The sequence below is a fragment of the Xanthomonas sp. 3075 genome, from assembly GCF_014197275.1.
Lineage (GTDB): Bacteria > Pseudomonadota > Gammaproteobacteria > Xanthomonadales > Xanthomonadaceae > Xanthomonas > Xanthomonas campestris_B.
In genome coordinates, this window is the sequence record NZ_JACIFI010000009.1 from 1 (window position 1) to 115,343 (window position 115,343).

At 65.4% G+C, this 115,343-nt stretch carries 95 protein-coding genes, 2 tRNA genes and 4 pseudogenes (1 of these 101 running past the window's edge); 42 read left to right on the top strand and 59 right to left on the bottom strand.

Annotated elements, in window-relative coordinates; all coding sequences use genetic code 11:
* Positions 1-22 precede the first annotated feature (22 nt).
* The 6 genes from GGR62_RS10045 to GGR62_RS10070 all read right to left on the bottom strand — a co-directional run bounded on the left by GGR62_RS10045 (position 23) and on the right by GGR62_RS10070 (position 10,164).
* The gene (locus tag GGR62_RS10045) at positions 23-2,179 is read right to left on the bottom strand and encodes a S8 family peptidase (RefSeq protein ID WP_184407768.1); all 2,157 of its coding nucleotides are present in this window, start codon (positions 2,177-2,179) and stop codon (positions 23-25) included.
* 53 nt (positions 2,180-2,232) lie between these two features.
* Positions 2,233-3,213, bottom strand: coding sequence for an ATP-binding protein (locus GGR62_RS10050; RefSeq protein ID WP_184407769.1), 981 nt, complete (start codon positions 3,211-3,213; stop codon positions 2,233-2,235).
* Between the two features lie 130 nt (positions 3,214-3,343).
* The gene (aceE, locus tag GGR62_RS10055) at positions 3,344-6,031 is read right to left on the bottom strand and encodes a pyruvate dehydrogenase (acetyl-transferring), homodimeric type (protein ID WP_184407770.1); all 2,688 of its coding nucleotides are present in this window, start codon (positions 6,029-6,031) and stop codon (positions 3,344-3,346) included.
* A 799-nt stretch (positions 6,032-6,830) separates the two neighbouring features.
* Positions 6,831-7,832, bottom strand: coding sequence for an arabinogalactan endo-1,4-beta-galactosidase (locus GGR62_RS10060; RefSeq protein ID WP_184407771.1), 1,002 nt, complete (start codon positions 7,830-7,832; stop codon positions 6,831-6,833).
* Between the two features lie 413 nt (positions 7,833-8,245).
* Entirely contained in the window at positions 8,246-9,568 is a 1,323-nt protein-coding gene (locus GGR62_RS10065; protein ID WP_184407772.1) for an XVIPCD domain-containing protein, read from the bottom strand.
* Positions 9,565-10,164, bottom strand: coding sequence for a hypothetical protein (locus GGR62_RS10070; RefSeq protein ID WP_184407773.1), 600 nt, complete (start codon positions 10,162-10,164; stop codon positions 9,565-9,567). The genes GGR62_RS10065 and GGR62_RS10070 overlap by 4 nt, the downstream gene beginning before the upstream one ends.
* Before the next feature lie 298 nt (positions 10,165-10,462).
* On the opposite strand from GGR62_RS10070, the gene GGR62_RS10075 reads away from it, so the two are divergent.
* The 4 genes from GGR62_RS10075 to GGR62_RS10090 all read left to right on the top strand — a co-directional run bounded on the left by GGR62_RS10075 (position 10,463) and on the right by GGR62_RS10090 (position 13,964).
* Positions 10,463-12,412: a SpoIIE family protein phosphatase gene (locus GGR62_RS10075; RefSeq protein WP_221229129.1), complete on the top strand. Its 1,950-nt coding sequence runs from the start codon at positions 10,463-10,465 to the stop codon at positions 12,410-12,412.
* Positions 12,409-12,840 carry an ATP-binding protein gene (locus GGR62_RS10080; RefSeq protein WP_184407775.1) on the top strand — a complete coding sequence of 144 codons (432 nt, stop codon included), beginning with the start codon at positions 12,409-12,411 and terminating at the stop codon, positions 12,838-12,840. The genes GGR62_RS10075 and GGR62_RS10080 overlap by 4 nt, the downstream gene beginning before the upstream one ends.
* A complete protein-coding gene (locus tag GGR62_RS10085) occupies positions 12,837-13,256 on the top strand; it encodes an STAS domain-containing protein (RefSeq protein ID WP_184407776.1) in 420 nt (139 codons plus the stop codon). The genes GGR62_RS10080 and GGR62_RS10085 overlap by 4 nt, the downstream gene beginning before the upstream one ends.
* A gap of 84 nt (positions 13,257-13,340) precedes the next feature.
* On the top strand, positions 13,341-13,964 hold the full coding sequence (locus GGR62_RS10090; protein ID WP_184407910.1) for an HAD hydrolase-like protein: 624 nt from the start codon (positions 13,341-13,343) through the stop codon (positions 13,962-13,964).
* Positions 13,965-14,078: 114 nt separating this feature from the next.
* On the opposite strand, the gene GGR62_RS10095 is transcribed toward GGR62_RS10090, so the two are convergent.
* The 9 genes from GGR62_RS10095 to mdcA all read right to left on the bottom strand — a co-directional run bounded on the left by GGR62_RS10095 (position 14,079) and on the right by mdcA (position 22,931).
* Positions 14,079-14,798, bottom strand: coding sequence for a GntR family transcriptional regulator (locus tag GGR62_RS10095; RefSeq protein WP_184407777.1), 720 nt, complete (start codon positions 14,796-14,798; stop codon positions 14,079-14,081).
* 79 nt (positions 14,799-14,877) lie between these two features.
* On the bottom strand, positions 14,878-16,233 hold the full coding sequence (locus tag GGR62_RS10100) for an SLC13 family permease (protein ID WP_184407778.1): 1,356 nt from the start codon (positions 16,231-16,233) through the stop codon (positions 14,878-14,880).
* 87 nt (positions 16,234-16,320) lie between these two features.
* Complete coding sequence (gene mdcH / locus GGR62_RS10105; RefSeq protein WP_184407779.1) at positions 16,321-17,241, bottom strand: malonate decarboxylase subunit epsilon; 921 nt, start codon at positions 17,239-17,241, stop codon at positions 16,321-16,323.
* Positions 17,242-17,458: 217 nt separating this feature from the next.
* Complete coding sequence (gene mdcB, locus GGR62_RS10110) at positions 17,459-18,421, bottom strand: triphosphoribosyl-dephospho-CoA synthase MdcB (RefSeq protein ID WP_184407911.1); 963 nt, start codon at positions 18,419-18,421, stop codon at positions 17,459-17,461.
* 155 nt (positions 18,422-18,576) lie between these two features.
* A complete protein-coding gene (mdcG, locus tag GGR62_RS10115) occupies positions 18,577-19,218 on the bottom strand; it encodes a malonate decarboxylase holo-[acyl-carrier-protein] synthase (RefSeq protein WP_184407780.1) in 642 nt (213 codons plus the stop codon).
* 1 nt (position 19,219) lies between these two features.
* Entirely contained in the window at positions 19,220-19,924 is a 705-nt protein-coding gene (mdcE, locus tag GGR62_RS10120) for a biotin-independent malonate decarboxylase subunit gamma (protein ID WP_184407781.1), read from the bottom strand.
* On the bottom strand, positions 19,915-20,835 hold the full coding sequence (locus GGR62_RS10125) for a biotin-independent malonate decarboxylase subunit beta (protein ID WP_184407782.1): 921 nt from the start codon (positions 20,833-20,835) through the stop codon (positions 19,915-19,917). The genes mdcE and GGR62_RS10125 overlap by 10 nt, the downstream gene beginning before the upstream one ends.
* A 121-nt stretch (positions 20,836-20,956) precedes the next feature.
* Positions 20,957-21,274, bottom strand: coding sequence for a malonate decarboxylase acyl carrier protein (gene mdcC, locus GGR62_RS10130; protein WP_184407783.1), 318 nt, complete (start codon positions 21,272-21,274; stop codon positions 20,957-20,959).
* 10 nt (positions 21,275-21,284) lie between these two features.
* Entirely contained in the window at positions 21,285-22,931 is a 1,647-nt protein-coding gene (gene mdcA / locus GGR62_RS10135; protein WP_184407784.1) for a malonate decarboxylase subunit alpha, read from the bottom strand.
* Between the two features lie 187 nt (positions 22,932-23,118).
* On the opposite strand from mdcA, the gene GGR62_RS10140 reads away from it, so the two are divergent.
* The 3 genes and pseudogenes from GGR62_RS10140 (at position 23,119) to GGR62_RS10150 (ending at position 25,954) form a co-directional block, all read left to right on the top strand.
* On the top strand, positions 23,119-23,661 hold the full coding sequence (locus tag GGR62_RS10140) for a PadR family transcriptional regulator (protein ID WP_184407785.1): 543 nt from the start codon (positions 23,119-23,121) through the stop codon (positions 23,659-23,661).
* A gap of 121 nt (positions 23,662-23,782) precedes the next feature.
* Complete coding sequence (locus GGR62_RS10145) at positions 23,783-24,571, top strand: siderophore-interacting protein (protein ID WP_184407786.1); 789 nt, start codon at positions 23,783-23,785, stop codon at positions 24,569-24,571.
* Between the two features lie 1,082 nt (positions 24,572-25,653).
* Positions 25,654-25,954, top strand: a pseudogene (locus GGR62_RS10150) (hypothetical protein).
* A gap of 94 nt (positions 25,955-26,048) precedes the next feature.
* On the opposite strand, the gene GGR62_RS10155 reads toward GGR62_RS10150, so the two are convergent.
* Together GGR62_RS10155 and GGR62_RS10160 are read right to left on the bottom strand one after the other, a co-directional pair.
* Positions 26,049-26,768: a YceI family protein gene (locus GGR62_RS10155; protein WP_184407787.1), complete on the bottom strand. Its 720-nt coding sequence runs from the start codon at positions 26,766-26,768 to the stop codon at positions 26,049-26,051.
* A gap of 92 nt (positions 26,769-26,860) precedes the next feature.
* On the bottom strand, positions 26,861-27,451 hold the full coding sequence (locus GGR62_RS10160; RefSeq protein ID WP_184407788.1) for a malonic semialdehyde reductase: 591 nt from the start codon (positions 27,449-27,451) through the stop codon (positions 26,861-26,863).
* Between the two features lie 134 nt (positions 27,452-27,585).
* On the opposite strand from GGR62_RS10160, the gene GGR62_RS10165 reads away from it, so the two are divergent.
* From GGR62_RS10165 to GGR62_RS10185, 5 genes are all read left to right on the top strand, one after another.
* Positions 27,586-28,533 carry an ELM1/GtrOC1 family putative glycosyltransferase gene (locus tag GGR62_RS10165; RefSeq protein WP_184407789.1) on the top strand — a complete coding sequence of 316 codons (948 nt, stop codon included), beginning with the start codon at positions 27,586-27,588 and terminating at the stop codon, positions 28,531-28,533.
* Between the two features lie 45 nt (positions 28,534-28,578).
* Positions 28,579-29,442 carry a DUF2145 domain-containing protein gene (locus tag GGR62_RS10170; protein ID WP_184407790.1) on the top strand — a complete coding sequence of 288 codons (864 nt, stop codon included), beginning with the start codon at positions 28,579-28,581 and terminating at the stop codon, positions 29,440-29,442.
* Positions 29,439-29,942, top strand: coding sequence for a hypothetical protein (locus tag GGR62_RS10175; RefSeq protein ID WP_184407791.1), 504 nt, complete (start codon positions 29,439-29,441; stop codon positions 29,940-29,942). The genes GGR62_RS10170 and GGR62_RS10175 overlap by 4 nt, the downstream gene beginning before the upstream one ends.
* A gap of 210 nt (positions 29,943-30,152) precedes the next feature.
* Positions 30,153-31,616: a nitrilase-related carbon-nitrogen hydrolase gene (locus GGR62_RS10180; RefSeq protein WP_184407792.1), complete on the top strand. Its 1,464-nt coding sequence runs from the start codon at positions 30,153-30,155 to the stop codon at positions 31,614-31,616.
* 169 nt (positions 31,617-31,785) lie between these two features.
* Positions 31,786-32,343 (top strand): queuosine precursor transporter, encoded by a 558-nt coding sequence (locus GGR62_RS10185; protein ID WP_184407793.1) that lies wholly within the window; start codon positions 31,786-31,788, stop codon positions 32,341-32,343.
* A gap of 127 nt (positions 32,344-32,470) precedes the next feature.
* On the opposite strand, the gene glnE is transcribed toward GGR62_RS10185, so the two are convergent.
* From glnE to GGR62_RS10220, 7 genes are all read right to left on the bottom strand, one after another.
* The gene (gene glnE / locus GGR62_RS10190; protein ID WP_184407794.1) at positions 32,471-35,296 is read right to left on the bottom strand and encodes a bifunctional [glutamate--ammonia ligase]-adenylyl-L-tyrosine phosphorylase/[glutamate--ammonia-ligase] adenylyltransferase; all 2,826 of its coding nucleotides are present in this window, start codon (positions 35,294-35,296) and stop codon (positions 32,471-32,473) included.
* Positions 35,297-35,876: 580 nt separating this feature from the next.
* Positions 35,877-38,285, bottom strand: coding sequence for a hypothetical protein (locus tag GGR62_RS10195; protein ID WP_184407795.1), 2,409 nt, complete (start codon positions 38,283-38,285; stop codon positions 35,877-35,879).
* Positions 38,286-38,576: 291 nt separating this feature from the next.
* A complete protein-coding gene (locus GGR62_RS10200) occupies positions 38,577-40,754 on the bottom strand; it encodes a hypothetical protein (protein ID WP_184407796.1) in 2,178 nt (725 codons plus the stop codon).
* A 336-nt stretch (positions 40,755-41,090) separates the two neighbouring features.
* Positions 41,091-42,164 (bottom strand): 3-deoxy-7-phosphoheptulonate synthase, encoded by a 1,074-nt coding sequence (locus GGR62_RS10205; RefSeq protein WP_184407797.1) that lies wholly within the window; start codon positions 42,162-42,164, stop codon positions 41,091-41,093.
* Between the two features lie 797 nt (positions 42,165-42,961).
* Positions 42,962-45,859, bottom strand: a complete 2,898-nt coding sequence (locus GGR62_RS10210) for a TonB-dependent receptor (RefSeq protein WP_260305793.1) — start codon at positions 45,857-45,859, stop codon at positions 42,962-42,964.
* 358 nt (positions 45,860-46,217) lie between these two features.
* The gene (gene groL / locus GGR62_RS10215; RefSeq protein WP_184407798.1) at positions 46,218-47,861 is read right to left on the bottom strand and encodes a chaperonin GroEL; all 1,644 of its coding nucleotides are present in this window, start codon (positions 47,859-47,861) and stop codon (positions 46,218-46,220) included.
* Between the two features lie 147 nt (positions 47,862-48,008).
* Positions 48,009-48,296 (bottom strand): co-chaperone GroES, encoded by a 288-nt coding sequence (locus GGR62_RS10220; protein ID WP_003483210.1) that lies wholly within the window; start codon positions 48,294-48,296, stop codon positions 48,009-48,011.
* Between the two features lie 423 nt (positions 48,297-48,719).
* Here GGR62_RS10220 and GGR62_RS10225 point away from each other — a divergent pair, with 423 nt between their 5' ends.
* From GGR62_RS10225 to prmA, 8 genes are all read left to right on the top strand, one after another.
* Positions 48,720-50,495 (top strand): endonuclease, encoded by a 1,776-nt coding sequence (locus tag GGR62_RS10225; RefSeq protein WP_184407799.1) that lies wholly within the window; start codon positions 48,720-48,722, stop codon positions 50,493-50,495.
* A 343-nt stretch (positions 50,496-50,838) separates the two neighbouring features.
* Complete coding sequence (gene cutA / locus GGR62_RS10230; protein ID WP_184407800.1) at positions 50,839-51,171, top strand: divalent-cation tolerance protein CutA; 333 nt, start codon at positions 50,839-50,841, stop codon at positions 51,169-51,171.
* Between the two features lie 5 nt (positions 51,172-51,176).
* Positions 51,177-53,489, top strand: coding sequence for a protein-disulfide reductase DsbD (locus GGR62_RS10235; RefSeq protein WP_184407801.1), 2,313 nt, complete (start codon positions 51,177-51,179; stop codon positions 53,487-53,489).
* A gap of 658 nt (positions 53,490-54,147) precedes the next feature.
* Entirely contained in the window at positions 54,148-54,594 is a 447-nt protein-coding gene (aroQ, locus tag GGR62_RS10240; protein WP_184407802.1) for a type II 3-dehydroquinate dehydratase, read from the top strand.
* A 97-nt stretch (positions 54,595-54,691) separates the two neighbouring features.
* Entirely contained in the window at positions 54,692-55,177 is a 486-nt protein-coding gene (gene accB, locus GGR62_RS10245; protein ID WP_184407803.1) for an acetyl-CoA carboxylase biotin carboxyl carrier protein, read from the top strand.
* 77 nt (positions 55,178-55,254) lie between these two features.
* On the top strand, positions 55,255-55,581 hold the full coding sequence (locus tag GGR62_RS10250; protein ID WP_221229130.1) for a four helix bundle protein: 327 nt from the start codon (positions 55,255-55,257) through the stop codon (positions 55,579-55,581).
* 42 nt (positions 55,582-55,623) lie between these two features.
* Positions 55,624-56,991 carry an acetyl-CoA carboxylase biotin carboxylase subunit gene (gene accC / locus GGR62_RS10255; protein WP_184407805.1) on the top strand — a complete coding sequence of 456 codons (1,368 nt, stop codon included), beginning with the start codon at positions 55,624-55,626 and terminating at the stop codon, positions 56,989-56,991.
* Between the two features lie 620 nt (positions 56,992-57,611).
* Positions 57,612-58,532, top strand: a complete 921-nt coding sequence (prmA, locus tag GGR62_RS10260; protein ID WP_184407806.1) for a 50S ribosomal protein L11 methyltransferase — start codon at positions 57,612-57,614, stop codon at positions 58,530-58,532.
* Between the two features lie 12 nt (positions 58,533-58,544).
* On the opposite strand, the gene GGR62_RS10265 is transcribed toward prmA, so the two are convergent.
* Entirely contained in the window at positions 58,545-59,048 is a 504-nt protein-coding gene (locus GGR62_RS10265) for a hypothetical protein (RefSeq protein WP_184407807.1), read from the bottom strand.
* 148 nt (positions 59,049-59,196) lie between these two features.
* On the opposite strand from GGR62_RS10265, the gene GGR62_RS10270 reads away from it, so the two are divergent.
* The 3 genes from GGR62_RS10270 (at position 59,197) to fis (ending at position 61,395) form a co-directional block, all read left to right on the top strand.
* The gene (locus GGR62_RS10270; protein ID WP_184407808.1) at positions 59,197-59,574 is read left to right on the top strand and encodes a helix-turn-helix domain-containing protein; all 378 of its coding nucleotides are present in this window, start codon (positions 59,197-59,199) and stop codon (positions 59,572-59,574) included.
* A gap of 244 nt (positions 59,575-59,818) precedes the next feature.
* On the top strand, positions 59,819-61,006 hold the full coding sequence (locus tag GGR62_RS10275; RefSeq protein ID WP_184407809.1) for a DUF3426 domain-containing protein: 1,188 nt from the start codon (positions 59,819-59,821) through the stop codon (positions 61,004-61,006).
* A 116-nt stretch (positions 61,007-61,122) separates the two neighbouring features.
* Entirely contained in the window at positions 61,123-61,395 is a 273-nt protein-coding gene (gene fis / locus GGR62_RS10280; protein ID WP_002804983.1) for a DNA-binding transcriptional regulator Fis, read from the top strand.
* Between the two features lie 343 nt (positions 61,396-61,738).
* Here fis and GGR62_RS21175 read toward each other — a convergent pair whose 3' ends face one another.
* The 6 genes and pseudogenes from GGR62_RS21175 to GGR62_RS10295 form a co-directional block, all read right to left on the bottom strand.
* Complete coding sequence (locus GGR62_RS21175) at positions 61,739-64,063, bottom strand: hypothetical protein (protein WP_260305827.1); 2,325 nt, start codon at positions 64,061-64,063, stop codon at positions 61,739-61,741.
* A pseudogene (locus tag GGR62_RS21180) lies at positions 64,023-64,418 on the bottom strand (hypothetical protein); the annotation flags it as partial. The pseudogene GGR62_RS21180 and the gene GGR62_RS21175, both read right to left, overlap by 41 nt.
* Before the next feature lie 273 nt (positions 64,419-64,691).
* Positions 64,692-64,754, bottom strand: a complete 63-nt coding sequence (locus GGR62_RS21430) for a hypothetical protein (protein WP_326520252.1) — start codon at positions 64,752-64,754, stop codon at positions 64,692-64,694.
* A 311-nt stretch (positions 64,755-65,065) separates the two neighbouring features.
* Positions 65,066-65,917 (bottom strand): annotated as a pseudogene (locus tag GGR62_RS21435) (Ice nucleation protein); the annotation flags it as partial.
* Between the two features lie 941 nt (positions 65,918-66,858).
* Positions 66,859-67,503, bottom strand: a complete 645-nt coding sequence (locus tag GGR62_RS10290; protein WP_184407811.1) for a CDP-alcohol phosphatidyltransferase family protein — start codon at positions 67,501-67,503, stop codon at positions 66,859-66,861.
* Positions 67,503-69,002: a TIGR04222 domain-containing membrane protein gene (locus tag GGR62_RS10295; RefSeq protein WP_326520250.1), complete on the bottom strand. Its 1,500-nt coding sequence runs from the start codon at positions 69,000-69,002 to the stop codon at positions 67,503-67,505. The genes GGR62_RS10290 and GGR62_RS10295 overlap by 1 nt, the downstream gene beginning before the upstream one ends.
* Positions 69,003-69,540: 538 nt before the next feature.
* Between GGR62_RS10295 and purH the strand changes: the two genes are divergently transcribed.
* The 4 genes and pseudogenes from purH (at position 69,541) to yccS (ending at position 75,121) form a co-directional block, all read left to right on the top strand.
* Positions 69,541-71,124, top strand: coding sequence for a bifunctional phosphoribosylaminoimidazolecarboxamide formyltransferase/IMP cyclohydrolase (gene purH, locus GGR62_RS10300; RefSeq protein ID WP_184407813.1), 1,584 nt, complete (start codon positions 69,541-69,543; stop codon positions 71,122-71,124).
* A 120-nt stretch (positions 71,125-71,244) separates the two neighbouring features.
* Positions 71,245-72,540 (top strand): phosphoribosylamine--glycine ligase, encoded by a 1,296-nt coding sequence (gene purD, locus GGR62_RS10305; protein ID WP_184407814.1) that lies wholly within the window; start codon positions 71,245-71,247, stop codon positions 72,538-72,540.
* 99 nt (positions 72,541-72,639) lie between these two features.
* Positions 72,640-72,841: pseudogene (locus GGR62_RS21190) on the top strand (hypothetical protein).
* A 66-nt stretch (positions 72,842-72,907) separates the two neighbouring features.
* A complete protein-coding gene (gene yccS / locus GGR62_RS10310) occupies positions 72,908-75,121 on the top strand; it encodes a YccS family putative transporter (protein WP_184407815.1) in 2,214 nt (737 codons plus the stop codon).
* Positions 75,122-75,252: 131 nt separating this feature from the next.
* Here yccS and GGR62_RS10315 read toward each other — a convergent pair whose 3' ends face one another.
* Positions 75,253-76,443: an MFS transporter gene (locus GGR62_RS10315; protein WP_184407816.1), complete on the bottom strand. Its 1,191-nt coding sequence runs from the start codon at positions 76,441-76,443 to the stop codon at positions 75,253-75,255.
* A gap of 97 nt (positions 76,444-76,540) precedes the next feature.
* Between GGR62_RS10315 and GGR62_RS10320 the strand changes: the two genes are divergently transcribed.
* The 4 genes from GGR62_RS10320 to GGR62_RS10335 all read left to right on the top strand — a co-directional run bounded on the left by GGR62_RS10320 (position 76,541) and on the right by GGR62_RS10335 (position 80,543).
* Positions 76,541-77,443, top strand: a complete 903-nt coding sequence (locus GGR62_RS10320) for a LysR family transcriptional regulator (RefSeq protein ID WP_184407817.1) — start codon at positions 76,541-76,543, stop codon at positions 77,441-77,443.
* A 68-nt stretch (positions 77,444-77,511) separates the two neighbouring features.
* The gene (locus GGR62_RS10325; RefSeq protein ID WP_184407818.1) at positions 77,512-79,434 is read left to right on the top strand and encodes an MFS transporter; all 1,923 of its coding nucleotides are present in this window, start codon (positions 77,512-77,514) and stop codon (positions 79,432-79,434) included.
* A gap of 318 nt (positions 79,435-79,752) precedes the next feature.
* A complete protein-coding gene (locus GGR62_RS10330) occupies positions 79,753-80,133 on the top strand; it encodes a CD225/dispanin family protein (protein ID WP_070689523.1) in 381 nt (126 codons plus the stop codon).
* A 44-nt stretch (positions 80,134-80,177) separates the two neighbouring features.
* On the top strand, positions 80,178-80,543 hold the full coding sequence (locus GGR62_RS10335) for a DUF2752 domain-containing protein (protein ID WP_326520253.1): 366 nt from the start codon (positions 80,178-80,180) through the stop codon (positions 80,541-80,543).
* Between the two features lie 88 nt (positions 80,544-80,631).
* On the opposite strand, the gene GGR62_RS10340 is transcribed toward GGR62_RS10335, so the two are convergent.
* The 5 genes from GGR62_RS10340 to GGR62_RS10360 all read right to left on the bottom strand — a co-directional run bounded on the left by GGR62_RS10340 (position 80,632) and on the right by GGR62_RS10360 (position 84,260).
* On the bottom strand, positions 80,632-81,525 hold the full coding sequence (locus GGR62_RS10340; protein ID WP_184407820.1) for a cobalamin biosynthesis protein: 894 nt from the start codon (positions 81,523-81,525) through the stop codon (positions 80,632-80,634).
* Between the two features lie 77 nt (positions 81,526-81,602).
* Positions 81,603-82,493, bottom strand: a complete 891-nt coding sequence (gene nudC, locus GGR62_RS10345; RefSeq protein ID WP_184407821.1) for an NAD(+) diphosphatase — start codon at positions 82,491-82,493, stop codon at positions 81,603-81,605.
* A 103-nt stretch (positions 82,494-82,596) separates the two neighbouring features.
* The gene (gene erpA / locus GGR62_RS10350; protein WP_184407822.1) at positions 82,597-82,983 is read right to left on the bottom strand and encodes an iron-sulfur cluster insertion protein ErpA; all 387 of its coding nucleotides are present in this window, start codon (positions 82,981-82,983) and stop codon (positions 82,597-82,599) included.
* Positions 82,984-83,066: 83 nt separating this feature from the next.
* Positions 83,067-83,516 (bottom strand): polymer-forming cytoskeletal protein, encoded by a 450-nt coding sequence (locus GGR62_RS10355; RefSeq protein WP_184407823.1) that lies wholly within the window; start codon positions 83,514-83,516, stop codon positions 83,067-83,069.
* Positions 83,517-83,519: 3 nt separating this feature from the next.
* Entirely contained in the window at positions 83,520-84,260 is a 741-nt protein-coding gene (locus tag GGR62_RS10360) for a DUF6776 family protein (RefSeq protein WP_326520251.1), read from the bottom strand.
* A gap of 130 nt (positions 84,261-84,390) precedes the next feature.
* Here GGR62_RS10360 and GGR62_RS10365 point away from each other — a divergent pair, with 130 nt between their 5' ends.
* The 3 genes from GGR62_RS10365 to GGR62_RS10375 are packed head-to-tail and all read left to right on the top strand — an operon-like array spanning position 84,391 to position 89,307.
* Positions 84,391-85,017: a DUF4126 domain-containing protein gene (locus tag GGR62_RS10365; RefSeq protein WP_184407825.1), complete on the top strand. Its 627-nt coding sequence runs from the start codon at positions 84,391-84,393 to the stop codon at positions 85,015-85,017.
* 39 nt (positions 85,018-85,056) lie between these two features.
* Complete coding sequence (locus tag GGR62_RS10370) at positions 85,057-87,000, top strand: EAL domain-containing response regulator (protein WP_184407826.1); 1,944 nt, start codon at positions 85,057-85,059, stop codon at positions 86,998-87,000.
* A 39-nt stretch (positions 87,001-87,039) separates the two neighbouring features.
* Positions 87,040-89,307 carry an ATP-binding protein gene (locus tag GGR62_RS10375; protein ID WP_184407913.1) on the top strand — a complete coding sequence of 756 codons (2,268 nt, stop codon included), beginning with the start codon at positions 87,040-87,042 and terminating at the stop codon, positions 89,305-89,307.
* A 331-nt stretch (positions 89,308-89,638) separates the two neighbouring features.
* Here the strand turns inward: GGR62_RS10375 and bfr are convergent, their stop codons facing one another.
* The 3 genes from bfr to GGR62_RS10390 form a co-directional block, all read right to left on the bottom strand.
* Positions 89,639-90,109, bottom strand: a complete 471-nt coding sequence (bfr, locus tag GGR62_RS10380) for a bacterioferritin (RefSeq protein ID WP_005990707.1) — start codon at positions 90,107-90,109, stop codon at positions 89,639-89,641.
* A gap of 152 nt (positions 90,110-90,261) precedes the next feature.
* Positions 90,262-90,471, bottom strand: a complete 210-nt coding sequence (locus tag GGR62_RS10385) for a bacterioferritin-associated ferredoxin (protein WP_184407827.1) — start codon at positions 90,469-90,471, stop codon at positions 90,262-90,264.
* Between the two features lie 80 nt (positions 90,472-90,551).
* On the bottom strand, positions 90,552-91,169 hold the full coding sequence (locus GGR62_RS10390) for an RNA pyrophosphohydrolase (RefSeq protein WP_184407828.1): 618 nt from the start codon (positions 91,167-91,169) through the stop codon (positions 90,552-90,554).
* 118 nt (positions 91,170-91,287) lie between these two features.
* On the opposite strand from GGR62_RS10390, the gene GGR62_RS10395 reads away from it, so the two are divergent.
* Positions 91,288-91,364 (top strand) — tRNA-Met (locus tag GGR62_RS10395).
* Between the two features lie 52 nt (positions 91,365-91,416).
* Positions 91,417-91,490 (top strand) — tRNA-Gln (locus GGR62_RS10400).
* A gap of 441 nt (positions 91,491-91,931) precedes the next feature.
* Here GGR62_RS10400 and rpsI read toward each other — a convergent pair.
* Both rpsI and rplM read right to left on the bottom strand, forming a co-directional pair.
* Positions 91,932-92,324 carry a 30S ribosomal protein S9 gene (gene rpsI, locus GGR62_RS10405; RefSeq protein ID WP_005990700.1) on the bottom strand — a complete coding sequence of 131 codons (393 nt, stop codon included), beginning with the start codon at positions 92,322-92,324 and terminating at the stop codon, positions 91,932-91,934.
* Between the two features lie 2 nt (positions 92,325-92,326).
* Complete coding sequence (gene rplM / locus GGR62_RS10410) at positions 92,327-92,755, bottom strand: 50S ribosomal protein L13 (protein WP_003483082.1); 429 nt, start codon at positions 92,753-92,755, stop codon at positions 92,327-92,329.
* 181 nt (positions 92,756-92,936) lie between these two features.
* Between rplM and coq7 the strand changes: the two genes are divergently transcribed.
* Positions 92,937-93,590 (top strand): 2-polyprenyl-3-methyl-6-methoxy-1,4-benzoquinone monooxygenase, encoded by a 654-nt coding sequence (coq7, locus tag GGR62_RS10415; RefSeq protein WP_184407829.1) that lies wholly within the window; start codon positions 92,937-92,939, stop codon positions 93,588-93,590.
* A gap of 281 nt (positions 93,591-93,871) precedes the next feature.
* On the opposite strand, the gene GGR62_RS10420 is transcribed toward coq7, so the two are convergent.
* Positions 93,872-94,186 (bottom strand): multidrug efflux SMR transporter, encoded by a 315-nt coding sequence (locus tag GGR62_RS10420; protein WP_003483069.1) that lies wholly within the window; start codon positions 94,184-94,186, stop codon positions 93,872-93,874.
* Positions 94,187-94,347: 161 nt separating this feature from the next.
* Positions 94,348-95,142 (bottom strand): adenosylmethionine decarboxylase, encoded by a 795-nt coding sequence (speD, locus tag GGR62_RS10425; protein ID WP_010368069.1) that lies wholly within the window; start codon positions 95,140-95,142, stop codon positions 94,348-94,350.
* Between the two features lie 137 nt (positions 95,143-95,279).
* On the opposite strand from speD, the gene crp reads away from it, so the two are divergent.
* Positions 95,280-95,972, top strand: a complete 693-nt coding sequence (gene crp / locus GGR62_RS10430) for a cAMP-activated global transcriptional regulator CRP (RefSeq protein ID WP_184407830.1) — start codon at positions 95,280-95,282, stop codon at positions 95,970-95,972.
* A 272-nt stretch (positions 95,973-96,244) separates the two neighbouring features.
* Here the strand turns inward: crp and GGR62_RS10435 are convergent, their stop codons facing one another.
* From GGR62_RS10435 to GGR62_RS10475, 9 genes are all read right to left on the bottom strand, one after another.
* Positions 96,245-96,961: a haloacid dehalogenase-like hydrolase gene (locus GGR62_RS10435; RefSeq protein ID WP_184407831.1), complete on the bottom strand. Its 717-nt coding sequence runs from the start codon at positions 96,959-96,961 to the stop codon at positions 96,245-96,247.
* A complete protein-coding gene (gene trpC, locus GGR62_RS10440; protein WP_184407832.1) occupies positions 96,954-97,751 on the bottom strand; it encodes an indole-3-glycerol phosphate synthase TrpC in 798 nt (265 codons plus the stop codon). Before trpC ends, GGR62_RS10435 begins: the two co-directional genes overlap by 8 nt.
* Before the next feature lie 319 nt (positions 97,752-98,070).
* A complete protein-coding gene (locus GGR62_RS10445; protein WP_184407833.1) occupies positions 98,071-98,955 on the bottom strand; it encodes a hypothetical protein in 885 nt (294 codons plus the stop codon).
* A gap of 205 nt (positions 98,956-99,160) precedes the next feature.
* The gene (gene trpD, locus GGR62_RS10450) at positions 99,161-100,219 is read right to left on the bottom strand and encodes an anthranilate phosphoribosyltransferase (protein WP_184407834.1); all 1,059 of its coding nucleotides are present in this window, start codon (positions 100,217-100,219) and stop codon (positions 99,161-99,163) included.
* A 111-nt stretch (positions 100,220-100,330) separates the two neighbouring features.
* The gene (locus GGR62_RS10455; protein ID WP_184407835.1) at positions 100,331-100,963 is read right to left on the bottom strand and encodes a flavin reductase family protein; all 633 of its coding nucleotides are present in this window, start codon (positions 100,961-100,963) and stop codon (positions 100,331-100,333) included.
* Positions 100,964-101,093: 130 nt separating this feature from the next.
* The gene (locus tag GGR62_RS10460) at positions 101,094-101,672 is read right to left on the bottom strand and encodes an aminodeoxychorismate/anthranilate synthase component II (protein ID WP_184407836.1); all 579 of its coding nucleotides are present in this window, start codon (positions 101,670-101,672) and stop codon (positions 101,094-101,096) included.
* Positions 101,673-101,886: 214 nt separating this feature from the next.
* Positions 101,887-103,236, bottom strand: coding sequence for a chloride channel protein (locus tag GGR62_RS10465; RefSeq protein WP_184407837.1), 1,350 nt, complete (start codon positions 103,234-103,236; stop codon positions 101,887-101,889).
* A 134-nt stretch (positions 103,237-103,370) separates the two neighbouring features.
* Positions 103,371-104,849, bottom strand: a complete 1,479-nt coding sequence (locus GGR62_RS10470; RefSeq protein WP_221229133.1) for a SulP family inorganic anion transporter — start codon at positions 104,847-104,849, stop codon at positions 103,371-103,373.
* Between the two features lie 681 nt (positions 104,850-105,530).
* Positions 105,531-106,799 carry a PAS domain-containing sensor histidine kinase gene (locus GGR62_RS10475; RefSeq protein ID WP_184407838.1) on the bottom strand — a complete coding sequence of 423 codons (1,269 nt, stop codon included), beginning with the start codon at positions 106,797-106,799 and terminating at the stop codon, positions 105,531-105,533.
* A gap of 74 nt (positions 106,800-106,873) precedes the next feature.
* On the opposite strand from GGR62_RS10475, the gene GGR62_RS10480 reads away from it, so the two are divergent.
* Positions 106,874-107,242 (top strand): response regulator, encoded by a 369-nt coding sequence (locus tag GGR62_RS10480; RefSeq protein ID WP_184407839.1) that lies wholly within the window; start codon positions 106,874-106,876, stop codon positions 107,240-107,242.
* A 40-nt stretch (positions 107,243-107,282) separates the two neighbouring features.
* On the opposite strand, the gene arsC is transcribed toward GGR62_RS10480, so the two are convergent.
* Both arsC and arsH read right to left on the bottom strand, forming a co-directional pair.
* Positions 107,283-107,714: an arsenate reductase (glutaredoxin) gene (gene arsC / locus GGR62_RS10485; RefSeq protein WP_184407840.1), complete on the bottom strand. Its 432-nt coding sequence runs from the start codon at positions 107,712-107,714 to the stop codon at positions 107,283-107,285.
* 66 nt (positions 107,715-107,780) lie between these two features.
* Positions 107,781-108,527: an arsenical resistance protein ArsH gene (gene arsH, locus GGR62_RS10490; RefSeq protein ID WP_184407841.1), complete on the bottom strand. Its 747-nt coding sequence runs from the start codon at positions 108,525-108,527 to the stop codon at positions 107,781-107,783.
* 23 nt (positions 108,528-108,550) lie between these two features.
* Here arsH and GGR62_RS10495 point away from each other — a divergent pair, with 23 nt between their 5' ends.
* The 3 genes from GGR62_RS10495 (at position 108,551) to GGR62_RS10505 (ending at position 110,036) form a co-directional block, all read left to right on the top strand.
* Complete coding sequence (locus GGR62_RS10495; RefSeq protein WP_184407842.1) at positions 108,551-108,865, top strand: metalloregulator ArsR/SmtB family transcription factor; 315 nt, start codon at positions 108,551-108,553, stop codon at positions 108,863-108,865.
* A gap of 297 nt (positions 108,866-109,162) precedes the next feature.
* The gene (locus tag GGR62_RS10500; protein WP_184407843.1) at positions 109,163-109,585 is read left to right on the top strand and encodes a YqaA family protein; all 423 of its coding nucleotides are present in this window, start codon (positions 109,163-109,165) and stop codon (positions 109,583-109,585) included.
* 199 nt (positions 109,586-109,784) lie between these two features.
* The gene (locus GGR62_RS10505) at positions 109,785-110,036 is read left to right on the top strand and encodes a hypothetical protein (protein WP_184407844.1); all 252 of its coding nucleotides are present in this window, start codon (positions 109,785-109,787) and stop codon (positions 110,034-110,036) included.
* A 300-nt stretch (positions 110,037-110,336) separates the two neighbouring features.
* On the opposite strand, the gene GGR62_RS10510 is transcribed toward GGR62_RS10505, so the two are convergent.
* The 4 genes from GGR62_RS10510 to GGR62_RS10525 all read right to left on the bottom strand — a co-directional run.
* The gene (locus GGR62_RS10510) at positions 110,337-111,404 is read right to left on the bottom strand and encodes an aminotransferase class I/II-fold pyridoxal phosphate-dependent enzyme (protein ID WP_184407845.1); all 1,068 of its coding nucleotides are present in this window, start codon (positions 111,402-111,404) and stop codon (positions 110,337-110,339) included.
* The gene (gene trpE, locus GGR62_RS10515; RefSeq protein WP_184407846.1) at positions 111,404-112,879 is read right to left on the bottom strand and encodes an anthranilate synthase component I; all 1,476 of its coding nucleotides are present in this window, start codon (positions 112,877-112,879) and stop codon (positions 111,404-111,406) included. Before trpE ends, GGR62_RS10510 begins: the two co-directional genes overlap by 1 nt.
* Positions 112,880-113,764: 885 nt before the next feature.
* Positions 113,765-114,694 carry a lipid kinase YegS gene (gene yegS, locus GGR62_RS10520; RefSeq protein ID WP_184407847.1) on the bottom strand — a complete coding sequence of 310 codons (930 nt, stop codon included), beginning with the start codon at positions 114,692-114,694 and terminating at the stop codon, positions 113,765-113,767.
* Positions 114,695-114,927: 233 nt separating this feature from the next.
* Positions 114,928-115,343: the 3' portion of a GNAT family N-acetyltransferase gene (locus GGR62_RS10525; RefSeq protein ID WP_184407848.1), read on the bottom strand. Its footprint extends 76 nt past the window's final position; 416 of the gene's 492 nt are visible here — the last part of the coding sequence; its start codon lies off the right edge, out of view; the stop codon is at positions 114,928-114,930.

A 115,343-nucleotide genomic window follows, 5' to 3' on the forward strand; every position in this document is an offset into this window, starting at 1 on the left:
TGCTCGTCAGTAAAACGTTTCTTCACGTCCAATCTCCTTCGGGGTAGGGAATTGGACTCCAAACTGGCGTGCTACTCAAAATCGGGGGGACGTCGCGGCCACGCTCGCCGGGGTTAGGTTCAACAAAGTAAGAAAGGGTAACCCTTAGTTCCACCTCTTGATCTAGCAAATCTTGCAGTGCCGCCGTTGGCCATGGAATTTTATGCATCTGCATATCGCGAGTTGCAATATTGCCACCTCGACGAGTCCCTCCGACAACCTGAACCGGCTTCTTCTCAAATGGCTGCAGTCCGGACTGTACAAGCAGAGTTAAGGAGTCGGACCCGCTATTAAGCGCTTTACTGATATCCGGGCGCCCCCATCCACAATGCCGCAGCCTAAATTCAAGCTGGTCTCTACCATTCCCCGGAAACTGACGTAAGAGCTCATCAGTCCAGTCTGCGCTATGCACTATCAAGGCCCGTACAGTTTGCGGCCATAGTGACGGATACTTCGTCATGACTTGTGCAGAAAAATGGGAACCCAATGCAGTAGCCGCGCTAGTAGCCTCCGTATTTACAAATGTCCTCTGAAGAGGAAGATGGTATGTCGTCAGAAGACTTAGACTATCAGCACGACTAACGAAAGCTCCATCTGAGGCGAGATTCCCTCCCTCGAATACAACGTCGGGCTTGAAAGGAAATTCCCGATTCCACCCAGCGGAGGTACTGCAAAATGGACTCAACCCTCCAGCTGGCGCCATTGGAAAATAGTGTCGCATTCCATCCTCGGTGATTTCATATTTTTCAGTAATTGCCCCCACTGTTAGAGAATTCCAGGACTGCGCCGGATCTTCGATAGACGTCCCACTATTTAGTCCAAAATAATGGCCAGACTGAGTGTGGTTAACATTCCCTCCGCTTACAATCATAAGCCGGGGATTTCTACCGTTCTCTAGCCAATCAGAAGTTAACGAGTCAATCTCCGAGGACCAGGCTGTTGCCCTCCCAGAAATCGTAGTCCTAGTGCTAGTCACCGCCATCGAAAACAGCCGAGACCTAGACGGATATTGAATCTCCGGGCGACTCACCGCCTGTACGGTTATACTTGCAAGATGGTCATCCCCATTGAATCCGTCTCTGGGCTGGATTTTCACTGACTCTAATCGATGGCCAATAGTCACGAAGTCATTTCTGACAAGGCAATTAGTTAAGTCGCCCCATATTGCCAGCCCAGACTGCTCAGTACCGTGACCATGATCATCATCATTACCCCATGCTGGATCGGCTGTATGCATATCTCGCATGGATAGCAGCGGTGAGATCAGTGGGTGAGCGCGAGAAACTCCTGTATCCAGAATACAGATATAAGGAACATCTGCGCCCTCATCAGGGAACGAGGCTCTAGCAATTAGATTTTCAGACCAATCAGCCTGCTCATTAGTCGGCATTTCAATAAAGAATTCAGCAGATTCAGGCGCATAGCGTAACTCTGCAAGCTGACCAAGCACGGCAGCGGAAGCCCTCATTTGCGCGATGGAGCCCACGACCTGCAACACCAATCTTTCCGGAAAAGCCAGCACGCTCTGGCCAACACGCAAACCTTGGGCTTCACATGCCGCCCTAAAGCGTGAAACGCGCAACTCCTTTAGTTGCGCATAAAGCTCAGGATTTCTATATTTCTTAACAGGAAGTCCGAGCCAAGCTTCGAATCGAATAACTTCATTATCCATAGGGAGCGGCGCTTCATCCGTCCAAAGATCCTCCAAGACGGCAGAGCGGATACTTTGAATTGCATCGACTAGCTTCTGATTATCTCTTGGCGCACGCCTCAAATAAGCAGCGATCTTATCTTCGAAGTGCGAGAGCTTTCCGTCCGGTATCCAAACCGCCGCCAGCGTCCTTCCGTCGATGTCACGAACACTAAGCAACTCGATACCAGAGGCCCGTTGCTCTAAACTGTCAACAGCCAATTCAATATCCGGAAAGCTGGAGAACAATACAGTGATGCCAAAGCCATCATCCCATCCGTGCTCACGCTGAAGATCAAGCATCTCTTCGTAGTCGCGCTGAACATCCGACAAGTTCTGGCGCAAAATAGACGCTTGCGTAGCCCTATTTCGCTCGGGAGTAGCGTATGGATTTCCACCGCGCCCTGGATACTGATATCGTTTTGTCGAAGTAAAAATTTCCGGCAACATCAAGTGTGGGCGCGGATTCCTTGGCATAGCGCAAGCTCCTTCTTAGTTATTTCTTACGCAAATTGCTTCCAAACAGTTTTCATCATCTGGCGTTCGGCTAACATTTCAGCCACATGCTTAGAGTCGACCACTTTATCCCCACGAATCAAAGCTTCTTTTATTGCATCTTCAGCAGCCTTAGTAATTTCAGCATAACTCAAACCCTCAGCACCTTTAGTCAAAGCCTTCCATGGCGGGCGAGCTGGCATAAACCTTAAGAGCCGCCCCTTCAACAGGTCACGAATCTGCTTTTCGTCAGGCAATCCATAATTGAGCACATCATCAAATCGCCTTAAGAGCGCGTAGTCCAAAATGCCCGGGTGATTTGTCGCGGCGACAACTAGACTATGCGACTGATCCTGCTCCAACATTTGCAGGAAACTATTCAAGATTCTGCGGACCTCGCCGACATCGTTAGCCCCTCCTCTTTGCGAGCCGATCGCGTCAAATTCATCAAAGAAATAGACGCCTCGAGTAGCGGCAATCGCATCAAATACCTGCCGCAGCCGAGCCGCTGTTTCACCCATAAACTTGGTAATCAGCACATCCAGACGGATAAGAAAAAGTGGCACACCCAATTCCCCAGCTAGCACGGAGGCGCTCAATGTCTTTCCAGTGCCAGGCGGTCCTACAAGCAGAAGTTTTCTGCGAGGAGAAAGACCATGAGAGAGAAGGCTGCTAGCACTCCGCTGCTCACGGATGATTCGTTCTAGCTGTGCGTGCAGACCAGCACCAGTAATGAGATCGCTCAACCTATTCTTTGGATAGGTTACTGAAAGCAGCGCACCAAGATCCCCGCGAGGCTGGTGTAAAGCAACGGTTTTGGATGGCCGGGCCTTCCCAGCATCAACCAACTGTTTTATTTCTTCAGCTGCCTTCAAATGCCCCTTGCGTGCTTCCTGTGCAGCCCACTGAAGCGCGACCGCATAGAAGCGCTCATCATTACCATCTTTATGAGATAGCAGAAGTGCTTTTAGTTGTTCGGCCGTCGACATATGTCACCATTAATCATTCCAGAGCCGAGATCAGCTGTGCCTGAGGCCAGCTTGATGAGTCAGGCCTCCAACATACGAAGGGCGATCATAGATCGCCCTTCGTATTCAGTACCAGTAGAGTCTCAGATCCTTAGACCCCAACAGGATTCGCTTTCTCAGGATCAATCTTGTACTGCTTGATCGCCCGGGCCACATCCTTGCCGGTCATCTTGCCATCCTTCGCCAGCGCGGCAATGGCCGCATGCGCGATGTAGTAACGGTCAACCTCGAAGAACCGGCGCAGGTTCGCACGCGTGTCCGAGCGACCGAACCCATCCGTGCCGAGCACGCTGTAGGTCATCGGGACGAAGGCGCGGATCTGGTCGGCAAACAGGCGTACGTAGTCCGTTGCGGCAATCGCCGGGCCCTGGCGGCCTTCCAGCAGCTGGGTGACATAGGGCTTGCGCTGTTCGGCCTCCGGGTGCAGGCGGTTCCAGCGTTCGGCGGCGAAGCCGTCGCGGCGCACTTCGTTGAAGCTGGGGCAGGACCAGATGTCGGCGGTGACGCCGAAGTCCTTGTCCAGCAGCTCGGCTGCGGCAATGGCCTCGCGCAGGATGGTGCCGCTGCCCAGCAGCTGCACGCGCAGCTCGCCCTTCTTGGGCTTGCCGGCGTCCTTGAGCAGGTACATGCCCTTGATGATGCCCTCGGCTGCGCCGTCCGGCATGCCGGGGTGGGCGTAGTTCTCGTTCATCAGGGTGATGTAGTAGTACTCATCGATCTGGTCTTCCATCATCGCCTTCATGCCGTGCTGCATGATGACGGTGACTTCGAAGCCGAAGGTCGGGTCGTAGCTACGCACATTCGGAATCGAGCCGGCGATGACCTGGCTGAAGCCGTCTTCGTGCTGCAGGCCTTCGCCATTGAGCGTGGTGCGGCCGGCGGTGCCGCCGAGCAGGAAGCCACGCGTGCGCATGTCCGCTGCCTGCCAGGCGATGTCGCCCACGCGCTGGAAGCCGAACATGGAGTAGTAGATGTAGAACGGCAGCATCGGCACGTCGGAGACCGAGTAGCTGGTGCCGGCGGCCATCCACGAGGCGATGGCGCCCGGCTCGCTGATGCCCTGCTGCAGCACCTGCCCGGTCTGGTCTTCGCGGTAGTACATGAGCTGGTCGGCATCGACCGGCTTGTACTTCTGGCCGAACGGGGCATAGATGCCGATCTGGCGGAACATGCCTTCCATGCCGAAGGTGCGCGCCTCATCGGCCACGATCGGCACGATGCGCGGGCCCAGTTCCTTGTCGCGCAGGGCGATGTTGAGGCTCTGCACGAACGACATGGTGGTGGAATAGCTGCGCTCGCCGCTGTCCTTGAGCAGGCGCTCGAACTTGTCGAGCGTGGGCGCCACGAACGACTTGCTGGCCTTGGGACGGCGCGAGGGCAGAAAGCCGCCCAGCACGTTGCGGCGCTCTTTCAGGTACTGCACTTCCGGGGAGTCTTCGCCGGGGTGGTAGAACGGCACCTGGCCGTCTTCCAGCTGGGCGTCGGTGACCGGAATGTTGAAGCGGTCGCGGAAGTGCTTGACCGCCGCGTCGTCCAGCTTCTTGGTCTGGTGGGTGGGGTTGAGCGCCTCACCGGCCGAGCCCATGCCGTAGCCCTTGACCGTCTTGGCCAGGATCACGGTGGGCATGCCGGTGGTGTTCACGGCCTGGTTGTAGGCGGCGTACACCTTGTGCGGGTCGTGGCCGCCACGGTTCAGGCGCCAGATGTCGTCGTCGGACAGGCCGGCGACCATGGCCGCGGTCTCCGGGTACTTGCCGAAGAAGTTGGCGCGCGTGTAGGCGCCGCCGAAGGCCTTGCAGTTCTGGTATTCGCCGTCGACCGTTTCCATCATCAGCTTCTTCAGGACGCCGTCGGTGTCCTTGGCCAGCAGGGCGTCCCAGTAGCCGCCCCAGAGCAGCTTGATGACGTTCCAGCCGCCGCCACGGAACACGCCTTCCAGCTCCTGGATGATCTTGCCGTTGCCGCGCACCGGGCCGTCCAGGCGCTGCAGGTTGCAGTTGACCACGAAGATGAGGTTGTCCAGGCCTTCGCGGCCGGCCAGCGCGATGGCGCCGAGGGTTTCTGGCTCGTCGCTCTCGCCGTCGCCGATGAAGCACCACACCTTGCGGTCGGACTTCTCGATCAGGCCGCGGTTTTCCAGGTAGCGCATGAACTGCGCCTGGTAGATGGCGGCCAACGGGCCCAGGCCCATCGACACGGTGGGGGTCTGCCAGAACTCGGGCATCAGCCACGGGTGCGGGTAGGACGAGATGCCCTGGCCGTCCACTTCCATGCGGAAGTTGTCCAGCTGGGCTTCGCTGATGCGGCCTTCGAGGAAGGCGCGGGCGTAGATGCCCGGGGCGCTGTGGCCCTGGATGAACAGCAGGTCGCCCGGGTGGGTGTCCGAGGGCGCGCGCCAGAAGTGGTTGAAGCCCACGTCGTACAGCGTGGCGCTGGAGGCGAACGAGGCGATGTGGCCGCCCAGGTCGCCCGGCTTGCGGTTGGCCCGCACGACGGTGGCCATGGCGTTCCAGCGGATGATCGAGCGGATCTTCCACTCCAGCGCGGAATCGCCGGGGTTCTTGGCCTCGTTGGCCGGTGCGATGGTGTTGACGTACTCGGTAGTGGGCGAGAACGGCAGGTAAGCGCCGGCGCGGCGGGTCTGTTCGACCATGCCTTCCAGCAGCTGATGGGCGCGCTCAGGACCTTCTACATCGATGACGGCCTTGATCGATTCGAGCCACTCCTGCGTCTCAAGCGGGTTCGGATCGTTGTGCAGCACTTCGTTCAACCAGTTCATTAGCGCTCCCGGGGGGACACACCCCGCGGGTGTGTCGACATCGTGAATTCGTGAACCCGCAAGTGTACCGCACGCACCTGTTGCCATTCCTCGCTACGGGTGCGTATGGAATGGGATGGTGTCGTGCAGTGAGTGGGCTCTGGTGATTGCTGGAATGGGGGGCCGAGGATGGCGAACACATCGTGTTGTCCAGATGCGACGGGGTGACAGGCAGGCGGCAGCGCTACGGCGTACAGGACGGGCTGAGGCTGGTGACGTTGACCGGGCGTGTCGACAGGAGCAACGCGTGTGCCGATGACCGCTACTGGCATACGACCAAAGGATGAGGCCGGCGCAGCTGAGCAGGGGGCCGCTGCACCATAGCGTTCTCCCGCTCGCGTCTCTTCCTCCCTGAGGAAAAGGGAGCCTGCAAGCGTGGATGAGGATGCAAGCAAAGCCACACGCAGTTGGAACGCCACAAGGGCTTCGCCCCGAACCCTCACCCCAAGCCCTTCTCTCGGGGAGAGAGGAGCTTGCCATGCCGAAGCTGTCAGCCAACGGTGGTGGCCGCTCCCTTCTCCCGCCTGCGGGAGAAGGTGCCCCGCAGGGGCGGATGAGGGCGCAAGCGAAGCCACATGCCGTTGGAACACCACGAGGGCTTCGCCCCGTACCCTTGCCCCAACCCCTCTCCCGAGAGAGAGAGGGGCTTGCGGTGCAGAAGCTGTCAGCCAACGGTGGCTGGCAGTTCCCTTCTCCCGCCTGCGGGAGAAGGTGCCCCGCAGGGGCGGATGAGGGCGTATGAGGGCGCAAGCAAACCCGATCAGAACGCCTGCAACGCTTCGGTCAATTGGCCGTTGTTGTTGACCGCGCCCATGGTGTAGCCCTGCCAGCCGGGGTAGGCGTCGGGTTCCCAATAGAACACGCCGAGCACGCGCGCGCCGATGGCGTTGCTGCGGCTGAGCAGGTTGCTGAGCATGGCGCGGGTGGTGGCGGCCTGCTGCCAGTCCATGCCGACCTCGGCCACCACCACGTCGCTGCCGTAGCGGGAGATCATGTCGCGCATGTTGGTGTCCAGCCGGCTGTTGTAATCCTGCCAGCTGCCGACCGGTGGGTAGTGCGACATCCCGATGACGTCCCACTTGCCGCCGGCCGAGCGCAGGTTGTCGAAGAACCAGCGGAAGTTGGCGTTGTCGTCGCCGTTGGCCAGGTGCACGATGACCTTGGCGTTGGGGTACACGGCCTTGGTGGCGTTGTAGCCGCTGTTGATGAACTGGCCCAGGTTGGCGAAGTTGGGCGTCTTGCCCTCGTTCCACAACATGCCGCTGTTGATCTCGTTGCCCACCTGTACCCAGCTGACAGTGATGCCGTTGTCCTTGAGGTACTTGAGGATGCCCTGGGTGTGGCTGTAGACATCGGTATTGAGCTGAGCGACGGAGTGGCCCGCCCAGGCGGCCGGCTTGGTCTGCTTGCCGGGGTCGGCCCAACTATCGCTGTAGTGGAAGTCGATCATGATGCGCATGCCCTGCGCGGCGGCACGCTTGGCCTTGTCGAGCGTGTCGCGGCCATCGTTCCAGCCGCCGGACGGGTTGACCCACACGCGCAGGCGGACCGCATTACCGCCAACGTCCTTGAGCAATTTGATGAAATCGGTGGTGTTGCCCGATGCATCGCGAAACACCTGCGACGGATTCGCTGCAGCCTGCTGGTTGAGCCAGCTGACATCGGCCCCCTTGGCAATGCCTTGCGCGCCTGCGCCGGCACTGACGAAACACGCAAGCACTACCAGCAGCAGGCGACTGTAACCCGTACGAAAAACGCGCATGAAACCTCTCCCTTGATCGATGGATATCACGCCACACGACGCCTTGCCTGATCCCCTGCACTCGATGCATGGCGTGTGGCGATACGGTGCTCGCGATGGCGGCGACTGCTGCCAAGCGCTGGCGATTCAAGCACGGCGCCGCAAGCAGTCGCGCTCGCTATAGCTGCTGCGTCGTTGCGGCATAGCTCAGCCGCAGAAAGCGTTGAACTGGCGAACTGGCACTTTTTTGACCAGCGCAATGTTGTGCGGGTGCAGCAAGAAGCCGGCGGGGCATTGCGCGACAGCATAAAAAACGCCGGGCAAGCCGGCGTTTTGTGCAACGTGCGATGGACCTGGCTGCTTATTCAAGCCGCGCCGCGTCATGGCTGCCGGCAACGCGTGTGCACGCCCTACCCGCCCACGCATGCGCGCGCTCAACCCATCGCGCGTGCGCCCTGCTGTTGTTGCTGGGTCTGCGTTTGCTGCTGCTCCATCGCCACCGATTGGCGTGCAGCATTTTCGGCAACGCGCTGGCTGCTCTGCTCCAACGGGGTGTTCATCGCGGTCATCGTCTCCACGCTGACGCGCAGCTGCGCGGGATCGTCCACGCGGCCCTGCACGGCGAAGGTGCGTGCGGCATCGGGACTCAGCATCACCGCGTCGATGCGCTGACCACCGGCGGCATGCATTTCCGACGCCAGCGAGCCGGACAACTGCGCACTGTGCTGGTCGGGTGTGCGCCCCGCACGCGCGTCCTGCGCATGCACGCCCCGCTGTGCATCCTGGAACAAGGTATTGCCTACGTGCCCTGGCTGATCGATCCGCAGCGAGGTGTGGTCGTTCCCGTGTTCGCGCGCATCGCGCTTGGCGGGTTCGCCCGGCGCGAGCGGACCACGGATGGCGTCGATGGCGTCCTGGCCCAGGCCACGTGCGCTACGCGTCAGGATGGTCGTGCCGGTGCGGAGCCCATCCACATCACTGCGGTATTCGTCGATCATGCGCGCGTTCTTTTCCGCGAGCGGACGCGCATTGGGATCGGTGAGCGCCGAGTGCTCGCCCAGGAAGTTGCCCAGCTTGTGCGCGCCCAGCGAGCCACCGGCCGCCACCAGCGGGTAGTCGGGAATCAGGAAGTTGGCCTTGCTGTTGCTGTAGCCGGCGCCACTCAACGTGGCGATCTCGTTCGGCTTGGCGTAGATGCGCACCTGCCCGAAATGCGGCGAGGCCGCGCTGACCGGGTCGGACGCCATGACGTGGTTGACCACGCTGTTGCCGCCTTCCGGAATCCGGTAACTCAGGCTGGCTGCGCCATACGAATTGAAGGTCTCGCCCTTGAGGTCGTAATGGTGCGCGGAGACTTGCGCGAGCGCACCACCGAGGGAGTGGCCGGTGACGGTGACTTCGGGGGTGTGACCGGTTCGCTTTCCAACATCCTTGGCAATGATCAGCGCGTCCTGGGTCAGCGCCAACGCATCGGCGGCTTGTGGATTGGTCCGCGAGGTAACCATGGTCGCGTCGGTAAGAATGTCCTTGGCGGCTCCTTCCGTGCCCCGATGCGCGACCACGATCTCGCCACTGCCTTCGCGCCGATAAATCGTGCCTTGATAGCCAGTGGCCTTGTTGTTGACGTGATCGAGAACCGCGTAACGCTGCCCCTCGACCACGACGATTTCCTCCTGACCCGGCGCACGTCGACCGACGGCGCGATCCTTGTAGGCATCTTCAGACAAGCCCGCATATTGCGGTGATGGGATACTCATGGCGCAACTTCCTTGGCAGCCAATGTGATGGTGAAGAGATTGTCGCGGATCTCAGGCTTGAACTTCTCGGGGCTCAGCTCACCGGTGTCCGGGAAGCTCTTGGACTCCGAGCGCGGATAACCTTCCTTCCAGTAATACTTCGTCTGCGGCTGCTGCGCCGTCACCGTCGTGCCTTCGATAAACGACAGAAAACGCGTTTCTTCTTCGGCACCGGTCGCCTTGAGCAGCACGCTGGCGCCGCTGAATTCCCAATGGCAGACGCCGCGACCGTAATAGTCTTCGTCCTGCATCAGATCCAGATAGACGGTGCCGCGATACTCGGTGTCGGAGATCTTCTTGAGCGCGAAATCTTCCTGGCTGGTGATGCGCCCGGCGGTGCCGGTTTCGGACTGGATCTTGCCGCATTCCTGCTCATTGGCCACGTCGTACTGCGCTGCGCCTTGCACCAGACCAAACGCGCCCGGCGCTTTGTCCAGCGTCAAGGTGACCTCGAAGGCCTTGCGCGGGCTGGGGTTCAACTTGGCAAGGCCGCGTCCGCCTGCCTCGACGTCGGCTTCTGCAACGGCCTCGGCGGCGGGGGATTGAGTCTGGGTCATGCTTGTCTCCGGGCCGCTACAGGCCGTCAGCAAAAGGGCCAGCAGGCTCGGTGTCAGAATCTGGCGCAAGGCCGGCCTCCATGGCGTTAGGGGGAATCAATCTAGTTGGCTGCTACACGTCGGGTCAATCTAGCGCGCTCCAGGATGAGGCCGCTGTGAGCAGTTTGTGAATGATCGCAAAGCTGCCATGATCGGATGCATCCGCCGCCATGGAGCGCGTGACATCGCCGCTCGCGCTCGACCACTCGCACAGCAGCTACCGGTCACCCCGCGCGTGCACTGGCGCAACAGCTTGCGCATGCGCGTGCTGCTGGCCGCCACGGCCGTGTTGGTGGCGTTGCTGACGGTGCTGGGAACGGTGTTTTACCTGGGCGCGCGGGCCGAGTTGGTGGAAGCGGCGCGGGTGGAGGTGGACGGCTTGACCGAGCAGACCGCGCGCAGCCTGGCGGCGATGCTGGATTCGGTGCAGGTAAGCGGCCGCACGCTGGCCGCCAGCAGCAGTGGCGTGGGGCTGCAGCCATTCAATCTGCGTGCCTTGCTGCTGGCCACGCTCGTCGGCGACCCGGATATCGGTGCGGCGCGCCTGATCATCGAGCCACGCACGCAGAAAGCCGGCGACGCGGGGTTTGTCTGGTCGGTGTCTCGCAACGGCACGCGGACGGTCGAAAAATCGGCGCTGGAGCTGGGCTACGACTACCGTGCGATGCCGTGGTATCTGCGCACCCGGCAGCAAGGGCGTGCCTGGTGGTCCGAGCCGTCCCTCGATACCGATGGCGGCAGCCTGTACACCAGCTACAACCTGCCGCTGCGGCGGCCCGGCGACGCGCTGGATGCGCCGCCGGTGGGCATGGTGGCGGTGGATCTGCCGCTGCAACACCTGCACGACATCATCGACCAGTTGCCGCGCGACATCAGCATCCGGCCGATGTTGTTGTCGCCCGAAGGCATGCTGGTCTTCAGCCCCGATCCTGCGCTCAATCTGCGTTACACGCTTGACGCCTACGTGGCGCGTTCGCGGCCGGACCTGGCACCCTTGCAGCATGCGTTGGCGGCAGGCCAGCCAATTTCGTTCTCGCATACCGCCCCCGATGGCGAGCGCTTTCTGACCCACAGCGCGGCGGTGGGGAGCAGCGGCTGGACCTTCGTGTTGTCCGCATCCGAAGGCTATGTCCTGGCCGGCCTGAACTGGCTGGCCGCCTGGGTGGCGCTGGCGGCGCTGCTGGGCGCGGTGGTGTGGTGGTGGCTGATGGGCCGCATCACGCGCAAGTTGACGCGGCCGTTCGAGGAACTGACCGATACCGCCGAACACTTCCGTCGTGGCGAATTCGAATACCCGCTGCAACACATCGAACGCAACGACGAAGTGGGGGTGATGGCGCGTGCGTTCGATAGCGCACGCGATGCGCTGCGCCGCCACATCGCCGAGATCAGCGAGATGACAGCGGCACGCGAGCGCATGCAAAGCGAATTGCAGATTGCGCGTGAAATCCAGCAGGCGATGCTGCCTTCCGGGCGTACCTTCGACCGCGCCAGTTCGCATCTGGAAACCTGTGCGTGGCTGGAACCAGCCAAGGCGGTAGGCGGCGATTTTTACCACTTCGTCGAGACCGAACCGGGCGTGTTGTGGTTCGTGGTGGGCGATGTGTCCGACAAGGGCGTGCCGGCGGCCTTGTTCATGGCACGCGCGCTGAGCGTGCTGGAAATCGCCGCACGCCGGCATACGGGTCCGGACAGCATCCTGATTGCCGCCTCCACGCGGCTGGCGGAAAACAACGACACCTGCATGTTCGCCACCGTGCTGTGTGGGGTAATCAATGTGCTCAGCGGCGACTACTGGCTGGCCAGCGCCGGCCATGAGCCACCGCTGTTGATCGATATCGATGGCAGCGCACGTGTGTTGCCGCTGGAAACCGGCCCGCCGCTGGGGATCGAGCCGCAAGCGTCCTACCCGGTATTGCGCGGCCGCATGAGCGCCGGGCAGACCTTGCTGGGGTTCACCGACGGCGTGACCGAGGCAATGAATGAGCGGGGCGCCAGCTACGGCCTGGAGCGGCTGCTGGGCGCGCTGCGCCCGCGCCGCAGTGCTGCAGCGCAATGCAAAGCGGTAATCGCCAACATCGCCCGCTTCACCGGCAAGGCCGATCCGTACGACGACATCACGCTGCTGGCGATCCGGCTACGTCAGGAGCATGCTGGACGGGACACCGACGCTGCCCGGGGCATTCCCGGCAAGGCAACCGACCGATGATGCTCGAACTGGCAATCGCCCCGTCGCTGGACGATCTGGCCTATGTCAACGACACGCTGCAAGATTCGCTCATGCGCGAAGGTCTGGGTGCCGAGCGCATCGACCAGGTCCGGCTGATCGTGGAAGAGCTCGGTTGCAACGCACTCATCCACGGCCGGCCCGTGGAGCGTCCGTTGCGGTTGCAACTGCAACTGGACCCGCAGGCGCTGGTGCTTGAGTTGCACGATCCAGGAATCGCCTTCGATCCGCGCGACATTGCTGTACCAGACCTGGCTGCAGAGCTCGATCAACGCCCGATCGGCGGACTGGGGTTGTTTTTAGTACATCAGTTCGCCGATCACATCGACTATCACCACGACGGTGCATACAACGTCGTACGCGTCACCCTGCTCCACCCGTACGCTCCTGTCCCTGAGGTACTGTCATGACTACGCTCGCGATCCAGATCGATCCGCCGCAAGGCACCCGTCAACGCGTCATCCTCACCGGACGCCTGGACACCCATACCTATCAGGATCTGGACGCGGCATTGTCGCCGCTGCTGGGCACCCTGATCACTACCCTGGTGCTGGATCTTTCCGCGCTGGAATACATTTCCAGCGCCGGCATCCGCTGCATCTTCAAGGCCCGCAAGGCGCTGGCAACGCGCAACGGCAAGGTGCTGGTTGCCAACCCGCAACCGCAGATCCGCAAGGTGTTCGACATGGTCAAGGCGGTGCCGCTGAGCGATGTGTTCGCCTCCACCGACGAGCTGGATGCGTATCTGGCCGCAATGCAGCGCAAGGTCATCGAACAGCACGCGCAGGGTGATACGCCGATCGTGCCGCACTTCGCCGAGGCGTAACGCACAGCACCTGTGCGCGGGCGTGCCTGCATGCGATGCGTGCGCGACAATGGCGGGGCGATGACGCCTGCCAACCGTGTTGCGATGCCCAAGCTGATGATCTTCGACTTCGACGGCACCCTGGCCGATTCGTTCGGCTTCTTTCTAAGCGTGCAGCGTACCTTGGCCGAGCGGCACGGCTTTCGCGCAGTGCAAGCCGATGAAGTGGACGCCGCACGTCGCCTGAGCACGCGTGCACTGCTCAAGGCCTCGGGCCTGCGCAGCTGGCGCGTCCCGCTGGTCGCCGCCGACTTCATCGGCCTGATGCGCGCAGCACCGCCGGTGGCGTTGTTTCCCGGGATTGCCGAGGTGTTGAAGACGCTGCACGCAGGCGGCACGCGCCTGGCTGTGGTGTCGTCCAACTCGGTCGAGAATGTGCAGCGGGCCTTGGGCCCGGAGTTGAGCGCGAGGTTTGCACGGATCGACGGTGGTGCGCATCTGCTGGGCAAGCAACGCGCCTTGCGTGGTGTGCTGCGTGGCACCGGGCACGCGGCATCGCACGCGGTGTATGTGGGCGACCAGGTTGCCGACTGGGACGCAGCGCGCGCGGTGGGATTGCCATTTGCTGCGGTTGCTTGGGGCTATGCGCATCCGGAGGTATTTGCCGGGTTGACCGGGGCACAGCTGATCGAACACGTGGGCGGCCTGCTTGCGTTGGATGCGCGCTAGCACTGCGGCGGTTCTCATCCGCCCTTCGGGCACCTTCTCCCACAAGGGGGAGAAGGGAAGCATGTTTGGGTGCAAGTACTGTGCGCAGCGCCGCCAGCAGCGACGCACCACCTTCTACACGCCGCCCACCCGCGGCAACGGCGCCGGCACGTTCAACATGCCACCCGCCGCCACGTATGCCGCCAACGCCTGGCCCTGGCTCAACAGATGCGTGTGCATCGTCCGCTCCGCGCCTTCCGCATCGCCGCGCCGCACGCAATCCATCAATTCGCGGTGCTCGGCCAACGACTGCGCCATGCGTCCTGGCGTCAACAACTGACGGCCGCGATGCATCTTGAGAATGCGGTGCAGATCGTGAGTGACCCGGATCAACCACGGATTGCCCGCGTAATGCTGCACGGTCTCGTGGATCAGATAATTGTTGCGGTAGTACTCGGCCAGATCGCCAACCTCGGCTGCCGCTTCCATCGCCGCATGCAACGCTTCCAGGCGATGCACACCGTCTGCATCGATGCGCTTGACCGCATCGTGGGCGCAGCGGCCTTCCAACATGGCCATCACCGGGAACAGCTGATTGAGATCTTCCAGCGTCAGCCGCGTGACCCTGCTGCCGCGGCCCGCGTCCAGTTGCACCAGCCCCTCGGCCGCGAGCAGCTTGAGGCTCTCGCGTAACGGGGTGCGGCTGATGCCGAGCTCTTCGGCCAGGGCCGGCTCGTCGATCCACTCGCCGGGTGGCAGCGCGTAGTCGTAGATCTTCTGGCGCAGGCGCTCGGCCACTTCCTCGTACAGCGGTACGCGCTTCCTGGCAGCGCGCGAATCGGGAGCGAGGGTCATGGCGGAAGGATCGTGGACGTCGGCGCGGGGGCGCCCATTCTACGGGCACGCCCCCAACCCCTGCCGCGTGCGGGATGGTTCATAGCCAAGCCGGCACCACAAATATCAGCCATGCCGTCAGCGGCCCCAACAGCACCACCAGCCCGCTGTAGATCAGGAAGCGACGGAACAGCGCGTCCCGTTCGTCCTTGGCGGCCGAGGCCACCACCAGGGCACCATTGGTGGAAAACGGGCTGACGTCGACGATGGTGGACGATACCGCGAGCGCACAGATCACCCCGGCCGCTCCCAACTGGCCCTGCATCAGGAACGGCACCGCCAGCGGGATGGTGGCGCCAAGCACCGCCGCCGACGAGGCGAACGCGGAGACGATGCCACCGACGTAACAGACCAGTAACGCACCCAGCAACGGCATGCCGATATGCGAGACACCGGTGCCGATGTAGTCCACCGCGCCGGCCTTTTCCAGCACCGCCACGTACGTCACCACGCCGCTGATCAGCAGCACCGTGGACCAACTGATGCCATCCACCGCGCCCTTTTGCGCATTCGGCGAGATCAACGCCAGCGCAACGGCGACCGTGATCGAGACCAGGCCGACATTGAGGTTGTAGACCAGCGCTGCCACGCCCAACCCAAGCAGGCCCACCAGCGTAATCAAGCGATCGCGGGTGATGGCGACGGCCTCCAGTGCCAGCGGATTGGTCGACAGCGTCCCGCCACCGGCGGCCACCAACGAGCCGTGCCCTTCGATCGCGAACGGGCGCTTGGACGCTTGATCTTCGGCCACCGGCACGTATTGCGCATCGGTCAGCGAGACTTCCTGCCGGCGCATCAGCTTGAGTCCGCCGAACGCGCAGAAACAGATGATCGCCATCATCAGGTTGAACCCCAGGCTGGTCAGGAACACCGTCATCTCGGTGACGTCCAACCCGGCCTTTTCGACCACCTTGTTGGTGATGCCGCCATACACGCTGATCGGCGAAAACCCACCGCCCTGCGCGCCATGGATCACCAGCAGGCCCATCATCAACGGGTTGATGCGGTACTGTTTGGCAAAGCGCAGCGCCACCGGGCCGATGATGGCCACCGCTGCCGGCCCGAGCGCACCGAATGCAGTGAGCAAGCCGGTGATGACGAACATCACCCACGGGATCGCCACGATGCGTCCGCGCACCGCGCGCACCGCCCAATGCACCAACAGATCGATGGTGCCGTTCTTCTGCGCAATGGCGAACAGATAGGTGATGCCGACCAGGGTCAGGAACAGGTCGCCCGGAAAGCCGGCCAGCACCTCCTTGCCGTCCAATCCCACCCACACGCCACCGACGATGAACGCCAGCGCGAAGGCCACCGCACCCATGTTGATGGGCAATGCGGTGGCAACGATGAACATGATCACCAAGCCAAGAATCGTTGCGATTTGCGGAGTCATGCGCCCTCCCAGACACCTGAGTCATCTACAGCACGGATGGCCACCCGCCATCCAAGGGTCACGCCATGTACGGCGCCGGCCTCACGGTCATGCCGCGCGCTCGCACGCAGCAGTGACCCACTCCACCACGCCTTGCATGCTGTGGAATTCATCCACCGAACGCGCTTCGCAGTCAGGGACCACGTCGCGGGCCATGCGCGCCAATGCGCTGCCTGGCCCAAGTTCGAGAAATACGCGCGCACCGCGTTCTGCGGCCTGCACCAGCACAGCGTTCCAGCGCACGGTCTGCGCGATCTGCGCGGACAATGTCTGGATCACCGATGCCTGCGTGGTGACCACACGCGCATCGATGCCGGCCAGCACACGCAACGTAGGGGCTTGCAGATCGGCGTCATTGAGTTCGACCGCGAATGCATCGGCGGCCGCGCGCAACCACGGCGTATGTGCCGGCACGCTGACCGGCAACAGCGTGGTCCGTGCGCCCCGCGCCTGCACGTCAGCGGCAAGCGCTTGCAGCGCATCATGCGGACCGCCGAGCACAGCGTGATCGTCGCCATTGAGGATGGCCAGCGCCGTCCCGTGGGTTCGACAAAGCGTTTCGAGCACGCGCAGCGGCAGACCGACCACGGCCATCAATCCGGCGTTTTCGGGACTGGCGGCATCCATCGCGCGCGCGCGGGTGGCCGCCAGCTGCAAACACGTCTCGATGCCCATGCTGCCAGCCACTGCATGGGCGGCAAGCTCGCCAACGCTGTAACCGAGCACCAGCAGCGGCGTGGGCAGCTGGTCGTGCAGCACCTGCCAGTGCGCCAACGTACCGGCACACACCAGCGGTTGCGCGGTGGCGTTGGCGTAGCGGTGCGGGTCTTCGGCAAGTGTCTGTGGTGCGCTGCCGAGCACCTTGGCCGCGGCGGCCAGCACGTCGATGGCGGCGGGCGCGTCGGCAACATGCGCGAACATCCGCGCGTGCTGACCGCCTTGACCTGGACATAGCAGGGCCAGACTCATGGGCTGGCCTGCTTGCGTGCTGCCGAATGCTTTGTGCGGGAGCTGCACTCATCCGCCCTGCGGGCACCTTCTCCCGGTTCCGGGAGAAGGACAACGGTGCCGCTGATGCGGGGCGGGTTTGCACGCGCCACAGTTGGCAACACCGGGCGAAGGAGAACGCAGCGGCGCACGCGCGATGAGGTGACGCGCCGCGTGACGCATTGCCTGAGCTGCTTGCTCATGCAGTCTCCTGGCAATGCAGAAACCATGCGCAGGCCAGCAGATCGGCGCTGCCGCCCGGGCTCAGACGGCGGGCGACGAAGTGCGTGCCGATCTCCGCAAGACGCACACGCCATTGCGGCTGCGCGATGCCGCCATCGGCAAGGAACGCGCGTGCCTGTGCTTGCGCGTAGATCAGGCCTTGGTGGCCGCCGCGATGCAGCAGGTTGAGATCATCCACTTCGGCGACCAACTGCATCAGCGTCTGCGCCAATGCCGCTTCGCGTGTTGCGCCACTGTTCAATGCAGTGCGCAGACACGGCAGCGCGATCTCGCGCAGCAGTGGATAACCCGCTGCCGCCTGCTCGCGCACGCCTCCGATCCTGTACTGCGCGCGCACGCGCTGACCATTGCTGCGCGGATCCAGCGGCGCGGCCTCCAACGCGGCACGCCATTCCTGCACTCCGTGGCACACGGCTTCGGCCGAAGGGCGTTGTCTGCAGCTCACGTGCAGACGCGCCGCCTGGGCAGTGAGCAGGCCCAGGCTGAAGATCGCACCGCGATGGGTGTTGACCCCGCCAGTGGCGCGTAACATCGCAGCTTCGGCATCGATGCCCAGCTGACGCAGTCGCGCAAAGGGTGCGTTTTCGATCGCGGCCTGGGCAATGGCGACAAAATAGCCACGCAATGCAAACAGGCTGCGCAGGAAGGTGGACGCCTCCATGTCGGTATGACTGCCGTTGTCGAACGGCGTTACCAGGCCGGGTTTGGGCACGCAGGCCAGTTCTGCATGCAACGCGCCGACGGCCAGCCGCCCCAACCGGTACGCCAGCGGGCTGGCTGTGGCGCGCTCGGGATGCGATGCGCTGTGCAACGCCGCGTTCTGTTGCACGGAGCCATGCGCCCGTGCGTCAGTCGTTATCGCAGGCAGCTGGCGCGATTGGCCGGTTGCACTGCCGCCATGCAGCGCAGTGGACGACATTGAGCCAGGCGGTACCGATTGCGCCGGCGTCGATGTGCCCGCTCCACATGCCGCGCGCCGCGCCGCGTCGACGGACATCGCGACCGCATGCAGGCCGGCGATACCGCCACGCGCACCTGCAGGCTCGACATCGGCAGCACGTTTCAGCAGCGCACTCATGCCGCGCTCCACACCGGAAACAGCGCTGCACGCGGCAACAGACGGCAGCCGTGATCGGACTTCACCAATACCTGTTGCGCGCTACCTGCGTATTCGCGCCAGTTCACTGCACCGCCGTCCGGCAGCAACAATTCGCCGTCTGCACGCAGGCCGTGGCGGTGTTGCCAGCGTTGCAACAGCACGACCACCGCATGCGCCTGTTCGGGCGTGGCGATGGACCACAGCAGATCCAGATCCGACTGCGCGTGTACATACGCAAGCCCCGTCAGAGCCTGCCAGGCAAAGCTGCCGAACACACGCGGCTGCAATGCATGGGCACGGGTCTGGGTGAGCAGGGCCTGCAAGGCCGGCTGCATCTGGCCGGGTGCGTGCGCGATCACCGCCTGCAGCTGCAGGGGCGCAGCGCGACGGGCGATATCGGCCGCCTTGGCGGTCAATGACAGGCGTTGTTTGTCTTCACTGGGTGGCAACGGCACGCCAAGCCTTAGCGTACCGAGTGCTTCGCTGCCATCGCGGCGGGCCACCACTGCCGGCAACCCGGCAGCAAACCAGTGCTGCAGACGCCGCTGCGCGCCCGGCGTGAGCGCTTGCCATGGCGCGCTCGGGCGCAACCACACCAGTGCGTGGCGGCCGGTCATGTCAGGCCTCGCCCGCTGCCACCGCGGCGGCGACATCGCGCGCCAGGGTCCGCCCGCCGCGTTGCGCGCCGAGCGCACGACGTCGATCGCCCTCGCTGGGTGCGGCCAACGCATCGAGCAGCGCCTGCGCCAGATCGCCACCCCACAACGATTCCACCGCACCCATGCGCACGTAGTTCTCCACGCCTGGCGCGAATACCGGCGAGCGCTTGCTCAACGCCTGCAAGGTTTCCACCGATTGCTTGGTGATGCGCGCCATCGCACGCAGGTCCATCACGCGGATCTGCGCATCCGGCAGCGCGTGGATGTGGTCGGCCATCAAGCCGAACGACAGAAAGCCGCCGCTGACCGATTCGCCATAGACCAGCGTGACCAGCCGTGCGCCGCGCTTGCGCGCAAGATCCAGCGACCGTGCCAGATGCGCGAAATAGCCATTGATGCCGAGCAGTTCGTCGCGCCGTGCGAGCCGCTGGCCGGCGGTGTCGGCCAGCATCACGATCGGTCGCTGCGGATGCGCGCGCGTACTCGCCAGCACCGTGGCGGCCAATGCCAGCGCGTGGTCCACACCGACTTCCAGCTTGTTGGCGGTACCGATGACGGTGACCTCGCCTGCAGCCGTGGTTGCGCTGCCGGTGAGGACGTCATCGTTGCGCGTGATGCGGTGACCGAGCGGGAACAGGCGATCCAGCAGCTGGCTCAGTTCCATGGGGTGCTCCGATCGGCGGTGGCGGCAAGAAAGTCGTCGGTATCCAGCAGCGGCAGGCGTGGCGCATCGACGATGCCCTGCAGCGCCCAGATGTCCAGGCCGTCGCGGCAGTCGCCGTACGCATCGATGCGCGCGGCCAAGTGCTGATGCGCGTGCTCCAGCGCCTGCAGGGCGTCGTCGCCTGCAGGCTCGGCCGACGTCGCAAGTGTGGTGACGGCGGCATCGGCGAACGCGGCGATGCGATCGGCGACCAAGGTCTGCGCCTCGCCAAGCAGATACCGATGCTTGCCGCCGGTGACGCGCCACACCAGTGCGCGGTCGCGGGCGTCGAACTCTTCCACGCCGCGCACGGTCTCGATCACGTCCGGGCCGGACAGCGACAGGCGGCCTTCTTCGGACATGATCACCGCGCTGCAGCAGCGCGCCACGATGCCCATGCCGCCGAACGCGCCATTGCCGCTGCCGATCAAGGCCAGCACCGGCACGCCGGCCGCGCGCGTGTCGAGCGTGGCGCGCATGATCTCGGAAATGGCGATCAGCCCGGCATTGGCTTCGTGCAGGCGCACGCCACCGGTGTCGAGTAGCAACAGCACCGCGTCCGGCTGCGTGGCGGCGGCGCGTTCGAGCAGGCCGGTGAGCTTGGCGCCATGGACTTCGCCGACGCCGCCGCCCATGAAGGCGCCCTGCTGGGCGGCGATCAGGACGGTGCGCCCACGCAACCTGCCTTCGCCCACCACGATGCCGTCATCGAAGGCGCCGGGCGTATCGAGCTGAGCGAGATGCGGACTGACCAGACGGCGACGCGGGCCGACGAACTCGTGAAAACTGCCGGCATCCAGCAGCCCCTCGATGCGCTCGCGTGCTTCGGCTTCGTAGTAGCTGCGCTCGGCCAGGGGGATGGTGGTGCTCATGCGTGGCTCCCGTTGGCCCATGCAGCAGCGCAGGCATGCGCAAGCAGCGCGTTGTCCAGGACGCGCTTCGTACGCTGCAGCGTCTCTGTGGCGAGACCAGGCTGTGCGAAATGAAGATGGCTCATGCGGCGTCTCCTTGCAGCACGTCCATCGCCTGCTCCAGGCGCAAGCTCACGACCGCAGGCGTGGCGCCGACATCGTTGATGCTGATGCGCACGTCACGCAGCGGATGGCGCGCGACGAAATCGTCCAGCACCGCCTCCCAGATCGTGCCGAAGCCGCGTGCGGCGGTCAGGATGTCGATCTCCATCGCGCCGTCGAGCGGCACGCGCTCGACCAGCACTTCCAGGTTGCCGGAGGCGACCACGCCCACCAGCGCATGTTCCAGACCGGCGCGTGCGCCGTGCTGACCATCGAAGCGATACCGCAGGGTTTCCATGCTGTGCCCCCTACCAATTGCGAAAACGTTTCGGCGGGTCGTACAACCCACCGGACCAGCGCACCAGATCCTTGACCGTGCGCGCGGCGAGCAGGTCGCGCGTGGCATCGCGCGGACGAATACCCAAGTCTTCCGGTCGCTTGATGACGCCGCGATCGCGCAGGTTTTCGACCATTCGCTTGTCGCGGCCCAGGCCAACGGCGGTATAGCCGGACACACCACGAATCGCCTGTTCGCGCTCTTCGGGACTGCGGCACAACAGCAGGTTGGCGATGCCTTCTTCGGTCAGCACATGGCTGACGTCGTCACCGTAGATCATCACCGGCGGCAACGGCATGTTGGCCCGCTCGGCCAGCTCCCAGGCATCGAGCTTGTCGACAAAGGCCGGCGCCATGTGCTCGCGGAAGGTTTCCACCATCTGCACCACCAACTTGCGCCCGCGCGGCATCTCGCCCGGTCGTGCAGCTTCGCGTCCGGCCTTGAGCCAGGCGGCGCTGGCATGCCGGCGGCCGCGCGCATCCGAGCCCATGTTGGGTGCGCCGCCGAAACCGGCGATGCGGTCGCGCGTGGCGGTGGAACTGTTGCCCTGCAGATCGATCTGCAAGGTGGAGCCGATGAACATGTCGCAGGCATACAGGCCGGCGGTCTGCGACAGCGCGCGATTGGAACGCATGCTGCCGTCGGCGCCGGTGAAGAACACATCCCCACGCGCGGCGATGTACTTCTCCATGCCCAGTTCCGAACCGAACGAATGCACCGACTGCACAAAGCCCGACTCGATCGCAGGGATCAATGCAGGATGCGGATTGAGCGCCCAATGCCGGCAGATCTTGCCCTTCAACCCCAGCGATTCGGCGTAGGTGGGCAGCAACAATTCGATCGCTGCGGTATCGAAACCGATGCCGTGATTGAGCCGGTCCACACCGTATTCGGCGTAGATGCCCTTGATCGCCATCATCGCCATCAGCACCTGGATCTCGGAGATCTGCGCCGGGTCGCGGGTGAACAGCGGTTCGATGTAGTTGGGCTTGGGCGCCTGGGTGACGAAGTCCACCCAATCGGCCGGGATGTCCACGCGTGGCAGGGTGTCGAGGATCTCGTTGACCTGCGCGATGACGATGCCGCCCTTGAACGCGGTGGCCTCCACGATGACCGGGGTGTCTTCGGTGTTCGGGCCGGTGTAGAGATTGCCGTGTCGATCGGCCGCCTGTGCAGTGACCAGCGCGATGCGCGGGGTCAGGTCGATGAAGTAGCGGCCGAACAATTCCAGATAGGTGTGGATGGCGCCGATTTCGATGCGCCCCTCGCTGACCAGCCCGGCCAGGCGTGCGGCCTGCGGGCCGGAGAACGAAAAATCCAGGCGCTTGGCAATGCCGCGCTCGAACACGTCCAGATGCGACGCCAGCGACAGCACCGACTGCACCATGTGCAGGTCGTGCACGCGGGCCGGGTCCACCTCGGTGAGGCAGCGCGCCAGGAAATCGGCCTGCTTCTGGTTGTTGCCCTCCAGGCAGACGCGATCGCCGGGTTCGATCACCGCCTCCAGCAGCGCCACCACATCGTTGGCGGCCACCACGCGGCCTTGCGGCGCCAGCGCGGCGGCACGCTGCAGGCGCTTGCGCCGGCCTTCGGCCTGGGTGTCCCACTGTCGACTCATGCCTTGCCTCACCGGGACGCGCCCGTAATGTCGGAGTAATTACATCGTAATTATGGAGATGGACCGCGTCTAGACGCGTTGCAGCATCGGCGGATGACGTGACGGCTGCGGGTCAGCGCTGCGACAGCCACATGCTTGCGGTCGCCTCAACTTCGATATATCTTTTTCGCATGCTTCGATATATCGAATGAAACCGAACACCCGCCACCATGAGGTCCTGGCCGACCTGGATGCAGCCGACCGCAACGTCTCCGGGCGCGGCAGTGCGCGCATCCGGCCGCTGGGGCACGGCGACCTGCGCCTGCTGCTGCTGGCGCTGATCGAACAACACCCACGCCACGGCTATGAGCTGATGCGGCAGATCACGGCGCTGTTCAAAGGCCTGTACACGCCCAGCGCCGGCGCGATCTACCCGGCGCTGGCGCAGCTGGACGCCAACGGTTGGGTGCAAACCGATCTGGAGCAGGGCCGCAAGCAGTATCGAATCACCGACGCCGGCCGCAGTTACGCCGCCGATCAACGCGACGCCCTGGATGCCGCACTGGCGCGCACCCATCGCCGCGCCCGCGAGCTGATCAAGGCGCAGACGCCCGCCCCCATCCGCGAGGCGATCCACCGCATCAAGCACGGCCTGTTCGCACGCCACGGTCAATGGAGCGACGCAGAAACCGAACGGATTGCCGCACTGCTCAACGCCGCCGCCGACGGCATGGAGCAGGGCGAACGCTGAGTCGTGTTGAAGCATCGACGCCAGCCGATCGCCACCGGGTGCTGTGTCACAACACCACCGCATCCGCTCCCCCCACCAACGCCGCGCCTGTGCGCGCGACACCATCAGGAATCGCACCACCATGGCTGCACACACCAATACCCAAGTTCGCCGCGACGCGCGCCTGCGCTCCGTGCACGTGGTCCGTTGCGAATCGATCACGCCGCAGATGCGCCGCATCGTCTTTGGCGGCAGCGAGCTGGCCGGCTTTCAAAGCGAAGCGCCGGACGACCACGTCAAACTATTTTTCCCCAATGCCGATGGCGCCTTCGTGCTGCCGACCATGACCCCGGAAGGACCGCGTTACGCCGAGGGTGCACTGCCCTCGCCCGGCCGCGACTACACACCGCGCGCGTTCGACCCGCAAAACAACGCGCTGAGTATCGATTTCGTGCTGCATGGCGACGGCGTGGCATCCAGCTGGGCCGCACAGGCGCAGCCCGGCGACGCGCTGAAGATCGGCGGCCCACGCGGCTCCTTTCTGGTGGCCGACGACTTCGACCATTATGTGTTGATCGGCGATGAAACCGCGCTGCCAGCGATCGGCCGCTGGCTGGAGTCGATGCCGGCCGACCTGCACGCAGAGGTCTTCATCGAAGTGGCCGATGCCCACGAGCGGCAGGAACTGATCAGCGCCGCCGATGTCGATGTGTACTGGCTGGAGCGCAATGGCTTCGATGCCGCCAGCAGCACCTTGCTGGAAGACAGCCTGCGCGATTACGAGCCGCACGACGGCGACACGTTCTACTGGATCGGTGCCGAATCGATGCGCACGCGGGCCATGCGCAAGTTTGTGGAAGAGCACATGGGCGTGGACAAGGAGTGGATCCGCGCAAAGGGGTATTGGAAGGCGGATCCGGCTGGGGAATAAGGCCAAACGCTCCGGTCTCTGGTGATCCAGCGAGAGTAGCCAACAAACATCTGTCGCATCTGACGATGCTTCCGGCGATCGGAATCGGAAACCTCCATCCATAAAGCCACTGGACCGGCTGGCGAGACCCGCCTGTGCCGCCGCTTCTGTCGTACCAGCGCGTTCAAGGCGTGGTACGGCGCATGCACATCGATGATGACTAGAGAGGGTGCTGACCCGGATTTGCAGCATGAGCCCGACACGGATGCTGCGATTGTCCCCGCGCATCGTCGGTTAGAAGCGCGCGCTGCGACGCGGTCAGCGCAAGCCGCGCTTGATCACCTGGCCAGCCCGATCGTCAAACGTGCGGAGCTGCGTTCGAATTACAGCGTCGATCAAGCGAACACAACAAGTGTTGACACTTAGAGCAGCTAACAAAACCTGGCGAGCGAGCGCCTGTCAGTGAGTGCAGCGGTTTTGTCGGCCGTATCTTGGTGGATGCCGTCAGAAGTCCAGATCAAACACTGAGTGGGTCGAATGCGCGGTGCCCTCACCGCTCGCGGGACACGCCGTGAATCCATCCCTGGAGGCTCGGTGGCGGCATCCATGCCGCCACACGGTCCCGCAAGCGGCGAGGACACCGCGCCAGACAGTTTCATGGCTGTTTTTTTGAAAGCCATGCGCACCGACACTCTCCACTGGTCCTTGCCTGCCCAGCGTCGCGGGACCTTACGCGGCATGGATGCCGCGTAAGAGCTTACAAGGACGTCCTTGCAGCGTGTCCCGCGATGGTGGCGGGCAAGGGCCCTGCAGCCAGGCCGCAGATAGCCGGCCTGCAGTAGGCTGACGCGAAGTCGTTTTGTTAGCCGCTCTTAATCAGTGCCGTTGCTGGAACGCAAACACGAGGATCCCGTAAATCTTTATCTGATCGGTGTGTTGCCACCTGATGGACCTACTCGATCGAGAGGCGTCCCATGAAAGATATGAAGGCAGATGAACGTCGCCGCTTTTTATCAGGAGCCGTTGCCATTGCGCTTTTGGCAGCATCGCCCATCGCTGCTTACTCGGCTGAGCAAGCACACACCACCGCTCTTCCTCGGGCAATACCGAAGAAACAGATAGTTAGAGGTGAAGGTTCGAGGTGATCTGGGCGGAAGAGACGTTGACCTTCAACTAAGCCCTGGCGAAATGTCGCCCGTCCTGGTTCTACCGGACAACGGAAAATACCGCGTAAGCGCATCCATTATCCGTAACGACCCACGATTTGGGGACATCTACGCACTTGTTCTGGCAGACGCAAAAGGGAAAACCCTTGCGGTAATGAATATTGCGGGAAACACGACCGCGACGTTCGGCGATCACGGCGTTCAGATCTATCTACTTCCAATCGAGCAAACCACCTGATCAGAAGCGACTCCATCAAGGGCTTAGACGCTTGAAACTTGCCCAAAAAATTAGGGCCCGCCAATGGCGGGCCCTAACGCGAGCAATTGCCTGATTACTTCGCAGCAGCGTCGCCGGCCTTGGCCTGCAGGGCTTCGGTGGTGATGCGGATCTTGACCTCGTCGCTGACGTTCGGGGCGTACTGGCCCACGCCGAAATCGCTGCGCTTGATCGTGGTGGTGGCGTCGAAACCGGCAGCCGGCACCTTCTTCATCGGGTGCTCGCCGCCACCGTTGATGGTGACGTCCAGCACGACCGGCTTGGTCTGATCCTTGATGGTCAGATCGCCGGTGACGGTCAGCTTGTTGGTACCGGCCGCTTCGACCTTGGTGCTCTTGAAGGTGGCAGACGGGAACTTGGCCGCGTCGAAGAACTCGCCACTCTTCAGGTGCTCGTCGAACTTGGCGGTGAAGCTGTTCAGGCCGGACAACGGCAGGGTGACCTGCACGGTCGACTTGGTCACGTCGGCGGCGTCGTACACCAGCGTGCCGTCAACGTTGCCGAAGTGCGCGGTCGGGTTGGAGAAGCCGAAGTGGCTCCACTGCACCAGCACGTCGGTGTGGCTCGGGTCCAGGGTGTAGGTGCCCGAGGCCACTTCCACTGCCGGTGCGGTCGAGGCAGCTGGCGCAGCGGCCGGAGCAGCGCTGGCATCGGCCGGCGCGGTGGCAGCCGGGGTTTCGGCAGCAGGCACGGCAGCGTTGTCGGCCGGCTTGGAGCAGGCGGCAATGGCCAGGGTCAGGGCAAGCGGCAGCAGCAGTTTGTGGGTGGTCTTCATTGAAACTCCATGTGATGAGAGACGCGTTGGAACAACGCGGATGGAACAGACGCAGACGGACGAGGACTGCAGGAAAGCGTGTGGGCAGCCGCTTATTCGATGCGTGCGGCTTCGTCAAAACTCAGACGCGGCAGGCGCGGAAACAGTCCGGCCGAGTCACCGTAGCCGAGATTGACCAGGAAATTGGATTTGATCGACGTGCCGGCAAAGAACGCGGCGTCCACCTTGGCATTGTCGAAACCGGACATCGGGCCGGCATCCAGACCCAACGCACGTGCGGCCAGGATCAGATACGCACCCTGCAGCGAGCTGTTGCGGAACGCCGATTCGACGCGCCCCTCGCGCGGGCCATCGAACCAGCTTTTTGCGTCGGCATGCGGGAACAGGTACGGCAGTTTTTCGTGGAAATCCTCATCCGACCCGATGATCACCGTGACCGGCGCGGCCAGCGTCTTGGCGGCATTGCCCTCGGACAGCGCCGGGGCGAGTTTCTGCTTGGCCTGCGGGGTGGTCACGAACACAAACCGCGCTGGCGAGCCGTTGGCCGCAGTGGGCCCCCATTTCACCAGGTCATAGAGCTGACGCAACTGTTCGTCGCTGACGGGCTTGTCGAGAAAGGCATTTTGCGTGCGGGCAGTGCGAAACAGCTGATCCAGCGCGGTGGCGTTGAGCAGGTCGGACATGAAGGCTCCGGGAGGCAAGGAATGGACGACAGTAAGATGCAGCAACGACGCCGGCGTGAAGACCGCAGTGTAAAGTGGCGCGATTGCTGCGGCACACGCTTAATCTGAAACAAACCTATGTCGGATCTGAAACGATGGTGCTGACCTGGGCGCTGAGCGACGGCCGCGCCGGCAATGCACGCCAGGCCGAAGCGCTTGCGCGTGCGCTGCAGCCTGAGTCGATGACGGCCATGCATCTGCACACGCGCGCTCCCTGGCGCTGGGCGGCGCCGCGTTGGTTGCCTGGGGCGCGCGCGGCCTTCGGCGTGGAGTTTGCCCGGCACCTGCAGCAACCACCGGCAGTGGCCATTGGCTGCGGACGCCAGGCTGCGCTGGCCACCCGACTGCTGCGCGCACGCGGCAGCCGCGCGGTGCAGATCCTTGACCCGCGCATGGACCCGGCCCGGTGGGACCTGCTGATCGTGCCCGTGCACGACCGTCTGCGTGGCGAGAACGTGCTCACCTTGCATGGCAGCCTGCATCCGGTGGACGACGCCTGGCTGGCCGCCGGGCGCGCCGCCTTCGCCACGCTCGGCACGTTGCCCTGCCCGCGTGTGGCAGTGTTGATCGGCGGCCCCACTGCGCAGGTGCCGTGGTCGCCCCAGGCGCTGGCGGCGCTGTGTGCGCAATTGCGCGAGCAGGTACGCGCGGCCGGCGGCAGCCTGTTGGTCACCGCCTCCAGACGCACCCCGGCCGAGGCGATCGCCACGCTACGCGCGGTGTGCGCAGGCTTGCCCGGTGTGTTGTGGTGCGATGCGCGCGATGGGCGCAATGCATATGCCGGCTTGCTGGGCTGGGCCGATGCGATCGTGGCCAGCGCCGACTCGGTCAACCTGCTGTCCGAAGCCTGCGCCACGCGGGTTCCGGTGGTTGCCGCGTTTGCCGAACAGGCACAGGGACGGGTTGGGCAGTACCTTCGGTCACTGCACGCGCAGAGTCGGTTATGCGATGCGGGCGGCATGCTCGCTGCGCAGCCGAACCTCGCGCCGCTGCGCGAAACCCAACGTATCGCCGCATTGGTCCGCGCGCGCTTGCACGTATGATGGTGCGGCGTGAGTGACACGCAGACACAAGGACGTCGCATCTGCATGCGAACCGTATCCACCACGCGCACGCGGTGCGTCATCGCACTCGCGCTGGCAAGCCTGCTTGCCGCCTCGCCCGCAGCGGCCGCGCCGGTCTGCACGCCGCATTACCCAACACCGGCGACGCTGGCGGCGATGTTCGACATGGCACGCTCCACACGCCAGGCGCTGGATGCACTGGAGGGCGCGCAGGTGGTGCTACTGGCACGCGGCGGCCAGGACCTGAGCCGCTATGGGCTCAAACACAGCCATCTGGCATTCGCGCTGCGCGAGGAAGACGGCAGCTGGCGCGTCAGGCACCTGCTCAATCAATGCAAGTCGGACACGTCAGAGCTATATCGCGAAGGCTTGAGCAACTTCATCGGCGAGAGCGCCCTCAACGCAGACCTGCGCGTCGGCGTGCCCACGCCTGCACTGCAACGGCAGCTGCGCACGCTGTTGCAGGACCCCGGCGTGCTGGCGCACACACTGCACCAGGCGCGCTACAGCGTCATTGCCTACCCTTTCTCCACCGAGTATCAAAATTCCAATCAATGGGTGCTTGAAGTAGTGGCGGCTGCACTCGCGGCAACCGACGCAAGCGCCACGGCATCTGCAGCGGTGCATGATCGCCGCAGCGCGCAGGCCTGGCTCAAGACCAACGGCTACCAGCCCACCCGCCTGCATCTCGATCTGGGCAAACGCATCGGCGCGCGTTTCTTCGTTGCCAATGCGGCCGTGACCGACCATCCTGCGGGCGAGCGGATTTCCGGCAACTATTCGGTGATCACGGTCGAGTCGGTGTTCGATTTCCTGCAGCAAGCGCATGTGCTGCAGCAGGATTTTCCCATCCCACGCCGCATCTCTACACACGGAGCGTCCCCATGAACCTCACTCTTCGCTCTGCCGGACTTGGCCTGCTGCTGGCCGTTGCATGCGGCCAGCCCCTGCGAGCCAACGCCGGCCTGCCGACGATCACGCGCGGGGATGCGTCGGTGATGTCCGCGATCCTGGTGATCTCTGCGCCGTACTTCGTGTCGTTGGCGGTTGGCCACAGTGCGATCGCGGGCTCGGAAGCGATCAGCGATGCATCGAACAAGGTGTCCGCCGGGCCGTTGCCGCCGATGCGGGTCAAGTCAGTGGAAAAAACCACCGATGGCGGCTGCGAAGTGCAGTTGCAGGACCCGCAGCAAACCGAGAACACCGCACTGCTGCGCTGGCCGGCGCGCCAGGACGACCCGACCGCCGGCTTCCGCGTCGGCGACACCGTGACCTTCCAGCCCAGCCCTGCCGGCGCCGGGTGGACGGTGCAATCGCCACAGGGCCAGGCGCTGGCCTTTGTGCCGACCGCCGAATCGGCCGCGCAAAACACCACCCAGACCTGGTGATGCCGGCAGGCGCAGCGACAACACGCTAGCCCGCTTCGGGCACACGGAGCGGACGAACGTCACCTTCTGCAACGAAGGGTCGTGTCTGCCCGGTCGCCGCGCCAGCGGACTGCTGGTCGCTCTACGCGATGTGCAGGCGACCACGGCGCACATCGCCACACAGGGGCTGTGACGTTGCATGATCGATCCACCCCCTTGATCGGACAGCGCATGGATCACACGCCGCGATCGCCCACCCGCCTGTTGCCGGCTGCGCTTTTCGCAGGTGCGGCGCTGTGGCTTGGGGTTGGCCTGCAACCGCCGTGGTGGTGGGTGTGGCTGGCGCCGGCACCAGTGCTGTGGCTGGCCTACACCATCGAGCGCAAGGCGCACGCACGCATCGCGGTGTTGCTGGCCACCACGGTGGCGGCCACGCACTATGTGCCTTACTTCGGACTGGTGATGCCGCTGCCGGCGGTGGTGCTGGCCACCTGCGCAATCGCACTGCTGTGGTCTGCGGTGGTGATGGGTGCGCGTGGCGTGGTGCGATGTCTGCGCAATGGATGGAGCGTGTTGGCTTATCCGCTGCTGTGGGTATGCGCCGACCTGTTGATGGCGCGGCTGCTGCCGGACGGCAATTGGGGCAGCCCCGCGTACACGCAGGCCGATGTCCTACCGCTGCTGCAGCTGACCGCGTTGACCGGGGTGTCCGGGCTGCTGTTCGTGCTGTGCCTGGTGCCCTCGGCGCTGGCGCTGCTGGTGTGGCGTGGCCATGCGGTGCGCCGGCCGGTACTGGTCCTTGCTGCCGTCACGCTGACGCTGGCGGCAAGCGCCGGCTACGGCATGTGGCGTCTGCAGACGCCGGCCACAGGCAGCCCATTGCGCATCGGTCTGGCCGCCATCGACGACTCGATTGGTCCATCGGCCGCGCCGGTGTACTGGCAACCGGTCCGCAATCGCTACGACGCCCTGATCGCTACGTTGGCGGCGCAGGGCGCGCAGCTGGTGGTGTTGCCGGAGAAAATCGCGGTGTTGCCGCCGCAGCAACTGGCGCAGTGGCAACAGCACTACAGCGCGCTCGCCCGGAAGCACCGGTTGTGGGTATTGATCGGCATTGCCGAACACGGCGCACAGCCGCGCAACCTTGCTTGGCTGTTCGACCCGCAAGGCGTGCGCGTGGAGCGCTACGAAAAGCAGTTTCTGGCCCCGCCGGAACGCGCGCAGCAGTATGCGCATGGAACCGACTACGCCATCCATCGTGTCGATGACATGCGCTGGGGGCTGGCGATCTGCAAGGACATGCTGTTCGCGCAGCTGGCACGGGCCAACGGCCAGCGCAACGCGGCGCTGATGCTGGTGCCGGCCTGGGATTTCGCCTATCGCGATGCGTGGATGTCGGCGCAGATGACGGCGCTGCGTGGCGTGGAAAATGGCTATACCGTGGTGCGCAACGCGCGCGAAGGCTTCCTGAGCGTCACCGATGCCTACGGCCGCGTGCAGCTGCAAACCCGTAGCGCGCCGATGCCCGGAACCAGCGCGATCGTCGACGTACGGATCGGCCCGCACGTAACCACGCTCTATACCCGCATCGGCGATGTGTTCGGTGGCGTGTGCGCGCTTGCGTTGTTGGTGCTGGCACTGTTGACGCGCCGGCAGGCAACCAGCAACCAGCGCGGCGACACAGCCGATCGATGAACGCATCCAGCGATTGCGCAACCACCCTGAGGTGCACCAGCAAAGCCGGCGCCAGCACACCGTTTCTCCCGATCGCATGCCGCGCCCGCGTCTGCGCCCGGCCCCGCGCACTGGCCCACACCCACCCAGACGCAGATAATCCGCGCTGACTTATGCGTGCCGCACCGCCATGCCCACCACTTCGCCCACGTTGTTTACCCCCCTCACGGCACGCGCGTTGGCGTGGTCGGTACTGGCCATGGGCGCGGTGGTGCTGTTGTCCAACATCCTGGTGCAGTACCCGATCAACGATTGGCTGACCTGGGGTGCGTTCTCGTATCCGTTGGCGTTTCTGGTCAGCAACCTGATCAACCGGCGCTTCGGGCCGCGTGCGGCGCGCAAGGTCGCCTGGTGCGGTTTTGTGCTGGCGGTGATGTTGTCGCTGTGGCTGGCCACGCCTCGCATCGCGGTGGCGTCGTGCACTGCCTTCATCGCTGCGCAGTTACTGGATATCACCGTGTTCGATCGGCTGCGCCGTGGCAGCTGGTGGCGCGCGCCGATCGTGGCGACCACCTGCAGCGCCACGCTGGATACGGCGATCTTCTGGAGCATTGGCTTTGCCGGCATGGCGTTGCCCTGGGTCAGCTGGGCGGCTGGCGATCTGGCGGTGAAGCTGGGGATGGGCGTGTTTTTGCTGGGGCCGTTCCGCGCCTTGCTATGGCGGACGACGCCACCACCGAGACCCTGAGCGCGCCAGGCTGGCGCGCGCGCGTTGCAAGCCGGGATTGCGTGCAGAGTCCGATACGACCAGCCATCCACCAGGCCGGTCTGCAGGCACGACTGATCGCAGCGCAACGCGCAGACGCATCGACCGGCTACAACGGCGCGGCATCCTTGCCGGCCGGAAACTCCAGCCCCTGCATCCGCGCAGTGTTGAAAATCTGTTGCCGTGCCTGCTGGACCGGAGGCGTTGGCGCGATCAACCGTGGCCTGCGGTCCAGCGTGCAACTCAGGCCCGCTTCCACCAGCGTGGCGTGGGCCTGATGCAACGCTGCTGCGCTCTCCGGCGGGAGCCATTGCACCTGTACCAGCGCATCGATCAGCGTGGGTGTATCGCAGGCCAGCAGCAACTGCGGCTGCTGTGCGGCCTGGCCGAGCACGCCGGCCTGCAGCACGAATTCCAGATCGACCAGACCGCCGGCGCCTTGTTTGAGATCCAACCGCCCCGCATCGCTGCGATCCAGTTCGCTGCGCATGCGGGTGCGCATCTTGCGCACATCCTCATGCAGCAGTGCAGGGTCGCGCGCGCGTGCGAGCGTCTCGCTGCGCACCTGCGCGAAGGCATCGCACAGCGCGGCATCGCCTGCCACCGCACGCGCACGCACCAGCGCCTGATGCTCCCAGGTCCAGGCGCGCTCGCGTTGATACTCGCGGTAGCTGGCCAGCGACGACACCAGTGCACCGGTGCCGCCGTCCGGGCGTAGCCGCACATCGATTTCATACAGGCTGCCTGCGCCGGTTTCGGCAGCGAGCAATGCCATCACCTTCTGCGCAAGCCGGGCAAACCAGCGCCCGGCGTCCAGCGGCCGCGCACCATCGGAGGCCTCGCTGTCGCGCGGGTGATCGTAGAGAAACACCAGATCCAGATCCGACCCGAAGCCCAGTTCCAGCCCGCCCAGACTGCCGTAACCGATGATGGCGAAGTGGCCGCCTGGCACCTGCCCATGCGCTGCGATCAGTTCGCGGTGTGCCAGCTCCAGCACCGTCTGCACTACCGCCTCGGCAAGCCAGGCCAATTGCCGCGCGCTTTGCACTGCCGCCTGGCGACCGTCGAGCGTGGCCAATGCAATACGGAAACTCAGCGCAAGCCGGCGCTCGTTGAGTTCGCGCAACGCCGCCTCGGTGTCGTGGATCTGCAAGGTGTCGACACATGCAACGTGCAAGGCTTCACGATCGGGCAACGGCCCGCTGATGCGGGTGTCGAGCAATTCGTCCAGCAGCAACGGATGCGCGGCCAGGCGTTCGGCCAGCAAGGCACTGCGCGAGAGCACATCGACCAGCCGCGCGAGCGCGCTGGGCTGTTCGTCCAGCAGCGCCAGATAGCTGGTACGGCGCAAGGTGGCCTGCAGCAGCCCGAGCATACGGCGTACCGCAGCATCGGGCTGGCTGGCGCGGGTGGCCGCGTGCAGCAGAGCCGGCATGACGCGGTCGAGCCGTGCACGCGCACTGTCGGAGAGCGCGCGCACGCCGGAGCCGTGGGCGAACTCGGCCAGCACCTGATGCGCGCCGCCTGGATCGTGCAGGCCGATGCCCGACAACGGCGCCGCATCGCCTTCCGGCAACGCACGCCAGTAATCGGCTAGCGCATCCGGGGCGGTGGTGCGCACGCGCGGCGCCAGCAGTTCAGCGAATTCGGCGGCCACGCGAGTGCGGTGCGGCGTCAGTGCCTGCAGCAACGCCGCCCACTCCGCATAGCCCAGGCCGAGCGCGATGCGTTCGCGGTCCAGCGGCGCCTGCGGCAAGGCATGCGTCTGCGCATCGCGCAGCATCTGCAGGCGATTTTCGAGCCGGCGCAAAAAGCGATACGCCTCGGTCAATGCGTGCCCGTTGTCGGCGTCGATCTGGCCTGCGTCCACCAGCGCCTGCAGCGCTGGCAGCAGGCGACGCTCGCGCAGGGCCGGCTCGCGGCCACCACGAATCAATTGCAACGACTGCGCCAGGAACTCGATCTCACGAATGCCGCCCGGCCCGCGTTTGATATCGTCCAGCCGATCGTGGCGTGCGACTTCGGCCGTGATCGCGGCCTTCATCTCACGCAGGCCGTCCAGCGCGGTGAAGTCAAGATAGCGCCGGTAGACGAACGGCCGCAGCGTTTCCAGCCATGCTTCGCCGGCATCGATATCGCCGGCCACCGCGCGCGCCTTGAGCCAGGCGTAGCGCTCCCAATCGCGGCCTTCGCGCTGGAAATACTGGTCCATGCCGGTGAACGACAATGCCACCCGCCCGGCGGTGCCGAACGGGCGCAGACGCAGATCCACGCGGTGACTGAAACCATCGGCGGTGGTTTCATCCAGCAACTTGGCCAACTGCTGGCCCAGGCGTGCGAAATATTCCTCGGCCGCCAGCACACGCGCGCCGTCGGACTGGCCGCCTTGCGGATAGGCGTAGACCAGATCCACATCCGACGAGAAATTCAGTTCGCCACCGCCCAGCTTGCCCAGCCCGAACACCACCAGCCGCTGCACGCTGCCGTCCTCGGCAATGACCTGCCCATGGCGGCTCTCGAATTGCTGTTCGAGCGCCTGCAGCCCGCACTGCAGGCAGGTCTCGGCCAGCCGCGTGGCACCCGCCAGGGTGTCGTCCACACAGTCCAGGCCGAGCACGTCGCGCCACACCAGACGCGTGGATTCGGCACTGCGATACCGTCGCAGCTGCGCCGGCCAATCCTGCGGCTGGGCCGGATCGAGCACCGGCACTGGCAAGGGCGGTGGGTCGGGCTGCGCCAGGTGATGCAGCACCGCCGGCTGGCGCGCCAAGGTGTCGAGCGCACATTCGCTGGCGAGCGCCACCTGCTCCAGGTGCCGGTCGACATCGGCGCCCGGCCAGGGCTGATCGGCCGAAGCGGCCTGACGGACACGCGCGACAGCCCGCTCGATCAGAGCGGTGAGCGCAGGAGATGCGGATGAGGTGGGCAGCGACATGCGCGGATTCTGGCATCCCCGCGCGGCAGCGGCACGTGTGGGTGATCGATCACCGCAGTGGGGTGGCGCTGCGCGCTGCAGGCAACACACCGCCGATGCGAACTCCCCAGATCAACGTGTCACCCCGTGCCTTGAAGCCCGGGCTCACCTAAGGACTCCTGCAGCGCCTTGGCGACAAACGCACGCAGTGCGCCGCCGTCACTACAGGCGCTGCCGGCCGCTTGCCAGGCAAGCCATGCCTCCCAGGACCACCGCCAGGGATGCGCCGGAACGCAGCGCATAGGCCAGCCCGGGCGCCCCCCCCCAGCGCAGCCAGACTCAGCAACCCCGGCCACAACACCGTTCCCACCGCAGCGCCCCAACCGCCAACGAACTTCATCCAGACTCGACCGGCCAGGTGACGGGCAATAAAAAAGCCCGCTTGCAGCGAACTGCCAGCGGGCTTTGCTCCCTCCCCCACGTCGGGATGCAGGAGCATAGTGCGCGCCCCAAACGCGACTTGCACGCTGCACTGCAAAACAACACCAGGCAGTACAGAACTGGTGCTTATGCCCGCATGCACATTGGCCCAATTCCGGGGTTATCGCAGCAAATCCGGCTGAGCCTGGTACCACTGCGCCGCACGCAGCACGTGCCACTCCGGCGTGCCGTTGCGCAAGCCCACCGCCGCGCTCGCTACGCCCCAGCGCGCGAGCAGGCTGCCACTGCGCTGGCTGCCCTGCAGACGCAGACGCGCATCGACCTGAAAGCGCGCGTTGCGCGCCTGCAGGCGATCGACGATGACCGTCTCGCCCTGCCAATGCACCCGGCCGGTCACCTGCGCCTGGCCGGCATCCACCAGCCGCAGCATCCAGTCCGGGATCGAGTGGTCGCGCGTATACAGCGCCATCAGAAATGCCAGATCGCGCATCTGGATCCGCACGCGTCCATCCACACCGACCGGCGGACGCCATTGCATGCGCGTGTCTTCCAGGACGATGCGCGCCCACCAGCCATCACGGCGTTGTCCATCCGGGCCGGTAAAGCCGACATTGCGCAGCTGGATGTTGCTGGCATCGAGGCTGAAGTTCTCTGCGCGTAGATCGCCGCGCTGCAAACGCAAATCCGCATCCACATCGCCACGCAATGCCAGGCCGGCAAACTGCAGCCGCGCCGCGCGGGCGCCGATGCGCAGGCCGCCCTTGCCGATACGCCCGCCGGGTTCGATCTGCAGATCGCCGCTGAGTACGCCGCTGCCGCCATCGAAGCGCAGTTGCTGCTGCGGCAGATAGCGGTTGTAGGCGCGCAGATCCGGCACGCGCGCATTGGAAAACAGCAGATGCGCACGCGTGGCATCGCGCAACGTGGCCAGGTTGCGTGCATCGGCGCGCGTCTGCAGATCCAGACGCAGATCGCGGCCCTGCACGAACGGGCGCGTGGGTGCGTCGCGATGGGCGATCGAGAACTGCTGCATCTGCAGGGCAAGTGACGGCAACACCTGTCCATCTGCATCGGCGTCCACGCGCAGATCGGCGCTGGCCTCTCCGTCGATCGCGTGTCCCATCACCCCGACATGCGCGCGTACGTGCGGCACCTGCAGGCGACTGCCGGCACCGAGCCGGCCACGATCGATACGCAGATCGGCATCCACCAGGCCATCGCCTTGCAACGTCAGCCAATCGACATCGGGAAACAACGCGGGAATCCAGCTCAGCGAAGACAGCTGCCAATGCAGGCGCGCATGCCCGGAGGTGCGCGGCAGCAGGGTGCGCAGGGATTGCAACGGCAATTGCCGGCCTTGCACGCGCAGATCGGCGTCCAGCGTCAGACCGGCATCGGCCGGCTCGGGCATGCTCACCTTCACGTGCATGTCCTGATCGACCTGCAACTGCGCGGCAAGCTCGCCCAGCGCCGCAGCCGGCGTGCGCATGCTGTCGTACACCGGCGCGCGCCATTGCAGCTGGCTTCCTGGCTGCAGGACGCCGCGCATCCAGCGCAATTGACCATCTGCGCGCCCATTGCCGGCACCTGTGGCAAGCGTCTGCCGACCCTGCGCATTGCGTGTCACGTGCAACGCTGCGGTGTCGCCGTGCAGCTCCACCAGCGCGTCGGTGAGCAGCAGTACCGCCAGCCCGCGCGCCTGATCGGGCGCATGTCGCGCGATGCTGGCGTCGATGCGTAGCTGGCCGTTGCGCAACACGTCGCTGTCACCCCAGCGCATCCGTGCGTTGGCAAACGTCGCACGTGAGGGGAAGAGTTCCATGGGGCCGCCGCGCAGCTGCTTGAACACGCCGAGCTGCAGGTTGCCGTCTCCTTCGATATGCAGCTGGCGCAGCGTCAATGCCTGCACCTGCTCGGCAACGATGCGGTCGAATTGCAGGGTCCAGGCTGGAGCAGTCGAGGCAGTTGCGGCGGTTGAACGGGGCGGCTGCGCGGACTGCGGCATGCGCGCGGATGCGCGAGCACTCTGCGGTGGCGGCGTGCTCGCCGAGACCTCGGCGTTTTTTATCGGTGTCGGTGTCGCATCCTGCACTGCGACGACCGCATGCGTTGCGGATGCGCCATGCATCGGTGCGGCGGCAGCCTGGGCGTCTGGCATGCGGGCCGCTGATCGCGTCGCCGCACCACCCGACGCCGCGACGGCGGCATGCAGTCCTGCACGCACACCGGAGACATGCAGCTGAGGCACCAGCAGTTGTCGATGCAGCAAGGGCAGTAGCCGCACCTGCCCGCTCATGCGCTGCGCACTGACGTTCCAGCTGCTGCGTGGCGAATGGCCTTGCATGTCCACATTCCACAGTGCCAGCCGCCCGGGCCACCAGGTCACGCCCGGGCCCCATTGCATTGTGAATCTGTCCGGTTTGCGACTGAGCGCCGCCGGTCCCAGCGGCGTATTGAGCAGCAGATTGCCGAGCAGCAAATAGCTCGCGTACAGCGTCAGCAGCGCCACCACCGGCCAGCGCACTCCACGGGGCAATGCACGCCAGCGGGCACGAATGGGCGTTGTCATGGCGGCAGGCTCCTGAAGACCGCGCCTGCAACGCGGCGCAATGGGTCAAGTGTGCCGTAAGTGCAGTACGCCGCGTCGCTCCATGAGGGGCAGCGCGTCGCGCGTGAGTCGCGCAGCAGCGTGGATGCAGCTGTGAAGGCAATGTGCGTGCATGCGCAGCGAGCCCTCATCCCGGTTCGCGCAGGCACAAAACGCAAGACGAATCCCCGCTCGAAGCGGTGATAGGTCCGGCGCTGCACTAACCGCAGCGAGCGCCAACCACGCGCCACATGACCTCGAGCGCTGGACGCCTCACTTCGAGCTCGCCACTGCGGGCAGCAAACCCGGCTGCGCGTCGTACCACGCGCGTGCGCCGGCCAGATGCCACTGGCGTTGCGTGCCATCGAGCTCGATGCCGGCGCCGAGCACGCCCCAGCGCAGATACAGATCGCCACGCCGCTGCGCGTCGTTCAAGGCCAGCCGGGCCCGCAACGACAGGCGTGCGTTTTCTGCATGCAGGTCATCGATCACGACGTTCTGCTTGCGCCAGCGCACCCGGCCGGTGGCATCGAGCTCGCCGGAGTCCAGCAACCCCAAGACCCATCGCGGATAGTCGGCGCGCTGCGCAAATACCGACAGCAGCGGCGCGGCATCGCGCATGCGAATCGCCGCATCGGCATCCACCTGAAACGGCGCACTGGCCTGGATGGTGCCGGCGCCGACAGTCATCTCGCCCCACCATGCGCTGTCGTTGCGGTTATCGCCCACGCGCATGTTGCGCAATCGTACGCGCGTGCCGCTGAGGTCGAAGAATTTGTTCTTGAAATCGGCGCGTCGCAGCTGCGCCTGCAGCTCGGCATCGCCCTGCATCTGCACGCCTGCCATCGCCAGATGCGCGCCCTGTCCGCGCAGGTTGGCGTGGCCGCTACCGACCTCGCCGGAGGCATTGAGCGCCACGTCGCCGGTCAGGCTGCCACTGCCGCCGAGCAGGCGCAGGTTCTTGCCCGGCAGATAACGGTTGTAGACGGTGAGATCGGGCACGCGCGCATCGCTGAAACGCAGTTGCGCCTTGACCGTGTCGCGCAGGCGCGCCAGTTCCGCATCGCCCTGCATCGCCAGCTGCAGATCGCGGCCATCCAGCAGTGTCTGCTTGGGCGCATCGTGCGGCGTGGCCTTGAAGGTGGGAATGCGCACATCCAGGTGCGCTTGCGGCGTGGCGGCATCGTCGATGCGTCCATGCGCTTTGGCGATCCCGGCCAGACGCGTATCGAACACCTGCGCCACAGCGTCCACGCGCGGAATGTCCAGGCTGCTGCCGCTGGCGAGCCGGCCTTGCGCCAGATGCAGATCGGCCTCGACCAGACCACCACCTTGTAGCTGGAACCACGGCTTGCGCACGAACAGCTCGGCAATCCAGTTCAGCGATTCGAACTTCCAGCGTCCACGCACCTGCCCGGATAAACGCGGCAGGATCTGCGCCGGCTCCTGGAACGGAATGCTGCGCCCGGCCACGCGCAGATCGGCGTGCAGCTCGCTGCCGGTGGCTTCATCGCGCGGCAGCCGCGCCTGCACCCGGATATCGCGCGCCACATCCAGCTGCAGCGCCAGCATGCCGCGATCGGTGGCGCCCACGCCGGCCATCAGCGGCAGCCGCCATACTGCATGGCTACCGGGCTGCAACGCGCCGCCATCCAGGCTGATGTCGGCTTCCACCCGCGCCGCCGACGCCCCACTACGGATATCCACGTGCGGCGCGCCGGTATCGATCTTCAACGCAACCGTGCTGGCCTTCAACTGCAGGCGCGCACGGGTGATGCCGAGCTTGCGCAGACCCGGCGCTGTCTCGCGGTAATGGCGCGGAAACTGGAAGTTCGCATCCAGCTGCGCACCGTTGAACACCTGCACGCCGTCGTAGCTGACCACCGCGTCGGTAAAGCCCGCTTCGGAGGGAAACAACTCCGACGGCCCACCCTTGAGCTGCTTGAGAAAACCGACCTTGCCGTGGCCGTGCCCGGCGATCAGCAACTTGCCCAGGCGCGCACTGCGGATGCTGTTGCTGGTGATCGCGTTAAAGCGCAGCGTCCAGCCCTGATTGCCGCGTGGCGGTGGCGCAATGGCGGTGTCCGACATGTCGACTTCCGCACTCAGGCCGGTGGCATGCAGCCACGGCAAGCGCACTTCACGCCGAAACAGCGGCAACACTGCAATGCGCGCATTGGCGCGATCGGCATGAAAGACGTAGACGGTACGGTTGGCCTGACCGCGCATGCGCACGTTCCAGGCCATCACCTGCCCGGGGAACACCGTGAGCGCCGGGCCGGTCTGCATGGTGAACTTGTGCGGCTGCCGGTTGGTGGTGGCATCGAACAACGGCGTGTTGAGGAACAGGTTACCGGCAAGCAGATACAGCGCGTACGCCGCTACCGCAATGACCACTGCAATGCGCCACGGCCGGGGCCAGCGCTGAAAGCGATCGCGAAGAGAGGGCATGGGCGCAGGCAAAGACGAGTCTGCGGTCACTATCGCGGTTGCGCTGGCGGCGAGGCGTGAATGCGGCCACGGCCTGCGCGCTGGTTGGAGCGTGGCGTGCATGTCGGGATGCGACCGATTAGCCGCCAGTGGTAAGCCGCGGGTGCGACATGGCGCCAGCCCAGCTGGCTTGCACGCCACCGCTCAGCCTTCCTGCGTGGCTTCGCTTCCGTGCCCTCGCCGCGGTCCTCCGCTGCGGGTCCCCGCCCGCGCTTGCGGCGCGGGACTCCAGGGCACGTGTGCCAGGGATGCGCACAGCAGTGCCTTGTCGCCGTGCAGGAGAGAGGCTCTCGGCACTCACGCCGCTTCGGCAATCCGCCTTGCGCGACGCGTACGCACCGCTGTCGCCAAGCGCTCCAGCACCTGCACCGAGGCGTCCCAATCCAGGCAGCCGTCAGTGATGCTCTGGCCGTAAGTCAGTGCGCAGCCCGGCACCAATTCCTGACGTCCACCGACCAGATGACTCTCCACCATGACGCCGACGATGCGTGTCTCGCCGCCTTCCAGCTGCCTGGCGATGTCGTCGATGACCTTGGGCTGGTTCTCAGGATTCTTGCCGCTGTTGGCGTGGCTGGCGTCGATCATCAGGCGCGCCGGCAAGCCGGATTTAGTGAGCACCTGGCTGGCCGATTCCACATTGGCCGCATCGAAGTTGGGCACCTTGCCGCCACGCAGAATCACGTGGCAATCCGGGTTGCCCGCCGTCGCCGCCACGGCAGTGTGGCCGTCCTTGGTCACCGCAAGGAAATGATGCGGGTGCGAGGCTGCGCCCACCGCGTCCACCGCAATCTTGACGTCGCCACCGGTGCCGTTCTTGAAGCCCACCGGGCACGACAACCCGGAGGCCATTTCGCGATGCACCTGGCTTTCGGTGGTCCGCGCGCCGATCGCGCCCCAGGCCACCAGGTCGGCGATGTACTGCGGCGAGATGATGTCGAGAAATTCCACGCCGGCCGGCAGGCCAAGGTTGTTGATGTCGCGCAGCAGGCCGCGCGCCACCCGCAGGCCCTTGTTGATCTGGAAGCTGCCATCCAGGTCCGGGTCGTTGATCAGGCCCTTCCAGCCGATGGTGGTGCGCGGCTTTTCGAAGTACACCCGCATCACGATCTCCAGCGCGTCGCCGAACTGCTCGCGCAGCGGGCGTAGGCGGTGCGCGTAGTCCATCGCCGCGACCGGGTCGTGGATCGAGCAGGGCCCGATCACCACCGTCAGGCGGTCGTCGCGGCCATGCAGGATCTCGTGCAGCGCGGCACGCGCAGTGGTCACGGTTTCGGAGGCACGCTCGTCGCAGGGCAGCAGCGACAGCAGCTGCGAGGGCGGTGCAAGGGCTTCGATCTTGCGGATACGCAGGTCATCGGTCACAGGCGGCATAACAGTGTCTCGGTGGGCGGTGTTGCATCAGGGATGCCAGGCGAGGCGGCAACAAAAAAGCCGCCAGTGTGCGCTGGCGGCTTTTCGGGAATGCTGCTGAAGTTTCCTTCAGGGTGAGCGCAATCCGTCCTCCGCCAGCGGCATCGGAAAACCGTAGTACCAAAAATAAAACGGGCTGCGGGGTGCGTTCATTGGATGCATTGATAACACGCGCGTTTCGACGCTGCCACTGTTTCATCGGCAACGGAACGTTGCAGCGATGTCATCGGGCAGGAGCATGCCGGCTGCTGTTAGACCCGCGCTGACCGTTTCCGCGCAAATGTATCGCCCCCAAAAGGCTTCATGGACCTGATGACATTGCCGCGATTTGCATTGTCCTGAGATGCATGCGATCGGGTTCGACTCGAACGCTCAGCATGCCGAACAAGCGGCTGATTCGGCTGCGCTCGATGCAGCTGGACACGCTTTTTTTTAACCTCGACTTCGATATCGACCGGGCCAATCTGATGTCGAAACATCACTGCGGACAGAGACGTTTAAACCAGCCCGGCCCTTGTATTTCCGCAAGCGCTCTCTATGCCGTGCACCCTGCGAGTATCGTTTCATGACTCAGCGCTCAGGCGCCCTAAAAATCGCTTAAATTTCATATAAATCAGCCACATGGGAATCATCCCTGGGCAAAAAATCGTTTCATATATTGTTTCAGCAAGCATGTCTGCATGTATCGCCCCCACCTCCACACTGCACCACACGCCACGGCGCTAATCCGTGACGTGCGATGCGGCCGCCAAGTTCAATCAGAACGTAAACACATACTCTGCCGCCACTTCGCGGCCGATCGGGTTGAACAAGGTGGTGTTGTAGAAGCCGTAGCCGTAGAAGCGCTCCTTGTTCTCGTAACCCACTTCGTTGAACACGTTGTTGACGTAGAAGTTGACCTTGGCGTGGTCGGTGATCTTGTAGCCGGTGCTGAGGTTCCAGTAGATCGCCGGGCCCACGCGGCCAAAGTAGCGCTTGCTGGTTTCGCCAAGATGCACGTTGGCGGTGTCGGTCACCAGGCATTGGTCCGACGCGCTGGGCTGGTAGCCATCGTCGAAGCGCGCGCAGGTGCCCCAGTTGACCGCGCGCATCGAGCCGAGCCGGCGGAAGTACACCGTCCAGTCCCAGGCGCCGCCGTTGTCCCAATGCACGCTGCCGCGCACGCGGCTGCGCACGCGTTCGTCGCGGCGGTTTTCGTCGCTGTCGGTGCGGTAGATCTGCTCGCGATAGGCGAGCAGGTTGTTGTAGTCCAGCGACAACTGGAAGTTGCCCCAGCCGGCGGTGGCAAGGCGATATTTCAGCGCAGCGTCGATGCCGGAGGTTTCCATCTGCGCCAGGTTGATCGGGCCGCGCTCGATGCTGGCGATGGTGCCATCGGCATTGCGCAGCACCCGCGAGGTGATGGTGTCGCAATAGCCCGCACCGCCGGGATTGTTCCAGGCACCGCCGCTGACGGTGGTGCCGGTGCGGCAGCCGGCTTCGGCGGACAGGATCTCGTCGCGGTCCAGATCCTTGATCATTTCCTCCAGCTGGATGCGGTAGTAATCCACACTCAGCGACAGCCCTTGCGCGATGTCCCACACCACCCCGCCGGTGAACGAGCGGCCGGTTTCCGAGCGTAGATCCGGGGTGCCGCGCCGATTCACATCTACGGTGTAGTAGATGTTGTTGTTCTCGTCGTTGCAGCCGCCGGTGACGGACGCGCCGCTGGCAATGCAGCGGTACTGATCGATCACGGTCTGGTTGGTGGAGCTGGGTTCGCCGAGCACGTAATGCATGTCCGGCGCGCGGAAGCTGGTGGCCAGCGTGCTGCGCAACAACAGGCTCTCGACCGGGCGCCATTCCAGCCCGGCGCTCCAGGTGGTATCGCTTTGCGTGCCGACATCGGTGGCGATGGCGGCCGACGAGCGATAGTTGCCATAGCGGTCGTAGCGACCGGCCACATTCGCGCTCAACGTGGACAGCAACGGGATCTGGAATTCCAGGCCGGCCGAGCTGCGCACGCGTTCGCCGCCGCCGCTATCGACCACGTCCACCGGGTAGCACGCGTTGGCGCACGGGTCCGGCGACAGTTGATAGCCCTGCTTGGCCACTTCGGCCACGGTGGCGAAGCGGATCGGTCCGGCCCAGCCCTGCACCAGATCGCCACTGAGGCTGAAACTGGCCTGATTCACCCACGAATACGCGGCGTTGTGCGATTTGGCGACCAGGTCGTCGTATTGGTTCGACGACAGCGGCGCATACAGGCGCGCTTCGTTGATCGCGTAGATCGGGTTGCCATCGGCGCCGGTGCCAAGCGGGCTGCCGAGGAAATAAGCGGTGGCACGCGCGGTATCCACGGTGCGGATGTATTCGTCCACGGTGTAGCGCGAGCGGCCCACGCTCAACTCCCAATCGAAGCGGTCGGCCCAGACCCCGCGCAAGCCGGCGCTCAGATCCCAGGACTGTTCCTTGTTGTAGTTGGCCAGCCGGTCCCAGCCGCCGGCTTCGCGCCGGGTGAGCTGACGGATCAGGTTCAACGAGCGCCCGGTGGCCGCGTCCTGGAACGGGCCCAGATACGCGTACGGCGGGTCGTAGGTCCAGCGCCCGATGCTGCGGTTGGCCGACAGCGTGGCCCAGGCTTCGGTGTGTTCGCCGAACTTCCAGGTGCCGTAGAGATAGGCCGAATAATCCTCGCTGCCGGTGACCAGGCCCCAGTCGCCGTAATCGCGCGCCACGCCGCAGTAATTGCCGGCGTTGGTCAGCGCGCCGCTGTTCTGGTCGTAGCTGAGCCGCTGCGCATCGACGAACTCGCCGCCGAAGCGCGCGCAGGTGCCGGCCGGCGGCGCCAGGCGCTGGTTGGTGTTGGCATCGACCAGGCTCAAACCAGTGAACGGATTGAAGCCGTACAGTCGGTTCTGGCCGGTCCAGTTGGAATAGGACATGTCGTCGGAGTCGTCCATTTTGGGGCGGTCGCGCCCGCTCAACGGATCGCGCCGGGTGGCCTGCAGTGCGTAGGTCAGGCTCCAGTTCTCGCCGGTGCGCCCACCTGCCCACGACACGTCGAAGCTGTCGCGCCCACCTTCAGTGGCGGTGCCGCCACGCAGCCGCACCTGGTCGCCCTGGTAGTCGCGCTTGAGGATCACGTTGACCACGCCGGCCACCGCGTCCGAGCCGTAGATCGCCGAGGCGCCGCCGGTGAGGATCTCGATGCGCTCCACCGCCGCGGACGGGATATTGCTGTAGTTGGAGAAGTTGCTTTCGCCGCCGTACGGCAGCGGGTAATCGGCCACGCGGTGGCCGTTGACCAGCAGCAGGGTACGGCCCGGCCCGAGGTCGCGCAGATTGATCGGCGAGGCGTTGGGTGTGTGCGAGCCCCATTGCGTATCGGCTTCCACCGAGCCCTGCTGATTCATGCTGTTGAGCACGTCGTAGACGGTGGCAAACCCTTCCTGCTGGATCTGCTGCGCGGAGATGGTGACCACCGGCTGCGCGCCTTCGACCTGTGCGCGCTTGATACGCGAGCCGGTGACGCTGACCGCATCCAGGGTGGAGGTGGCGCGTGGCGACTCCGGCTCGGTTTGCTGGGCAACGGCCGACGGCGCGGCGGCAGCGGCGGCGGTCAGGACAAGGGACAAGGAAATCGACAAGGCAAGGCGATGACTGCGGCAGTTCATAAGATCCCCGGGAGAAGCCGGCCATGGCCGGCGTGGCAATGCGCTGCAACGACGCCCGCCAGCGATGCACTGCATCGCTGCCCCTTGTCCGGCGGCCCCCTACCGCGCGGCGCAAGCGCCTGCCCTGCGACGCTATGACCGCTATGACATCGGTGTCAAGGGGCTGTCATGCAACTGTGCGCCGGATGACGGCCTTGCAGGCGCGACAGTGCCGACACGCTTGGGTCCGTCAGGTGCCCGAAGCCCGCGCGCCATTGCGGCAGGCCACGCGTCGCAGGCGTGTTCCGCCGCCCCGCGCACAAAAAAACCCCGCCTTTCGGCGGGGTCCTTTTTTGAGGCAACAACCGATGGGGCTGGATCAGAAATCCATGCCGCCCATGCCGCCCATGCCACCGCCGCCGCCGGGCATCGCCGGCTCGTCCTTCTTCGGCGCATCGGCCACCATGGCTTCGGTGGTGATCATCAGGCCGGCGATCGAGGCTGCGTTCTGCAGCGCCGAACGGGTGACCTTGGTCGGGTCCAGGATGCCGAACTCGACCATGTCGCCGAACTCGCCGTTGGCGGCGTTGTAGCCGTAGTTGCCGGTGCCTTCCTTGACCTTGTTCAGGATCACGGACGGCTCTTCGCCGGCATTGGCCACGATTTCGCGCAGCGGGGCTTCCATCGCGCGCAGGGCGATCTGGATGCCGTGGGTCTGGTCTTCGTTGGCACCGGTCAGGTTACCGACGGCCACCAGCGCACGCACCAGGGCCACACCGCCGCCCGGGACCACACCTTCTTCGACGGCTGCACGGGTGGCGTGCAGGGCGTCTTCGACGCGGGCCTTCTTTTCCTTCATTTCGATTTCGGTCGAAGCGCCGACCTTGATCACGGCAACGCCGCCGGCCAGCTTGGCCACGCGTTCCTGCAGCTTCTCACGGTCGTAATCGGACGAGGTGTCCTCGATCTGGGTCTTGATCTGGCCAACGCGGGCTTCGATCGCGGCCGAGTCGCCGGCGCCGTCGATGATGGTGGTGTTCTCCTTGGAGACCTGCACCTTCTTCGCGCGGCCCAGGTCCTTGATCGTGGCCTTCTCCAGCGCCAGGCCCACTTCCTCGGAGATCACGGTGCCGCCGGTCAGCACGGCCATGTCTTCCAGCATCGCCTTGCGACGGTCGCCGAAGCCCGGTGCCTTGACGGCCACGACCTTGACGATGCCGCGGATGGTGTTGACCACCAGCGTCGCCAGCGCTTCGCCTTCGACTTCTTCAGCGACGATCAGCAACGGCTTGCCGGCCTTGGCCACGCCTTCCAGCACGGGCAGCAGGTCGCGCACGTTGGAGATCTTCTTGTCGTGCAGCAGGATGAACGGGTCGTCCAGATCGGCCGACTGGCTCTGCTGGTTGTTGATGAAGTACGGGGAGAGGTAGCCGCGATCGAACTGCATGCCCTCGACCACGTCCAGCTCGTTTTCCAGGCCCGAGCCTTCTTCGACGGTGATCACGCCTTCCTTGCCGACCTTCTGCATCGCTTCGGCAATGATGTTGCCGATCGATTCGTCCGAGTTGGCCGAGATCGTGCCGACCTGGGCGATCGCCTTGTCGTCGGTGGTGGGCTTGGAGATGTTCTTCAGCTCGATGACGGCGGCCTTGACGGCCTGGTCGATACCGCGCTTCAGATCCATCGGGTTCATGCCGGCGGCCACGGCCTTGGCGCCTTCGCGGATCAGGGCCTGGGCCAGCACGGTGGCGGTGGTGGTGCCGTCGCCGGCGTTGTCGTTGGTGCGCGACGCGACTTCCTTCACCATCTGCGCGCCCATGTTCTCGAACTTGTCAGCCAGTTCGATTTCCTTGGCGACGGAGACGCCGTCCTTGGTGATGGTCGGCGCGCCGAAGCTCTTCTCGAGCACGACGTTGCGGCCCTTCGGGCCCAGGGTTGCCTTGACGGCATTGGCGAGAACGTTGACGCCACGAACCATGCGGGTACGTGCGTCTTCACCGAAACGAATGTCTTTAGCAGCCATTTGTATGTAACTCCGGAAATGGGGAATAGGGAATGTGGAATCGGTAGATCAACAGCGTGAATCGGGGCGGGGTGGGATGGCGAAGGGCGTTAGCCGCTTTGCCCATTCCCGATTCCCAACTCCCGATTCCCGGCGCATAGCGCCTGATCAGCCGATGACCGCCAGGATGTCGTCTTCGCGCAGCACCTTGTACTCGACGCCTTCGGACTTGTAGCTGCTGCCGGCGTACTGGCCGTAGATGACCTTGTCGCCAACCTTGACCACCGGCGCGCGCAGGCTGCCGTTGTCCAGGGGCTTGCCGGCGCCGATGGCGACGACTTCACCCTTGGTGGACTTTTCCTTGGCGGAGTCCGGGATCACGATGCCGCCGGCGGAAACTTCGTCGGCTTCGATCGGCTTGACTACAACGCGGTCGTGAAGCGGCTTGATGCTCATAGAGAAAGACCCTCTTAAGTGTTTGATTGGTCTGGAAATTATCGGCGATGTTAGCACTCGTATGTGACGACTGCCAGCACAGCGCGCGGAAAAAACCCGACAGAGCGGGTGCGGGCCAGAGATTGTGCTGCGTGGGCCGCTTTCAAGGGCTGGCGATAAAACTTTTTCGCCGGTCAGCCCGAGCCGGCAGCGACGGGCAGCGACACAATCCTGCGCAGCGCCCGTCGGCACAGGCGCGCATCGCGCGCTCCGAACCGACATGGCGGCGCGGTGCATTGCGCACCGGGCCAACAGCCTGCACACGCCCGGCCGTGCGCGCAGCCGTGCGTGTCGGTTGACCTAAAAGTGGAACCAGGTTCCATCGATTGTCATGCACAGGCTCTAGAGTCGGGACCGCACTACCCCGATCACAAGGAGCTGTCGATGAGGTTGCTGGCCCACGTTCTTCCGCTGACCTGCGCCATCGCGCTGGTCGTCCCCACCGCCCACGCGGCGGTCTTCATCAACGAACTGCACTACGACGACGCGGGCGCCTCCGGCGACAGCGGCGAAGCGGTGGAAGTGGTGGCCACTGCCGGCGAATCGCTGAGCGGCTACCGCATTTATCTCTACAACGGCAGCACGCCGGGCGCGGCCACGGTCTATGCCAACACGGCGGTGCCGGCCGGCAGCCTGGTCAGCTGCGGCAGCCAGGCGCGCGTGGCCACGGTCAGCTACGCCAGCAACGGCGTGCAGAACGGGCCCAACGACGGTGTGGCGCTGGTGGACCCGAGCGGGCAGCTGGTGCAGTTCCTCAGCTACGAAGGCAGCATCACCGGCAGCGGCGGCCCGGCCGCCGGCGTCACCAGCCAGAACCTGCCGGTCAGCGAGAGCAACAACAGCGCGGTCGGCAGTTCGCTGCAATTGACCGGCACCGGCAGCAGCGCGGCCAACTTCAGCTGGGCCGGCTCGTCGGCGCAGACGTTTGGCGCCTGCAATCGCGGCCAGACCTTCAATGGCAGCGGCGGTGGCGGCGAAACCGGCGCGGCACCGTCGATCACCAGCACCACCCCGACCCAGGGCGCAACCGGCTTTCCGGCTGCGGGCGATCTGGCAGTGGACTTCAGCGAGTCGGTGACGCTGAGCAGTGGCGCCTTCGCGCTGAGTTGCGCCAGCTCCGGCAGCGTGCCGCTGAGCTATCCCACCAGCGGCACCCGCTTCAGCCTGTCCACCAACACCGCCCTGGTCGGTGGCGAGCGTTGCAGCCTGGCCATCACTGCCAGCGCCATCCGCGATGCCAGCGGGCTGAGCCCGGCCGCCAACCAGGCCATCGCCTTCACCGTGGCCACGGCCAGCGGCGGCGGCACCGGCTACTACTCGCGGGTCAATACCGCCAATGCCGGCCAGTTGCGCTGCTCGCTGCATACGGTCATCAAGGGCCACACCGTGTATCCGTACAGCGGCTCGGGCACCAGCACCTGGACCATCCTGGAGATGGCCGACGAGGATCCCAACAACAGCGGCCGGATCCTGGACGCCTACCGCAACCGCAGCTACGCCAAGGGCAGCGACCGGGCCGGCACCGGCAGCGGGCTCACCTATAACCGCGAGCACACCTGGCCCAACTCGCTGGGCTTCGGCAGCGCCAGCGGCGACAAGGGCCTGCCGTACGCGCCCTACACCGATACCCACATGCTGTATCTGACCGACACCGCCTTCAACGCCGACCGTGGCAACAAGCCCTACGCCACCTGCACCAGCGGCTGCGGCGAGCGCGCGACCGAGGTCAACGACGGCAGTGGCGGCGGCAGCGGGCGTTACCCGGGCAATTCCAACTGGGTGCTCACGCCCGACGGCAATGGCGGCACCTTCGAGGTGTGGGGCAAGCGCAAGGGCGACATGGCGCGCGCGGTGATGTACATGGCCATCCGCTATGAAGGCGGCGCCGATGCCGCGACCGGCCAGTCCGAGCCAGACCTGGAGCTCACCGACGACCGCAGCAAGATCGTCAAGACCTCCGCCTCGCCGGCCTACATGGGCCTGCTGTCCACGCTGCTGGCCTGGCACCAGGCAGACCCGCCGGACGACGCCGAGCGCGCCCGCAACGAGGTGATCTTCAGCTTCCAGGGCAACCGCAACCCGTTCGTCGACCACCCCGAATGGGCCACCTCCGGGCTGTTCACCTCGGCCAAGCCGGCCAGCTGCCAGTTGGCCAACTGAGCTCACCCGGCCCGGCGCGTGCTGCGTCGGGCCGGAGGATGTGGCCGCTGCCGCTGGCCTGAGCGACGATCACACCCGCGTCCTGGTCGCGCAACGCCTGCGGCCATTGCGCAACGTCTGCCCTCCCGCGCATGCAGCCTCGCGCCTGCAGCGTTGTCACCGCTCGCGCACCTTGCACGCCCGCGCGCAGGGCCGCCCGAGCATCGGCATCTGCGTTGCGCTACTCCGACGTCGGTGTCCCAGCTGCGGCGACGGCGGGACGACCGCCGGGCGAAGTCAACGCCCTATTCCGGAATGCCGGCTCGATCCTGCGCGAGCAGGGGGATTACACTGCCGCGCTACGATGAGTACCCCGCCCCTCCATGTGTTGTTCAGCACCTGTCCGGATGCCGACAGTGCCGATCGCATCGCGCACGCCCTGCTCGACGCGCGGCTGGCCGCCTGCGTCACCCAGCTGCCCGGCGCGCAGTCGCTGTACCGCTGGAACGGCGCGATCACGCGCAGCCAGGAAGTCCTGCTGCTGATCAAGACCTGGGAAGATCGCCTGCCCGACGCCATCGCGCGGCTGCAGGCCCTGCATCCGTATGAACTGCCGGAGGCCGTCGCTGTCCAAGCCAGCGCCGGGCTGCCGGCCTATCTCGATTGGGTCCGGGCCGAAACCCGCAAGGAATCCTGACGTCCATGAAGTCTCTGTCCCGCTGGATCGCCCGCTGCGCACTGCTGGCCGCACCGTTATTCGTCGCTGCGCCGACGCTGGTGGCACCGCTGCCGGCGCGCGCCGCAGTCACCGAAGCCGACCTGCTGCCGGTGGATCAGGCCTTTACGCTGAGCGCCACTGCCGCCAGCCGCGACAGCATCGCGCTGCGCTGGAAGATCGCGCCGGGCTATTACCTGTATCGCCACCGCATCAGCGTCAAATCCGGGCAGGGGTTTACCGCCGGCGAACTCACGTTGCCGGAAGGCGAGAGCAAGCGCGACGAGTTCTTCGGCCAGGTGCAGACCTACCGCCAGCAACTGCAGGCCACGCTGGCCGGCAAGGCCGAGCCGGGGGTGCAGACCGCCGTGCTGCAGGTGCAATACCAGGGCTGCGCCGATGCCGGCGTATGCTACCCGCCGCAACGCCGCGAACTGCGCGTCACCCTGCCCACCGCCGCGTCCCCCTCAGCGCAACGCGAGAACCTGGGCGCGCTGGTGCCACGCGCACCGGCAGGCCCGCGCCTGTTCGGCAGCGCCGGCCAGGGCACTGGCGTGGACGCGCTGCCGTTGCCCGCCGAGCAGGCATTCACCTTCGAAGCCATCGTCGGCGATGGCAACAGCCTGCTGCTGCGCTTCACTCCCGCCCCCGGTTATTACATCTACCGCGACCGCACCTCGCTGGCGCTGGAAGGCGCCAGCGGCGTACGCACCGGGCTGCCGCGCTGGCCGCAAGGCAAAGCGCACCGCGACGAACACTTCGGCGATGTGGTGGTGTATTTCGACCAGGCCGAAGTCACCTTGCCGCTGCTGCGCGAGCGCCCCGATCCGGCACGCGTCACGCTGGTGGCCACCTTCCAGGGCTGCCAGACCGACGGCATCTGCTACCCGCCGATGACCCGCCGCGTGGCACTGGAATTGCCGGCCGGCACGGTGTCGCCGCAGAACCAGGCGCAGGCCGCACCGCTGATGATCTCGCCGCTGGCAGCTGGACAGGCGCCGGTCGAACCCGCGCCTGCGCCAACGCCCGCCGCCGGCACCAGTCCCGCCGCAGACGCCTCGGCCGAGAACCCGCAACGCACCCAGCCACCGCAGACCGAACAGGGCCTGCTGGCGATGCTGGTGCTGGCGATGCTCGGCGGACTGGTGTTGAACCTGATGCCCTGCGTGTTGCCGATCCTGTCGCTGAAAGTGCTGGGCCTGGCGCACAGCGGCGAAAGCCGCAGCCACGCGCGCAGCCACGCGATCTGGTATTCGCTCGGCGTGCTGGTGTCGTTTGCGGCGGTCGGCGGGCTGGTGATCGGCTTGCGCGCCGCCGGCCAGGCCGCCGGCTGGGGGTTCCAGCTGCAGCAGCCGTGGTTCGTCGCCGCGCTGGCATACCTGATGTTCGCGGTGGGCCTGAGCCTGTCGGGTGTGTTTACGCTGGGCAGCAATCTGGGCGGCATCGGCCAGTCGCTGGCCGCGCGCAATGGTCCGCTGGGCGATTTCTTCACCGGCGTGCTGGCCTGCGTGGTGGCCAGCCCCTGCATCGCCCCGTTCATGGGCACCGCACTGGCGTATGCGTTCACTGCGCCTGCGCTGCTGGCCATGCTGGTGTTCCTGGCGCTGGGCCTGGGCCTGGCGCTGCCGTTCCTGCTGATCGGTTTCATTCCCTCGCTGGCGCGGCGCCTGCCCACGCCCGGCGCGTGGATGGAAACGCTCAAGCAGGTACTGGCGTTCCCGATGTATCTCACCGCGATCTGGCTGCTGTGGGTGCTGGGCAAGCAGCGCGGCGTGGATGCGCTGGCCGTGATGCTGGTCGGCACCACCCTGCTCGCCTTGGGCCTGTGGTGCTTCGAGCGCAGCCGCTGGAACAGCCACCGCCTGGGCATGAGCCTGGCTGCGGTGATGCTGGTACTGGCCCTGGTGCCGGTGGTTGCGGTTACCCGCCTGCGCCTGCCGGCGGCTGTCGCCACCGAAGGCGCGGCCACGTTCTCGCCGCAACTGCTGGATCGCCTGCGCGCCGACAATCGCGTGGTGTTCGTCAACATGACCGCCGACTGGTGCGTGACCTGCAAGGCCAACGAACGCAACGTGCTTGGCGGCGCCGAGTTCCGCGACGCGCTGCGCCGCGTCGATGCGGTCTACATGAAAGGCGACTGGACCAATGTCGACCCGGCCATCAGCACCTTCCTCGACCAGCACCAGGCGGTCGGCGTGCCGCTCTATGTGGTCTACGGCCCAGGCGCACCGCCGGCGATCCTGCCCACGGTGCTGACCAATGCGATTACCGAGGATGCGTTGCTGCGGGCGGCGCGGTGAGCCGGGTTTCGAGATGCGGGCAAGGATGTGGTGCTCTACGACAGCATCGAGAGCGGCACACCAACCCGGGCAACGACACCCAGGCTACGCATGGCGCTGCACTGATTTAGATTGTTTCCGTGGCGGCGTTGCCGCTGCGGAGCGCAAGCTGATCCGGCGACCGACGGCGAGCATCCGCTTGCGGTTTGTGGTCCCGGCAGACACGCCAGCGGCGACCGGCGGCATCGCTGGCGGCGGGACTTGCGACACTCCACCTCACCCACTGCCCCAGCATGCCGCCCGGGCCGTCGTTGATCGCGCGAGGTGGCGCGATCAACGACGCGAACGACGAACTGCTGGCAGCGGCACAGAACCCTGACACGTAGCAGTGGAGGATGCAGGCATCCGGACCGGCAACGCTGCCGGCCTGGCCGTTCGCCCAGTGGCCGCGCCCCAGCGCATCGCGTCTGACTCCATGACGATGCGCAGCCGCGTCACGCACGGCAGGCGAAGGACCTTCGCAACCGGACCTGTTCTGCCCCGATGCCCACCAGCACTCGCACCGGTCGCAACCACCGGGCATTTTCAATCGCTCGTTTAAAACACGCATAACTTCGCCTATCTGGACAGCATCGGCCACATCGCGCAGACTTCTGGCCTTTCCGCTCTGCTGGATGTCATGGCCCACCTGCTGCTGCTGCATGGCCCCAACCTCAATCTGCTCGGTACCCGCGAGCCGGAGGTCTACGGACGCACCACGCTGGCGCAGATCGATGCGGCCCTGGTCGACCGCGCGCAGGCGGCCGGGCATACGCTCGCCTGCCTGCAATCCAATGCCGAGCATGTGCTGGTGGAGCGCATCCATGCCGCACGCGAGGACGGTACGGTCTACATCCTGATCAACCCGGCCGCCTTCACCCACACCTCGGTGGCGCTGCGCGACGCGCTGCTCGGCGTGGGTCTGCCGTTCGTGGAAATCCACCTGTCCAATCCGCATGCGCGCGAGCCGTTCCGGCACCACAGCTATCTCAGCGACAAGGCCGACGGCGTGATCAGCGGCTTTGGCGCAGACAGCTACCGGCTGGCGCTGGAAGCGGTGATCGCGCGACTGGAGCGCGATGCATGAGAGCTGCAGCACCGACACCGGCGCCCACGCCGGGCGTCTGACCCCATCCCGCCGGTGCCCACCGGCACTCCCCACCGATTCACCTTATGAGGCCCGTATGGATCTCCGCAAAATCAAGAAACTGATCGACCTGCTCGAAGAGTCCAATCTCGCCGAAATCGAGATCAAGGAAGGCGAAGAAAGCGTGCGTCTGGCGCGCGTGCCCAAGGGCACGGCCATGATGAGCGCTCCCATGCAGCAGTACGCGCCGGCCCCCGTCGCGCAGGCACCGGCCGCCGCCACCATGCCGATGCAGTCGCCCACCGAGGCCTCCACCGGCGGTGCCAAGCAGGCCGCTGCGTTGCCGGAAGGCCATGTGCTGCGCGCGCCGATGGTCGGCACGTTCTACACCTCGCCTTCGCCGGACAAGCCGGCCTTCGTCACCGTCGGCCAGCAGGTCAAGGCCGGCGACACCCTGGCCATCATCGAGGCGATGAAGATGTTCAACCCGATCGAAGCCGACATCTCCGGCACCGTCGTGGCCATCCTCGGCGAAACCGGCCAGCCGGTGGAATTCGATCAGCCGTTGTTTGTGATTGGCTGAGTTGCAGGGAATCGGGAGTGGAGAATCGGGAATCGGCACAGCGGCCTCACGAACGTCTGGACGCATGGCGTGATTCCATGGAGCTCGTCGAAATGATCTACCGGCTGACCGAGGTATTTCCCGAACAGGAGCGTTACGGCCTGACTGCGCAGTTGCGCCGCGCAGCCGTCAGCATCCCGTCGAACATGGCCGAAGGTGCGGCGCGACGCTCCACTCCCGATTACTCCCGCTTCCTATCCATCGCACGTGGATCGCTTTCAGAACTGGACACGCAAGTCCAGATCGCCGCCCGACTGGGTTACAGCCGCAGTGAAGATGACCAGATCGTTCGCCGTCAGGTCGACCTGGTGTTCGCCAAGCTCACTGCACTGATGAACGCCCTACGCAGACGTGGAGCCGCATGATGCCCGCATCTACCCATTCCCCATTCTCGACTCCCTATTCCCATGCTCGATAAAGTCGTCATCGCCAACCGAGGTGAAATCGCGCTGCGCATCCTGCGCGCGTGCCACACGCTCGGCATCCGCACGGTCGCGGTGCATTCCACGGTCGACCGTAACCTCAAGCACGTGGCCATGGCCGATGAGTCGGTGTGCATCGGCCCGGCCGCCTCCAGCGACAGTTACCTCAACATCCCGGCGTTGATCGCCGCGGCCGAGGTGACCGATGCGCAGGCCATCCATCCCGGCTACGGCTTCCTGTCGGAAAACGCCGACTTCGCCGAGCGCGTGGAAGAATCCGGCTTCATCTTCATTGGTCCCAAGGCCGACACCATTCGCCTGATGGGCGACAAGGTCGAGGCGATCCGCGCGATGAAGGCCGCCGGCGTGCCGTGCGTGCCCGGCTCGGGTGGCCCATTGGGCGACGACATCGTCGCCAACACCAAGGTGGCGCGCGAAATCGGCTACCCGGTCATCATCAAGGCCGCCGGCGGCGGCGGTGGACGCGGCATGCGCGTGGTGCATTCGGAGGCGGCGTTGAAGGCTGCGATCGAAACCACCAAGTCCGAAGCCAAGGCCGCTTTCAGCAACGATCAGGTCTACATGGAGAAGTTCCTGGAAAATCCGCGTCACGTGGAAATCCAGGTGCTCGCCGATGGCCAGGGCGGTGCGATCCATCTGGGCGAACGCGATTGCTCGATGCAGCGCCGCCACCAGAAGGTGGTGGAAGAAGCGCCGGCACCGGGCATCACCGAAGAACTGCGCGCCGAGATCGGCAAGGTGTGCGTGGATGCCTGCATCCGCATCGGCTATCGCGGCGCGGGCACCTTCGAATTCCTGTTCGAAGGCGGGCGCTTCTACTTCATCGAAATGAACACGCGTATCCAGGTGGAGCACCCGGTGACCGAGCGCATCACCGGCATCGACCTGGTGTGCGAGCAGCTGCGCATCGCCGCCGGCCACAAGCTCAGCATCAAGCAGAGCGACATCGTGCTGCGCGGACATGCGATCGAGTGCCGCATCAACGCCGAAGACCCGGAAACCTTCATGCCCAACCCGGGCCTGATCACTGCCTTCCATCCGCCCGGTGGCCCGGGTGTGCGGGTGGATACGCACATCTATGCCGGCTACAAGGTGCCGCCGAACTACGACTCGATGATCGGCAAGTTGATCGTGCACGGCCCCGACCGCGAGACCGCGATCGCGCGCATGCGCGTGGCGCTGAGCGAGATGGTGGTGGACGGCATCAAGACCAACATCCCGCTGCAGCAGCGCATCATGCGCGACAAGGGCTTCCAGGCCGGTGGGCAGAACATCCACTATCTGGAAAAGCGCCTGGCCGAGCGCAAGAACAAGTCGATCGCGCTGGTCTGATCGCAAGCCGCAAGTCACGAAAAAGCCCGGGAAACCGGGCTTTTTTTATGCCCTTGAAACGCTAACCCGATTGCGCCGTGTTTCATGTGACCGTGTGTTCCCGCGCGCGGATAGGCAGGCATGCACGCGACAGCGACGCGCACGATCCACCGCCCCATGTTCGTCACCGCAAGACGGGGTTCTCCCTCCCGTCTGCGAGACGGCCGACGGCGCGCGGCATGCCAACAACGTATCGGTCATGGCAACTGGCCGCCAACGGCAGGCGCGGATCGTTGCCGGCCACCACGCGGGATAGCGGCAGCGGCAGCAACAGATGCACCGTTGCCGCCAGGTTCGCCAGCGACACCTGGCGACATGAGCGCTGACCCTCCTGGCAGCATGCCCTGGTGGTTCGGCGTGCATGATGCCCCTGCCAGTGGTACCGCATCGACGAAAACCGGCAATGCGCGGACGCACGGCGCAGGATGACCTGCGAGGGTCGCATCGACGTTCGCGCCAGGCGCTGGAGGTGGCCGCCCGGCATTCCCCACTGGCACGCGCAGCGCAAGAAAGCCCCGGCCCAGCAGTCCGCCTGCGCGAATGGTCTACGATGCACGCTTTCGAATTGCCTAGCCGCCACGATGCCGTTTCTTGAACTGACCCTGCCCTGCTCCGATGCCACCCAGCCCCGTTTCCAGAATGCGCTGGACGATGTGGGCGCATTGGCGGTGACCCTGCTCGACGCCGATGCCGATACCAGCAACGAGCGCGCCATCCTCGAACCCGGCGTGGGCGAAACGCCGCTGTGGAACACGCTGGTGCTGACCGCGCTGTTCGATGGCGACAGCGATGCGCTGGTGTTGCTGGCCGCGCTGGAAGCGTTCGATCCCGGGCTGGACTGGAGCCAGGTGGCGTTTCGCAGCGTGCAGGACGACGACTGGGAACGCGCCTGGATGGATCAGTTCAAACCGATGCAATTCGGCACGCGCACCTTCATCGTGCCGTGGAATCACGACCTGCCCGAGGCTGCGCAGGCGCCCGACGCGGCGGTGGTGCGGCTGGATCCAGGCCTGGCGTTCGGTTCGGGGACGCATCCGACCACCGCGCTGTGCCTGCGCTGGCTGGACGGCCTGGCTGGCAACGGCCAGCTGCAGGGCCGCAGCGTGCTCGATTTCGGGTGCGGCTCCGGCATTCTCGCGGTCGCCGCGTTGAAGCTGGGCGCGACCAGTGCAGTGGGCGTGGACAACGACCCGCAGGCGCTGCTGGCCACCGCCGACAATGCCGCGCGCAATGCGGTGGAGACGCAACTGACCGTGCATCTGCCGCAGGACGAGCCGGTGCAGACCTACCCGGTGGTGGTGGCCAACATCCTGGCCTCGGCGCTGGATGCGCTGGCCGACACCCTGGCCGCCCGCGTGGCGCCGGGCGGGCGGATTGCGCTGTCTGGCATCCTGCACGGCCAGGAGGACGCGTTGCTGCAGCGCTACGCGCCGTGGTTTGAGCAACTGCGCTGCGAACGCGACGAAGACTGGATGCGCATCGACGGCGTGCGCCGCGCCTGACTCGCTGCACCCTCAGCGCGCCGGCCGGCCGGCGCGGATCTGCGCGGTGGTCAACGCATCGGCCGCGCTGATCGCCCGCAAGCGGGTGACCGCCTGCCAGCCGTCGCGCTGCAGGGCCGCGTTGCGCCAGCGCCCGGCGTGTCTGGCGGCATAGACGCGTAACGCCAGCTCGGCCAGCAGCAGCGCCGCCCAGGCGGTGGACGCCCACCCCTGCGTGCCGGCCAGCGTCACGCCGCCGGCCAGGCCCAACAACAGCATGCCCGAAGCCAGCAGCCGCCAGTGCCGGTAACGCAGCGCCCAACTCCGCGGCGCCAGTCCAGCTGACCAGTGCATGCCCTCACGCACCGCCATCCAGTCCGCATTGCGCCGCCAGACCAGGTAGCGCGCCGCGCCGTGGAAGCGACTGACGCCCGGGTCCAATGGCGAATGCGCAGGCCACGGGGCGGTGGGTGGAGCCCCTGGTGCCGCGGGATCGGAGTGCGCGGCACGGGATTTGGAAGTGGCTGGCTCGACCATGAACATCCTCCTTGAGTTCGTTGTGATGCTGTCGTCATTGACGGCAGGACAGTATCGCAAACATAGAGCGATATGAAAGTAATACGAACTATGAAGCAGGGCTTCTAGAGCTATATCTCCCGGCCCGTCCCCCCACCATTGGTGCCGTGTGAGCAAGCTGTACGAGCGAATACGCGAAGCCCGCAGCCTCACCAAGCTCACGCAGGAAGCGCTGGCCGGGGAGTTGGGGGTGACGCGCAGCGCGGTCGCGCAGTGGGAGATGGCCGAAGGCACCGCGCCGTCGGTGGAGAACCTGATCGGGCTGGCCAAGCGCAGCGGCATGGCCTTCGAATACCTGGCCACGGGCCGAGGTGAGCGCACGTTCGGCCCGCCGGTATCGGCCATCGCCGAAGAACCCGCCCAATATCGCCGCCTGGACGACCAGCAACGCATGCTGCTGTCGCGTTTCGACACGCTGGCACCGCGTCAGCGCAGCGGGTTGCTGGATCTATTGCTGGCGGAGGGGAAGACGCGGCGCAGGCGCTGAATCGGGAATCGGGAATCGGGAATCGGGAATCGGGAATCGGGAATCGGGAATCGGGAATCGACGGCAGCGTGTCTGATTGGTGGGCAATTGCAAACCGGCGTTGAGTGCGTCGTTGGCTGGGGTGTACCGATGCGGTGGCCGATGCATGCGTGCGTGCAGTGTCGGGTGCGGCCGCTGCGCCCCCCGGGTTCGCCCAGCGGCGTGCACGTGGTTGAATAGCGCTCTTCTCGCTGCACGCCTGCCGATGCCAGAGACTCCGCCACCGCGCCGCCCCCTTGCCACGTTCCTGCGTGCGACGCCGGCCGCACCATCGCTGATTCCAACGCCGGTGGTGCCGCCCGTCCACGCGCCGGAACAGCCGCTGCCGGTGCCATCGGCAGACCTGCCACCTGCACCCTCGCAGGAGCCGGCTCCTGCACCGCTGGCGCCGATCATTGCCGCGCCAGCGACGCCTGCGGGCAGGCCGCCACACACCGATGCCGCCACGCCCCGTCGCGATGGCCTGGACGCGTCGGCGGAGATCGATTCCGCTGACGCTTGGCCGTCGCCCGCGCCACCGCGCGCTGCAGCCACGCAGGGCAGCGAACACCCGCGGCCGGCGGCCGCTGCCACGGCGATGCACGCAGCGCCGGCCACCTCGAGCACGCAGCAGCCCGATCACGCCCCGGCTGCCAATGCCGCCCCGGCCGATGGCCTGCCCCCGGACACCGCAGGCAACGCGGGCCCGGCCACAGCGACGGTGGCTCAGCTCACGCCTCCTGCCGCGCGCGGCGTGGATCACGCATCCGACGTCCACGCTGGGGCAGCGTCCGGGATCGCGTCGCAACACGCGTCCGCCAACACCGCAACGGTCGCTGGCGCCGTCGCCGCCTCCAGCGCCTCGACCGCAGCGCACCTTCCGCAACGGCCGCCGGCCGTCGCCGCGCCCGCTTTCGCAAGACGTGGTCTCGGCCGCCCGCGGCTACGTGCCAGCGCAACGCAGTGGGCGGTGTTGTTCGGGCTGCTGGGCGTGCTTGCCGTGCAGATCCTCATTGCCGACCGCGCCCACCTGGCCGCCAACGCACACTGGCGGCCATTGGTCGGTGCGGCCTGCCAGGCATTGCGCTGCACGTTGCCGGCGTGGCGCGAGCCGGCGGCGCTGACCCTGCTCAACCGCGAGGTGCGCCCGTTGCCGGGCGTGCCCGGTGCACTGCAGGTGCAGGCCAGTTTCCGCAACGACGCGCGCTGGGCGCAGGCCTGGCCGTGGCTGCAGCTGTCGCTGTCCGACGCCGATGGGCGGGTGATCGGCACGCGGGTGCTGGCGCCACACGAGTATCTGGGCCAGCCGCCGGCCGCGCAGGACACGCTGGCGCCAGGCCAGGCGGTGCAGGTGGCGTTTTCCGTCCGCGAACCGGCCGCGAGCACCGCTGCCTTCAGTTTCGAGTTCCGTTGAGCCGACGCGACGTGCAACGAATGGCCACATGGGCGTGGCGACCTTTGAGGTCACGCGCTAGACTCACTCCCCCTCGCCGGCCACGCGTCCCGGCTTCGTGACACTGGGAACCTCCTTTGAACGCAGCCCCCTCTCGTCCTGACACCAGTCGTGGCGCCCCGAAGTCGCCTCTGCGCGAACACGTGGCCCAGTCCGTCCGCCGTTATCTGCGCGACCTGGACGGCAGCGATGCGGACGACGTCTACGAAATCGTGTTGCGCGAGATGGAGATCCCGTTGTTCGTCGAAGTGCTCAACCACTGCGAGGGCAACCAGAGCCGCGCGGCGGCGATGCTGGGCATTCACCGGGCGACCTTGCGCAAGAAGCTCAAGGAATATGGGCTGACCTGAGGGCGGGCATCGGAGCCGGGCACTCGCAGGCGCGTTGTCGCGTCGCTGGCAGTCCGGCACGCAGGGCATCTGCCATTCGCCGGGGCCAAGTTTCTGATCGGTTGTGCCTTGCGCATGCCGGGGCACGTCCCGCTGTCGATGCGTGCCCAGCGTGGGCGTGTTGGCTGCACGCGTGATGATGCGCTTCTGGTCGTGCCTGCGTGATGCCACGCGGGCGGGCGCCGTCGCCGCGTTCGCTGCACAGCGTGGTCGAACGCATCCGGTCAGGCCAACTGCCGCATTCGGCAGTTGGCCATCGCAGACCTGGATCAGCGACGCCGATGGCGTGCCTGCGCCGCCCTGCTCAGTGGGGCGATTGCGCGGCGGGCGCATGATCGGCTGCAGACGCCGGCCCGCCGTCATGCTCAAGCACGATCGTATCGAACGGGTCATCGAATTTTTCGACCACGTTCCTGTCGTCATCGACCTGGTAGGCGGTGTCGGCCTCGACCCCTTCCTCGCCGGTCTTGGCGATGATGTTGGTATAGCGCTTGCCGTCCCAGCATCGGAAGATCAATACCGAGTCTTCGCCGCCGGTCAAGGTGGAGCCCAGGCTGCCGATCAACCTGCTGTTGGCTCCGGCGGTCAGGATGCTGTTCTTGCCGGCCGTCAGCTTGCTGCGGTCGCCGGCCATCAGCGTGCAGTCATCGCCTGCGGTGAGCTTGCTGCGGTCTCCGGCAGTGAGGTAGCTGTTGCGGCCGGCCAACAGCTTGCTGCGATCGCCGGCGATCTGGGTGCTGTCGGCACCGGCGATCAACTTGCTGCGATCCCCCGCCGTCTGGATGCTGCCCATGCCGGCGATCAGCGTGCTGCGCGAACCGGCGGTCTGTGAACTCAGTTTGCCGGCGATCAGCATGCTCCGATGTCCGGCGATCTGGGTGCTTTCGTGCCCGGCGATCAACGAACTCCCATAGCTTGCGATCTGATTGCTGCCATAGCCGGCCGTCAGAGAACTGCGCACGCCGCTGGTCAACGTGCTGCCATACCCGGCGATCAGCGAACTGTCTTGGCCGGCGGTCTCGGTACTGCCATAGCCGGCGGTCAACGAGCTGTTGTCCTGTGCGGTCAAGGTGCTGCCGTAGCCGGCCGTCAGCGTGCTGTCGCCACCGGCGGTCTGGCTGCTGCCGTAGCCGGCGATCAGGGTGCTGGAGAACCCGGCGATTTCGGTGCTGCCGTAGCCGGCGGTGAGCGTGCTGTTTTCCAGCGCGGTCAGCGTGCTGCCGTAGCCGGCGGTGAGGGTGCTGTCGTAGCCGGCGGTCTGGGTGCTGCCGTAGCCGGCGATCAAGATGCTTTCATAACCGGCGGTGGAGTTGCTGCCATAGCCGGCGGTCAGAATGCTGCCATGTCCTGCGGTTTGCGTACTGCCGTAGCCGGTGGTGAGCCAGCTGATTTCCTGCGCCGTCTGGGTGCTGCCGTAGCCAGCGGTCAGGGTGCTCTCGTAGCCTGCGGTCTGGGTGCTGCCATAGCCGGCAATCAGCGAACTCTGGAAGCTGGCGGTGGAGGTACTGCCGTAGCCGGTGATCAGCCAGCTGCTGCTCTGCGCGGTCTGGGTGCTGCCGTAACCGGCCGTCAGTGAACTGTCGTAGCCGGCCGTCTGGGTGCTGCCATAGCCGGCGATGAGCGAACTGTCCGGGCCGGCCATCGATGAACTGCCGTAGCCGGCAATGAGCGAACTGCTCTCCTGGGCGGTCTGGGTGCTGCCATAGCCGGTGGTGAGAATGCTCTTGTAACCGGCCGTCTGGGTACTGCCGTAGCCGGCGATCAGCGTACTGTCGTGCCCAGCGGTGGAGGTGCTGCCGTAGCCGGTGGTGAGCATGCTGCGCTCCTGCGCAGTCTGCGTGCTGCCGTAGCCGGCGGTGAGCATGCTTTTGAAACCCGCCGTCTGCGTGCTGCCGTAGCCGGCGATCAGCGAGCTGTCCGAGCCGGCAGTGGAGGAGCTGCCATAACCGGCGGTGAGCATGCTGCCCTCCTGCGCGGTCTGGGTGCTGCCGTAGCCGGTGGTCAGGATGCTCTTGAAGCCCGCCGTCTGCGTGCTGCCGTAGCCGGCGATCAATGAACTGTCCGAGCCAGCGGTGGAGGTGCTGCCGTAACCGGCGGTCAGATCGCTGCCGCTACGGGCGGTCTGCGTGCTGCCATAGCCAGCGGTCAGCGAACTGTCGCCACCGGAGGTCTGCGTGCTGCCGTACCCAGCGATCAAGGTGCTATCGGCACCGGCAGTGGAGGTGCTGCCGTAACCGGCGGTCAGATCGCTGCCCTTGCGCGCGGTCTGGGTACTGCCATAGCCGGCGGTGAGCGAGCTTTCTCCGCCGGAGGTCTGCGTGCTGCCGTAGCCGGCAATCAAGGTGCTGTCGGCACCGGCAGTGGAGGTGCTGCCATAGCCGGTGGTGAGGTCGCTACCGCTACGCGCGGTTTGTGTGCTGCCGTAGCCGGCAGTGAGCGAACTGGCGTTGCCCGAGGTCTGGGTGCTGCCGTAACCGGCAATCAGCGTGCTCTCGCCACCGGCCGTGGAAGTGCTGCCATAGCCGGTGGTGAGGTCGCTGCCGCTACGGGCAGTTTGTGTGCTGCCGTAGCCGGCAGTGAGCGAGCTGTCACCGCCGGAGGTCTGCGTGCTGCCGTAGCCGGCGACCAAGGTGCTGTCGGCACCGGCCGTGGAGGTGCTGCCATAGCCGGTGGTGAGATCGCTGCCGCTGCGGGCAGTTTGCGTGCTGCCGTAGCCGGCAGTGAGCGAGCTGTCGCCGCCGGAGGTCTGCGTGCTGCCGTAGCCGGCGATCAAGGTGCTGTCGGCACCGGCCGTGGAGGTGCTGCCATAGCCGGTGGTGAGATCGCTGCCGCTGCGGGCAGTTTGCGTACTCCCATAACCGGCAGTGAGCGAACTGTCGCCGCCGGAGGTCTGCGTGCTGCCGTAGCCGGCGACCAAGGTGCTGTCGGCGCCGGCCGTGGAGGTGCTGCCATAGCCGGTGGTGAGATCGCTGCCGCTGCGGGCGGTCTGCGTGCTGCCGTAGCCGGCAGTGAGCGAACTGGCGTTGCCCGAGGTCTGCGTGCTGCCGTAGCCGGCGATCAGCGTGCTGTCCCCACCCGCCGTCGAGGTGCTGCCATAGCCGGCAGTCAAATCGCTGCCCTTGCGCGCGGTTTGCGTACTGCCGTAACCGGCAGTCAGCGAGCTCTCGCCACCGGAGGTCTGCGTGCTGCCGTAGCCGGCGATCAAGGTGCTGTCGGCGCCGGCGGTGGAGGTGCTGCCGTAACCGGCAGTCAGATCGCTACCGGTGCGCGCGGTCTGCGTGCTGCCATAGCCGGCGGTCAGCGAGCTGGCATTGCCCGATGTCTGCGTACTGCCGTAGCCGGCGATCAACGAACTGTCGGCACCGGCAGTGCCGGTGCTGCCATACCCAGCCGTCAGGTCACTGCCATCCTGCGCGGTCTGGGTACTCCCGTAGCCGGCGGTGAGCGAGCTTTCGCCGCCGGAGGTCTGCGTACTGCCGTAGCCGGCGATCAAGGTGCTATCGGCGCCGGCGGTGGCGGTGCTGCCATAGCCGGCGGTGAGATCGCTGCCGCCCTGCGCCGTCTGGGTACTGCCGTAGCCGGCAGTCAGCGAACTGTCGCCACCGGAGGTCTGGGTGCTGCCATAGCCTGCGATCAACGAGCTGTCGGCACCGGCGGTTTCGGTACTGCCGTAGCCAGCGGTCAGATCGCTGCCGCTGCGTGCGGTCTGCGTGCTGCCATAGCCGGCGGTCAGCGTGCTTCCGCCACCGGCCGTTTGCGAGCTGCCATAGCCGGCCACGATGGTGCTGTCCGATCCGGCCACACCGGTGCTGCCGTAGCCGGCGATCAACTCGCTGCGATTACCCGCAGTTTCGGTGCTTCCATAGCCTGCGATCAGCTGACTTTGATCGGCACCGGTAAGCGTGCTGCCATAGGTTGCGATCTCGCGCGTGAGCGCCGTGTCCTGCGGATGCGGCGGCATCTGCACGCCGCCAGCGCCGGCCAATGGCGGTTGCTGTGGCTGTGGCTGTGGCTGTGTCGGTGCCACGGAATAACCGCTCTGCTCCACTGCCGGCGCAGTGAACTGCGCCTGTGCTGCCTTGGGAATGAATTGCGCAGCAATGACTGCGGCTACGGGCGGCTCCGGCGGGGGCGGCGGGGGCGGCGCATGCTGCTCGATGCCGGCGGCAATGCACTGCATGGCGCCTGCACGGTTGCCGGCGTAGACCACCTCGGCCCGGGGAAACTTGATCATTCCCTCCTCGCCCAGCCAGATGATGTCGGCGGTGTCCACCATGCACACCACCCAGTGCGCATCGGCGTGCATGTTCAGATGCGCATTGGTGCCCTGCCCCCACAGCAGGCCGGTCAGGCCGTTTTCCTGCTTGATGGTGGGTTGCCAATGCGTGCACTCGACACTGCCTGTGCGTGGCCAGATCAGACCGCAATGATCGGACATATTGTTGGTGCAGGTGCGTAACGCCAAGACTTTTTCACGATTCATAAGAATGATCTCATCTGGATATTCCGGGCAGCGATGCAAGCCGACGCTGGTTGCCGCCGATAACGCGGGCACGGATCATCCAGCCGTCATGGCAAGGCAGATCCACCCGTTGGCAAGGCGAGCGCCGGCACTGCAATGGTGGGTATCAACGAACGCCCCGAGGCGCCCGTGCGCTGCGGTGTCTTGCTTGAATCGCAGGGTCATGGACGGCCGTGACTGCAAGACGCAGCTGGGGTGATGGCAAGGCTGGCTCCTGCGCGACAGCCGTTGCAGCGAATATCGAAGGGACGCCTCGCCGAGAGCGTCATTGACTTTGAACCTGTCGAACAAACAGATCAGCGAGTCCAGATCGTGGATCAGCCGTGCCAGGTCATTGTCGCCACAAGAGAAGCCAGGTGCGCATCACCGAAGAACAACAACGGGCCACGTCCCAGAATGCCGGATTTTTTTGCCGATATGCGACCGGGTCGGAATTCTGTCCTGCGATAATGCTTGCGACATTCGAATCGTTTCGCGCACCCATCGGTTTTCGTGACGCATTGGCGTCGCACATCTTAAATACCGATGCGACGAAACCCCGCACCGGAAAATCCATGCATTAAATGAGAAGTGCGTTAGTTAATGCGTGTGATATATACCCGCCTTCAGAAAGTGCACCGTTTGCACTTTCTCCGTTTTCGCTAAAGGCCCGGAACGGTGACCAGGTTGCGGTGATGCGGGCAGCACGGTGCGGCAAACGGATAGAGCGCGTTACGCATGCAATCGATCGAGCACGCCACCGTGACCTTCACGCATGCGGCCACGGCGTCGATGCCGCGATCGCAGCTGATCGCCGGCACCACCAGTCGGCCCCGGCGCCTATCAGATCCTCGCCGACCGCGTGCCACGGTGCGAATGCGGCGATCGAGCACAACGCCAGCCCGCACCTGGCTGGCCGGCAATCACCTCCACTCCAATGCGCGCACGATCCTGCGCAGCCGCAGCACTGCGGTCACCAATGCGCCGGCGATCAGCACGCACAGTGCGCCCACCAGCATCCACGCCGCAGGCGTTGCGTGGCCCAGCCACTGCACCGGAATGGCCAGCGCGGTGACCAGCGACAACCAGTGCATGCGCTGTACACGCGTCATCGGCCCCTGGCGTGGCTCCGGCGTGCCGCAGGCCAGACCGAGCATGCGCACATACGCGGTGACCACGCAGCACAACGCGGCCGCCCACCCCAGTTGCGCCGCCCACGGCACGCTGGCCTGCAGGCCATAGCCAAGCCCGATGCAGACCACGACATCGGACAGGCGATCCGGCGCATCGTTGTAGACCTCGCCCGCACGCCCGACCAGGCGCGCCTCACGTGCCAGCACGCCATCCATGCGGTTGCACCACAACCGGCCCTGCAAACCGAACAAGGCCAGCAACAACGGCGCCGCGCCCTCGCGCGCCGCGTGGCTCAAGGCGATGTAGAACATCAGACCGGCCAGTGCGGCAAAGGCGATCCCTGCCCACGACACGCCATTGGGCGTGGCGCCACGTTCGCGCAATGCGCGTGCCCAGCGACGGCGGCGTTCCGGTAATTGCGGTGTGTGTTGCATCAGTCGCCCCCTCCCCCGCATCCACCGCATCCACCACCACCGCTGTCGCCGCCGCCACTGTCACCGCCGCCACCGCAACTGGTCGTCGAGCTGTCGCCAGTGGTGGACATCGGCGAACGCAGCGTGTGGTAGCTCTCCCACGGCGTCCCCAGCAAGGCGGCGGTGCCATACAGCGCCACCACGTGACCGGGATCGGCACCGCCGCGCGCAGCGTCGGGTTTCACCGTCTCTCTGCGCACGGCGATCTGCTGGTCTCCGGCCAACGTGCGGCGCGCCGGCGCCAGCAGGAACCCCGACACCACCATGCTGAGCAGCACCATCAGGGCCAGCAGGTAACCGATCGGGTACCCGCCCTGCAGGCCGATCACGATCTTGCATGCGCCCAGTAGCCACAACGCTGCAACCGGGAGCGCGCTGAGCCCGCGCACCCACAGCGCATGGCGCGGATCCAGCCACAGCCCCTTCGCGACCACGCGCTGCTGCACAGGCTCTGCCAAGGCGCGTAGCGCCTGCCATGCCATGACCGGGTCTTCGGCATTGCCTGCGATCTGCAAGGCCGGGGCGAGCGCAGCTGGCACCGTGGCTACCGCGTTGCGGCGCAGCCGCACGCGCCCCTGCGCCTCTTCATCGCGCTCAAGAAATACTGCGTTGGTGGCAAGCAACTGCGCGAAATACAGGTCGGCCACGCGGGCGTCGCCACCGCTCAGGTAGGCCACCTCGGCAGCATCGGACAGGTGCTGGTTGGAAGCTCCCCCCACGCCGCGCGCCCAACGCCGCAGCAGCGCGGCTGCTGACCATGCCAGGCCGATCAGCACCACGAACAACGCCAGAAAATGCGTTCCCCGCCAGTGCAGCGGCGACAGGACGCCGGTGTTGGCGTTGCTGCCGAACGCGGCAACGACCAACGTTGCGGCAGCCCATCCCATCACCGTGCCGATCCCGCGCGTCCACCTGTCGTGACCGGCACCGCCACGCACTGCACGCAAGGTGGCCTCCGCATCCGGCGCAGGCGTCGGCGTCGATACCGACGCGCTCGGGGGCTGCCGCGCCGCTGGCCACAGCGCTGGCGGCGGCTCGCCGAAATGCTGGCGATAGCGTTCCAATGTCTGCCGGTACTGCGCCTGGAAGCGCATGTCCTCGTCAGCGCCTGCGCGCCCGGGCTGATGGTGCAAGGTGGTCTGCAGCACCTGCGGGCAGAACTGCTGCCAATAGGCGCGGGTGTCGGTGAGGTGGGTGTGCCAGACCTGGTCGATCAACGGGCTGGGCGTGACATCCTGCGTGCCGGTGCAGGCCAGAAAACAGAAGCGGCGGTATTCCTCCACCATCCGTTGTGCCTGCGTCACGCTGCAATGCGCCTGCTTGGCGACGCGACCGACGAACGCCGCCAATGCCGCGTCATCATCGCCGAAGCGATATGCCTGCAGCCGTTGCCATAACGCCTGTTGTGCAGGCGTGGCCGCGATCGGATCAAGGTGTGCGGGCACGGGTTGGTCTGTCACAAGCGCTCCTTGCCGATCGATGCCGCAGCCCATGTCAGCAGCTGCCCCCTCACACCTGCGGACTGCCACGGCCGCAGGCGGGGCATGCTGGACCAACGCGACCGCCAATCACGCCTTGCTGCCCGTCGAGGCAGCGCCCCCGCGCGTGCGTATCGCCACCTCCGGTTGCCGTGCGGCCGCGTCCTGGTTGCTGCGACCGCCGTACGTAGAGGTGGGCAGCCCACTGCGCTGTCCGCGATGTCCGACCCAACCCGCGGGTCAGGATACTGTGGGGTGCATCGAGCGCCATGCGCAACGGCATGCGGGCCGGTGGCAGCGGCCAGTTCGCGCCAGCGTGATGGCGCACCACCGTCGTTGCGTCGCGCGCGGTCATGCTGGGCGGTGCAGACGCCGCGAAACAGCGTGCCCGCCAGCGGCCGCAGCGGCGCGTGGAAACGTCGTTTCAGAGCAGGGGTCGCGTCCATTGCCGTCTATTGAGTCCATTCGAGCGCTGGCGCAGCCTACAATATCGGCTGCCCCGCAACGACATCCCCCACCGATGGCCTCTGATTTCCTGCCCGTGCGCCGGGCCCTGCTCTCCGTTTCCGACAAGACCGGCCTGATCGATCTGGCCCGCGCGCTGGTGGCGCGCAAGGTCGAGCTGCTGTCCACCGGCGGCACCGCCAAGGCGATCCGCGAGGCCGGCCTGCCGGTCACCGACGTTGCCGAGCTGACCGGTTTCCCGGAGATGATGGACGGCCGCGTCAAGACCCTGCACCCGCTGGTGCACGGCGGCCTGCTCGGCCGCGCCGGCGTCGATGAAGCGGTGATGGCCGAACACGGCATCGCGCCGATCGACCTGCTGGTGCTGAACCTGTATCCGTTCGAGTCGGTGACCGCCCAGGCCGATTGCACACTGGCCGATGCGGTGGAAAACATCGATATCGGCGGCCCGGCGATGCTGCGCTCGGCAGCGAAGAACTTTGCCCGCGTGGCGGTGGCCACCGACCCGGCGCAGTACGCCGAGCTGCTGGCCGAACTCGATGCCAACGACGGGCAGCTGTCGGCGGCCAAGCGCTTTGCGCTGTCGGTGGCCGCGTTCAACCGCGTGGCGCAGTACGACGCGGCGATCAGCAACTACCTGTCCGCCGTGGCCGACAGTGCGGAGAGCGTGCCCACGCGCAGCCCGTTCCCGGCGCAGATCAATTCCAACTTCATCAAGGTGATGGACCTGCGCTACGGCGAGAACCCGCACCAGGCCGGCGCGTTCTACCGCGACCTGTATCCGGTGCCGGGCACCTTGGCCACCTTCCAGCAGTTGCAGGGCAAGGAGCTGAGCTACAACAACCTGGCCGACGCCGATGCCGCATGGGAATGCGTGCGTCAGTTCGATGCGCCGGCCTGCGTGATCGTCAAGCACGCCAACCCCTGTGGCGTGGCGGTGGGCGCGGCCTGCGGCGATGCCTACGAGCTGGCCTATGCGACCGACCCGACCAGTGCCTTCGGCGGCATCCTGGCCTTCAACAAGACGCTGGATGCGGCCACTGCAAAAGCGATTCTCGACCGCCAGTTCGTCGAGGTATTGATCGCCCCCGACTACGATGCCGGCGCGCTCGAGTACGCGACCAAGAAAGCCAACGTGCGCGTGCTCAAGATCCCGCACGGCAACGGCCTCAACAACTACGACACCAAGCGCATTGGCTCTGGCCTGCTGATGCAGTCGTCCGACAACCGCGGCATGTCGCTGGGCGAATTGAGCGTGGTCACCCAGCGTGCGCCCAGCGATGCGGAACTGGGCGATCTGCTGTTCGCCTGGCGCGTGGCCAAGTACGTCAAATCCAACGCCATTGTCTACGCCAAGGACAGCCGCACGATTGGCGTGGGCGCCGGGCAGATGAGCCGCGTGGTGAGCGCCAAGATCGCCGCGCTCAAGGCCGAAGAAGCCAAGCTCACGGTGGCCGGCTCGGTGATGGCCTCCGATGCGTTCTTCCCGTTCCGCGACGGTATCGATGCTGCTGCTGCGGCCGGTATCAAGGCGGTCATCCAGCCGGGCGGCTCGATGCGCGATGGCGAGGTGATCGCCGCCGCCGACGAGCATGCCATCGCGATGGTGTTTACCGGCGTGCGGCATTTCCGCCACTGACGTGCCGGGATTCGGGAATGGGGATTCGGGAGTGGCAACGTCGCTCTGGTTTCTGCTGTTTCCGAGCCACGCCTTGCTTCAACCAATCCCCAATCACGACTCCCCAATCTCGGCACTTACATGAAAATCCTTGTCATCGGCTCCGGCGGCCGTGAACACGCCCTGGCCTGGAAGATCGCGCAGTCCGCGCGCGTGAGCGAGGTCCTCGTTGCACCTGGCAATGCCGGCACCGCCACCGAGGCCAAGTGCCGCAATGTGGCGATCAAGGTCGATGATCTCGATGGCCTGCTGTCACTGGCGCAGCGCGAAGACGTCGCGCTGACCGTGGTCGGCCCGGAAGTGCCGCTGGTGCTGGGCGTGGTCGACCGCTTCCATGCGGCCGGCCTGCGTATCTTCGGGCCCACCGCCAAGGCCGCGCAGCTGGAGGGCAGCAAGGCGTTCGCCAAGGATTTCCTGGCGCGCCACGGCATCCCCACCGCGTATTACGCGGTGCACACGGAAGTGGAAGCAGCACTTGCCTATGTGCGTGAGAAAGGCGCGCCGATCGTGGTCAAGGCCGATGGCCTGGCCGCCGGCAAGGGCGTGATCGTGGCGATGACGCTGCGCGAGGCCGAAGAGGCAGTGCGCGACATGCTCTCGGGCAATGCCTTCGGCGATGCCGGCGCGCGTGTGGTCATCGAAGAATTCCTCGATGGCGAAGAAGCCAGCTTCATCTCGATCGTCGATGGCAAACATGCCTTGCCGATGGCCACCAGCCAGGACCACAAGCGCGTCGGCGATGGCGACACCGGCCCCAATACCGGCGGCATGGGCGCGTACTCGCCGGCCCCGGTGGTCACGCCCGAGGTGCATGCGCGGGTGATGCGCGAGGTGGTCGAGCCGACCGTGCAAGGCATGATCGCCGACGGCGTGCCGTTCACCGGGTTCCTGTACGCCGGGCTGATGATCGATGCGCACGGCGCGCCCAAGGTGATCGAATTCAACGTGCGCTTCGGCGACCCGGAAACCCAGCCAGTGATGCTGCGGCTGCAGTCGGACCTGGTCGATCTGCTCGACGCGGCCATCGACGGCAAGCTCGACACCGCGCAGGCGCAGTGGGATCCGCGCCCCTCGCTGGGCGTGGTGATCGCGGCCAAGCCCTATCCGGAAACCCCGGTCACCGGCGAGGTCATCACCGGCCTGGACCAGGTGCCGACCAGCGCCAAGGTCTTCCACGCCGGCACCGCGTTGAATACCGACGGGCAGGTGATCAGCGCCGGTGGCCGCGTGCTGTGCGTGGCCGCCTTGGGCGACAGCGTGCAGGACGCACAGCGCACCGCGTATGCCGGCCTGCAGCCGATCCACTGGCCCAACGCCTTCCAGCGCAGCGATATCGGCTGGCGTGCGATCGCCCGCGAGCGGCAGGCGCAGGGCTAAGCCGCGTCCTTCCCCCGCCGGCGGGGGAAGGTGCCCGAAGGGCGGATGGGGGCAAGCTCGCACATCCGCTGGTTGTCAGCCGAACAGAGCAACAGCTCACTGGTGGTCGCCGACAAGGCGGTGTTCAAACTCGCAACCACAGGTTGCAAGGTCGCCAAGCGCGGTAGACAGCCATGCAGTTGGCCGGACGCGCAGCTCACGCGGCTGCGCGCAGGCACGTGCAGTTGGGCTGCGGTGCAGGCACCGTCGTCGCGCAATCGGCTCCAATCCGCACAAACGCCAGCTACTGACAAAGAATTAGCCGCCCTCCACCCCGATGGCGCGTGCCTGCGGCAATAATGCCCGGGCACCTTGCCTAACAGAGACTGTGGCCACTCCCTCTTTCGAAACCCGCCTTAGCCGCCTGTGGGCCCATGAAAAGGCCAGCTATGGCCTGCGCGTGTTCATCGCGCTGGCGGTGGCGATGGGCGTGTGCTGGCATTGGCAGCAACTCACCGCGGTGCCGGCGCTGTTCCTGGGCGCGATCGCCAGCGCCATTGCCGAAACCGACGACAACTGGCTGGGTCGCATCAAATCGGTGCTGCTGTCGTTGCTGTGTTTCGCCGCAGCCGCTGCGGCGGTGGTGCTGCTGTTTCCATATCCGCTGGCGTTCGTGGTCGGCATGGCGTTGGCGACGTTTTCGCTGACCCTGCTCGGCGCGCTGGGCGAGCGCTACGCCTCCATCGCGCAGGCCACGGTCGCCCTGTCGATCTACGCCATGATCGGCATGGACCAGCATGGCAGCCACGACCCGCTGATCGGCTGGCATGGCGCGGCGTTGCTGTTGATCGGCGCCACCTGGTACGGCGTGCTGTCGATCCTGTGGACCATCCTGTTCGCCAACCGCCCGGTACGCGAACGGCTGTCGCGGTTGTTCTTCGAGCTGGGCCGCTATCTCAAGCTCAAGGCCGACCTGTTCGAACCGGTGCGGCAGAGCGACCTGCATGCGCGTCGGCTGGCGCTGGCCGACCAGAACGCCAAGGTCGTTGGCGCGCTCAACGCCGCCAAGACCGCGATCATGAGCCGCTTCGGCCGGTCGGGACGGCCGGGGGTGCAATCGGGCCTGTATTTCCGGCTGTATTACATGGCGCAGGAATTCCACGAGCGCGCCAGTTCCTCGCACTATCCCTACGAAGCGCTGACCGAGGCGTTCTTCCACAGCGATGTGCTGTATCGCTGCCAGCGCCTGCTCGCGCTACAGGGCAAGGCCTGCGCGGCGTTGGGCGAGGCAATCCGGCTGCGCCAGCCGTTCGATTACGGCGAGCACAGCCGCCTGGCCACCGAAGACCTGCGCCAGTCGCTGGACTATCTGCACGCGCGTGCCGACCCGGCACTGGCCCGTTTGCTCGGTGCGCTGGAACTGCTGGTGACCAATCTGCAGAGCATCGAACGCAAGCTCTCGGAAGCGGCGCAATTCGATTCCACCAGCGACAATCTGGACACCCGTCTGCGCGATTCATCGCCACACACCTTGCGCGAAATGGCCGCACGCCTGGGCCAGCAACTCACGCCCGGCTCGGTACTGTTCCGCCACGGCCTGCGCATGGCCATCGCGCTGGTGGTCGGCTACGCCATCATGCAGTCCATCGATGCCGACAACGGCTACTGGATCCTGCTCACCACCGTCTTCGTGTGCCGGCCCAACTACGGCGCCACCCGCCTGCGGCTGGTGCAGCGGATCGCCGGCACCCTGATCGGCCTGGTCGCCACCTGGGCGTTGATGCAGCTGTTCCCCGGCACCGAAGTGCAATTGCTGCTGGCGCTGGCCGCCGCGCTGATCTTCTTCGTCACCCGCACCGATCGCTACATGCTGGCCACCGCCGGCATCACCGTGATGGCGCTGTTCTGCTTCAACCTGCTCGGCGATGGCTTCGTGCTGATCTGGCCGCGCCTGATCGACACCGTGATCGGCTGCGCCATCGCCGCGGCCGCCTCGTTCCTGATCCTGCCCGACTGGCAGGGTCGCCGCCTCAATCAGGTGATGGCCACGGTGCTTGCCAGCTGCGCGCGGTATCTGGCCCAGGTGCTGGAGCAATACGCCAGCGGCATGCGCGACGACCTGCCCTACCGTATCGCGCGGCGCGACATGCACAACGCCGATGCCGCCTTGTCGGTGGCGCTGTCCAACATGCTGCGCGAACCGGGCCGTTACCGGCGCAATCTGGATGCCGGCTTCCGCTTCCTGGCGCTGTCCAACACCTTGCTGGGCTATCTGTCTGCACTGGGGGCACATCGCGCCGCGCTCGAGGGCGACCACGATCCCGCCATCGCGCAGGCCGGCGACTACCTGCAGCGCACGCTGAGCGAAATCGCCACCGCCTTGCGCGAGCGCCAACCGCTGCCCGTGCACGATGAAACCGAAGAAGTCGCCACCGCCGAAGCGCTGGAGCAACACGCAGTGCAACTGCCGCCCAAGCAACGCCTGCTGCGCGACCAGTTGGCGTTGACCCTGCGCTTGCTGCCCAAACTACGTGCTGCGGCCTTGGCGGTCACCACCGCGCCGGCCGAGGGCACCACACGGTTGACGATCAACAAGGCCTAGCGCGTCTTTGCCGGTCGGCGTGGACGCGGCGCAGCCACGGCCGCCTCCACATGGACAGGCGAGGCGAGGCCGCGCACTGCGCGCACAGGCCATCGCCCTGCTCGCCGCGTCGTTCGTCGTGCGCGCCGCGCTTACTTCCAGGTGTTGCGCGACACACTCAAGCCCACCCACCCCAGCGCCGCTGCAGCCAGCGCCGCACCACCGATCACCACACCATTCCAGCCGGCCTGCGCATACGCCGCCGTGCCCAATGTCGAACCCACCGCACCGCCGATGAAGTAGCAGGTGATATAGGCCGAGGTGATGCGATTGCGCGCGTTCGGATTGCGCTGATAGATCACGCTCTGATTGGCGATATGCACGCCTTGCACCGCGATATCCAGCAGCAGCACGCCCACGATCAGCAGCGCGATCGACTGCGGCGCACACGCCAGCAATCCCCACGACAGCAGCAACATCACCAGCCCGCCCCAGCTGACCCGATCGCCATGGCCGCGATCGGACCAATGGCCGGAACGATTGGCCGCCAGCGCGCCAGCCGCACCGATCAACCCGAACAGCCCGATCACCGCCGTGCCATAGCCATAGCTCGACCCGGACAACAAGAACGCCAGCGTGGTCCAGAACATGCTGAAACCGGCAAAGATCAGCCCGCCCAGCACCGCACGCGAACGTAGCACTGCATCGTCGCGCAGCAGCGTCAGCACCGACCCCACCAACTGCGGATACGACAACTGCGCATTGCCGGGATGGCGCGGCAGCCCACGCCACAACAGCCAGGCGGTGACCAGCAGCAAGCCGGAGGCGATCCAGTACACCGTATGCCAGCCGCCCACACCGGCCAGCACCCCGGCGGCGGTACGCGCCAGCAGAATGCCCAGCAGCAGGCCGCTCATCACCGTGCCGATCACCCGCCCGCGCTCGTGCGGGGCGGCCAGGGTCGCGGCGAACGGCACCAGGATCTGCGCCGCCACCGAACTGGCGCCAGTGACAATCGTGCCGGCCAGCAACATGCCAAAGCTGTGCGAGGCGGCGCTCACCAGCAGGCCCAGCGCACTGAGCACAAAGAGCCCGACGATCAGGCTGCGCCGCTCCAGCCGGTCGCCCAGCGGCACCAGCAACAGCAGCCCCACTGCGTACGCCAACTGCGCGGCGGTCACCACCGCCCCGGCGCTGCGCACCTGGAGCCCGAACGCCTGCGCCAGCGTTTCCAGCAAGGGCTGCGCATAGTAGTTGCTCGCCACCGCAAGGCCGGTGGCCGCGGCCATCAGCAGCACCAGCCGTCGTGGCAATGGCGGGTGGGCAATCGGTTCGACGGTCATGGCAGGTGCCTGTTGAAGGAATGGGCGCAGTGTGGGCAGCGACACGGCATCTTTCCAATGTATTGTTTTCACCATCTCCATCGCGTTTCGAGATCGTATGCTGACCCTGCGCCAACTCGAATTCGCCGTGGCCGTGGCCGAGGAAGGCGGCTTTACCGCCGCCGCGCGCCGTTGCAACACCGTGCAATCGGCGCTCAGCCACCAGGTCGCCAAGATCGAGGAAACCCTTGGCGCACGCGTGTTCGAGCGCGGCAGCCGCCAGGTGCGGCCTACCGCGGCCGGCGAGGTATTTCTGCACAACGCCCGCGAAACCTTGCGCGCGGCCGAGCGCCTGCACGAGGAAATGGCGCAGGCCTTGGGCACGGTGCGCGGCCGGCTCACGCTGGGGCAGATCTCCTCGCTCACCACCGTGCAGCTGCCGACGCTGCTGCGCGCGTTTCGCAGCGCGCATGCACGGGTGGACGTGCATCTACGCACCGCCATGAGCGAGGCCCTGCTGCACGACCTGAGCGAAGGCCGGCTGGATGTCGCCCTGGTCGGCGTCGGCCCGCAGGTCGCGGTGCCCGACCAGCGTCTGCTGCTGCACGAGGAAACCCTGGCCTTGATCGTTGCGCCCACGCATCGTTTCGCCACGCGCAAGCGGGTGGCGCTGGCCGAGCTGGACGACGAACCGATGGCCGGGCTGATCGCCGGTGCCGGCGTGCGCGGCATCGTCGATGCGGCCTTCGCGCAGGCCGGCTTGCGGCAGCGCCAGCAATACGAGGTCACCCATGCCGATCTGGTGCGCGAACTGGTCGCCGCCGACCTGGGCGTGGGCATCGTGCCGCAGACCATGGCCGCAGCCATGCGCGGGGTGGTGACGGTCGCGCTGAAAGAGCGCTTCGGCTTTTTGACCTATGCGGTGTGGCGGCCCGATCCCACCCCGGCCGCGCGTGCCTTCGTGGCGCTGCTGCGCGCCCAGGCCGCGCGCCGCGCGCCATCGGCACGCGCGCCGCGCTGAGCGCATCGGCCATGCACCAGCCCACCGTGGAAGCCTGCTAGGCTGCGCGCGTTCGCAAAGGAAACTGCATGTCCGGTCACAGTCAGTTCGCCCTGCTCAGGCAGCGCCGCTTCTTGCCGTTCTTCGCCGTGCAGGCGTTGGGCGCGTTCAACGACAATGTCTATCGGCAGGCCATCATCGGCTTGTTGTTCTATCTCGGCATCGATGCGGCGCAGCGCACGCTGTACACCAATCTGGCCCCGGCATTGTTCATCCTGCCGTACTTTTTGTTCTCCGCACTGGCCGGGCAGATCGCCGAGAAGCTGGAAAAACAGAAACTCATCGTGATCACCACCACGATGGAAATTGCCATCATGTCGCTGGCGGCGGTGGGTTTTCTCACCGAGAACATGGTGATCCTGCTGGTTGCGCTGTTCTGCACCGGCCTGCAGTCCACGCTGTTCGGGCCGGTGAAATACTCCATCCTGCCTTCGGTGCTCAAACCCGAGGAACTCACCGGCGGCAATGGCCTGGTCGAGATGGGCACCTCGATCTCGATCCTGTGCGGCATGATCTTCGGCGGCCTGATCTTCCAGATCGCCGGCAGCCACGGGCCGGTCGCTGCAGCCACCGCCGTGATCGCCATCGCCGTCACCGGCAACCTGGTCGCGCGGCTGGTGCCCAAGGTCGATGCCGGCGCGCCGGAGCTGAAGATCAACTGGAATCCGATCCCCGAATCGCGCGCGATCATGCGTCTGACCCGGCGCACGCCGGCGGTGCGCAATGCCGTGCTCGGAGTGTCGTGGTTCTGGTTCGTCGGCACGGTGCTGACCGCGCAGCTGCCGACCTACGCGCAGCTCAATCTCGGCGGCCAGCAGGACCTGTATGTGTTCGCGCTGGCGCTGTTTTCGATCGGCACCGGCGTCGGTTCGCTGCTGTGCGAACGGCTGTCCGGGCGCACCGTGGAAATCGGTCTGGTGCCGCTGGGCGCGTTCGGTATCAGCGCCTTTTTGCTGGATCTGTACTTCGCGCGTCCCGGCGGCGCGCCCGTCAGCGATCTGTCGATCGGCCAGTTTGTGCAGCAGCCCGGCAGCGTGCGCCTGATCGTGGATCTGGTCGGCATCGGTCTGTTCACCGGTTTATTCGTGGTGCCGTTGTTCGCGCTGATCCAGAGCCGCACGCCCAAGGCCGAACTCTCGCGCGTGATCGCCGGGCTCAACATCCAGAACTCGCTGTTCATCGTCACCGCCGCCATCATCGGCATCGCGCTGCAGTTGCAGCAGCTGGTGCTGTTCGGCGTGCGCATTCCATTGCCGGGCCTGAGCATTCCACAGGTGTTCCTGGCCCTGGCGCTGGCCAATACGCTGGTGGCGCTGTGGATCTTCACCCTGGTGCCCGAGTTCCTGATGCGCTTTCTCAGCTGGGTGCTGGTGAGCGCGCTGTATCGGCCACGCCTGTACGGCATCGAGCGCCATGTGCCGGATGAAGGCGCCGCGCTGCTGGTGTGCAACCACGTCAGCTACATGGACGCGCTGATCCTGTCGGCGGTGATTCCGCGCCCGGTGCGCTTTGTCATGTACTACAAGATCTTCCGCATCCCGGTGATGCGCTGGATATTCCGCACCGCCAAGGCGATCCCGATCGCCGGTGCGCGCGAAGACCCTGCGCTGATGCAGCAGGCCTTCGACCGTATCGATGCCGCGCTGGCCGACGGCGAGCTGGTGTGCATCTTCCCCGAAGGCGCACTGACCAAGGATGGCGAGATCGCTGCATTCAAATCGGGCGTGGAAAAGATCCTGGAGCGCCGCCAGGTGCCGGTGATTCCGATGGCGTTGCGCGGCATGTGGTCGAGCATGTGGAGCCGGCGCGATAGCCGCCTGGGCCGCATGCGCGTGCCGCGTCGGATGCGCGCCCATATCGAAGTCGTCGCAGGGGCAGCGGTGCCGGGTCACACGGCAACGGCCGCACTGCTCGAACAGCACGTGCGGGCACTGCGTCAGGATCACCCCTGAGACCGGCGGGCGCAGGCTTTGCGTCCGTCGCGCGCCGCGAGTAGCCTGTGCGTCATCACACGTTTTGCCGCCGCGCTCGCCTAGCGAACGCGACAGGTCGTACCGGGGGAAGTCGTCGTGCTCAACATCATCGCGCCTGAGGCGTCTGCCGTGATTGGCAGCTGCCGCTCATTCCAGCGGCAGGCACTCGCATCGTTAAGGGTGTGCGGCCGTTGTATGCACACACCTTCGATTGTCGCCAGTGCTGCGGCACCCACTCGATAACCCTCCCCACTCACTTATCAGTTCGCAGTCGTTTACCACCCAAGGAGCTTCACCATGAGTGCCATCCCACCGCCGATCCATCCGCAGCCTTCCGCTGTGCCGCCACCCGTCCAGCCGATTCGAAATCATCTGGCCTGGTCCATCACGATGACGGTTCTTTGCGTTCTGATCTGCTGCTCATGCTGGACGATTCCGGGCATCATCACCGGCATCGTGGCGATCGTCTTTGCGGCGAAGGTGAATCCCTTGCTCAACGTGGGCGATATTCCAGGGGCGGTCAAGGCGTCGAGTACTGCAAAAATATTGGCATGGGTCACCACCGCCATTTTTGTGCTTGGATTACTTCTTTGGATAGTTTCAATCGCCAGCCTTGGTGTAGATGGTTACAAGGCACGCATTCTTGAGATGCAGCAGCAGATCGAACAGTCGAGATAAGCGTGTCCAGGCGCCTGCTCCAACTTTCGCTCGCACCAGCTGCAGTGGCAGCTGGTGCAGGCCTATGGATTTTTTGGAAGTTTGATCCAAATCTTCCAGGAAATCCGTTCCCGCCCTGCATCTTCCATGCACTGACGGGTTACTACTGTGCTGGGTGTGGCATCACCCGCGCTTTACATGCGCTGGCACATGGCGATGTGGTCACAGCCTTCAAGATGAATGCTCTTGCGGTCGGACTATTACTATTGGTCCCGTGGGTGCTGCTGTGGCATCTCGGGTGGCAGCCAAAGCGCTTGGTGCCGCTGGCCAGATTGTCTGGCTCTCCGTGGCTTTGGATCGCGCTACTGCCCGGGTTCTGGGTGGCAAGGAACCTGCCTTGGCCACCCTTCTCCTTGCTGGCTCCAGGTTAAAGCGCGCCAGTAGAAAGTGCTGCGATGCCAACACGCAATCAATCGCTTGCTAGCTGAGCATCGTTGTTCTCACCGGGCAAATCAGACCTCACCGCACCCACCCGGCAATCACCAATAACGCCAGCACCACCATCCACAGCAGCAGCACGCGCCAGACCAGGCTCATCGCATCGCGCACTTCCGGCAGGCGGCGCCACACCGGCACCAGCCCCGAATCGGTGTAGTCATGCGCTTCCTCGCGTAGCTCGGCACTGACGCTGGCACGCGCCACCGCACCCAGAAAATGCGGATCCAGCGACCAGCGGTTGCCATGCGCCTGCCGCCAGGCACGGAACACGGTGTCGAAATTCCCAACCAGCGCCATCGACACGGTGATCAACTGCGCCACCGGCCATTCCAGCGCGGCGAGCAACCAGCGCGCACCGGCCAGATTGCGCGGCGGCAGCAACACCGACAGCGGGCTTTCCACCGCCAACGCGGTCAGCCGATACAGCACCGCTCCGAACGGCCCCAGCAGCAGGAACCACCACAACACCGCAAACCAGCGCCGCAGCCCGTTGACCACCACCGCTTCCACCAACGAGGGCGCATCTTCGTGCACGCTGCCGCCAGCGGCCTGCAACTGCGCAATCGCGTCACGACGCGCGCCCGGTTCGTCGGCGTCGATTACTGCTTCCACATCGCGGTCCAGATCGCGCGGCCCCCAGGTCCAGGCCAGCACCGCCACGCCGAACAGCAAGGCCAGGAAGCCGCGCCAGACGTCGTCCAGCACCCATTGCAGCAGCAACACCACCAGCAAGGCCGGCAACAACGCCAGCAGCACGCCGTAACGTCCCTGCCACGCGCCGCGCCCAGCCGCGTGGCTGTCGAGCCGGCGCAGCCAGTGGCCAAACCATTCGAAACGCCGCAACCGCGCCACCTGGGCAGGCACCAGGTGACCCAGCGCAAGTGCGACCACGACAGCAACCAGGGTGGTAAACATGGGCGAGCCTCCTCAGCCGAGTCTAGAGCGAACGCCGGCAGGCCGGGGCTGTGCGTTTTTGGCGCAGTCGGCCAGGCTCAGCCATGCGCGCGATGCCAATGCTCGATCAGCGCGCGTGCGATGGAAATTCGTGGTGGCAGCCCGATGTCGCCTTCGCCGGCCAATGCAGCGGTGACCTCGGCATGGCTGACCCAGCGCGCGTCTTCCAGCTCGCCGGTGACCTGCGGCACCTCGGTCGCCGCCGCGCGCGCCGTGAACCCCAGCATCAACGCACCCGGAAACGGCCACGGCTGCGCGCCCAGATAGCGGCAGTCCTGCACCTGCACGCGGGTTTCTTCGTAGACCTCGCGCACCACGGTCTGCTCCAGCGACTCGCCCGGCTCCACAAACCCGGCAATCACCGAATAACGGCCCGGTGCCCAACTTGCCTGGCGCCCCAGCAGCAAGCGCGCGCCATCGCTGACCGCCACGATGATCGCCGGATCCACGCGCGGGTAATGCTCGGTCTGACACTGCGTGCAATGGGCGATGAAGCCGGCCCGCCTGAAGGCGATCGCTCCACCGCAGACACCGCAAAAGCGCGTACGCGACTGCCAATGCAGCATCGCGCGTGCATAGGCCAAGGCGGTGGCGACGTCGGCCGGACAGTCGGCGGCGGCCTGGCGCAGATCGATGCGCTGCGCTGCCTGCACGGAGGTCTGCTCGGCCAGCAGACAGAACCAACCGACGTTGTCGCGCAGGCCCAGAAAAATCGCTGCCTCCGGCACCTCGCCAAGCGCGGCGCCGTCCATCAGCAGTGGCTGACCCTCGGCATCGGCCAACGCCGTGCCCTTGGCATCGAGCAGCAGCACGCGGCCTTGCGGCCACAGGCGCGCCAACGCATCGGCATCGTCACGCAGCAGATCGCCACGATCCAGCGGCGCATGCGCGAAAGCAAAACCGGCTGTTGAAAAAAGAGACTCTGGCATCGACGCAAGCCTGCCGATAATCGGCGACACCCGCAACCATGTGACGCCAGCAGAACACGCTAGCAACGGCGCCTGTTCAGACGCCGGGCTCTCTCCACTGCACTCAGACGCTGAAACTGCTGCCGCACCCGCAGGTGGTCTTGGCATTCGGATTGCGGATCACGAACTGCGCACCGGTCAGGCTCTCGGTGTAATCCACCTCGGCACCCATCAGGTATTGCAGGCTCAGCGGGTCGACCAGCAAGGTCACCCCATCGGTGGCCACGGCCAGGTCGTCCTCGGCGCGGTTCTCGTCGAATTCGAAGCCGTACTGGAAGCCGGAGCAGCCGCCGCCCTGAATGTACACACGCAATGCCAGGTCGGCATTGCCTTCTTCCTGGATCAGCTCGCGCACCTTGGCGGCGGCGGCCAACGAAAAGTTCAGCGGCCGGTCGATGGACTGGTAGTCCGGTGCCGGGGCGGCGGTGGGTAGCGAAACGAGCGTGCTCATGGCGTCAGCATGGGGGCCAGGCGGCCACACTTCAAGCAGGTCCGGGCAACGTCGAAGCCGGGCTTCAGTCGCACCCGCCGCACTCAGGCGTCGGCGGTCTCGGCCTGCGGGGCCTTGACCTGCTCGGCGCGGCTGGCGTCCGGGGCCGGCAACGCGGCGGTCGCGCCTGCGGTGGCGGCATGAATCAGCCGGCCAGTGAGCTGCGCACCGGCGCTCATCTCCACCACCTGGTAATGCACATTGCCCTGCACGCGCGCGTTGGGCGCCAGCTCGACCCGCTCGGCAGCATGCACGTCGCCGGTCAGTTGCCCGTTGATGATCACCACCGGTGCGCGCACCTCGCCTTCGATGCAGCCCTGCTCGGCCACCGTCAAGGTGGCGCTGGCGCCCTCTTCGGCGATGACCTTGCCCAGGATGCGGCCTTCCACATACAGCCCGCCGCTGAACATCAGGTCGCCGCGAATGATCACCTGCGGCCCGATCAAGGTGTCGACCACGGTCTGCGCACCACGGTTGGACTTGTTTCCGAACATGAGCTACTCCCCCGCGCCATTACCGGCGACTTTCCAATCGAATGTCTGATTGACCGGCGCCCCATCGCCGCTCAGGGAGATTTTGACACGTTGCGGGGTGAAATCCTTCGGCAGGATCACACTGCCGTCCAATTGCTGGAAATACCGGAACGAATACGGCTGCCCGGCAGCATCGGGCTTTTGATGCAGCTCGTTCCAGCTCACCGTGACCAGCTTGCCGGCGCGCACGCCTTCCACCGCAAAGCGCAGCTGGCCCTGGCTGATCGCACCCCGATTGAGGTTCTGGGTCAGCACCACGCTGTAATTCCAGGTGCCACCGGGCTCGGCAGTGAACTGCACCGAGTGCGCGTTGAGTCCCTTGCGCTGCGCGGTCGAGCCCACCAGCCGCTCGTAGAAGGCCACGTCGGCGCGCAGTGCGGCGATCTGTTCGTCGCGCTCGGCCAGCGAGGCCTGCACCTCGGTGTTGGCGGCGCGGCTGATCTTGTCGGACATCGCCAGATTGACCTGGCGCTGTTGCAACTGCTCGATCTGTCGCCGCTGCTGGGCCTGGGCACGCTGCGCCTGCTGCAGCGCCGATTCGGCCTCGACCAGACGCGGTGCGGCGTGACGCGTGGCCATCCACCAGACCCCGCCCAGCGATGCCAGCCACACGATGACGATCGCCCCCATCCACAGCCAGCGGCCGCTGGAGCCGCCACCGCCGGTTTCGCGGCGGACGATCTGAACGCGTGCGGTCGGTCTCATGGGCATCGGGTCCGGACGGGCCGGCGCAGTCATGGGCGGCGTAGTGTGCCAGAGCCTCGGCGGCCGTCGCGCTGGCGCTGGACCGACGGTTATCCGATAGTTCTGCAATTGTTTGCAGGGAAACACCGCCATGAGCGACACCCACCTGTTCGTGATCGGCATCCTGCTGGCCTGGCTGGCCGGCATCCGTGTCTACCTCACCGTGTTCGGCGTCGGCCTGGCCGGCCTGCTCGGCTGGATCGAGCTGCCGCAGGCCCTGCACCCGGCGCAGTCGTGGTGGGTGCTGGGCACCTCGGGTGCGCTGGCGGTGGCCGAATTCTTCGCCGACAAGATCCCCGGCGTGGATTCGGGCTGGGACCTGCTGCAGACGCTGGCGCGCGTGCCGGCTGGCGCATTCCTGGCGGCAGCCACGTTGTCGCCCGATGGCAATCTGGGCGCGGGCGCGCTGGCGGCAGGCGCTGGCGTGGCGCTGACCAGCCACACCCTCAAGGCCGGCACCCGCGCATTGCTCAACACCTCGCCGGAACCGGCCAGCAACTGGATCGCGTCGCTGGCAGAAGACACCCTCGCCACCACGTCGCTGGCCCTGGCACTGGCCCACCCATGGCTGGCGCTGAGCGTGGCGGTAGGTTCCAGCCTGCTGGCCACGCTGGTGGTGTGGTGGGTCTGGCGGCTGCTGTGGCGGGGTATGCACCGGCTGGCCGCGCCGCTGCGCTCGGCCACCACGCCGGCTGCACGTCGCCCCCCGCTATCGTGAAGTTCATCGCATAATCGTTCGCGACTGCAGGGAGTATCGATGGCCGCCCGAGATCCGGTTCCTTTCACCCCGCGTGACGATACCGCCACGCGTAATCGTCCGCTGCGCGCGGAAACCCCGCCGGCCGACTACTGGCAGCGCTGGGCCGACGAAACCGCAGCTGCGTCAGAAGACGCTGCGCCGGTGAGTGCGGCCATTATCCGCGCGCCGGGAAGCGCTGCTGCGCCCATGCCGCCGCAGGCCGTGGCCCACGGAAACAATGCGGGCAGCACGGCCGCATCGCCCAGGCCTGCAGCGCAATCGGAAACCCGCGACGACGGCGACCACGTGGCAGCCGATGCGCCGTATCGCGTCCTGATCGTCGAAGACGACCGCTCGCAGGCGCTGTTCGCACAGAGCGTGCTGCATGGCGCCGGCATGCATGCGCAGGTCGAAATGACCGCCGCCAGCGTGCCGCAGGCGATCCAGGACTACCACCCGGATCTGATCCTGATGGACCTGCACATGCCGGAGTTGGACGGCATCCGCCTGACCACCCTGATTCGCCAGCAGCCGGGCCAGCAGCTGCTGCCGATCGTGTTTCTCACCGGCGACCCGGATCCGGAGCGTCAGTTCGAAGTGCTCGACAGCGGCGCGGATGATTTCCTCACCAAGCCGATCCGCCCGCGCCACCTGATCGCCGCAGTGTCCAACCGTATCCGCCGCGCGCGCCAGCAGGCGCTGCAACAGGCAGGCGAACCCGTCAGCGTGCGCAGCAATCCGGAAACCGGCCTGCCCACGCGCAGCCACGTGATGGAATTGCTCGCCGACGCGCTGAAGCACACCCAATCCGGCGGCCTGTTCTTCATCGAGATCGCCAGCGCGCTCGGTCTGCGCGAACGCTATGGCTACGCCGCCTACGAGCGCCTGATGAGCCAGGCCGGGCATCGCCTGGCCAGTGCCGCGCATCCGTATCCGCTGGCCCGCTTGAACGACAACAGCTTCCTGCTGCTGGCTGTGGACATGCCCGAAACCGGGCTGGAACAGCACGCATTGGATATCCGTCAACGGCTCTCGGCCAATGCCTTCCCGGTGCGCGAAGAAGAATCGGTGCACGTGCGCTGCGCGATCGGCCTGGCACCGCTGAGCCTGGGCTTCGACGACACCGGCAGCGCGCTGGAAGCGGTCGAACGCACCGCCTTGCAGGCACGCCTGCGCAGCGACGGCGTGCAGGTGTATCTGGCGCCCAGCCAGGCCGAGCAACGCGAGCAACTGCGTCTGGTCGAAGGCCAGCTCGAATTGGCCTATCAACCGATCGTGGCCGTAGCCGGCGGCGACACCGCGCAATACCAGGTGCTACTGCGGCTGCGGCAGAGCGATGGCACGCTGCTGTCGGCCGGCCAGGTGATTCCCGCTGCCGAAGCGGCCGGGCGCATCGCCGATCTGGACCAACAGGTGATGGACCACGCGCTCGGCCTGCTGCATCTGTACCAGCACGCCAGCCCGCCGCTGCGGCTGTTCGTTTCGCAGTCGCCACGCACGTTGGCACGCGACGCCTTCGCTGACTGGCTGCTCCAGGCCCTGGCCGAGCGCGGTGTGGCCGGGCAATCGCTGATTGTCGATCTGCGCCTGGACGATGCCTTGATCCACGCCGTCACCGTGCAGCAGTTCTGCGCCAAGCTGATGCCGGCCGGCGTGCAGTTCTGCCTCAGCCAGTTCGAGCCCGGCGACGAAGCCAACGCGCTGCTGAGCCAATTGCCGCTCAGCTTCGTGCGCATGGCCAACCGCTTCGCCGATGCGCATGGCAATGCCGACATCCGCGACCAGTTGCGCAGCGCGATCAACGTCGCCCACCAGCGCGGCCTGTTGATCATCGGCCAACGCATCGAAGACCCGCAGGCTGCCGCGGCGATGTGGATGAGCGGGGTGGATTTCATCCAGGGCAATCTGGTGCAGACCGTCGGCAAGGAACTGGACTTCGACTTCACGAACGCGGTGCTCTGAGTGACGGCGCGGGCAGGAGGCCTTCGCGCCTGGAGCACACTGGCTCCCCTGGCGGCCATGGCCGCAACGCTGGCCGCAGGCCTGCAGTGGTGGAGCGCAATTCCCGGCCCCTGGCTCGTCGTTGCCGCCAGCGCGGCGGCACTCGCGGGGGTGTTCGGCGTGTGTGCCGCCATCGCCAGCGACCGCGATGCGCGTGCGCAACTGGCCCTGTCGCAGCGCCTGGACGACGCCGAAGCCACCCACGCGCGGCTGCAGCAGGAATTGCAACGCCATGGCGAACTCGAACAGCAGCTGCTGCGCGCCAAACAGGCCGCCGAAGCCGCCACCCTGGCCAAGGGCGAATTCCTCGCCACCATGAGCCACGAAATCCGCACTCCGCTCAACGGCATCATTCCGATGCTGGAGCTGATCTCCAGCGGTCAACTCAGCCTGGATCAGCGCGACATGCTGCAGACCGCAACCAGTAGCTCACTGCAACTGCTGCGTATCGTCGACGACATCCTCGATTACTCCAAGCTCGAAGCCAACAAGCTGGAACTGGAGACCACCACCTTCAACCTGCGCGAACTGCTCGACGGCGTCGTGCAGCTGTTGCAGCGCACCGCCGAAGGTCGCCAACTGCGGCTGAGCCTGGACATCGAGCCGTCGGTGCGCCTGCTGGTGCGCGGCGACCCGGTCCGCCTGCGGCAGGTGCTTGGCAACCTGATCGGCAACGCGATCAAGTTCACCGAACGCGGCAGCGTGGACGTCCAGCTGCGGCGCCTGGGCGAAACACGCGCCCAGCATCTGTTGCGCTTCCAGGTGCGCGATACCGGCATCGGCATCGCGCCGGAGCAGCAGGTGCGTCTGTTCCGTTCCTTCGCCCAGGCCGATGCCTCCACCACGCGCCTGTACGGTGGCACCGGGCTGGGACTGGCAATCTGCAAGCGCATCATCGACCTGATGGGCGGACGCATCGGAGTGGAGTCCGAACCCGGACGCGGTGCCACGTTCTGGTTCGAAATTCCGTTGCTCAAGGTGATCGGCGACCTGCAGCAGAACACCGGTGGCGATGCCGAACGGGTGATGGTGATCAGTTCCGATGCACGCCTGTCGCAACGCCTCAAACATCTGCTCGACAGCTGGGGCCTGTCGCACGTGCTGATGGAAACCACCCAGGAGGCGCTGGAACGCCTGCGCCGCCACAGCGACACCGAGGGCTTTGGCTGCGTCATCGCCGACTACGACACCCTGCGCTACAGCGCGCGCGCCGTGCATCGCGCACTGGCGCGCCCGGAGGATCTCGTCAGCGCGCGGCTGATCTGGCTCTACGGCGAAGAGCCGGTGCCGTCCGAGTTGCAGGACAACGCCAGCATGGCGCCGCGCCAGAGCCCGGACGATACCCTGCGCACGCTGGTGCTGCCGCCCGATCCCAAGCCCGCCGTGGCGCCCATGCTGGCCTCGGCGATGATTCCCGAGCCGCCGCCCGCACCACCGACCAATTCCCGCGAGGCGCGCATCCTGCTGGTCGAGGACAACCCGGTGAATCTGCTGGTCGCGCAGAAGCTGCTGGCCGTGCTGGGCTTCGAGGCCGACACCGCCACCGACGGCGAAGCCGCGCTGAGCAGCATGGAATCCACCCGCTACGACATGGTGTTCATGGATTGCCAGATGCCGGTGCTCGACGGCTATGCCGCCACCCGCCGCTGGCGTGCGATGGAAACCGAAAGCGGCGGCCGCCCGATCCCGATCGTGGCGATGACCGCCAACGCCATGGCCGGCGACCGCGAACGCTGCCTGGCTGCCGGCATGGACGATTACCTGTCCAAACCGGTCGCACGCGAACAACTCGACGCCTGCCTGCAGCGCTGGCTGCCGCGCCAGCCGCAATCGCCCGGACCGACCAGCGCCGCGCCGCTTGCACCCGAGAACGCCAGCAGCACGGTCCAGCAGGCACGCGCACTGCCGATCCTGGACAACAGCGTCATCGACGAGCTCTACGACGTGGCGGGCACCGACACCATCACCATCCTGCAACTGTTCCTGGAGGATGCCCCGGGCATCATCGAACAGCTGGAAACTGCGGCCACCAACCGCGACAGCATGCAGCTGCGCGATCTGGCGCACACGCTCAAGTCCTCCAGTGCCAACGTCGGCGCCCAGGCGCTTTCCAACGCAGCGCGACGGATCGAACTGGCCGCACGCACCGGCACCATCGAACGCCCCTCGGTGATGGTGGCGCTGGTCATCGCCGAATACGCCCGCGCCCGCCTGGCCTTGCTGGGCCAGGTCGCCCGCCTGCGCGCCGCCAGCCGCGCGGCCGGCTGAGCCGTCACCCCGGAAGAAATTGATGAACTGAGCGCATCGCGCCCTGACCCGGCGCCGAAGCGCTGCCTGTGTCTCTCTCGCCAAGTTCAACGAATGACGCAAGGCGTCGCGTGCCTCACACACGTTCTGCCTGCACAGCGCGCATTCGGCCTACAACAGATGATCGGGCGGCACGAACATGCCCCTCTTGCTGCAGGAGAGGGATTGCGGACAGGGGACGAGCGACGCGGCGCGTACCCGACACACGCACCCAATCAAAACCTCGGCGCGCGTGTCATCAACGCCGAGCAGAGCCACGCCATCTGCGGGCCCTCTCTGGCATCAGCCGCGCTCAATCATCCAGCTTGGTCAGCAGATAATTGGGCTCGCCAATGCGCGCCACCAGATCCAGCTGGGTTTCCAGCCAGTCGATGTGCTCTTCTTCCGACTCCAGGATGTCCACCAGCAGCTGGCGGCTCACGTAGTCGTTGACGGTTTCCGCATACGCCACCGCTTCGCGCAACACCGCGACCGCCTCGCGCTCCAGCGCCAGATCGCAGCGAAACATTTCGGTGGGGTTCTCGCCGATGCGCAGCTTGCCCAGCGCCTGGAAATTGGGAAGCCCTTCGAGAAACAGGATGCGGTCGGACAGCTTGTCCGCATGCTTCATCTCGTCGATGGATTCCTTGTACTCATGCTCGGCCAGTTCCTTCAGGCCCCAGTTCTTCAGCATCTTGGCATGCAGGAAATACTGGTTGATCGCAGTGAGTTCGTTGTAGAGCACCTTGTTGAGGTACTCGATGACCTTGGTATCGCCCTTCATGCGATGTCTCCGAGACAGTGAGCCGGCCGCACTTTAACGCGTTGGCGCGGCGCATGAAGGAACGCGAATCGTGATCAGTTGCGGGACGCGTAGTCGGCCGCTGCATGAGCGCGCCGGGCATCGCCCAGAGCGCAGGACAGGCCACTCGGACCTCAGGCAGCGCTGGCGAACCCCAGCAGAGGCAACGGTAGCGCGCGCGTGGCGTGCGCCTGGCTCAGCAGGTCGGCGGCCATCTCAAGACATGAACCACAATTGGACCCGCAGCCGGTGCGCATGGTGAGCTCGGCCAGGCTGGCGCAGCCGTTTTCGGCCGCTTCGCGGATCTGGTGGTCGGTGACCCCATTACAGATGCAGACGTACACGGTATCGGTCGGGCGCTGGCGATCCGGAGAGGACCGGTGCTGATTCCACCGCAAACGAGAATAGGTGTCAATTCCAAACGTTAATCATTATTAATCCAGGTGGCGCGCGGCCCGCTGCGCTTGCGTGGCCGCTTGCGCGGACTGTCGTGCCCGGCCGCGCTACTGCCCGGCAACCAGGCCTCCAGCGCACGCTCCGGCATCACCCCGACAGCGGCAGGCCCGGCCAGATTCTGCGCCAACGGCGCCAGATGGCGCAGTGCACGCGCGTAGACGCCGCGCTTGAACATCACCACATGTTCGACCGGATACCAGAAATCCACCCAGCGCCAATGGTCGAACTCCGGCGTGTCGGTCTGGTCGAGCTTGAGATGGGATTCGTCGCCGGTGAACTGCAGCAGGAACCACACCTGCTTCTGGCCGATGCAGACCTGGCGTTCGTTGCGGCGCACCGCCCGGCTGGGCAGCCGATAGCGCAACCATCCAGGCGTGGCGCCGAGCAATTGAACATGCTCGGGCAACAACCCAGTTTCTTCGCGCAACTCGCGGTACATGGCTTCAACGGGGGTCTCGTCGGTGTTCATGCCGCCTTGCGGGAACTGCCAGCCGTCCCTGCGCACACGTCGTGCCCAGAACACCTGACCGTCCTGCCGCATCAGCACGATGCCAACGTTTGGCCGGAAGCCGTCCGGATCGATCACGATGCGGACTCCTGAAAATCTACTGTCACCGACTCTGCCACGGCGACGCCCGGGTCACAAGCTGAAAACGAAATACTTGACAACACCTTGGCGCATCGTGAGAATTGCCGGCTCCCTAGGCTATGTAGCTCAGCCGGTTAGAGCACAGCACTCATAATGCTGGGGTCGGTGGTTCGAGTCCACCCATAGCCACCAAGGTATTCACGCCCTCACCGGCATGCGATAATCTTGGATCAATCCGTTTTATTGCCCCGTCGCCAAGCGGTAAGGCACCTGACTCTGACTCAGGCATCGGTGGTTCGAATCCATCCGGGGCAGCCAAACACGAAAGGTCCGATCTCACGATCGGGCCTTTTTTGTTGCCCGACCGTTTGCCAGCCGCCCCCAGCCAAGAAGGATGGAGGCAAACATCCCCGCCCAAGGCCAACCGGGAATCGCTGCTGACACTGCCCACCACTCAACGCGTGAACCCACGAACGCGGCTGCAGCAAGATGCCCCCGGATGCATAACGCACCTACGGGCGCCATCCGTCGCCAATGACCTCAGTGATTGGACAGCTGCACAAGCCAAGCATCGCCATCGCACGCGGTCGACGAGATACCCATCTGCCGCCTGCAACGCTGCCAAGCCCGGCGAAAACCCCGCCTCCGAACCAGCATCGCAGGCAACACATTTGCAGATCCCAAAACGACAAAAGCCCGGCATGACCGGGCTTTTGTCGCAGGCGCCCCGGCGAACCGGGACGCAACAAACGCTATGGATCAGCGCTTGGAGAACTGGGTCGCGCGACGGGCCTTGTGCAGACCGACCTTCTTACGCTCGACTTCGCGGGCGTCGCGGGTCATGAAGCCAGCCTTGCGCAGCTCGGACTTCAGGGTTTCGTCGTACTCGACCAGCGCGCGGGCGATGCCCAGGCGGATCGCACCGGCCTGGCCGGTGGTGCCGCCGCCGGAGGCGGTGACCAGGATGTCGAAGCTCTCGGTGTTCTTGGTGAGTTCCAGCGGCTGACGCACGATCATGCGTGCCGTCTCACGGCCAAAGAACTCGTCCAGCGGACGGTCGTTGACGGTGATCTTGCCGGTACCCTTGCGCAGGAACACGCGAGCGGTGGAGGACTTGCGGCGGCCAGTGCCGTAGTTTTGCGTGATAGCCATGATTAGATATCCAGAACTTGCGGCTGCTGGGCGGCGTGCGGATGCTCGGCACCCGAATAGACCTTGAGCTTGCGGTACATGGTGCGGCCCAGGGGGCCCTTCGGCAGCATGCCCTTGACGGCGATTTCGATCACGCGCTCCGGGTGGCGCTGCAGCGCCTGCTCCAGGCTCTCGGTCTTCAAGTTACCGATGTAGCCGGTGAAGCGGTGATACTTCTTGTCTTTCAGCTTGTTACCCGTGACCACGATCTTCTCGGCATTGATCACCACGAGGTAATCGCCAGTATCGACGTGAGGGGTATAGACCGGTTTGTGCTTGCCGCGCAGACGGCGAGCCAGTTCGGTGGACAGACGGCCGAGCGTCTTGCCGGCGGCGTCAACGAGATACCAGTCGCGCTGGACGGTCTCGGACTTGGCGGTGAACGTAGTCATGAGAAAACTCTTGAGTGGTCGGGCGGATTGCAGCGGCAATGACCGCTGGAACTTTGCCACGCGTTGTGAAGGCGAAACAGAAGAGGCGGGATTGTACGGGACACCCTCCTGCGACGCAAGTTGCACCGTCAGGCTCGGATCGGCGGTTGGCAGCAGGTCGGCCGGAGGCCAGAATCGGGGCATGACCCATACCACCCCTTCCCGACTGCACAGCCCGCTCGACCGGCTGCTGGTCGAAGCCCAGCGCGCGCTGGACACGGTATTCGGCAATCCGCCGGCAGAACGGCCCAATCCAGCCGCCGACACTCCCGACGTGGCGCTGGACCCGGAGCAACGCCGCCATGCCGCCGGCTTGATGCGCATCAACCATGTCGGCGAAGTCTGTGCGCAAGGCCTGTATTTCGGCCAGGCCGCCGTCGCCCGCGACGCGCAGACCCAGCATCACCTGCTGGAAGCCGCGCAGGAAGAAACCGACCACCTGGCCTGGTGCGCGGATCGCCTGCACGAACTGGACAGCCGCCCCAGCCTGCTCAACCCGGTCTGGTATGCCGGCAGTTACGCACTCGGTGCCCTGGCCGGGCTGCGCGGCGACGACTGGAGCCTGGGCTTCGTGGTCGAGACCGAGCGCCAGGTCGAAGCCCATCTGGACGAGCACCTGGAGACCCTGCCGGAGATCGACCAACGCAGCCGCGCCATCCTGCGCGTGATGAAGATCGACGAAGCACGCCACGCCGACCACGCCGAACAAGCCGGCGCCCGGATCCTGCCCCCCCCCATCCCCACCGCCATGGCCCTGGCGTCCAAGCTGATGAAGACCATCGCCTACCGGCTGTAGCCGGCCGGGAATGGGGAATGGGGAATGGCGGCTGACGGCGCCCAAGCAAACCAGGCCTTGCACTCGCAACACCCAACTGGAGCAGAGCCCCCTTTGTTAAGGGGGCGCGCCGAAGGCGCGGGGATAGGGAGCTACGGAGTGGGGCCCAAGGTTTGCGCAGCAAACTTTGGGGGGGGGCAGGCCCACGCAGTGGGATTGACCACGCGTGGGGCCCAAGGTTTGCGCAGCAAACTTTGGGGGGCGGGCCCACGCAGCGGGACTGACCACGACCACGACCACAACTATCCGACCAGCTTCAATCCAATCACACCGGCAACGATCAAGCCGATGCAGGCCAGCCGCGACCACGACGCACTGTCGCCGAACAGCGCAATGCCGGCGATGGTGACGCCCAGCGCGCCGATTCCGGTCCAGATCGCGTACCCAGTGCCCACCGGGATGGTCTTCAGGGCCTGGGTCAGAAACCACAGGCTGATGCCCGCCAGGCCGATCGTCAGCACGGTCGGCCACAGGCGGGTGAAGCCGTCGCTGTATTTCAGTCCCATGGCAAAGCCGATCTCGAACAGGCCGGCCAGTAGCAGATAGATCCAGGGCATTGCAGTACTCCTCAACAAAAAAAGGACAAAAAAAAAGCGACCCAGTGTTTGCACACTGGGCCGCCGTCGGCTGTGGAACGCGAGGTCATCGCGTGGCGGGCCGTCCCGCCTTGATTCTTTCGCGCGCCTGCACACAGGCGCGCAACAGCTGGTCCCTGCGCTTATTCGCTCAGGTTGCGCCCGTGAAACAGCTCTTCGATCTCGCGCTTGAGCAACGTTTCGATCTTCATGCGCTCCTTGAACGAAAGGTTCTTGGCGCGCTCTTCGAACAGGTACTGATCCAGGTCGAAGTCCTTCAGGTGCATCTTGGTGTGGAAGATATTTTCCTGATAGACGTTGACATCGATCATCTCGTAGCGCGACTTCACGTTCTTGGCGAGGAAGTGCTGGATCGAGTTGATCTTGTGGTCGATGTAGTGCTTCTTGCCCTTCACATCGCGGGTAAAGCCACGGACACGGTAGTCCATGATCACGATGTCTGATTCCAGAGTCTCGATCAGATAGTTCAGCGCCTTCAGCGGCGAGATCACGCCGCACGTGGCGACGTCGATGTCGGCGCGGAACGTGGCGATGCCTTCCTGCGGGTGCGTTTCCGGATATGTATGGACAGTGATATGACTCTTGTCCATATGAGCAACCACGGCATCGGAGATCAACTCCTTGCCGGCCTGCTTCTTATCGATGACGGGCTCTTCCGAAATGAGGATCGTTACCGACGCCCCCTGCGGATCGTAGTCCTGACGTGCGATATTGAGGATGTTGGCGCCAATGATCTCGGCCACATCGGTCAGGATCTGCGTCAGACGATCAGCGTCGTATTGCTCATCGATGTATTCGATGTAGCGCTGACGCTCCTCTTCGGTGCGCGCGTAACAGACGTCGTAGATGTTGAAGCTCAACGCCTTGGTGAGGTTATTGAACCCCTGTAGCCTCAGGCGAGGCAACGGCTTGACCACGTCGGTCTGTCCTTATGGAAGGCGGGAAAGGAAACAATTATGAGCCAAAGATCCCAGCAACGAAATGCCAACGTTCAGAATGGTTTACCTTGCATGACTCATGCCGTTAAGCTTCAGGAACTACACGCGGAACTACCATGAGCCCAGGAAACACGACGGTTGTGACTACGACGGTACGTAACGCTACCCCTTTGCTGGCGCTGGACGCGGGCACGATTGAACGCTTCCTGGCGCACAGCCATCGCAGACGCTATCCGACCCGGACCGATGTGTTCCGGCCAGGAGACCCGGCTGGCACCCTCTATTACGTGATCAGTGGCTCGGTGAGCATCATTGCCGAGGAAGATGACGATCGTGAGTTGGTGCTGGGCTACTTCGGTAGCGGCGAGTTCGTCGGCGAGATGGGGTTGTTCATCGAATCCGATACCCGCGAGGTGATCTTGCGCACCCGCACCCAGTGCGAGTTGGCCGAGATCAGCTACGAGCGGCTGCAGCAGCTGTTTCAGACCAGCCTGTCGCCGGACGCGCCCCGCATCCTGTATGCGATCGGCGTTCAGCTCTCCAAGCGGCTGCTCGACACCACAAGGAAAGCCAGCCGCCTGGCGTTCCTGGACGTGACCGACCGCATCGTGCGCACGCTGCACGATCTGTCCAAGGAGCCGGAAGCGATGAGCCACCCGCAGGGCACCCAGCTGCGCGTCTCGCGGCAGGAGTTGGCACGCCTGGTCGGTTGCTCGCGCGAAATGGCCGGGCGCGTGCTCAAGAAGCTGCAAGCCGACGGCCTGCTGCATGCACGCGGCAAGACAGTCGTGCTGTACGGCACCCGCTAAGCGCTAGCCGTTGCGGTTGGTGTGGCTCTCGCACCAACCGCTGCTGACGCCGCATGCAACAAGGCATGCGATCGATGCAGCCGGGGCGTGCTGGCGAGCGATTGCAAGGCGCGTGCTGCGTCTCGCCGGAGGCTTGACCGGCCGCAGCCACGACATCTGCGCACGCGGAAGCGTGAGTTCGATCAGCGCCGAATCGCGCAATCGCACTGCGATCGCACGGACAAAGCCAAAAGAAAGCGGTGCTTGCAGCGGCCGCAGCCTGGAAACAGGCGCTACAACGCCTTGCCACCCCGATCGCGACACCCCCAGTTGAGGATCGGCGTTCCGGCAGGCAGCACCTGGCGGAACAACGCTTCGCGATTGGCCTTGGGATTGACCACCACCGGCGCGCGCGCCGCCTTCAATAGCGGCAGGTCGGCGGTGCTGTCCGAATACGCGATGGCGATGTCGGCGTAGCCGCGCTCGCGCAACATGCGCATCTTCTCTTCGTTGTGGCAGTGACGGCGCGCGGTGACCGCCCCCAGGCGTGGGCCCACCAGGCTGCCGATCACCGGCACGTCCTGATGTGCCACGAAGCCGAGAATGGCGCGCGCCAGCTCCGGCGGCGCACCGGTGGCAACCACGACACGATCTCCTGCCGCGCGGTGCTCGGTGAACACCTTCAATGCGTGCGGCAACAACCGCTGCCGGATCTGCGCCTCGTGCTTGAGCACGTACGCATCGATGAAGCGGTTGAACTCGCGCGCGCGGTGCAGGCCGAAGGTGGCGATCCAGACATAGCCGGACACACCGCGACGACGGGTCGGCAGCATCGCCACCATCGGCCCGAGCAGCGGCGACGCCAGCAGCGCGACCAGCAGGCGCAACGGGTTGCGTTTGATCAACCAGGCGAACAGATGGCTACCGGAATCGCCGTCGTAAAGCGTGTGGTCGAAATCGAAGACCACCAGCGGCGCATCGTCGCGCGGTGCCGGATACGACTCAGTCATGCGCGAAGAATAGCTGACGCAGCGACTCGCCGGGTTCGGGTGCACGCATGAAGGTCTCGCCCACCAGAAACGCGTTCACACCGTGTCCGCGCATCAACTGCACATCGGCCGGGGTGACGATGCCGCTCTCGGTGACCAGCACACGGTCGCGCGGCACGGCGGCCCGCATGTCCAGTGTCGTCTGCAGCGACACTTCGAAGGTGCGCAGGTTGCGGTTGTTGATGCCGATCATCGGCACCGGCACCTGCACCGCGCGCTCGAGCTCGTCGATGTCGTGCACTTCCACCAGCACATCCAGGCCGATCTGCATGGCCAGGCCGGACAGATCGGCCAGCTGCGCGTCCTCCAGCGCCGAGACGATCAGCAGGATGCAGTCGGCGCCGAGCACGCGCGCTTCGTAGACCTGGTACGGGTCGACGGTGAAATCCTTGCGCAGCACCGGCAGCGTGCAGGCGTCGCGCGCCTGCCGCAGATACGCGTCGGACCCCTGGAAGAAATCCACGTCGGTCAGCACCGACAGGCAACTGGCGCCACCGAATTCGTAGCTGACCGCGATATCGGCCGGATGGAAATCCGGACGGATCACACCCTTGGACGGGCTGGCCTTCTTCACTTCGGCGATCACCGCCGGGTCACCGGCCGCGATGCTGGCCTGCATGGCCGCGGCAAAACCGCGGGTGAGCGGCAGATCGGCAGTGCGCGCGATCAGCTCGGCCAGCGGCACGCGGGCGCTGCGCTCGGCGACTTCGTCGGCCTTGCGGGCAAGGATGGTATTGAGGATGTCGCTCATGCGGTTTGTGTCCTGATGAGCGGACATTATCGACCAAGACGGTGACGACCGGGGTAAGGATCCAGGATCCAGCAGACGGATCCAGCGGACCAGGTAACCGCCGGTTGCCCTGGGAAAGGCAGCGCGCCATGGAGCGATACGCAGTCGTCGTTGCAGATGTGTACCAGCGCCGCCTTGCCGTGTCGCCGATGATGACGGCCAACGTGCATCGATCGCCTCGGCCGTCGATTGACTGAGCGATGCGCGCAGTCGTCGGGCAACCCATCCGTGACCGCTGCTGCGGCGTTGCGGCCAGGCGCCAAGGCCACCGCATCCGACCTCAACCGTTCGCCCGGCGTTCCTCGAAGTCCTCGCGGTCCATCACCTCGAAGTACAGGTCTTCGGACCAGTTCATCAGGCCCAACGGGTGCTTGGTGGCGCCTGTCCGGGTACTGTCGCAGTCGTCGTCGAAGCGCAAGCCGTAGAACGCATCCAGCGGCGGCGCGTGCAGTTGCGCCGCAGCGCGGCGCACGAGCTGCGCAGCGTCGTGCATGTCGGCCGGCAAGGCGGCGAACGCGGCACCGACAGCGCGGCATCTGTCGATCTCTGCCTCGACGCAGTCGCGCAGTCCCTGCTCCTCGCCCTCCGACATGAGGTCGAGCTCGACTGTTTCCAGCAGCAGGAAATCATCGCTGCGCTCTTCCAGAAAGATCAGCGATTCGTCCAGCCAGCTCGGCAGATGTTCGACCGCCGCAGGCGCCGGGCCGGGCGGTTGCGCAGCCAGTTCAGCGGAGGACGGTGCAGCCGAGAACATGCGCTTGAGCCGCCCGGTGAAAGACACAGGTGCAGGTGCGGGTGCAGGTGCGGGTGTGGGCATTGCAGGTGCAGCGGTTGCGACGAGAATTTTTACGATCTCGACAAAGCGACGGAACCGTTCCATGCCTGGGTCGAACGTGCTGCTGATTGCATAAAGGCGCGTCTTCCGGCCAGCCTGTGCATGCGCGCCATCGCTGTGTCCATCGTCATCGTCGCCCGGCGCTTCGTCATCATCGCCCAGACCGTCCGAGACCAGCGATGCGCACAGCTGGGGATCGGCCGACATCAGCAGCCGGTATACGAACGGCACGTCATACGGCCACTCCGACAGGCCGCAAATCATTTCCGGTCGATCGTCGTACGCCGTTGGCCGGTTGCTGAGGCTGTAGAGATAGGATCGGTTGGCCACGCAAACTCCTTGTCATCGCGTGCGGCAGACGCTGCGGACAGCAGCTTAGCGCTCCATCCATGCGCCGACCATCTCCGCCGAGGCGGAAGGGGTGCGCGGGCGGCTGAACGCGGGCAACGCGGCACCCGCGTTGAGCCAGCGCATCGCGCGTCGCCGCCCCCCCGACGTCCGCGCCGCGCGCGGGCGATCACACCAGATGGCCCGCTCAGACGCAGCTGCGCTCGGCGCCATCCAGACCCGCCAACTCCCGCGTACACGCGACATACGCATCCAATCTGGCGCGTGCCGAGCCGTCGGCCAGCACCGCGCGCGCGCGCGCGACGCCGTCGGCGATGCTGTCGGACACGCCGGCCACGTAAAGGGCAGCGCCGGCGTTGAGCGCAACGATGTCCAGCGCCGGGCCGGGCACGTTGTCCAGCACCTGCAGCAGCATCGCGCGCGACTCGGCGGCATCGGCCACCTTGAGGTTGCGACTGGCCGACATGGCGATGCCGAAATCTTCCGGATGCACTTCGTATTCGCGCACCTGGCCATCGCGCAATTCGCCGACCAGGGTGCCGGCACCGAGCGAGAGTTCGTCCATGCCATCGCGCCCCCACACCACCAGCGCGCGCTCGGCGCCCAGCTCGTGCAGCACGCGCGCCTGGATGCCGACCAGATCGGGGTGGAAGACGCCCATCAGGATATTGGGCGAGCCGGCCGGATTGGTCAGCGGACCGAGGATATTGAAGATGGTGCGCACGCCCATTTCGCGGCGCACCGGCGCCACCACTTTCATGGCCGGGTGATGCACCGGGGCGTACATGAAGCCGATCCCGGTCTGCGCCAGCGAGGCGGCGACCTGCGCTGGCTGCAGTTCGATCGCCGCGCCCAGCGCTTCCAGCGCGTCGGCACTGCCGGACTTGGACGAGACGCTGCGGTTGCCGTGCTTGGCGACCTTGGCGCCGCCGGCGGCGGCCACGAACATCGCGCAGGTGGAGATATTGAAGGTGTGCGAGCCATCACCGCCGGTGCCGACGATGTCCACCATGTGACGATGGTCGGTCACCTCCACGCGCCGCGAGAATTCACGCATCACCGTTGCCGCGCCGGCAATCTCGCCGATGGTTTCCTTCTTGACCCGCAGCCCGGTGAGGATGGCGGCGACCATCATGTCGGACACCTCGCCACGCATGATCTGCCGCATCAACTCCACCATTTCGTCATGGAAGATTTCGCGGTGTTCGATGGTGCGCTGCAGGGCTTCTTGCGGAGTCATGGGCATGGGGGCAACCGTGGTAATGCGAAGAAAAAAAGGGGGCTGCAATGCGGAGCGCTCAGCCTGAGCGGTGCGCGCGTGCACATCCACAGGGCAATGCGACGGCATCTACAACGCTCACTGCCCCGGACGCCGCATCTGGAAGCGCGCCTGTGCCTGCACTTCAAAATAGTCTGCCGGACCGCCTGCGCGCAGGATGGTCTGCACGGCAGACGGGTCGTAAATGCCGTCCTGCAATGCCGCGTGCGCCAGATGCACGCCCACCACTTCGCCCAGCACCAGCCAGGTTTCGATGGCCTGCCCGTCTGCGGTCTGCAGCGGCAACAGCTGGCTGAGCCGGCATTCGAAACTGACCGGGCTGGCCGCAACGCGCGGGGCATCGATCAACCGCGACGGCGCCATCTGCAAACCAGCCAGGGCGAACTCGTCGACCTCCGACGGCACCATCGCCGCACTGGCATTCATTGCCTCGGCCAACGGACGCGTTGCCAGGTTCCAGGTGAACGCGCCGGTGGCTTCGATGTTGCGCAGACTGTCCTTGCGGCCGATGCTGGCAAAGCCCACGATCGGCGGCACGTAGTTGAAGGCATTGAAGAAGCTGTAAGGCGCCAGATTGGCGATGCCGTCGGCCGAACGCGAGCCGATCCAGCCGATCGGCCGTGGGCCGACGATGGCATTGAATGGGTCGTGCGGCAGTCCGTGGCCTTGCGCCGGTTCGTAGAAATGGACGCTGTCGTTGGGCATGTTCATCGTGATCCGGGGGTTGACGCAGGCAAGGCGCAGCACAGGTAATCGCTGACGCTGCGATCGCACCCAGCCGATGCGGCGGCGACATCCAGCGACGCCGCGACACGTGCGACCAGCACGGCGTGCAGCACGCTCAACGCTCCAGGAAGTTCTTCAGCAAGGCGTGCCCGTGCTGGGTCAGGATCGACTCGGGGTGGAACTGCACGCCTTCGACCGGAAACTGACGGTGGCGCAGGCCCATGATCTCTTCCACCGAACCATCCGGGTTCTCGGTCCAGGCAGTGACTTCCAGCGCGTCCGGCAAGGTGGTCTTGTCCACCACCAGCGAGTGATAGCGGGTGGCCTCGTAACTGTCCGGCAGGCCGGCGAACACGCCCTTGCCTTGATGGCGGATCGGCGAGGTCTTGCCATGCATGATGTTGCCGGCGCGGATCACATCGCCGCCATAGACCTGACCAATGCTCTGATGGCCCAGGCACACACCGAGGATCGGCGTGGTCTGGCCCAACTGCTCGATCAGCTGCAGCGAGATACCCGCTTCGTTCGGCGTGCAGGGGCCAGGCGAGATCACGATGCGCTCGGGCTTGAGCGCGGCGATCTGGTCGACGCTCATCGCATCGTTGCGCACCACCGTGACCTCGGCGCCCAAGGCCTGCAGGTACTGCACGAGGTTGTAGGTGAAACTGTCGTAGTTATCGAGCATCAACAGCATGTTCGGCGTATCCGATGTATTCCAAAAGGGGACAACCCCAGAAACTGCAGCCATACCCGCCAATGCGCTGATACCCAAGCCGCCGGTCGGAGGAGGCAACACTGATTGCCTATCTTCGCACGTGCCTGCTGCGGCTCACCTCTGCCGCACCCGATCGGTTGGCGTCGGTGCATGCGCTGCGAAACGCGGCCTGCTGCCCGGCCCGAGGATCTGGTCAGGCGGCGGGTGGCGCGGCCGGACGCGTTTCGGCGGGCGGCGGCGCGGGCCCGGTGGTCAACTGTTCGGCCAGGCCCCGATAGATCGGCACATGACAGACCAGACCGGAGACACCGCGTGCCAGCAGTACGGTGGCCAGGATCGGCAGCAGCATGCCGCTGGTGTCGGTCAGCTCCAGCGAGATGACCGCCGAGGTCAATGGCGCCTGGGTGACGCCGGTGAGGTAGGCACACATGCCGAGCACCACGAATGCGGCCGGGTCCACGCCAGGCATCAACACCGACAGGTTGTGCCCCAGTCCTGCGCCCACCGCTAGCGCGGGCGAGAACAGGCCGCCGGGAATTCCCGCGACATAGGACGCCAGGTTGGCAAGCAGCTTCATCAAGCCGAACTCATGGCCCACGGTCGCGTGCCCCTGTACCAGGCCGCGCGCCTGCTCGTAGCCGGTTCCGAAGGCGCCAGTGCCGAACACCGCCGCAAGCGACACCACCAGCAACCCGCAGCCGGCGGCCAGTAGCACCGGATGGTCCCGGCGCAGCGCTCCCAGCCAACGCGGGCGGCCGGACACGCTGAGCAGCACCAGACGCGCGAATAACCCACCCAGCAACCCGGCGACGCTGCCGCACAACAGGATCGCCAACCAGCCCTGACCGAGCGGCAGAAACGTGGCCACCCTTCCGAAGTAGACGTAATTGCCCAGGATGCCCAACGACACCACGCCGCCCACGATCACGGCCGTCAACAGCGTGCCGGAGAAGCGATGTTCGAAGCGCCCGCTCAGCTCTTCGATCGCGAACACGATGCCGGCCAGCGGCGTGTTGAAGGCCGCTGCGATGCCGGCTGCGCCGCCGGCCAGCAGAAAGTGCGAGAGCTCGCGCGGATCGCGAAACCCCAGCCAGCGGCCGAAGGTGTACATCACGCTCGCGCCCACGTGCACGGTGGGACCCTCACGCCCGACCGAAGCGCCGCCCAGCAGCGACAACGTGGTCAGCAGCAACTTGCCGGCCGATACGCGCAGCGACAGATTCGTGCTGCGGAATGCGGCGTCGTCGGGCGTCTCCAATGCGGCGATCACCTGCGGGATACCGCTGCCGCGCGTGGGCCGCAGCACCCCGCTGGTCAACCACGCCAGCAACGCGAAGATGCCCGGGGTCAGCAACAACGCCCACCACAGCGAATGGCCGATGATGCGCTGGAACAAGGAAAACGCAGCATCGCTGGCCTTGGCGAACAGGATGGACACCAGCGCAACCGCCACCGCGCCGCCCCACAGGGTGATCCGCCGCCGCCACCGCTCCGATGCTAGCGCTGCGCGCAGCGTGCTGCGGGAGGAATGTGAACTAGACATGCCCCATTGTCCTCCAGGTCGCACGCGCCTGGAAGCGGCGCCTGCGCCGGGCTGGCCGCTGCCGTCACTGGCAGCGGCACGACGTCGCACGGTTCTGCATGGCGTCAGCGCATCGTGCGCGCTGCGCGCTACGGTCAATGACCGGCCGACAGGCGCGCTCCTTCGCGACGATGCATGCCGAGCCGATCGACCAGCGTTTCGCTGGCCGCGTTCAAGCCGATGACCTCGACCTCGGCACCATGCGCCCTCAACTTGAGCACCACCCGATCCAGCGCAGCCACCGCACTGATATCCCAGAAATGGGCGTGCGTCAGGTCGATCAGCACCTGCGTGGGCGGATTCAGAAAATCGAAACTGGTGGCGAATTGTCCAGCCGATGCGAAGAACACCTGGCCACGGACCGCATACACACGCACACCATCCTGGCGATCGACCTCCTGCACATCCAACATGCGCCCGACCTTGCGTGCGAAGAACAGCGCCGACAGCAGCACGCCGGCAAGCACGCCCCTGGCCAGATCATGCGTCCACACCGTCACCACCACGGTGCCGATCATCACCACCGACGAGCTCTTGGGATGGTGGCGTACATCGCGCAACGAGCCCCAGCTGAACGTCCCGATGCTGACCATGATCATCACCGCCACCAGCGCCGCCATCGGAATCTGGCTCACCCAGGTGGCGCCATAGACCACCATCAGCAACAACACCACCCCGGCGACCATGCACGACAACCGCCCGCGTCCGCCGGAGGTCACGTTGATCACCGATTGGCCGATCATCGCGCAGCCCGCCATGCCGCCGAAGCAGCCAGCGACGATGTTCGCCAGCCCCTGGCCGGCACACTCGCGATTACGTTGCGATGGTGTATCGGTCATGTCCTCAACGATCTGCGCGGTCATCAGCGATTCCAGCAACCCCACCACCGCCAAGGTGGTGGAGACCGGCAACAGAATCTGCAGCGTTTCCCAACTCAGCGGTACATCCGGCAGCAAGAACGTCGGCAGACTATCGGGAAGATGGCCCATATCGCCCACCGTGCGTATGTCGATGCCCCAGCACACGCAGACCACGGTGAGCACCACGATGGCCACCAATGGCGAGGGAATGGCGCTCGTCAGCCGTGGCAGCAGGTAGATGATGGCCAGGGCCGCAGCGCACACGGCGTAGACCGGCCATGGCATGCCGATCAGCTCAGGCAACTGCGCCAGAAAGATCAGGATCGCCAGCGCGTTGACGAAGCCGGTAATCACCGAACGTGAGACAAAGCGCATCAACGCACCCAGTCGCAAGGCACCAGCGATGACCTGCAGCACGCCGGCCAGGATGGTGGCTGCCAGCAGATACTGCAGACCATGGTCCTTGACCAGATCCACCATCAATAGCGCCATGGCGCCGGTCGCGGCGGAAATCATGCCGGGACGGCCACCGGCGATGGACGTCACCACGGCAATACAGAACGCCGCGTAGAGACCGACCTTGGGATCGACACCGGCGATGATCGAGAACGCGATTGCTTCGGGAATGAGCGCGAGTGCGACGACGATGCCGGCGAGCACATCGCCACGCACGTTGCCGAGCCATTGCTGGCGCAACGAATAAAACTTGGACATTGGAAACCGCTCCGCGTACCGGAAAACGCACGGCACGAGTACATGAACACGAAAAACACCTGGACCTTCGCTAAAGCAGCGAGCGCGTGATGCGTTGGGTCAGGGTGGTGTCATGGAGTCGGGGAGCCATCGGAGATCGAGCGACAATGGTAACGCGCGCTGCTGCGACCGGGCAAGGCACAACGCGGTGCACGTGCATGGCCCTGCATTGCCGGCATACAGGCCGGCATCGTTGTGACGCGCCCGCGTCTTGACGCATCTGCGAACCGCAACGCGCAGCACGGCGGTTCGCAGTGCCATAGGTTCAAGCGGTATCGCAGCGTGATATACCGGGACACGCCTCCCTGCCGATCCTGCGCGCGTCGAATTTATGCGCCTTGCACTGATCCGGCAGATTGGCCGGTATCGATTGACTGCACACCACGCCGGTTGCCGCGCTGTTTTCACCGGAGAATCCTGTGTCCTTCGAAAGTGGCATCACGCTGCATCGCTATGCGCGAACCGATGTCAACTTCCGGACCCGGCATGCTGCACGGCACTACGCACGGCAATGCATACAAGCATGCACACTTACCGGGCTGGCTTGCTGAAAAGCGATCAATAGCTGGTGCCGCAGCGTCTGCCCCGTATCGCCCAGGTACACGGCCGGCAGCGACTGCACCCACCGGCCCGCATCGAGTTTCAAAGCGCGGGAAATCCCAAGGTAAAGCAGGCGCCCTGGCCGGGCTCCGATTCCACTTCGACAAAGCCGTCGGCCTGCCGGACGGCGCCATCCACTTGTGCCAAGCCCAGCCCGGTGCCCTTGCCCTCCGGCTTGGTGGTGAAGTACGCATCGAACAGCTGGTCGCGAATGGCGGGCGCAATGCCGCTGCCGTTATCCCTGACCGCGATGGTGACGTAATGGCCACAGCGTGGATGGGTATCGCGGCCAACGTTGCGATGGGTCCGGTTTTCTACCGTGATACCGATCTTGCCGTGCTCGCCGCAGACATCGCGTGCATTGATCACAAGATTCATCAGCGCGCGTTCCAGCGTGTGCGGGTCCACCAGCACCATGCTGTTGGATGCCGTCGTCTTCCAGTGGACGGACACGGCAGTGCCGGCAGCCTGTTGCAGCAACGGCATCAGACGGGCGACCAGAACGTTGAGATCCACACGTTCGGGCGCGTAAGGATGATGGCGCGCAAAGCCCAGCAGGCGCTGCGCCATGATCGATCCCTGCTGTAACGCACCTTCCGCCATCTGCAGAATCTTTCTGTCGTCCTCGCGGATGGAGGTGCGCGACTGAACCACGTCGATGGCGGCAGCGGCGGTCTGCAGCACATTGTTCAGATCATGAACGACGCCTGCCAGCAATTGGCCGACGGCTTCCCCCTCCTGCGCGCGCTCGGCGACGGTTTCGGCCAGACGCTGCGCTGCGCGTGCGATGTCCAGCTCGATCGCAATGCGTGAGTCAGTGCCGGCAACGCCTGACTGCGCAACGCCCGCTACGTCGTACAGATCGTCTTGCGTGAGCAACGGCTCCGCACGCGGGTTCAGCGTCTGGTTGAGCGTGCGCAAGGCCTGTTGCGATTGCCGACGTTCGGTGATGTCGCGGTTGACGGCCAGCACACCTTCAACTTCACCATGCGCATCGCGTAGCGGCGTGGTCGATACCAACCACACCTGGTGTTGTCCCTCGGCATTGATGCATTCGGCTTCGAACTGTTGCGACTTGCCTTGCGCGGCCGCCGCCAGCGCCTGCTCCACCCTGGACCTGAACCGCTCCGGCCACAACGATGCCCACGGCTTGCCCACGACCGACTCGGCATTCACACCCGCCACGCGCGTCAATCCATGCGCATTGACGAATTTGACGCGTCCATCCAGCGAGATTTCCTTGATGGAATCCAGCGAGAGTTCGACGACCTGACGGTAACGATGGTCGGGAAAATCCTGCGTGCCGTTCATAGTCTGCACATCGATCACGTGCTGTTCGCACCAAAAACGTAGTGTGATGCATGTACTCCTAGAAGTCCTGCGTTATGCGCTCCATCGAAGAAAAACTGATTCTCGTCGTCGAGGACAATCACGACACCCTCGAGATCGCCACCTTGTTACTCGCAGACTGCGGTTACGTCGTCGTCACCGCCAGGGATGCGCAGGAAGCGCTTGAGCACATTCATCATCATCCAACGATCGCACTCGTATTCACTGACCTGCAGATGCCTGGACTGCTGGATGGATATGGGCTGATCGCCTACCTGCGCGCCGATGGCAACATGGTGCCCGCCATCCTGACCTCCGGGCTGGGCTATTCACCCAAGGGATTGCCGCCCCGCACCAGCTTCCTCAGCAAGCCCTACACGCGCCACAACCTCGTCAGCAATATCGAGGCGTTCGTGGGCCATTGAAGCACTCGATGCGCATGGCCGCACGGTGCGCCGTTTGCACTCACGCCTGCGCGTCGATGATGCGTTTTCCGCGCGCATCCAGTACCTGCTCACCGTCTTCTTTCGAGAACGCATCGGTTGCTGCCGGCAAGATCTCCAGCACCTGTTCCGACGGCCGGCATAGACGCACGCCGCGCTCGGTCTCGACAAACGGACGATTGATCAGAATCGGATGGGCCAGCATCGCGTCGAGCAATGCCGCATCGCTCAGCCCAGCATCGCCCAATCCCAGCTCCGTATACGGAGTGCCCTTCTGGCGCAATGCATCGCGGACATTCAGACCGGCGCGTACAATCAGATCGACCAGACGTTCGCGTGTTGGCGGGTGCGCCAGATACTCGACAATCTCAGGCTCGATGCCCACATGCCGAATCAGCGCAAGCACGTTGCGCGAGGTGCCACAGGCTGGGTTGTGATAGATCGTGGCCTTCATGCAAGCGCGCTCCGCAGGTCGTCGTCGTTGGTCGTTGGTCGATGGCAGCGCCACCAGATCGATGTATCACTCGGTGGTGTCTGCCGCCGCCGATGCAACCGCGCCGGCTTGCTGCGCCAACCGCGAGGCGGCGCTGCTGTCCTTACGCTCGCTGTAGCGATCGACCAGGTAGTCGCTGCTGTCGCGCGTGAGCAGGGTGAACTTGACCAGTTCTTCCAGCACGTCGACCACGCGGTCGTAATAGGCCGATGGCTTCATCCGTCCGGCGTCGTCGAATTCCTGCCATGCCTTGGCCACCGACGACTGGTTGGGGATGGTGAACATGCGCATCCAACGCCCGAGCACCCGCAATGCATTCACCGCATTGAAGGACTGCGAGCCACCGCTGACCTGCATGACCGCCAGCGTGCGCCCCTGGGTTGGCCGCACGCTGCCCTGCTGCAGCGGCAGCCAATCGATCTGGTTCTTGAAGACGGCGGTCAGGGTGCCGTGACGCTCCGGGCTGATCCACACCTGGCCCTCGGACCAGATCGATGCGCTACGCAACTCCTGCACCTTGGGGTGTTCGGGCGCAACGGCATCGGCCAGCGGTAGATCCACCGGATCGAACACCCGTACCTCGGCACCGAAATGCTGCAGCAAGCGCTCGCACTCGAACGCCAGTTTGCGGCTATAGGACTCCGGGCGCAGCGATCCATACAGGACGAGGATGCGCGGCTTGTGTCGGCTTTGCAGCGACAGCCTGTCCAGATCGGGCGCCTGAGCCAGGCCAAGGTCGAGATGGGGAAGCGCAAGATCGGCTTGCTCGGTCATTTTCATTCCACTATTCTAGAATTATGGAAAATAAAAGTGCAAGCAAAGCCCTGTCCGCCCTGGGCCAGGAAACCCGCCTGCGCGTCTTCCGCCTACTCGTGCAGGCAGGCCGCGGCGGAAAATTGGCCGGCGACATTGCCCAGGAACTCGCACTGCCTGGCGCCACGCTGTCTTTCCACCTCAAGGAGCTCGGCACCGCAGGGCTGATCAACGCCGAGCAGCGCGGCAGGACCATCTGCTATCGCGCCGATTTCCAGGCGATGAATGCCTTGTTGGCCTATCTCACCGAAAACTGTTGCGCCGGCGATGACGGCTGCGCTGGCGACATGCGCTGCTGAACACCCTGCCCGTCACGTTTGAGCTGTCGGCAGCGCCCCGATCGTGTTTCGCTGCCAGCGTGCGAATCGCCACGCCGCAGGCGACGCCCGCACTGAACTGGTCAACCCTGTAGCGCGAAGCGGGGTTGATCGCCAGGTCCATCAACTGCACGCAGCATCCGCCGCGTTGCCAGAGCGCCAGAACGGCCGCTGTGCACCGGCCTGCTCGCCATGCCACATTGTCGTGACGGCGCAATCGCGTTAACGCGCCTGGCTCTCCGGCGGTCCATGCCACTGCGCCCCCACTCAACCCCGCCAATGTCCTATCTGTCGCTCTTTGTGCTTGCCCTCGTCGCGGCCACCCTGCTCCCCGCCCAATCGGAGACGGCGTTGGTTGCGCTGCTGCTGCGCGGCGATTCGCCGGCCGGACTTGTCGCGGCGGCAAGCCTCGGCAATGTGCTGGGCTCGCTGATCAATTGGTGGCTCGGGCGCGAGGCGCTGCGTTTCCAGAGCAAGCGCTGGTTTCCGATCAAGGCCGCGGCCTTGCGACGGGCCCAGACCTGGTATGGCCACTACGGCAAATGGTCACTACTGCTGAGCTGGATGCCGATCATCGGCGACCCGCTGACGCTGGCGGCCGGCGTCATGCGCGAGCCGTTGCGTGTGTTCCTGCCGTTGGTGGCGATCGCCAAGACCGCGCGTTACGTCGTGCTCACATGGGCAACGCTTAGCATCGTCTAAATATCCAGACAGCCTGCTCGCCGGCGACTACCGCACCGGCGTGAGGGATCTCCTTACTGTCCTAGCTACTTTTACCGATATTCCAATGCGCACTTTTCCTTCACAATCGCCGGGCGACGTCGGCTTGACGACGCGATACGCGACAACCATCGGCGTGGCACGCACCCGACCATCGAATCAAGGAGGATCCCCGTTGGGCATGGCGTCAATCCGGCACGTGGGCGACTACCAGCTCACCGCACATATCACCCCGAACGACGGCCGCTTTGCATCCGAGATACTGGTGTCACGGCCTGGCGGTCTTACCCTGTATCGCTACGACTTGCCTGTCGCCGCCTTTGCCGACCGCAGGGCCGCCTACGATTACGCCAGGCAATGGATGGCTGCATGCACCGTGTCTGCCGATGGCCGCCTCTCCAACGACAGCCTGCATGCGTCACACGCTGCCTGAGCCGACACCACGCACTGTGTGAGCCATCCGTGGCGGATGTCCGGCCACCGCGCGTGGAGAACCGCGCAGGGCTGAGCATGTTCTTCGACGAACCTGCGTGCCAGGCCCCGCTGCAGATGGGTGTTGCTGACGTTGAGGTCGACGCAAAAACGGTCGGGATCGGCTATTCAATACACCTGCCACAGATGCCGCTGCGACGGCAGGCTGGTGACCTATGTCGTTGCAGCAAACGGCAGCATCAACAGGCTTGCGACGATCCAGCGTTCGATTCGCTTCATCGTGCTCTTCCCTGATGAATGGTCAGGTCTGCGCCTCGGAGGCAACCAGCGCTGCGAGGTCGGCGCATAGACGATCGACCGACGCAGCGGTGGTTGCCCACGAGGTCACGAAGCGGATCACCTGGCTGCCATCGGCGCGTCCTTCCCAGCGCTCGAAGTCGTAGCGTTGCGCCAGCTGTGTGGCGCGTTGCGCGCTGACGGCGATGAATTGCTGGTTGGTCGGCGAGTCGCTGGTGAACTCGGCGCCAGCGGCCAGCAATCCCGCGCGCAGGCGCTGCGCCATGCTATTGGCATGCGCGGCCAACGCGAAGAACAGGCCATCCTCGAACAAGGTGGCGAACTGCGCGCCCAACACCATGCCCTTGGCCAGCAGCGCGCCGCGCTGCTTGATCAGATAGCGGAAGTCCGCCTGCAATGCGGGATTGACGATGACCAGAGCTTCGCCGAGCAAGGCGCCATTCTTGGTGCCGCCGATGTAGAACGCATCGGTCAGCGCGGCAATGGTCGGCAGATCCAGATCGTTACCGTCGGCGGTCAGCGCGGCGCCCAGACGTGCGCCATCCAGATACAGCAGCAGCTCGTGCGCGCGGCAGAAGCGCGACAACGCATCGAGTTCGGCACGGGTGTAAATGGTGCCGCTCTCGGTGCTGTTGGAAATGTAGACCAGGCGCGGTTGCACCATGTGCTCGTTGCTGTGCACGTCCAGCAACGGCTGGATCAGCGCCGGCGTCAGCTTGTCGTGCAGCGCAGGCACCGTCAGCACCTTATGGCCGGTGGCTTCGATCGCGCCGGTTTCGTGCGTGGCGATGTGCCCCGCCTCCACCGCGATCACCGCCTGATGCGGGCGCAGAAACGCGGCGATTGCGATCAGGTTGGTCTGGGTACCGCCGACCAGCAGATGCACCTCGGCCTGCGCTTGCGCGATCGCGGTACGAATCAGTGCGACCGCACGGGCAGTGTGGCGATCGGTGCCGTAGCCGGCATTCTGCTCGGTACTGGCCTGCACCAACGCCTGCAACACACGCGGATGCGCGCCTTCGCTGTAGTCGTTGCGGAAGCTGATGCGCACAGCGTTGCCCTGCCCGTCCATCACAACCCCTTGGCCGCCTGGGCAACCGCACGGAACAGCGCGCGGCCCTTGTTCATGGTTTCCTGCCATTCCAGATCGGGATCGGAGTCATACACCACGCCGCCGCCGGCTTGCACGTACAGATAGCCGTCCTGGATCACCGCGGTGCGGATCGCAATCGCGGTATCGGCATCACCGTGCCAACCGATATAGCCGACTGCACCGGAATAGACGTTACGCTTGACCGGTTCCAGCTCGCGGATGATTTCCAGCGCGCGGATTTTCGGCGCACCGCTGACGGTGCCGGCCGGGAAGGTGGCGCGCAGCACGTCGCTGTAGTTCAGGCCGGCCTTGAGCGTGCCGGTGACTTCGCTGACGATGTGCATCACGTGGCTATAGCGTTCGATCACAAACTGCTCGCCCACCTTGACCGTGCCCGGTTCGGCCACGCGGCCGACATCGTTGCGGCCCAGGTCGATCAACATCACGTGCTCGGCGCGCTCTTTCGGATCGGCCAGCAATTCTTCTTCCAGCGCCTTGTCCAGTTCCGGTGTTGCGCCGCGCGGGCGAGTGCCGGCGATCGGCCGCACGGTGACCACGCCATCGCGCAACCGCGCCAGGATTTCCGGCGATGAGCCGACGACCTGGGTGCCGCCGACATCGAGAAAATACATGTACGGCGAGGGATTGAGCGCGCGCAAGGCGCGGTACACATCCACCGGACGCGCGCGGAACGGCACGCGCAAGCGTTGCGATGGCACCACCTGGAAAATATCGCCGGCGCGCACGTATTCCTGCGCCTTGCGCACCACCGCGTGATATTCCTCGCGGGTAAACGAGGAGCGGAAATCCGATTCGTCGATCGCATCGGAAATCTGCGCCTGCGGATACCCCGCGCCCCCCTGACGCAAGCGATGCGCCAGTTCGTCCAGACGCCGCTTGGCACGCACATAGGCCTGCGGCTGGCGCGGGTCGGCATGCACGATCAGGTACAAACGGCCTTTGAGGTTGTCGAACACCGCCAGCTCTTCGGACAGCATCAGCAGGATGTCCGGCGTGCCCAACTCATCGGGTTTGTCGCCGCTGCCCAGGCGCGGCTCGATGTACTGGATGCATTCGAAGCCGAACCAGCCGACCAGCCCGCCGGTGAAACCGGGCAAGCCATCGAGCTGCGGCACCGAGTGCTCGGCACGCAAGGCGTCGACCTCGGCCAGCGGGTCGGCGACCTCGCGGGTTTCCAGCACTTCGCCATGCTCGCTGATTTCCAGCGTATGCCCGCGGAAGCTGTATACCCGCCGCGCCGGCAGGCCGATGATGGAGTAGCGCCCGAAGCGTTCGCCGCCTTCGACCGATTCGAACAGATAGGTGTAGGCGCCGTCGGCGAGCTTCAGATAGACCGATAGCGGCGTGTCCAGGTCGGACAGCACTTCGCGGACAACGGGGATACGGGTGTGGCCTTCAGCGGCCTGGCGCTGGAACTGCTCTGCAGTGATCAAGACGACTTTCCTTCCGGGACTCTGTGACGGGGCGGACGACGGCAACGGGCCACCATCGCCAGCAGCGGCGAGCGGAAGAGAACGAGCGTGGAGTCGTCAGGCGGGACACCCAACTACTGTAGCGCAACTGCTGGCGCAGGGCAGCAGGCGCGGGGCCAACGCCGTGCGAATTGCGAAGGTGGGTCGGGCGTTGTCGGGGGCGGTTTCTCGAGGTGACTGGCATCAAACCCGGGCAGCGCGTGCCTGCCGTTGCATACGGTTTGCGCCGCCACTGAGCCATGGCGGCGCGCCAGTGCAGGGCGAGGTCTCCGGAGGCGGCATGCATGTCGGCGGCGGCCCTCACCCCAACCCGGCTCCCGCACACGGGAGAGGGGCGAGTGCGCAGGCGATCTCGCCGTCCCTACGCCGGAGCGCAAGGTTCCGATTCCCCGGTGCGACGCCCTGCCCCCGGCGTGCAACCTCCCTTCTCACACGTGCGAAGTCCCTTCTCCCGCCTGCGAGGTCCCTTCTCCCGCCTGCGAGGTCCCTTCTCACAAGTGCAAGATCCCCTTCTCCCGCCTGCAAGGTCCCTTCTCACAAGTGCAAGATTCCCTTCTCCCGCGTGCGGGGGAAGGTGCCCGCAGGGCGGATGGGGGAGGCATGACCGGCAGGCCAGCCGATCAAGACCGGCGCCCTCCCACAGGACGGGCCCGGAGGGAACGCGGCCATAGCGGCGCGATGGCCGTTGCTGCGCTTGAGATAAGGCCTGCAGCTGTTCGTATGCCCGGATCCCATCGATCCAGACTAGCGTGCTGATTGATCTCTGTACGCGCCCGCCGACCGGGATGACCAGGCGCAGCGCCGCACACTCGCGCCCGTGCGATTCCCGATTCCCGATTCCCGCATTCAATCCCCAAGCAACGGGCAATCCACGGGCAAATGCATCCGCAACCGCGCCGGCACGCATTCGATGCGGAAATGCAGCGAGGTTTCCGGTTCGCCATCCAGGTTCAAGGTCAGCGGCTGATGGGAGACGATTTCCAGCCACGGCAGCTGCACGCGCACCGCCACGCGTTCCAGCGCGGCCTGCTTGCCGCCGGTGATCAGCGTGCCGAGCGTGGCGGCCACTTCGCCGTCGAGCGCCGGCACGATGGTGACGTCGAGCAGGCCGTCGTCGATCAGCGCTTCCGGGCACAACGCCTGGCCACCGCCGGCCTGACGGCCGTTGCCCAGGCCGAGCGCGATGAACTCGCCTTCCCAGCTGAAATCCGGGCCGCTGAAGCGGGCGCTGATCGGGTCGATCCGGCCCAGCCGCGACATGCCGGTGATCAGGTAGGCCAGGCCGCCGAGCATCTTCTTCAAGCCCTCGTCGGTCTCGACGGTGACCTGGGTGCCGAAGCCGCCACTGGCGACGTTGGCGCACCAATGCGGGCCGTGTTCGGCATCGATCCGCAGCAGGTCGATGGGGTACGCAGCGCGGTCGGCGATCAGCTGCAGCGCATCCAGCGGCGCGATCGGGAGGTTGGCGGCCGTGGCGAAATCGTTGGCGGTCCCCAGCGGCACCAGGCCCAGCGACGGCAGCCCGGCGGCATCGGCGGCGTGATGCGCCAGCGCGGCGGCCACTTCGCTTAGCGTGCCGTCGCCACCGGCGGCGACCACCGTGTGCACGCCATCGGCGACTGCCTCGCCGACATAGCGCTCGGCATCGCCGTCTTCCCAGGTGACCCGCACATCGAGCCGGACACCGCGCTTGCGCAGCGCTCCCACCGCCTCACGCAGGTCCGGATTGTCGGTGGACTTGCCGTTGAGGATCAGACGCCAGTGGGGCGGGGCCATGCGCGCTGCCAATGCTGTGAGGATGATGGCGCAGGCTAGCAGCGGGGCGCCAGCTGCATTGTGAATACGCAACGTTGCCGGGCTGTCATTGGCATGTCATCGATGACCCGGAGAGTAGAAGGCCATAGCAGGGACGACGGGCGGAGGCAGGATCAGCCTCCAATTTTCTCGAAGGCCGCTCCCAGGGGAGCGGCCTTCTTCTTGCGTGGTCCTTGCCGGGCGGCGCGGATTGCTCAGGCGCTGGCGGCAAACGCGGCCAGGCGCTCGCCGTCGAGCCGGTACACGGTCCAGCCGTCCATCGGACGCGCGCCGGCCGCCTTGTAGAAATCGATGGCCGGCTGATTCCAGTCCAGCACCGACCACTCGAAACGCCCGCAGCCACGCTGCACGGCCAATTGCGCCAGGTGCCGCAACAACGCCAGCCCGGCGCCCTGCCCGCGCGCCTGCGGACGCACGAACAGGTCTTCCAGATACAGGCCGTTGCGGCCGAGCCAGGTCGAGTAATTGAAGAAGTACACCGCAAATCCCACTGCCTGGCCGTCCTGCTCGCAGATCAGCGCGTGCGCGGTGGCGCCGTCGTTGAACAGGCTGGCGCGCAGCGTCTCGGGGCTGGCCTCGACCGCGTCGGGCTCGCGTTCGTACACCGCCA

Coding starts and splice junctions, on each gene's coding strand:
- nudC (WP_184407821.1), bottom strand. CDS start 82,493: ATGCCAGAGTCTCTTTTTTCAACAGCCGGTTTTGCTTTCGCGCATGCG.
- GGR62_RS10145 (WP_184407786.1), top strand. CDS start 23,783: ATGGCTGCACACACCAATACCCAAGTTCGCCGCGACGCGCGCCTGCGC.
- GGR62_RS10070 (WP_184407773.1), bottom strand. CDS start 10,164: ATGACCCAGACTCAATCCCCCGCCGCCGAGGCCGTTGCAGAAGCCGAC.
- mdcG (WP_184407780.1), bottom strand. CDS start 19,218: ATGACCGGCCGCCACGCACTGGTGTGGTTGCGCCCGAGCGCGCCATGG.
- GGR62_RS10225 (WP_184407799.1), top strand. CDS start 48,720: ATGAGGTTGCTGGCCCACGTTCTTCCGCTGACCTGCGCCATCGCGCTG.
- rpsI (WP_005990700.1), bottom strand. CDS start 92,324: ATGGCTATCACGCAAAACTACGGCACTGGCCGCCGCAAGTCCTCCACC.
- trpD (WP_184407834.1), bottom strand. CDS start 100,219: ATGCCCATGACTCCGCAAGAAGCCCTGCAGCGCACCATCGAACACCGC.
- GGR62_RS10090 (WP_184407910.1), top strand. CDS start 13,341: ATGCCCAAGCTGATGATCTTCGACTTCGACGGCACCCTGGCCGATTCG.
- GGR62_RS10235 (WP_184407801.1), top strand. CDS start 51,177: ATGAAGTCTCTGTCCCGCTGGATCGCCCGCTGCGCACTGCTGGCCGCA.
- GGR62_RS10175 (WP_184407791.1), top strand. CDS start 29,439: ATGAACCTCACTCTTCGCTCTGCCGGACTTGGCCTGCTGCTGGCCGTT.
- GGR62_RS10465 (WP_184407837.1), bottom strand. CDS start 103,236: ATGTCTAGTTCACATTCCTCCCGCAGCACGCTGCGCGCAGCGCTAGCA.
- GGR62_RS10140 (WP_184407785.1), top strand. CDS start 23,119: ATGAAACCGAACACCCGCCACCATGAGGTCCTGGCCGACCTGGATGCA.
- mdcB (WP_184407911.1), bottom strand. CDS start 18,421: ATGTCGTCCACTGCGCTGCATGGCGGCAGTGCAACCGGCCAATCGCGC.
- prmA (WP_184407806.1), top strand. CDS start 57,612: ATGCCGTTTCTTGAACTGACCCTGCCCTGCTCCGATGCCACCCAGCCC.
- arsH (WP_184407841.1), bottom strand. CDS start 108,527: ATGACCGAGCAAGCCGATCTTGCGCTTCCCCATCTCGACCTTGGCCTG.
- glnE (WP_184407794.1), bottom strand. CDS start 35,296: ATGTCGCTGCCCACCTCATCCGCATCTCCTGCGCTCACCGCTCTGATC.
- GGR62_RS10220 (WP_003483210.1), bottom strand. CDS start 48,296: ATGAGCATCAAGCCGCTTCACGACCGCGTTGTAGTCAAGCCGATCGAA.
- GGR62_RS10480 (WP_184407839.1), top strand. CDS start 106,874: ATGCGCTCCATCGAAGAAAAACTGATTCTCGTCGTCGAGGACAATCAC.
- mdcE (WP_184407781.1), bottom strand. CDS start 19,924: ATGGAACTGAGCCAGCTGCTGGATCGCCTGTTCCCGCTCGGTCACCGC.
- GGR62_RS10100 (WP_184407778.1), bottom strand. CDS start 16,233: ATGACTCCGCAAATCGCAACGATTCTTGGCTTGGTGATCATGTTCATC.
- GGR62_RS10290 (WP_184407811.1), bottom strand. CDS start 67,503: ATGCAACACACACCGCAATTACCGGAACGCCGCCGTCGCTGGGCACGC.
- GGR62_RS10170 (WP_184407790.1), top strand. CDS start 28,579: ATGCGAACCGTATCCACCACGCGCACGCGGTGCGTCATCGCACTCGCG.
- GGR62_RS10160 (WP_184407788.1), bottom strand. CDS start 27,451: ATGTCCGACCTGCTCAACGCCACCGCGCTGGATCAGCTGTTTCGCACT.
- GGR62_RS10510 (WP_184407845.1), bottom strand. CDS start 111,404: ATGGACGGGCAGGGCAACGCTGTGCGCATCAGCTTCCGCAACGACTAC.
- GGR62_RS10340 (WP_184407820.1), bottom strand. CDS start 81,525: ATGTTTACCACCCTGGTTGCTGTCGTGGTCGCACTTGCGCTGGGTCAC.
- trpC (WP_184407832.1), bottom strand. CDS start 97,751: ATGAGCGACATCCTCAATACCATCCTTGCCCGCAAGGCCGACGAAGTC.
- GGR62_RS10155 (WP_184407787.1), bottom strand. CDS start 26,768: ATGAAGACCACCCACAAACTGCTGCTGCCGCTTGCCCTGACCCTGGCC.
- GGR62_RS10045 (WP_184407768.1), bottom strand. CDS start 2,179: ATGTTGCCGGAAATTTTTACTTCGACAAAACGATATCAGTATCCAGGG.
- mdcC (WP_184407783.1), bottom strand. CDS start 21,274: ATGGAAACCCTGCGGTATCGCTTCGATGGTCAGCACGGCGCACGCGCC.
- GGR62_RS10075 (WP_221229129.1), top strand. CDS start 10,463: ATGCGCGTGCTGCTGGCCGCCACGGCCGTGTTGGTGGCGTTGCTGACG.
- erpA (WP_184407822.1), bottom strand. CDS start 82,983: ATGAGCACGCTCGTTTCGCTACCCACCGCCGCCCCGGCACCGGACTAC.
- GGR62_RS10200 (WP_184407796.1), bottom strand. CDS start 40,754: ATGCCCTCTCTTCGCGATCGCTTTCAGCGCTGGCCCCGGCCGTGGCGC.
- GGR62_RS10050 (WP_184407769.1), bottom strand. CDS start 3,213: ATGTCGACGGCCGAACAACTAAAAGCACTTCTGCTATCTCATAAAGAT.
- accC (WP_184407805.1), top strand. CDS start 55,624: ATGCTCGATAAAGTCGTCATCGCCAACCGAGGTGAAATCGCGCTGCGC.
- GGR62_RS10370 (WP_184407826.1), top strand. CDS start 85,057: ATGGCCGCCCGAGATCCGGTTCCTTTCACCCCGCGTGACGATACCGCC.
- GGR62_RS10505 (WP_184407844.1), top strand. CDS start 109,785: ATGGCGTCAATCCGGCACGTGGGCGACTACCAGCTCACCGCACATATC.
- GGR62_RS10250 (WP_221229130.1), top strand. CDS start 55,255: ATGGAGCTCGTCGAAATGATCTACCGGCTGACCGAGGTATTTCCCGAA.
- mdcA (WP_184407784.1), bottom strand. CDS start 22,931: ATGAGTCGACAGTGGGACACCCAGGCCGAAGGCCGGCGCAAGCGCCTG.
- GGR62_RS10180 (WP_184407792.1), top strand. CDS start 30,153: ATGGATCACACGCCGCGATCGCCCACCCGCCTGTTGCCGGCTGCGCTT.
- purD (WP_184407814.1), top strand. CDS start 71,245: ATGAAAATCCTTGTCATCGGCTCCGGCGGCCGTGAACACGCCCTGGCC.
- GGR62_RS10420 (WP_003483069.1), bottom strand. CDS start 94,186: ATGCCCTGGATCTATCTGCTACTGGCCGGCCTGTTCGAGATCGGCTTT.
- GGR62_RS10165 (WP_184407789.1), top strand. CDS start 27,586: ATGGTGCTGACCTGGGCGCTGAGCGACGGCCGCGCCGGCAATGCACGC.
- GGR62_RS10475 (WP_184407838.1), bottom strand. CDS start 106,799: ATGAACGGCACGCAGGATTTTCCCGACCATCGTTACCGTCAGGTCGTC.
- GGR62_RS10355 (WP_184407823.1), bottom strand. CDS start 83,516: ATGTTCGGAAACAAGTCCAACCGTGGTGCGCAGACCGTGGTCGACACC.
- crp (WP_184407830.1), top strand. CDS start 95,280: ATGAGCCCAGGAAACACGACGGTTGTGACTACGACGGTACGTAACGCT.
- arsC (WP_184407840.1), bottom strand. CDS start 107,714: ATGAAGGCCACGATCTATCACAACCCAGCCTGTGGCACCTCGCGCAAC.
- groL (WP_184407798.1), bottom strand. CDS start 47,861: ATGGCTGCTAAAGACATTCGTTTCGGTGAAGACGCACGTACCCGCATG.
- GGR62_RS10275 (WP_184407809.1), top strand. CDS start 59,819: ATGCCAGAGACTCCGCCACCGCGCCGCCCCCTTGCCACGTTCCTGCGT.
- GGR62_RS10320 (WP_184407817.1), top strand. CDS start 76,541: ATGCTGACCCTGCGCCAACTCGAATTCGCCGTGGCCGTGGCCGAGGAA.
- GGR62_RS10435 (WP_184407831.1), bottom strand. CDS start 96,961: ATGACTGAGTCGTATCCGGCACCGCGCGACGATGCGCCGCTGGTGGTC.
- GGR62_RS10060 (WP_184407771.1), bottom strand. CDS start 7,832: ATGCGCGTTTTTCGTACGGGTTACAGTCGCCTGCTGCTGGTAGTGCTT.
- GGR62_RS10495 (WP_184407842.1), top strand. CDS start 108,551: ATGGAAAATAAAAGTGCAAGCAAAGCCCTGTCCGCCCTGGGCCAGGAA.
- GGR62_RS10265 (WP_184407807.1), bottom strand. CDS start 59,048: ATGGTCGAGCCAGCCACTTCCAAATCCCGTGCCGCGCACTCCGATCCC.
- GGR62_RS10470 (WP_221229133.1), bottom strand. CDS start 104,849: ATGTCCAAGTTTTATTCGTTGCGCCAGCAATGGCTCGGCAACGTGCGT.
- GGR62_RS10365 (WP_184407825.1), top strand. CDS start 84,391: ATGAGCGACACCCACCTGTTCGTGATCGGCATCCTGCTGGCCTGGCTG.
- aroQ (WP_184407802.1), top strand. CDS start 54,148: ATGGCCCACCTGCTGCTGCTGCATGGCCCCAACCTCAATCTGCTCGGT.
- GGR62_RS10205 (WP_184407797.1), bottom strand. CDS start 42,164: ATGCCGCCTGTGACCGATGACCTGCGTATCCGCAAGATCGAAGCCCTT.
- GGR62_RS10360 (WP_326520251.1), bottom strand. CDS start 84,260: ATGAGACCGACCGCACGCGTTCAGATCGTCCGCCGCGAAACCGGCGGT.
- GGR62_RS10500 (WP_184407843.1), top strand. CDS start 109,163: ATGTCCTATCTGTCGCTCTTTGTGCTTGCCCTCGTCGCGGCCACCCTG.
- GGR62_RS10195 (WP_184407795.1), bottom strand. CDS start 38,285: ATGACAACGCCCATTCGTGCCCGCTGGCGTGCATTGCCCCGTGGAGTG.
- bfr (WP_005990707.1), bottom strand. CDS start 90,109: ATGAAGGGCGATACCAAGGTCATCGAGTACCTCAACAAGGTGCTCTAC.
- GGR62_RS10315 (WP_184407816.1), bottom strand. CDS start 76,443: ATGACCGTCGAACCGATTGCCCACCCGCCATTGCCACGACGGCTGGTG.
- aceE (WP_184407770.1), bottom strand. CDS start 6,031: ATGAACTGGTTGAACGAAGTGCTGCACAACGATCCGAACCCGCTTGAG.
- rplM (WP_003483082.1), bottom strand. CDS start 92,755: ATGACTACGTTCACCGCCAAGTCCGAGACCGTCCAGCGCGACTGGTAT.
- yegS (WP_184407847.1), bottom strand. CDS start 114,694: ATGGCCCCGCCCCACTGGCGTCTGATCCTCAACGGCAAGTCCACCGAC.
- GGR62_RS10185 (WP_184407793.1), top strand. CDS start 31,786: ATGCCCACCACTTCGCCCACGTTGTTTACCCCCCTCACGGCACGCGCG.
- cutA (WP_184407800.1), top strand. CDS start 50,839: ATGAGTACCCCGCCCCTCCATGTGTTGTTCAGCACCTGTCCGGATGCC.
- GGR62_RS10085 (WP_184407776.1), top strand. CDS start 12,837: ATGACTACGCTCGCGATCCAGATCGATCCGCCGCAAGGCACCCGTCAA.
- GGR62_RS10330 (WP_070689523.1), top strand. CDS start 79,753: ATGAGTGCCATCCCACCGCCGATCCATCCGCAGCCTTCCGCTGTGCCG.
- GGR62_RS10210 (WP_260305793.1), bottom strand. CDS start 45,859: ATGAACTGCCGCAGTCATCGCCTTGCCTTGTCGATTTCCTTGTCCCTT.
- mdcH (WP_184407779.1), bottom strand. CDS start 17,241: ATGAGTCTGGCCCTGCTATGTCCAGGTCAAGGCGGTCAGCACGCGCGG.
- GGR62_RS10125 (WP_184407782.1), bottom strand. CDS start 20,835: ATGAGCACCACCATCCCCCTGGCCGAGCGCAGCTACTACGAAGCCGAA.
- GGR62_RS10095 (WP_184407777.1), bottom strand. CDS start 14,798: ATGACCCTCGCTCCCGATTCGCGCGCTGCCAGGAAGCGCGTACCGCTG.
- GGR62_RS10455 (WP_184407835.1), bottom strand. CDS start 100,963: ATGAACATGCCCAACGACAGCGTCCATTTCTACGAACCGGCGCAAGGC.
- GGR62_RS10080 (WP_184407775.1), top strand. CDS start 12,409: ATGATGCTCGAACTGGCAATCGCCCCGTCGCTGGACGATCTGGCCTAT.
- accB (WP_184407803.1), top strand. CDS start 54,692: ATGGATCTCCGCAAAATCAAGAAACTGATCGACCTGCTCGAAGAGTCC.
- GGR62_RS10460 (WP_184407836.1), bottom strand. CDS start 101,672: ATGCTGTTGATGCTCGATAACTACGACAGTTTCACCTACAACCTCGTG.
- GGR62_RS10325 (WP_184407818.1), top strand. CDS start 77,512: ATGTCCGGTCACAGTCAGTTCGCCCTGCTCAGGCAGCGCCGCTTCTTG.
- coq7 (WP_184407829.1), top strand. CDS start 92,937: ATGACCCATACCACCCCTTCCCGACTGCACAGCCCGCTCGACCGGCTG.
- purH (WP_184407813.1), top strand. CDS start 69,541: ATGGCCTCTGATTTCCTGCCCGTGCGCCGGGCCCTGCTCTCCGTTTCC.
- GGR62_RS10065 (WP_184407772.1), bottom strand. CDS start 9,568: ATGAGTATCCCATCACCGCAATATGCGGGCTTGTCTGAAGATGCCTAC.